Genomic DNA, 113,387 nt, shown 5'->3' with positions numbered 1-113,387 from the left:
AACCAGGAACATGAGGATCTGGGACAGCCAGGTCATGCCGTCCTGGAAGCGCCGTATCGAAGCGGCCGCGCGCATTTGCCGATTTCCGGCATAGAGACCGGCGACATAGACGGCAAGGAAGCCGGAGCCGCCGAGCGCACCAGTCAGCGAAAAGATCAGAAGCGCGAGAGCAATGACGAAAATCGGTGTCAGCCCGCGTTCGAGTTTCAGGCGATTGACGAGGGCGACGATAACGAGGCCGCCAAGATAACCTATCACGAGACCAAGGGCGAGTTGCAGCAGGAAGCCGGCGGCCACCTGCACGCCGAATTCCTCGATGGCCTTGCCGGACGCCACAATCTCGACGAGCGTAATCGTGAGGAAAACGGCCATCGGATCGTTGGATCCGGACTCGATTTCCAGTGTCGAACGCACCTTGTCGCGTATCGATATTCCGCCAACCCGCAACAGGAAGAAAACCGCTGCCGCATCCGTGGAACTCACGACCGCTCCGAGCAGCATGGCTTCAAGCCAGGGAAGGCCGATGACGAAATGGGCGGCCGCACCGAAAAACAGGGTTGTCAGCAGGACGCCGAGCGTTGCCAGCGTCAGCGCCGGGGCGGCGGCATTTCGGAAGGATTGAAGCGAGGTGCCGAAACCGGAGTCGAACAGGATGACGGCGAGGGCGAGCGATCCGACGAAATAGGCGACCGGCGCGTTGTCGAAATCGATGCCCAGTCCGTCGACACCGGCGATCAGTCCGATACCGAGGAAGAGCAACAGCAGCGGCGTGCCGAAACGAAAGGCGAGAAGGCTGGAAAACGCTGCGGCAAGAACCAGCACGGTGCCGACAAGGATCACAAGGTACATTGTCTCGATCATCGACACGTCGCCTTCATTTCGTGCGACGCGCATGTGTCGTCGACGAGGGAGTGGGCGTTCGAACGCGAACTGACGAGATCGATCGATCCGATGGCGGGGTCCTCGCTACCAGGGTGGGAAGGTTGTCCTCAAAGGATATATGGCCGTCGACCCGCGAAACAAATCCCAAAAAACCGGGAAACCGCCGGCTGACAGCTTCAATCGCCGGATTTCCGGTCAGGGTCGATCATGCAACCGCGCCGGATGCACCGCAGCTTCCACCAGACGCCGAGCGCGACAAGTGCGATCAGGATGATCGTGGCGAGATTGGGCATGCGCGTTCCCGTCTAGCCAATGTCCCCGTCATCGTCCGGCGGCCGCGCATACCAGTGGGTGCCCGCGCCACTTTCGCTCGAGCCGGGCAGGTCGCGGTCGACGGTGCGACGGAACCGTCTGGACATGAAAAAGCCGGCCGCGCCGATCAGGATCGCGATCGCGATGAAGATCAGCGGGCCGGCTTGCATCGGGTCGTCAGGCTCAGATCAGCTTGCCCATGGCGACGGCGGTGTCGCCCATGCGGTTGGAGAAGCCCCATTCGTTGTCGTACCACGACAGGACGGACACCAGCGTGCCGTCCATGACCTTCGTCTGATCCATATGGAAGATCGACGAATGCGGGTCGTGGTTGAAGTCGATGGAAACGTTCTTTTCCGTCGTGTAGCCGAGGATGCCCTTGAGCGGGCCTTCGGCGGCGGCCTTGATCGCGGCGTTGATCTCGTCGACGGAGGTTGCGTTCTTCGCGATGAACTTCAGGTCGACGACCGAGACGTTCGGTGTGGGCACGCGCATGGCGAAGCCGTCGAGCTTGCCATTGAGCTCCGGCAGCACAAGGCCGACGGCCTTGGCGGCGCCGGTTGAGGTCGGGATCATCGACATCGCGGCGGCGCGGCCGCGGTAGAGATCCTTGTGCATCGTGTCCAGCGTCGGCTGGTCACCGGTATAGGAGTGGATCGTCGTCATCATGCCCTTTTCGATGCCGATGGCGTCGTTGAGGACCTTGGCGACGGGCGCAAGGCAGTTGGTCGTGCAGGACGCGTTGGAGACGACGAGGTCGTCCTTCGTCAGGACGTCGTGGTTGACGCCGTAAACGACGGTCTTGTCCGCACCGGCGGCCGGAGCGGAAACCAGCACGCGTTTCGCACCGGCTTCGAGATGCAGCGACGCCTTTTCCTTGGCGGTGAAGATGCCGGTGCACTCCATCACGATGTCGATGTCGAGGTCACCCCAGGGCAGTGCTTTCGGATCGCGTTCGGCGAAGACCTTGAAGCTGTCGCCACCCTCGATGTGGATCGTGTCACCCTTCACCTCGACGGCTTTCGGGAACCTTCCGTGCACGGAGTCGTAGCGCATCAGGTGAGCGTTGGTTTCCACCGGACCGAGGTCGTTGATGGCGACGACATCGATATCCTTGCGGCCGGATTCGTAGATGGCGCGAACGACGTTGCGGCCGATGCGGCCAAATCCGTTGATGGCGACTTTCACAGTCATGCGATTTCCTCCATGAGTGGTAGGGCGACTTTACTGGTGTTGGTGTCCGTCGTGAATGCGGGTTTCGGCCGCATCGACGACTGCTTCGGGTGTAATGCCGAAATGGGCATAAAGCTCCTTGTACGGGCCGGACGCGCCGAAGGAATCCATGCCGATAAACGCACCGTCATGGCCGATGATCCCGTCCCAGCCCTGGCGGATGCCGGCTTCGACGGCAATGCGAACCTTGGCCGATCCGATGATCGCCTCGCGATACTCGGCTGACTGCGCGAGGAAAAGGTCCATGCAAGGCACCGATACCACACGGGTCGGATGTCCGTTTGCCTCGAGCGCCGATTTCGCGGCAAGCGCGATCTCGACCTCCGAACCGGACGCAAAGATCGATACGACGGCATCGTCGCTGGCCGGCGCGAGTTCGTAGGCGCCGCGCGCGCTGCGATTGTCGGCCGAATATTCCGTGCGTGCGGCGGCGAGGTTCTGTCGGGTCAGGGCAAGCGTCGAGGGTGCTGTATCGCTGGCGAGCGCCAGTTCCCAGCACTCTGCCGTCTCCATCGCGTCCGCCGGGCGGTAGACCATGTGATTGGGAATGGCGCGAAGGGCCGCGAGATGTTCGACCGGCTGGTGGGTCGGTCCGTCTTCGCCGAGACCGATCGAGTCATGCGTCATGACGAAGATGGAACGAATACCCATCAGAGATGCCAGGCGCATCGCGGGACGCGCATAGTCCGAGAACACCAGGAAGGTGCCGCCATAGGGGATCAGTCCGCCATGCAGCGCGATTCCGTTCATCGCGGCGGCCATGCCGTGCTCGCGGATACCGTAGTGGATGTAGCGGCCGGAGAAATCATCCGGCGTCACATTCGCGGTCTGGCTGGTCTTGGTGTTGTTGGACCCTGTCAGGTCGGCCGATCCGCCCAGCGTTTCGGGCACGGCCGCGTTGATGACTTCCAGCGTGTTTTCCGAGGATTTGCGCGTGGCGAGCGTCGGCCGGTCGGCGGCGAGCTTCTTCTTGTAGGCTTCCATGGCGGTTTCGAGACCGGCGGGAAGGTCGCCGCGCATCCGGCGTTCGAACTCGCCGCGAAGCGTCGCGTCGGCATCGGCGAGGCGATCCTGCCAGGCGATGCGCTGTTTGCCGGCGGTCAGGCCGACGACACGCCAGTCGTCGAGGATCTCGGAAGGAACATCGAAGGGTTCGGCGGTCCAGCCAAGCGCTTCGCGCGCGCCGGCGATTTCCTCGGCGCCGAGCGGCGAGCCATGCGCCTTGGAGGTGCCGGCCTTGTTCGGCGCGCCGAAACCGATCGTGGTGCGGCAAGCGATCAGCGTCGGTGCATCGGAAGACCGCGCGCGCTCGATCGCCGAAGCAATGGCGTCAGGGTCGTGACCGTCGATGGAGATGGTTTCCCAGCCGGATGCTTCGAAACGGGCCTGCTGGTCGGTGGAATCGGAAAGCGACACCTTGCCGTCGATGGAAATGCCATTGTCGTCCCAGAAGACGATCAGCTTGGAAAGCTTGAGGTGGCCGGCAAGCGTCAGCGCTTCCTGGCTGATGCCTTCCATGAGGCAGCCGTCGCCCGCGAGAACATAGGTGTAGTGATCGACAAGCTCTTCGCCGAATTCGGCGGCCAGCTTTCGCTCGGCGAGCGCCATGCCGACGGCATTCGCGAGGCCCTGGCCAAGCGGACCGGTCGTCGTCTCGATACCCGCTGCATGTCCGTATTCCGGGTGTCCGGCGGTCTTAGAACCGAGCTGGCGGAAATTCCTGATCTCGTCGATAGTGATGTCCTCATAGCCGAGGAGATAGAGCAGCGAGTAGAGCAGCATCGATCCGTGCCCGGCCGACAGCACGAAGCGGTCGCGGTCCGGCCATTGCGGGTTCATCGGATCAAATTTCATGAATTTCGAAAACAGAACCGTCGCGATGTCGGCCGCTCCCATGGGGAGGCCCGGGTGTCCGGAGTTCGCGGCTTCCACGGCGTCCATGGAAAGAAAGCGGATCGCATTCGCCATCCGGTCGTGTTTTTCACGTGAGGTCATGGGTTTTCCTGTTGGCGTCGGCCGGTAAAAGCTTGTCACACCGGCTTCCCGGAACGAAATCGCGCGACACATAGCAGTTCGCCGGAACGAGTCAACAAACCGGAGCCCTTGCCCCCGGGCCGCGTGATCGCGGTTCGTTCTGTCCTGTGGGTTAGCGCTGACGGCATTTGAAAAGGCGTCGCGAAGCGGCTACCTTTATGCACTGCCTTATGGCTTCCACATAAGGCCCTCAAATGCAAAGGCGTTCGCCTTGGCGGGGAGATTGAGAGTAATCCGGCATGGCATCTGAACAGACGCTCTCGGAAGTTTTAAACCGGCTCGACAAGGCGGTCTTGTCGCTGGAAGACGCGGTGGACCGCCAGGTCGAAGTCCGCGAAAATTACCGCGATGCGGAGGAGGAAGTGCAGCGCATGAACTCCGATCGCGGTCGGCTCGCGGGTGAACTGGACGTATCGGAAGCGCGCGCCGAGCGTTTGGAAGATGTCAACAAAGAGGTCTCGCGTCGGCTCGTCACCGCGATGGAGACCATTCGCGCGGTCCTCGACCGGTAATCGCACCGGCACTGCACAGAAAGTTCCCAGTTCCATGTCCCAAGTTACAGTCAGCATCGACGGTAAGGCCTATCGGATGGCATGCGATCCCGGTCAGGAGGAGCATCTCCAGGATCTCGCCGGACGCTTCGACCAGTATGTCGGCCACCTCAAGAAATCCTTCGGCGAAATCGGAGACCAGCGTCTCACCGTGATGGCGAGCATCATGGTGATGGACGAACTCGTCGAACTCCAGAAACGCGTGACCGGGCTCGAGGCGGAGATGGAATCGCTGCGGCGCACCCGCGACGAGGCGCTTCAGCGCGCCGACAGCGTTGACGACATCCTCAAGGAGCGCCTGTTGTCGGTTGCCGGCAAGATCGAGTCGGTGGCAACGAAATTGGCCTGACGGGTACTGGTGTTCGTCGAGGCTTAGACCTATATCGAAATTTCGGCCGACTGCGCTTCTCGGCAGGAAACAATTTCCCCGGGGCCTTACGCATCTCTAGGGAGCTGTCCCTGACCGAGCTCGTGGGCTCGGATATACGGCGCCCACCTACAAAAGTAGGTTCCCGGGATGCCGCTTTCCACCGGTTGTTGTGGTCGGACCGAATACTCATCCAACGGCGAATGGCGGGGCCGTGGCGCTTTCTCCCTCAGAGCTGAAGAAATCGATCCGTCGCGAGTGTCTCGCGCGGCGCGATGCGCTGCCGATTGATGCCAGGATCGAAATGAGCCTCGCCATGGCCGAGCATGGCGCGGACATCGTGTTCGAACCCGGTTCGGTCGTTTCCGGCTTCTGGCCAATTCGCTCGGAAGCCGACATCAGGCCGCTGTTGTTCGCGATGCGCGAAAGAGGCGCGAGGCTCTGCCTGCCGGTCGTTCTGGATCGGGAGACAATCGTGTTCCGCGACCTGGTGCGTGGCGCGCAAATGGTCGATACAGGCTTCGGGACCGCGGGACCGGGTGAAGAGGCGGAGATTCTCGATCCCGCGCTCATGCTGGTTCCCCTGTCGGCTTTCGACAGCAATGGCAACCGGATCGGCTATGGCGCGGGACATTATGACCGGGCGATCGCGCGTCTGCGGTCCATGGGGCGGGCGCCCGAACTGGTCGGCGTGGCCTTCTCGTGCCAGGAGGTCGACGCGGTTCCGGCCGAACCGCACGACGTGCCACTCGGCGCGATCCTCACGGAAACGGGCTTGCGCCGTTTCGACAGGCACGGATAGGTATCCGCATGAGACTTCTATTTCTTGGCGACATGGTCGGCCGATCCGGCCGCAACGCGGTTTACGAGCGGCTTCCCGGTCTGATCTCCGATCACAAGCTGGATTTCGTCATCGTCAATGGCGAGAACGCCGCCGGCGGTTTCGGTATCACCGAAGCGATCCTCACCGATACACTGGACGCCGGTGCCGACGTCGTGACCACGGGCAATCATGCATGGGATCAGCGCGAGGCGCTGGTCTTCGCCGACAGGCACGCACAGTTTCTCCGACCGGCGAACTTTCCGAAGGGCACGCCCGGCAAGGGCATGGGCGTTTACGAGGCGAGGAACGGCGCGCGGGTGATGGTGTCAAACGTCATGGGCCGCGTGTTCATGGCACCCGATCTCGACGATCCATTCGCCTGCGCCGAGGAGCAGCTTGCAGGCGGGGGGCTCGGCTCGGAGTTCGATGCGGTCGTGTTCGATTTCCACGCCGAGGCGACGTCGGAGAAAATATGTTTCGGCCATTTCGTCGATGGACGGGCGAGCCTCGTGGTCGGGACGCATACGCACACGCCGACCGCCGATCACCAGATCCTGTCAGGAGGCACGGCCTACCTTTCGGATGCGGGCATGTGCGGCGACTATGATTCCTCGCTCGGCATGGACAAGGAAGAACCGCTCAACCGGTTCCTGTCGAAAATCCCCAAGGGCCGTTTCGAGGCAGCGAGCGGTCCGGCGACGATATGCGGCGTCGCCGTGGAGATATCAGACCGTACGGGGCTTGCCGAAAAGGTCGCCCCGCTTCGTATCGGGCCGCGGCTGGCCGAGGCGTTCCCCGACTGGTGGTAGGCGTCGGAAACCGGCCGCTCAGCGGCGGTTGAACGGGAAGTCGTCGTCGAACGGGAAGAGCGGCTTGACCCTCTCGCAATTGTATACGACGCAGCGCGGATTGTCCTTTGCCGGCACGGTATGCGCGACATGGCGCTCTCCGATCGGACATTGCCGGTTCGGGCTCTCGTAGCGATCGTAGAGGAAGTAGTTTGCGACGCGCGTCGACGGGTAGCGCACGACGGCCGAACCGTCGCGGATGATTGTCCGCTGGACGGTGGCGCAGGTGTTGAGATCGGCGCGGATCCGGGTCACGGCCCCGGCCTGGGCGGTCAGCGCCAGCGACAGGCCAAAGGCGAGCGCGAGGCGGATGCGATGTTTCGTGTTCATGGCTGTTCCTCGAAGGATGAGGCTATCCCCTGAAGGACAAATTGGACGGAACCATGATGGTCGGGCGTTTCGGAAGGTCGCGGATGGTGACGGTGATCGAATTGCCTTCCAGATACTCTATCGCGAATTCCTGGCTCATCTGCTGCAGATAGTTTTGCAGGTAGGTGCCGCGCAGATGCATCGGCAGGACGATGGAGGAGCGCAGGCGGTTGGTGATTTCCGCCATGCCCGAATGTGACAGGGTCAGACCGCCGTCCACGGGCACCATCACGATGTCGAGCCGTCCGATTTCCGCGTAGTGGGCCTCGGTGAGCTGGTGATGGAGATGGCCGAGATGTCCGATGCACAGGCCCCCCGTCTCGAAGATGAAGATCGAATTGGCGTCGGGCACCATACCGCCCTCCCAGGAGCGGATGTCGGTCGTCACGTTGCGCACATAGACGTCATCGACCACGACGTGATGTTCTGCCGGCTCCGGCCCCGCCGGGTTCCAGCCGGGCAGCACATATTCGATCCCCGGATCGGGATTGAGCGTGTAGTGCGAGGAATGCGCCCGGTTCATGGTGACGATGCGGGGCAGCGGGTTCGCTCCGTAGAAACCGGAAAAGTCGGTCGCGATCGTTATGCCGGTTGGTGTCTCGATGCGGTAGGTGGAATGCCCCTCGAACGAGATCGTCACCGCTTCGCTCATCGCCAGCGGATTTTCGGAAGCCTCGGCCGAGGCGAAGATGATTTTCGGGACACCCGGCGGGATCGCGCGGGCAATGGCGAGGCACTGGCTGACCGGCTGTCCGTCTCCAGACCCTTGCGCGAGGGCGGGAGGCAACGCGGCTGCGAGACAGGCGGCTACGGCTACGATCAGCATGGTCAGGTGGCGCATGGCGAACTCCCTCGACTACATAGAAGAGTTTAGGCGTCGTCTCGCGAATATCCAGTCACAACCGCTTTAACACCGATTTGCTTCGCTTCCCGCGTTCGCATCTTTGCGTTCAATCATCAGGATTTCTTGGGGTTAAAGTGCCTCTGGCGCCGGGCGCGGCTTGCCGCGCCCGGTCCCGGATTCGTGCCAGGACGTGCATGGCCGAAACGGACTAGAAAGTGACCTTGTAGCCCGCCTGGAATGTGCGACCCGGTCCGGTCTGGAGTTCGATTGGATCGGTGAGCGCGGCACCGGCCGGATCGGCCACGGTATCGTAGCGCGACGCGGCATCCTGGAAGTAACGCTGGTCGAAGACGTTCTGGACACCGAAGCGGAATTCCGAATTTTCGGTCGGGTTCCATTTCGCATAGAGGTCGAGCAGGCCGTAACCGCCGGGTTTGAATGCGTCCTCGCTCGAGGTGCGGGTCACCGGTGCGACAAGCGTCGTCACGGCATCGAGTGTCAGGTCGTATTCCGGCATCGTGTAGCTGAGCCCGATCACGCCCTTGAGCGGGGGCGCGGTGTAAGGCCTCCAGGCATCGCCGGGTTCGTCCTGCTGCTTTCCCTCCTGCCATGTCAGCGAGAGATCGGCGCGCAGCTTGTCCGTAACGTCCCATGCGGCGGCGGCCTCGACGCCATACATCTGCACCGAGGACAGATTGTGGTAGGTGATGTCGAAGAAGGTTCCCGGAACGAAGTAGAAGCTCTGGATGAAATCCGTGTACTCCGCATAGAAGGCGGTGACGGAGAAATACCCCCTGTCGAATTCGCCGCGCACGCCGAATTCGTAGTTGTCGACAGATTCAGGGCGAAGATCCGGCGCCGGTATCAGGTCGAAGTTCGGACCGGGCAGGGAGGTGTAGAGCTGCTGGGCGGTGGGCATCTTGAAGCCCTGGTTGAAGGCGGCATAGACCGAGTATTCCTCGGTCAGATGATAATTTGCTCCGATCGCGAAGAGTGTCGTCCCCCTTTCGACCGGAACGGGTTCGGAACCCGGTACTTCCTGATAATCGGCGTCCGGGCGCGGATCGAGATTGTAGTAGGCGTAGCGCAGGCCCGGCGTGATTTCGAGGCGTTCGTCGAACAGTGCGATCTGGTCCTGAATGAAGAAGTCAGCTCGAAATGTCGTAGCGTTGGCGAAGTTGAAGCCGCCGCCGCGCTCTTCGGTCTCGGTGTCCGTGTCCAGATTGTAGGCGGTGTCGATGCGCTGATAGTCGGTCAGCGTTCTGTCGCCATCGAAGCCCCAGGTCACTGTGTGTCCGATGCCGCCCGTGTCGAACCGGGAAGTCAATTGGATGTCGAGTTCGAAGAAATCCTCGTCATATGAGAGGTAGTCTTCCGCAATCACGTCCTCGCCACCGGCGGTTTCCATGAATTCCGTGCCGGTGCGCTCATAACCGTTCGGAGTGTAGGCGAGCGACCATCTGACGTTGTCGACCAGCGGCGCGCCGACATGCCATTCGTGTTCGATTGCGAAGTGTGCGCGATAGAGATCGAGATCGCGATCGTAGTCGAACGTGGTCTCGCCGGTGGGGACCAGATCGTTGTCGTAGCGGGGCCCGAGAACCTGATCGAACTGAACACCGGTCCTGCGGCGCATATATTCCGCTGTGAGTTCGAACCGATGGTCGCCATTCGGCGTGTAGACCGCCTTGGCGAGGCCGCGATAGTTCTTCTTGTCGGTCGGATCCAGTTCGTTACACGGCGTCGCGCCGAGGCTGACATTTCGCGGGCACCCGTAGATACCGCCATCCGCGCGGGCATTCGAAAGGGTCGCCTCGTTCGAGGCGGTGTAGGACACACCGCCAAGGATGCTCAGATCCGGGCCGAGTTCCTGCGCATAGGTGAGCGCGGTGTTGAACTCGTTGTCGAAGCTGTCATAGCCGAACTCGATCGAACCACCCTTCGTCTTTCCGTCCATAAGGACGTCTTCAGGGTCGATGGTTTCCAGCGCCACGATGCCGCCGAGCGCGTCGGCACCCCACAAGACCGATCCCGGGCCGCGCACGATATCGGCCTGCCTGGTGAAGTTGAAGTCGAGATAGTCCCGCGTGCCGTCTATAATCCCTTCGGGAACGCGCGAGCCGTCAACGAGCATCTGGACACGGTTGCCGCCGACGCCTCGAATCCGGAACCCGCCGAAGGTGTTGAAAGGATCCGTTCCGGATGTCTGGCGGTTGACCGTTACGCCCGGTTCGTAGCGGACGAGTTCCTGCATGTCGGTGATGAAGCGGTCGTCGATGACTTCGCCGTCGATCACGGTGATGTTGGCGGGCACGTCGAGCGGCTTGGTTGCCTGTCTGTTTCCGAAGATCGTGATCTTGTCGAGGATGACGACATCGCCGTTTTGCGTTGCGGTCTCGGCGACCGCTTGATCGTCGGTCTCCGTCTCTTCCTGCGCCAATGCGCCGTGAAGACCGATAAGGAAAGTCGTGCTCGCCAGAACGGCGCGCAGGCACATGCGTGACATGTGTAGCCCCCGTGAAATATGTTTCGCTTTTTTCTGAGGTCTGGCTGACGCGAGCCGCTAGGGGGCGCGAACTGGCTGGATGACGGTTTTCCTAAATATCATGATAAAAATTGTCAACTTTTATCGCCATTTTGCCGAAGCGAGATTATCCCGCTGGTGACATTGGGATTTCATCCCGCTGGACGATGCGCCCGAACTTTCATATAAGCCGCGCAATTTCCAAAGCTTTGAGACCACAGGGGAGACCATGGCCGGTCATTCGAAATTCAAGAACATCATGCATCGCAAGGGGCGTGCCGACGCTGCCCGTTCGAAACTGTTTTCGCGTCTCTCTAAGGAAATCACCGTTGCGGTGAAGATGGGTGGCGGAACGACCGATCCGGACATGAACCCGCGGCTTCGACTTGCTGTCCAGAACGCCAAGGGCCAGTCGATGCCGAAGGACAACATCCAGCGCGCCATCAACAAGGGCTCGGGCGGCGACGGCGAGGACTACAAGGAGATGCGCTATGAGGGCTACGGTCCGGGCGGCGTCGCGGTCATCGTCGAGGCCCTGACCGACAATCTCAACCGCTCCGCGTCCAATATCCGCGCCTGTTTCTCGAAGAATGGCGGTTCGCTGGGTGAAACCGGTTCGGTCTCCTTCATGTTCGACCGTGTTGGCGAGATTGTCTACAAGCCGGATGCTGGCGACGCGGACGCGATCATGGAAGCGGCCATCGAAGCCGGGGCGGAAGATGTCGAAACCGACGAGGACGGCCACACGATCACCTGCGCCTTCGAGGATATCGGCTCGGTGTCGTCGGCACTGGAAGAAGCGCTGGGCGAGGCCGAATCCGTCAATGTCATCTGGAAGCCGCAGAACCGCACGCCCGTCGACGAGGACAAGGCTTCGACCTTGATGAAGCTGCTCGACGCACTCGACGAGGATGATGACGTGCAGAATGTTTACTCCAACGAGGATATCGCCGAAGACGTGATGGAAAAGCTCTCCGCCTGATCGTCCGGCCGCCCGTGAGCGGGCAGCGGGTGTATTCGGGTCAGGGGCGCAGACCGTCGAGGGCGGGCAGCGTCAGGATGGCGGCGGCGGCGACGATCGTCAGCGCGATGCGCTTGTAGGTCGCCTCGCTGGAAAAGCCGAACAGGCGCGCACCGATCATCAGGCCGGCGAGATAAACCGGGGCGTAAAGTGCGCCCTGGGTGACGGCCTGCCTCGTCACGAGATCGGCGAGGAACAGGCCGGTCGCCGAAATGACCGACGTGATCGCGAAAAAGATGATCAGGTTGGCACGTACGAAGCCGGCGCCGGTTCTCAGCGCCATCCAGTAGAGAATGACCGGCGGGCCGGCGATCGCCGCCGCGCTGCCGAGAAAGCCCGAAATGCCGCCGACGGCGAGCCGCACCGGCACGTTTCGCGGGCCGTGATAGTACCAGCCAGACCAGAGAAGCGCGACGGCGACGAAGATCACTGCCGACATGAACCAGCGCAGCGTGTCCGTATCGCCGGTTTTCAGGAACCAGATGCCAAGCGGCATGAGCAGCGCGTAGCCGACGGCGACGGGCGCCAGCTCGCGCAATTTCACCTTCTTCACGGCTCCGACGATGAGCGGGATCATCGGCAGCGAGTCGATGACCAGCAGGATGACGATGGCGACTTTCGGACCGAAGGTCATCGCGCCGACTGGGCCGACGATCATGCCTGTGCCGAAGCCGGAAAATCCGCGCACGATCCCCGCGACAGCGACAGCGGCCATCAGCACGAAGAAGCTCGCGTCGAGCGGTATGCCCAGAACGGTCACGGTGAATTTCCCGGAGAGAAGAGACGCGAGACCTCTCGCATGCCGGAAGACCAAGGGCAAGATGTGTGTTTTGTTTTCTTTTTGTTCACATAAGCCGTGGCACAGGCTAACGTGACCGCGGAGATGGATATGGGACAGGCGATTCGCATAATCGGGATCGATCCGGGCTTGCGCCGGACAGGTTGGGGCATCGTCGAGAGCCTCGGCAACAGCTTGCGCTTCGTCGCTTCGGGCACGATCCGTTCCAACGACAAGGCGGATCTGGCGTCCAGGCTTTGCCAGTTGCATGACGGGCTTGCCGATATCCTCCACGCGCATGCGCCGGAAGAGGCGGCGGTCGAGCAGACCTTCGTCAACAAGGATGCTGCTGCGACACTGAAACTCGGACAGGCGCGTGGAATCGCCATGCTGGTCCCGGCACGCGCCGGCCTTGTGGTGGCGGAATATGCGCCGAATGCCGTCAAGAAGGCGGTGATCGGAGTAGGCCATGGCGACAAGAAGCAGATCAGCATGATGGTCAGGGTTCTGATGCCGAAGGCGACGTTCGACACGGATGACGCGGCGGACGCGCTCGCCATCGCCATCTGCCATTCGCATCACCGCATGAGCGCGGTACATCAGGCGAGGCTCGCGACCGCATGATCGGGAAACTCAAGGGCACCGTAGACGAGGTCGGCGAGGATCACGCGATCATCGACGTGCACGGTGTGGGCTACATCGCCTTTTGCCCGATGCGCACGCTCTCGGGACTGCGCGAGGGCGAGGCGGCGGTGCTTCATATCGAGACCTATGTTCGCGAGGACATGATTAGGCTCTACGGCTTCGCGACGCATCTGGAACGGGAATGGTTCCGGCTCCTGCAAAGCGTGCAGGGCGTCGGCGCGAAGGTGGCGCTCGCCGTTCTCTCGACGCTGTCTCCCTCCGATCTCGCCAATGCAATCGCGTTGCAGGACAAGGCGATGGTGGCGCGCGCGCCCGGGATCGGCCCGAAGGTGGCTCAGCGCATCGTCTCGGAGCTGAAGAACAAGGCACCGGCATTCGCCGGGGATGCGACCGGCACGATCGGGCTGAAACAGGAACTGGGCGAGGGGGTTGCGAGCGGGCCGGTCTCCGATGCCGTTTCGGCGCTATCCAATCTCGGTTACAGCCGCGACCAGGCCGCGAATGCCGTCGCCGTGGCGATGAGAGAAGCGGGAGACGGCGCCGACAGCGCGAAGCTGATCAGGCTCGGTCTCAAGGAGTTGTCGAAGTGATCCCGTCTTGCCTCGAGCGGTTACGGGTGCGATTGACATCGCATGAATGACCAATCCCGCCTCATATCGCCGGAAAAGCGCGGCGAGGATGTCGATGTCGCGCTTCGACCGCAGACGCTGGACGATTTCACCGGCCAGAAGGCGGCGCGCGCCAATCTGAAAGTCTTCATCGAGGCGGCGCGCGGGCGCGGCGAAGCGCTGGACCATGTGCTGTTCGTCGGTCCGCCCGGTCTCGGCAAGACCACGCTTGCGCAGATCATGGCGAAGGAACTCGGCGTCAATTTCCGCGCCACTTCCGGGCCTGTCATCGCCAAGGCGGGAGACCTCGCGGCACTGCTCACAAATCTGGAGGAGCGCGACGTTCTGTTTATCGACGAGATTCATCGTCTCAACCCGGCAGTGGAAGAGATCCTCTACCCGGCGATGGAGGATTTTCAGCTCGACCTGATCATCGGCGAGGGGCCGGCTGCGCGATCGGTCAAGATCGATCTTGCGAAATTCACGCTTGTCGCGGCGACCACGCGGCTGGGACTGCTGACGACGCCGTTGCGCGACAGGTTCGGCATTCCGGTGCGGCTCGATTTCTACACAACCGATGAACTGGAGACGATCGTGCGGCGTGGGGCGCGAATCATGGGGCTTGCCGTGAGCGACGACGGTGCGCGGGAGGTCGCGAAACGCGCCCGCGGCACGCCACGCATCGCGGGCCGGCTTCTGCGCCGTGTGCGCGATTTCGCCGACGTGGCGAAGGCCAGCGAGGTCACGCGCGAAATTGCCGACGAGGCGCTGACCCGGCTCGATGTCGACGCGATCGGGCTCGACATGCTCGACCGGCGCTACCTGACGATGATCGCCAGGAACTTCGGCGGTGGCCCGGTCGGTATCGAAACGATTTCTGCGGCGCTGTCGGAGCCCCGCGACGCGATCGAGGACATCATTGAGCCATTCCTGATCCAGCAGGGCTTCATTCAGCGCACGCCGCGCGGCCGTCTTCTGACCGCGAATGCGTGGAAGCATCTCGGCATGGACGCGCCGAAGGACCTCGCCGCCATGCAGTCGAACCTGTTTGGCGAGGATGACTGAGGCTTGAAGAAGATCGGATTGATCGGCGGGCTGAGCTGGGTTTCGACGGCGGATTATTATCGGCGGCTGAACGAGATGATGCAGGAACGGATGGGTGGCGTCACCTCTCCACGTATCGCGCTCGAAAGCATCAATCGTCAAGCCTATGTCGATGCGGTTATCGACCGAAAGGAAGAGGACGCGGCCTGCGCCATCATCCTGGACGCCGCGCGGAGCGTTGAACGGGCCGGCGCGGACTTCATCATGATCTGCTGTAACGACGCGCATCGTTTCGTGCCGCGGATTGCACCCGAAATCGCGATTCCGTTTCTGCACATAGCCGAGGCAACCGCCCGCGCGATCGAGGAGAAAGGGCTGAAAAGCGTCTCACTTCTCGGAGTCCGCAAGACGATGGAGGAGCCGTTTTATCCCGACATTCTCGGCCGCCACGGGATCGCGACGATCGTTCCGGATGAGGCCGGGAAGACCTTCGTGCACGATTCCATCTATGGGGAACTTGTCAGGGACATTTTCCGGCCGGAAACGAAGGCGCGGTATATCGAGTTGATCGCCGATCTGACGGCGAAAGGATCGCAGGGTACGATCCTCGGCTGTACGGAAATCCCGATGCTGATCGGTGCTGAAGACGTCGCGACACCCGTCTTTTCGACCACTGAAATCCATTGTCGCGCGGGGATCGACATGGCCCTGGCGGCTTGAAGCCGGGGTTGCGCCTTAGACCGAAATCGTCGAGAGACCGGGCGCGACGGGACAGGTGCACATGATGAAAGACGAGATGACGGCATTGTCGGGCCGGCTCACCGAGGCGGGTCATGAATTGCAGGCCCGGGTCTATTACGCCGATACGGATTTCTCCGGCGCGGTCTATCACGCGCGCTACCTTGAATTCCTGGAACGCGGACGCTCCGACTTCCTTCGCCTTCTCGGCGTGCATCACACCGATCTGCAGGCCGGTCAGACAGGGGAGACAATCTTCTGGGTGGTTCGGCGCATGGAGATCGATTTCCGCGCGGCCGCGCGCATCGACGATATCCTGACCGTTTCCACCACGGTGGCCGAACTGGGCAAGGCGCGCATCCGGATGGCGCAGGAAATCCGTCGTGGCGATACGCTGCTGATCGCCGCGAAGGTCGAAGCGGCGCTGATCAATGCCGAAGGAAAGCCGCGACGTTTCCCCCGCGAATGGGTCGCGCTGTTCATGCCCGGGGATGCGAATGCCGCCGATTCCGGCGAAATGTCATGAAATGAACGCAATTGGCCCGGTTTCACTAACGAGCCGTTAACGATAACGATTCATGAATGGGCAGGTTCGAAAACGGCCTCCGCGACGCCTTTGTTTAACCCAAATTGTCGTTGAGAGCCTGAGCGGCCTACCAGGATGCGGATACGCCGTGTCCGCAACGCGGGCCGGCCGCAGACTTCAACCTCAATTCCGGAACTCGGGGTAACAGGATATGGAACAAATCGGGATGGCCGCGCCGGGAGCCGAATTGTCGCTCTGGGCGCTCTTCATGCAGGCGGGCTTCGTCGTCAAGCTTGTCATGATCGGGCTTCTCGCAGCCTCCGTCTGGTCGTGGGCGGTGATGATCGACAAGACGCTGGCTTATGGCCGCATGCGCAGGGCGTTCAACAAGTTCGAGGATACGTTCTGGTCCGGCCAGTCCCTGGAGGAGCTGTATCGCGCGCTGGCCGAGAAGAAGGCAAGCGGAATGGGCGCGCTCTTCGTGGCGGCAATGCGCGAATGGAAGAAGAGCTTCGAGCGCGGCGCGAAATCCCCGATCAGCCTGCAGACCCGGATCGACCGCGCGATGGATGTCGCCCTGGCGCGAGAAATGGAAGCCATCGAAGGCCGTCTCGGCTTTCTTGCCTCCGTGGGTTCGGCGGCGCCATTCATCGGCCTGTTCGGCACGGTTGTTGGCATCATGACCTCCTTCCAGGCGATCGCCGGCTCTGAATCGACCAATCTCGCGGTCGTGGCGCCGGGCATCGCTGAAGCGCTTCTGGCCACTGCTCTCGGTCTCGTCGCGGCTATTCCCGCCGTGATCGGCTACAACAAGCTGATCGCCGATGCAGGCAAGCTTGGCGCGCGCATGGAAGGTTTCGCGGACGAATTTTCCGCCATCCTGTCGCGCCAGATCGATGAACGCATGAATACGGGCGGCCGCGCACAAGCGGCGCAGTAGGACAACGGAGCACAGGTGATCCGATGGCCATTTCAATGAACACCGGCGGCGCGCGCGGCGGACGACGCGCGCGCAGGACACGCAGCAAGGCGCTGATGTCCGAGATCAACGTCACGCCCTTCGTGGACGTGATGCTGGTGCTGCTCATCATCTTCATGGTCGCCGCCCCGCTGCTGACGGTGGGCGTGCCCATTGATCTGCCGGAATCGCGCGCCTCGGCGCTCAATTCCGACACGCAGCCGATCACCATCTCGATCCGCGACAATGGCGAGATTTATATCCAGGAAACGGCGATTCCGATCGACGAAGTGGTTCCGAAGCTCGAGGCGATCGCCCAGACCGGCTATGACGAGCGCATCTATATCCGTGGCGACCAGAATGCGGATTACGGCACGATCATGCAGGTGATGGGTCGTATCAACGAAGCCGGATTCAAGAATCTCGGCCTCGTCACCCTGCAGGAACAGGACAATTAGTCCATCATGAGGGTCGGCCTCGTCACGTCCGGAGTATTGCACGTAGTGGTCCTCACATGGGGGATGCTGTCGCTGAGCGCGCCGGAATCCTTCGACGTGGACGACGTGGAATCCCTGCCGGTCGAACTGGTGTCGCTGGCCGAGATCACTCAGGTGCAAAAGGGCGCGGAGGACGCGCGCAAGGACGGGCCGGCCGCGCCTTTGCCGACCGAGAAACCGCCAGTTGACGAAGACGCGGTCAATCTCGGCGATCACGAGCGCGACCAAGCCGCGCCGGAAACCGAAGAGCAAAAGCCCGTCGAAGTCGAACAGGCCGTGTTGCCGAAACCCTCGGAAGCGCCGACGCCGGACCCCGCGCCGCGCCCCGAACCGGTCGAGGAAGTCGCGCCCGAGCCGGAGCCCGACACAACGACCGAGGTTGCCGCTTTGCCGGAACCGCGCCAGACGGTGGAGCCCGATCCGGTTCCGGATGTGGCGCAGGAAGCCGAACCCCTTCCGGCGGAACCGCAGACCCGCGTGCCCGATCAGGTGCCAGTCCCGGCGATACGTCCGGAACGGCCGCAGGCGCAAACGGCGAAGACCGACGAGCGGCGCGAAAGCGAACCGCAAAGGCAGGCCCAGTCGACGCCTCCCGCCCCCGACAACAAGTCCGAGGAGGACGAGGTCGCGGCACTGCTGAACCAGGAAAAGGCATCGGGTGGCGGCGCGCAGCGAACCAACCAGCAGGCGTCGCTCGGCGGTCAGCGCAATACGGGCGGCTCCGAGCTGACGCAAAGCGAAATGGATGCGTTGCGCAACCAGATCCAGGCGTGTTGGAGCCCGCCATCGGCGCTTGGCGCGGAGGATCTGAAAGTGTCGGTTCGTTTCAGGCTCGACCGGTCCGGCATGCTGGAAGGCCGCCCGACCGTCACCGTGAGTTCGGGCAACCGGGCAGCCGACGAAAGCGCACGCCGCGCTATCCTGATCTGCGAACAGCGCAATCAGGGCTACCGGCTGCCGGCGGAAAAATACGACGCCTGGCAGGACGTGGTGGTGAATTTCGACCCGAGCGAGATATACAGGTAACCCAAACTTCCCGAGAGACGAACGGAAAACCGTGGGACAGGAAGGACTGAAGAAATGAGAAAACCGACCCTGCGACTGATCGCCTTCGTGACGATGGCCATGACGGCCTTCGCGCTTGGCGGCCAGCCGGCCCGCGCGCTGGTGGAGATCGACATCAACAAGGGCAATATCGAGCCATTGCCGATCGCGATCACCGATTTCATTTCGTCGGACGGGATCGGCGCGCAGATATCGGGCGTCGTTGCCGCCGACCTGCAAAGCTCCGGCCTGTTCGCGCCGATCGGCAAGGGCGCCTTTATCGAAAAGGTCTCCAATCCCGACGTCGCGCCGCGTTTCGAGGACTGGCGCGTTATCAACGCGCAGGCGCTGGTCATCGGTCGTGTCATCGAGGAGGGCGACGGTCGGCTGCGGGCGGAATTCCGTCTGTGGGACACCTTCGCCGGCGAGCAGATGCTTGGCGAACAGTTCTTCACCAATCGCGACAATTGGCGCCGTGTCGCCCATATCATCGCAGACACGATCTATCAGCGCCTGACCGGCGAGAAGGGCTATTTCGACACGCGCGTCGTCTTCGTGTCTGAGTCCGGGCCGAAGGACAGGCGGGTCAAGAAACTGGCGATCATGGACCAGGACGGCGCCAATGTCCGTTACCTGACACGCGGTGACGACATCGTGCTGACGCCGCGCTTCTCTCCGACACGTCAGGAAATCACCTATATGGATTTCGCGGGCGGCGAGCCGAAGGTCTATCTCCTGCAGTTGGAGACCGGCCAGCGTGAGCTTGTCGGTGACTTCCCGGGCATGACCTTCAGCCCCCGTTTCTCGCCGGATGGCCAGCAGGTCATCATGAGCCTGCAGCAGGGCGGCAACGCGAACATCTATTCGATGGATCTGCGCACGCGTCGCACGACGCGGCTGACGAACTCCAACGCGATCGACACGTCGCCATCCTTTTCGCCGGACGGTTCGCGTATCGTGTTCGAATCCGACCGCGGCGGGCGCCAGCAGCTTTACGTGATGGGTGCCGGCGGCGGCGAACCGCAGCGCATTTCCTTCGGCAACGGATCCTATTCGACGCCGGTTTGGTCGCCGCGCGGTGATCTGATCGCCTTCACGAAACAGTCCGGCGGGCAGTTCTCGATCGGCGTCATGCGGCCGGATGGATCGGGCGAGCGTATCCTGACTACGGGCTTCCACAATGAAGGTCCGACATGGGCGCCGAATGGCCGGGTGTTGATGTTCTTCCGCGAGGCGGCCGGCAGCGGCGGTCCGCAGCTCTTCACCATCGATCTGACGGGCCGCAACGAGCGTGCGATCCGGACGCCTGAGTTCGGATCCGACCCGGCCTGGTCGCCACTATTGGAGTAGGGCGTCTCGAAGCCGCCGCATTTCCGCCATATCGCGGCAAGCAGCCACGCTGCCGGTTTACGGTCGATTAACCCTCTTTCTTGAACGGCGGTTAACCTCGACAGGGTTACCAAAGCTTCAACGAATTCGTTCAAATCCAGGAGAAGCGGCCATGCGCCGAATTCCAACCGCCCCGATCAAGCTCATCGCGATCATGCTCGTTGCAGGCTTTGCCGTCACCGGCTGCGCCAGCAAGAAGCCGCTGCCCAACAATCCGGGCGAACTCGGCCTCAACAATGCCGCGCCGGGCACGTCCCAGGACTTCACCGTCAATGTCGGCGACCGTATCTTCTTCGATACGGATTCCTCGGCGATCCGCGCCGATGCCCAGCAGACGCTGGCGCGTCAGGCTCAGTGGCTCAACCAGTATCCGAACTATTCGATCACGATCGAAGGCCATGCCGACGAGCGCGGCACGCGCGAATACAACATCGCACTCGGTGCGCGCCGCGCCGCCGCAACGCGCGACTTCCTGGCCGCGCGCGGGGTCAATCAGGCTCGCATCCGCACGATTTCCTACGGGAAGGAACGTCCGGTGGCGACGTGCGACGATATCTCCTGCTGGTCCCAAAACCGCCGCGCGGTCACCCAGCTGGGTGGCCCGGGAAGCTGATCGGCGCCCGATGCGAAATGAAAAAGCGGCTTCGGCCGCTTTTTTTGTTTGGGGTCCAAGACAAAGTTTTGTCGAACTTGACCGCTTAGTGTTACAGGCTTGACGGCCTTAACCATGATAGCGGGGTGCTTATTCGAAATGGTATCAATGCCGAGATTATTCAGTGCGGTGCTGGCGGTTGCCACGTTGGCCGCATGGGGAGCGCAGGCCGCCGAGGCGCGCAAGCTGCCGATGGGCAGCTACGAGGTGGCGCAAGCCGCCGATCCGCGCGTCTACCAGCTGGAAGAACAGGTGCGCCAACTTAACGGGAAAATCGAGGAACTGACGTTCCAGATGCTCGAACTCCAGGAACAGTTGCGCCGCATGCAGGAAAACAACGAGTTCCGCTTCCAGGAACTCGAGAATTCGGACCAGACGGATGCCGGCGACAGCGCACTGCCCGCGCTATCCGCGCCGACCGATACCGCCGAGGCGGTACCGGATCCGCCGGCCGCACAGCCCGCCGCGCCGCAGACCGCGACCGCCCAAAACGGACGCGGCGGCACGGTGCTCGGGAAACAGCCGCGCAATCTGGGGACGTTGACGGTCGACGGGCAAGGCAATGTTGTCGACGGGTCGGTGGATTTCTCCCAGGAGACAATCGACTCGGCCGTCGACGGATCTTCGGTGGCCAGCGTGAACACGCCGGACGATCCGGAAGTGTACTACCGGTCCGGCTACGAGAACGTGCTCAACGGCGATTACAATGTCGCCGAAGGGATTTTCCGGTCCTTCGTCGAATTGTTCCCGAGCGACCCGCTGGTGCCGGATGCGCGCTTCTGGTTGGCGGAAAGCGTGCGCGCGCAGGGCCGTCTCGAAGAGGCGGTGGAGATTTTCATCGCCCTGCGTCAGAGCTACCCCGATACGCAGAAAGCGCCTGAAACCCTGCTCAAGATCGGCCAGATCATGCTCGATCTCGGCGATCGCGACGTCGCCTGCGTCACCTTTGCCGATGCTCAATCAAGCTACCCGGACATGTCCCCGAACGTCCGTGGCCGGATCGCCGAAGAGCGTTCCAGAGCGCAGTGCTAAGCACTGATCGCCTGACCGCGCCTGTCTGGCGCACCCTTTCCTCAATTCAGTTCGATCCGCGAAACCGCATCGCGATCGCCCTTTCCGGCGGCGGCGACTCGACAGCCTTGCTGTGTCTCGCTCACGCATATTTTGACGCGCGCGGTGAGGCGGGGCGCCTTGTGGCGGTTACCGTCGATCACGGTCTGCGCGATGCATCCGCCGCCGAGGCGCGACTGGCCGGAGACGTCTGCGCGAAGCTCGGCATTCTCCACGAAATCAAGGAATGGCGCGGCGAAAAGCCCGCAACGGGGCTGCAAGCGGCCGCGCGGTATGCGCGCTATCGCCTGCTCGCGGAAGCCGCCACGGCTTATGACTGCGGCATCGTACTCACCGGTCACACGCTGGACGACCAGGCCGAAACGGTCGCGATGCGCGGCAGGCGCGGCGCGGGGCGCGGGTTATCCGGCATCGCGCCTGCGACGCTGTATGAGCGCCGCACATGGTTTGTGCGACCGCTGATCGGCCGTCGGCGAAGTCAGTTGCGCGACTGGCTTTCTGCAATGGGCCAGACCTGGATCGACGATCCGTCCAATTGCGATACGCGCTTCGAGCGGGTTCGCGTGCGCGGCGAAGATGCCGCGACGACGGATGCAGAGGCATTTCGCGCGGCCTTCGACGCGCGTCGGGCCGAAGCCCGCAACGCTGCGTCGATGCTGGGCGATGACAGCCTCTGGCGTTTCGACAGCGACGCGCGCACCGCCGAACTTCAATGTGATAGCGCGCCCGCCACAGACGCCTTCATGTTGGCACTCTCGGTCGTTTTGAGCTGGGTCGGGCATGGGGCCTATCTGCCGCCGGTCCCGGTCACGAAAAAGGTGGCCGCTTTCTGCCGGGAGGCATCGCCCGGCAAGCGGATGACGGCGGCCGGCTGCCTTCTTTCGAAGGCTGGCGGCCGGGTGCGAATTGGCCGTGAGCGACGCAATCGGCGTGGAGGCGGCTACGGATACGACCACCTGCTGCCAAGCCCCGATTTCGATGTCGCGCAGGCGCTGGCCGATCGCGCCGGGGAACCCGGATTCCCGTCTCCGCCGATTTCCGGTTACCTTGATTGATCAGAAACGTCGCAGATACGCCCGATTGCCTTGGCAATGTCGGACTTCGCACCTATGTTTGACACAAGGTTTGCCGCCGGATCGCGGTGCGGCACAGTAACGAGACAGATATGAATCCGAATTATCGAAATTTCGCGTTGTGGGCGATCATCGCATTGATGCTGATCGCGCTGTTCAACATGTTCGACAACCAGCCGACGACGACGTCGAGCCGCGAAGTCTCCTATTCGCAGTTCCTCCAGGACGTCTCGACCGGCCGCGTCAAGACGGTGACCATCGCGGGCGACCAGATCAGCGGTACCTACAGCGACTCCGGCGCCAGCTTCCAGACCTATTCTCCCGGCGACGACAATCTTGTCGAGCGGCTCGAGAGTCAGGGTGTGGAAATACGTGCCCGGCCGGAGAATGACGGTTCGAATTCGTTCCTCTCCTACGTCTTCACGTGGCTGCCGATGATCATCATCCTTGGCGTCTGGATTTTCTTCATGCGCCAGATGCAGGGTGGCGGTTCGCGTGCAATGGGCTTCGGCAAGTCGCGCGCCAAGCTTCTCACGGAAGCGCATGGCCGTATCACCTTCGCCGATGTGGCGGGTGTCGACGAGGCCAAGCAGGATCTCGAAGAAATCGTCGAGTTCCTGCGTGATCCGCAGAAGTTCCAGCGTCTCGGCGGCAAGATTCCGCGCGGCGTGCTGCTCGTCGGACCGCCCGGAACCGGCAAGACGCTGCTGGCGCGTTCGGTCGCCGGCGAGGCGAACGTTCCGTTCTTCACCATTTCCGGTTCGGACTTTGTCGAGATGTTCGTCGGCGTCGGCGCGAGCCGCGTGCGCGACATGTTCGAGCAGGCCAAGAAGAATTCGCCCTGCATCATCTTCATCGACGAAATCGATGCGGTCGGCCGTCATCGCGGCGCCGGTCTCGGCGGCGGCAATGACGAGCGTGAGCAGACGCTGAACCAGCTTCTTGTCGAGATGGACGGTTTCGAGGCCAATGAGTCGATCATCCTGATCGCGGCCACCAACCGCCCCGACGTGCTTGACCCGGCCCTGATGCGTCCCGGCCGTTTCGACCGCCAGGTGGTCGTGCCGAATCCGGATATCATCGGCCGCGAGAAGATCCTCAAGGTGCATGTGCGCAACGTTCCGCTTGCGCCGAATGTCGACCTCAAGGTCATCGCGCGTGGTACGCCGGGCTTCTCCGGCGCGGACCTGATGAACCTCGTCAACGAGGCTGCCCTGATGGCGGCGCGGCGCAACAAGCGTCTTGTCACCATGCAGGAATTCGAGGACGCCAAGGACAAGGTGATGATGGGCGCGGAGCGCCGGTCCACCGCCATGACCGAGGAAGAAAAGCAGCTGACCGCCTATCACGAGGCCGGTCACGCGATCCTGGCGCTGAACGTGCCGTCTTCTGACCCGGTCCACAAGGCGACGATCATCCCGCGCGGGCGTGCGCTGGGCATGGTCATGCAGTTGCCGGAAGGCGACCGCTACTCGATGAGCTACAAATACATGATCTCCCGGTTGGCGATCATGATGGGTGGCCGTATCGCCGAGGAGCTGAAGTTCGGCAAGGAGAACATCACCTCCGGTGCCGCTTCCGACATCGAGCAGGCGACGAAGCTGGCGCGTGCCATGGTTACGCAGTGGGGCTTCTCCGACAAGCTCGGTCAGGTCGCCTATGGCGAGAACCAGCAGGAAGTGTTCCTCGGGCATTCCGTTGCCCAGCAGAAGAACATTTCCGAGGACACCGCCCAGATCATCGACATGGAAGTTCGTCGGCTGGTCGACGAGGCTTATGCCGAGGCGCGTCGTATCCTGACCGAGAAGAAAGACGACTGGATCACGCTCGCCGAAGGCCTGCTCGAATACGAGACGCTATCCGGCGACGAGATCAAGGATCTTTTGGCTGGTCGCAAGCCTTCGCGCGACATGGGCGACGACACGCCGCCTTCGCGGGGTTCCGCCGTGCCGAAGGCCGGCTCCAAGGAGAAGACCGACAAGGGCGACGAGCCTGACACCGGCGGAATGGAGCCGCAGCCGCAGGGTTAACCGTGGTCCGCAATGCCTGAGGAAGGCCGCTTCGGCGGCCTTTTTTCATGGAGTCGCGTGGTGTATACGGGTGCGCGGGCAGGGGACACGAAAAGACGGGCGCTCGACGGGCATCTCATGACAAGAAATTATTTCGGCACCGACGGTATCCGGGGCACGGCCAACAAACACCCGATGACGGCAGAGATCGCCATGAAGGTCGGCATGGCCGTCGGCGTGGCGTTTCAGCGCGGTGGCCATCGCCATCGGGTTGTGATCGGCAAGGATACGCGCCTGTCCGGCTACATGATCGAGAACGCCATGGTGGCCGGCTTCACGGCCGCAGGCGTGGACGTTTTCCTGCTGGGGCCGGTTCCGACCCCCGCCGTCGCAATGCTGACGCGGTCGTTGCGCGCCGATATCGGCGTGATGATATCGGCATCCCACAATCCGTTTCACGATAACGGCATCAAGCTGTTCGGACCCGATGGCTACAAGCTTTCCGATTCCATCGAGCTCGAAATCGAGCGGCTGCTCGGCAAGGACCTGTCGTCGAAGATGGCGAAGCCCGACAAGATCGGCCGTGCGCAGCGCGTCGAGGGCGACCTTTACCGCTATATCGAATTCGCCAAACGGACTTTCCCGAAGGAAATGACGCTGTCCGGCATGCGCCTCGTGCTCGATTGCGCGAATGGCGCGGCCTACAAGGCGGCTCCCGCTGCGCTTTGGGAGCTTGGCGCCGAGGTCGTGACCATCAACAACAAACCGGACGGTTTCAACGTCAACCTGGATTGCGGATCGACCAATCCCCTCGGCCTTTCGAAGAAGGTGCATGAGGTGCGCGCCGATCTCGGCATCGCGTTCGATGGCGACGCGGATCGGATGCTGATCGTCGACGAGCACGGCACCGTCGTGGATGGCGATCAGCTGATGGCGCTGATTGCAGAAGACTGGCACCGGCGCGAGAGGCTCACCGGCGGCGGTCTGGTCGCAACCGTGATGTCCAATCTCGGGCTCGAACGGTTCATGGCTTCGAAAAACCTGGAGCTGGTGCGCACCCAGGTCGGCGACCGTTACGTCGTCGAACACATGCGCGCGCATGGCTACAATGTCGGTGGTGAGCAGTCGGGCCACATCGTGCTGTCGGACTATTCGACCACGGGCGACGGGCTGATATCCGCGCTGCAGGTGATCGCCTGCATCCGCGCCGCTGGCAAGCCGGCAAGCGAGGTGTGCCGCAAGTTCGAACCGGTTCCGCAAGTGCTCAAGAATGTCCGGTTCTCCGGCCGTAAACCGCTTGAGAACAAGCAGGTGCAATCGGCGATCGATGACGGCCGCAGCCGTCTGGGTGACGGGCGGCTCGTCATTCGTCCGTCGGGTACCGAGCCGGTGATCCGGGTGATGGCGGAAGGCGATGACCGCGCCATTGTCGAGCAGGTCGTCGACGATATCGTCGGCGTGATTGCGGGGCAGAAGACCGCCGCCTGACGTTTCCGAAATCGACGTTTTCAGACGGCGCCGCGAGGCGCCGTTTTTGTTTGTCTGCGCCGTTTATGGTCAACAAACACGGTAAAAAAACAGGGTTAAGTGCGTTTTAACTTTTCACGACCAGTATAGCGCTCGAGGTTTGCGATAAGCCTGTTTTACCGAGTTCCAGGGCTGTTGGAAGGATCAGACCATGAAGACTGCAGCGAAATACCTGCTTTGCGGCGCGACGCTCGCCGTTGCCGGTGTCGCGCCCGCAATGGCGGCAGACATCTACGAACCCCCGATTATCGAAACGCCGATTTTCAAGGCGCCGGAGCATGTTCCCGCTCCCGTGTCGGGATGGTATCTGCGCGGTGATGTGGGCTATTCCTACAACATCTTTCATACCGGGCACTACGCGATCGCAACCGACGATCCGCTTCTGCTTACCAATTCGATCTTCTCGTCCGGATTCCGCAGCACATTCACCGTGGGTGGCGGCGTTGGCTACAAGGTCAACAATTTCTTCCGCGCTGACGTGACAGCCGACTGGACGGGCAATGGAAAGTTCACAGGCTACACGCTCGGGTCCTGCGGCGTGGCGCTCGACTGCACATCGACGGATATTGCGACGTTCTCCGCACTGACGCTGATGGCGAATGCCTATGTCGATCTTGGAACCTATGGCCGCGTCACGCCCTATGTCGGCGGCGGCTTCGGCGGCTCCTATGTCCATTGGAGCGATTTGGGCAATACGGCCTGCGAAACCGGCAATCCGGGCAACTGCGACCCGACCGTCTGGCACGAGGGTGGTTATGACTGGCGCTTCGCCTACGCCCTCATGGCAGGTGTCTCGGTGGATATCAGCTGCAGCCTGGCGGCGGATGTCGGCTACAAGTACCAGCACATCACCAGCGGCGAGATGTTCGGCACCGTGGACAACACGGGGTACGGACATGACGGCGGCATGACTTCGCACCAGGTCAAGGCGGGCCTGCGCTACAAGTTTGGCGGCTGCGAACGGCCGGTCGAGGTTGTCTACCAGCCGGAGCCCCTGCCGGTTTACAAGTAAGCCGCAAACGCTTTCCCGATATGGGCCCGGTCGCGAAAGCGATCGGGCCTTTTCCGTTAAAGTATCGGGTTAAAGAACATGCTTAACTGCGGCTTAACTCTTATCCTTAATAGTGCGTGAAGGGGGCTCCGCCGGATGCGATTCCGCTGTGTCCCGGTCAGCGCAAGAGAGTTGAGCCATGACGAAATTGAAGAAACGGATCTGTGCCATTGGCGTTGCGACGGCATTCATGGCGGGATCCCAGGCGGGCGCCGCCGACATGGACGGTATTTTCGTCGATGATGCGAATTTCATCCAGAAGCCGGCCGAACTCGGGTCGGGCTGGTATATCCGCGGCGATCTCGGCATCAATTTCAATGGCAATCACGACGTCAGCATCTACGGCAACCCGGCCTTCAGCACGTATGTGGACAACAATTACACCGACAAGATCCACTTCGCCGTCGGTGCCGGCTACCGCTTCAACAATTTCCTGCGCATGGATGCTGGCCTCGGACGTCTGGCGGGCACGAACTACTCGACATCGGAACTGATGTACGAGGACGAATTCAGCGCCAATCTCGGCGACCCGCTGGCCGTTCAGCCTGGCGAGGCCAATCCTTGTAACGGCTGGGGAACCTTTGTCGACGTTAACGGCGACGGCGACGAATACACCTATATCGGCGACGATTTCATCACGAACTGTATCGACCAGGACAATGTCGAATACGATGTCGTCTACGCGATGGCGAATGTCTATGCCGACCTCGGCACTTTCTACGGCTTCACGCCTTTCGTCGGCGCGGGCGTCGGCATCGGCCGTCTAGCCTGGCGCGAGGAAATCGATTCCGTGGTCTGCGTTCCGCGCAGCGCCGCAGTGCGCGAGGAAGGTTGTCAGGCCTTCGGTGTCGCGGAGCAGCCGGGACCCAACGAACCCTATACCCAGCCGGGCACCGTGTCCGAAGGCGTCGATTATCGCCTCGGCTACAGCGTGACGGCGGGCCTCGGCTATAACGTCACCGACAATGTGACCATCGAGGCCGCCTATCGCTACATGAATTTCGGCGCGAAGATCCTGTCCACCGGCGGCACCACCGGGGCGGGACTGTCGTCCAACGGCTACGGAACGCATCAGGTGAATTTCGGGCTGCGCTACAACATCTGGTAGGCGCGCCATCACGGCGGGGACGAGAGGGTCGCTTCGGCGGCCCTTTTTTTGTCGTTCCGATGAAAATTGCCGCAGCCTTCGCAAATCACCTTGACCGCGAATGACCCGGGGAGTAATGCCCGCTGTGGGACACCTCTCCCCAACGAGAGGCTACTATCTGGAAGGATAGAATATTATGGTAGCGACACTCCCCACGCCGGACATGCGTCCGGCCAATCCTCGTTTTTCTTCTGGTCCTTGTGCGAAACGCCCCGATTGGGCGGTCGAAAACCTCGACACATCCGTACTCGGCCGTTCCCACCGCTCAAAGCCCGGCAAGGCCAAGCTCGCAGACGCAATCGCGCTGACGCGTGAAATCCTTCGCGTGCCGGACGATTACCGGATCGGCATCGTGCCGGCTTCCGACACGGGCGCTGTCGAAATGGCGCTCTGGTCGCTGCTCGGCGAACGCGGCGTCGACATGGTGGCTTGGGAATCCTTCGGATCCGGCTGGGTCACCGACGTCGTCAAGCAGCTGAAGCTGAACGATGTTCGCAAGATCGAGGCCGACTACGGCGAATTGCCGGACCTTTCGACCATCGATTTCTCGCGCGATGTCGTCTTCACCTGGAACGGCACGACTTCGGGCGTGCGTGTTCCGAATGCCGACTTCATCCCCGCCGACCGCGAGGGGCTGACGATCTGCGACGCCACCTCGGCGGCCTTCGCGCAGCCTCTGGAATTCGACAAGCTCGATGTCACGACCTTCTCCTGGCAGAAGGTGCTCGGCGGCGAGGGCGGTCACGGCGTCATCATCCTGTCGCCGCGTGCCGTGGAGCGGCTGGAAACCTACACGCCCGCATGGCCGCTGCCGAAGATTTTCCGCATGACCAAGGGCGGAAAGCTGATCGAGGGCATCTTCAAGGGCGAGACGATCAATACCCCGTCGATGCTCTGCGTCGAAGATTATCTCGACGCGCTCAATTGGGCGAAGTCGGTCGGCGGTCTCGACGGCCTGATGGCCCGCGCAGACGCGAATTTCAAAGCAATCCAGGATCACGTCGATGCCAGTTCCTGGCTCGAGAATCTTGCGATCGATCCGGCAACGCGTTCCAACACGTCGGTCTGTCTGAAGATCGTCGATCCGGATATCACCGCTCTTTCTGACGAGGAGCAGGCGGCGTTCGCCAAGGCGATCGTCTCAGCGCTCGACAAGGAAGGCGTCGCCTTTGACATCGGCGCCTATCGCGATGCGCCATCCGGCCTGCGCATCTGGGCCGGTGCGACCGTCCAGACATCCGATCTGGCGGCGCTGATGCCGTGGCTCGACTGGGCGTTCGAAGCGCAAAAGTCCGCGCTCAAGGCCGCCGCCTGACGATTTCCCGGTGGCGGCTGCGGCCGCCCCGTTTTCCCGTTTTCATTCACATTGAAGGAGGCCTTTCATGGCACCTCGCGTACTCGTCTCGGACAAGCTGTCCGAAACCGCCGTGCAGATTTTCAAGGACCGCGGCATTGACGTCGACTTCCTGCCGGATGTCGGCAAGGACAAGGACAAACTGCTCGAAATCATCGGCCAGTATGATGGCCTGGCGATCCGTTCCGCGACCAAGGTGACCGAGAAGGTCATCGAAGCGGCGACCAACCTCAAGGTCGTGGGCCGGGCCGGCATCGGCGTCGACAATGTCGATATTCCGGCCGCTTCGCGGCGCGGCATCATCGTGATGAACACCCCGTTCGGCAATTCGATCACGACGGCGGAACACGCCATCGCGATGATTTTCGCCGTCGCCCGTCAGCTGCCCGAGGCGCATGCTTCGACCAGCGCCGGCAAGTGGGAGAAGTCCAAGTTCATGGGCGTCGAGATCACCGGCAAGACGCTTGGTCTCATCGGCTGCGGCAATATCGGTACGATCGTCGCTCAGCGCGCCATCGGCCTGAAAATGCACGTTGTCGCCTTCGATCCGTTCCTGTCGCCGGAGCGGGCGATGGAACTGGGCGTGGAGAAGGTGGAACTGGACGATCTGTTCGCCCGGGCCGACTTCATCACCCTGCATACGCCGCTGACAGACAAGACGCGCAACATCATCGACGCGAAAGCGATTGCGAAGATGAAAACGGGTGTACGCATCGTCAACTGCGCGCGTGGCGGTTTGATCGTCGAAACCGATCTGGTCGAGGCGCTGAAATCCGGCAAGGTCGCCGGCGCGGGCATCGACGTCTTCGAGGTCGAGCCGGCCACCAAGAACGAGCTGTTCCATCTGCCGAACGTGGTCTGCACGCCGCATCTGGGTGCATCGACGGCGGAAGCGCAGGAAAATGTCGCGCTGCAGGTCGCTGAGCAGATGTCGGAATATCTGCTGAAGGGCGCGGTCTCCAACGCGATCAACATGCCGTCGATCACGGCGGAGGAAGCGCCGCGGCTGAAGCCCTTCGTCAAGCTCGCCGAAACGCTCGGCGCCTTTGTCGGCCAGGTCACGGAAAGCGCCATCAAGGAGGTGGAAATCCTCTATGACGGCATCACAGCGGACATGAACACCAAGGCGCTCACCTCGGCCGCGCTTGCCGGTCTCATCCGTCCGCAGGTCGCCGACGTCAACATGGTCTCCGCGCCGATCATGGTGAAGGAAAAAGGCATCATCGTCTCGGAGGTCAAACGCGACAAGTCGGGCGTGTTCGACGGCTATATCAAGCTGACGGTGAAGACGGCCAACAATACCCGCTCGGTCGCCGGTACGGTGTTCTCCGACGGCAAGCCGCGCTTCATCCAGATCAAGGGCATCAATCTTGATGCCGAGATCGGGCAGCACATGGTCTACACGACCAACAATGACGCGCCGGGCATCATCGGCATTCTCGGCACGACTTTCGGCAAGCACGGCGTCAACATCGCCAACTTCCAGCTTGGTCGTAACCGGCCGGGCGGCGACGCGATCGCTTTGCTCTATGTCGACGAGCTGGTGAGCGAAGAGGTCCTCGACGAGGTTCGGGCGTTCCCGGAAATCCTGTCGGCGAAGCCATTGGTCTTCGACGTCTAGACGGCGAACTGCCTTGCTGCATGTGCGGCCCCGGACCTGAACGGTCCGGGGCCGTTTTTGCGACTACCGGCCGAATTTCCGCATAGCGTCCGCGTTGACCGGGGTGAACAGATTGACCAAGGCCCCGTCGGGATCGCGGAAAAGCAGAGAGCGGTTTCCCCATGGCAGGGTCTTCGGTTCCTGCACGACATCTTTCAGGAACGGTTTCAACCGCTCGTATTCCGCATCGACATCATCGACGAGGAACTCGATGATCGCGCTGCGATTGGCGCCCGCACGGGTGTCTCCGGCCTCGAACATCTGCAGGGTGCGCGTGCTGCCGATCGCCAGGGTGCAGGAGATCGTGGCGATCTCGGCGAAATCCTCCCCGAACCAAGCAGGCTCAAGCCGGGTCACGCGGGCGTAGAACTCGACGAGGCGTTTGATGTCATCGGTGATGATGCGTATCGAGACGAAATTCATGGAGGGATCCTTCGGGCAAGTGTCGTGGGCCAATTGCATCCGCCGGACCACTATCAAAAGCCTACTGACACCCTTCCGTCAGCAGGTCGTGACCGCGAGAGATCGCATGAAAAGTGATCAACGGGCGGCTTCGTCTGCCATCGATTTCGTGCTATTGTTCGGGTTCCAATCCGGCCGCTGCCCGGACGCGCCACAAGACCGACCTATGCTGTGACGGATGCGGGGTCCGACGTCAGCGACCGGATTTGATTTTCCGCTTCACCCCGTGCTCGGCGAGCGAGATGCCGCCGATGACCATGGCCAGCGCCACGGCGTGGAACAGGTGGAAACGTTCTCCCAGAATGACGATCGCCAGCAATGTGCCGAAAACCGGCACGAGATTGATGAACAGGCTCGCGCGGTTCGGCCCAATCAGTTCCACGCCGCGCATGTAGAAAACCTGCGACAGGATGGATGGGAAGATCACCGTGTAGATGACGATGGCATAGCCGGTCATATCGGGCGCATATCCCGTCTCCGACATCTGCTCCCATATGGCGAATGGCCAGGCTGTCAGCATCGCCGAGAATGACATCACGATCATCAATGGCCGCCAATCGAGTGCGGGCTTGTAGCGCAGCGCGACCGTGTATCCGCCATAGGCGAGGACCGCGAGCACCATGATCGCGTCTCCGCGGTTGATTTCAAGGGTCGCGAACCTGGCGAGATCCCCGCCGGACACCGTGATCGCCACACCGATGATCGACATAACGAACCCCAGTAGCTGGATCGGGCCGACACGCATGCCGAAAAGGGCGAAATTGGCCGCGAATATCACCAGCGGCATGCCGGACTGTTCGATGGTCACATTGATCGCCGACGTGTATTTCAGCGCCGAGTAAAGAGCGATGTTGAAGATCGTAAAACCGACCGCGCCGAGCATGAGCATCACCGGGAGGTTCCGGCGCACTTCGGGCCATTGCCGGCGCAGTGTGGGAAAGCCGATCACAAACATGATCGCGAATGCGGCCGTCCACCGGAGGGCTGTCAGGGTCATCGGCGGGATGTGCCCAACCGCCAGTTTGCCGGCAATCGCGTTTCCGCCCCAGAACAGGGTGGTGAACAGCAGGAAAAGATAGGCAATTCGATTGGTCGTTGCGGGGGGCATTCAGGATGTCCGATGCGGAGGGAAGGTGACCACTATCGGAAGGATGCTCTTGCGTAAACAAATGAGATTCGGCGTAAATTCGCTGTTTTCTGCGGGCAAGGCGGAATTACGCGAATTGCCTATCGCGATTTTGCCGTCCAGCGTCTAAAAGGCCGCGGGTTTGCATATTCAAGTCGGGACAATGACCAAATGACCAATGTTGTGGTGATCGGTAGCCAGTGGGGCGATGAGGGCAAGGGCAAGATTGTCGACTGGCTCTCCGAACGCGCCGATGTGGTCGTGCGCTTTCAGGGCGGCCACAATGCCGGCCATACGCTCGTCATCGACGGTGTGAGCTACAAGCTATCGCTGCTTCCTTCCGGCGTGGTGCGCGAAGGCAAGTTCTCCCTCATCGGCAATGGCGTCGTGTTCGATCCGCATGCCTTCGTGGCCGAACTTGAACGGCTGGCGGAAAAGGGCGTCACGGTCGGACCGGATCGTCTGCGCATCGCCGAGAACACGGCCCTGATCCTGTCCGTTCACCGTGAACTGGACGGCATCCGGGAAGACGCGGCCTCCAATTCCGGCACCAAGATCGGCACGACACGGCGCGGCATCGGCCCGGCCTACGAGGACAAGGTGGGCCGGCGCGCCATCCGTGCCATGGATCTGAAGAACATGGAGACGCTGCCCGCCAAGGTCGACAGGCTGCTCACCCATCATAACGCGCTCCGTCGTGGCCTCGGTTATGAAGAGGTCGCGCACGAGACGCTGATGGATGAATTGCAGTCTGTGGCGGAGACGATCGTTCCCTATATCGACCGGGTCTGGAAGATCCTGGACGACTACCGCCGCCGCGGCGCGCGAATCCTCTTCGAGGGCGCGCAGGGAACGTTGCTCGATATCGATCATGGCACCTATCCCTTCGTGACGTCCTCGAACACCACCGCCGGGCAGGCGGCAACCGGATCCGGAATCGGGCCGGGCAGCGTCGGATACGTGCTCGGGATCACCAAGGCGTACACGACACGGGTCGGCGAAGGTCCCTTTCCGACCGAGCAGGACAACGATATCGGCCAGTTCCTCGGCGAGCGCGGTTACGAATTTGGCACCGTCACGGGGCGAAAGCGGCGCTGTGGCTGGTTCGACGCCGTGCTGGTTCGCCAGGCGGTCGCGATCAACGGAATCACCGGGATCGCGCTGACCAAGCTCGACGTGCTGGACGGGCTGGACGAGATCCGGATTTGCGTCGGCTACAAGCTCGATGGCGAGGAAATCGATTATCTGCCCGCCAGCCAGGGAGCGCAGGCGCGCGTCGAAGCGATCTACGAAACCGTGGAAGGCTGGAAGGCGACAACCGCAGGCGCGCGGACATGGAACGATCTGCCGGCGCAGGCGGTCAAATATGTCCGTCACATCGAGGAACTGATCGGCGCGCCGGTGGCGCTCCTCTCGACCAGCCCGGAGCGCGACGACACCATCCTTGTGACTGATCCGTTTCATGATTAGAGCAGGGGACATAAATTGAGCACAGTTTCCATTTTTCTGCCGCTCAACTACGCTAATCCCGGGGCAACGCACGCATAGGTCGAATGAATGGCAGATTTTGAGGCGGTCCTCAGAAAGACGCTGGACGGAATAGTCGATCCGTCGCCCGAGACGCGTGCGAAGGTTTATGAGCGCGCGAGGGCGACCATCGGGCGGCAGATCGATGCCTTGCCGAAGCGCCCCCCCGAGGCCGTGATCCAGCGCCAATACGAAAAACTCGAGGCGGCGATCGCCGTGATCGAGGAAACCTATGCAGAGCCGGACGAGCCGGTTCTCGACGAACCTGCCGAGGCGCCGGCGTCCCAGGAAGACCCGCTGGCCGCGTTTCTTGCCGAGCAGGAAGCCGGCGACGGCGCGTTCGGACGAACGACAGGCCCGGACAGCGATGCCCCGGATCTGGCCGCCGAAGGCGAACGCGGGACCATTCAGGCGCCCCCGCCGCCGCGCGGGCGCGGAAGCCGTCCGCTGCTCTGGGCGGCGATCGCCGTCAGCATGCTGCTGGTCGCCGGCGTCGTCGGTTATCTGGGCGTGACCTTTTTCGGGCCCAGCCCGGAAGTGGTGCGAACCACAGAGGACGGCCTGCCGCTCAGGGAAGTGCCCAGCACGACCGTGACCATCGACGATACCGACAACAGCGGCGATGCGCCCCAGACCGCAAATGCGGACGATGCGGCGGCTGGCGACGGTCCGCCGAAATTCACCCAGCGACTGACACCCGACGGTCGGGAAATCGACGAGGGACCGGCGAATACGCCCGGGTCCGGCGGCGAAGGAACATCCGTGGCCGGGCAATCGCCGGGCGACGGGGCGACGCAGCCCGACAGCGATGCGGGGACGACCGAGCCCGCAACGGCGTCCGACAATGGCTCGCAACCGTCTTCATTGCCTGTCGGCCAGCGCGCGATTTTCTATCAGGAACGCACCGGCACCCAGGCGGGCACGGCCGAGGCGGGCTCGACAGTCTGGTCCGTCGTTCAGGAATCGCCGGGCGGCGACGCTCCGCTCGAACCGGCGATCCGCGCGGAAGCGACAATTCCGGATCTCGGCATGACGATGGAAATGACGATCCGCCGCAACGAGGACGATACATTCCCGGCCAGCCACGTGATCGAATTGTTCTTCAGGGTCCCCGATTCATTCGAGGGGCGTGGCATCGCGGACGTCCAGCGCATCACCTTCAAGGGGACCGAACAGGATCCGGGCAATGCACTGATCGGGGTGGCTGCGCCGCTCGATACCAATATCTTCCTGATCGCCTTGACGGATGCCGACACGGCGATCGAGACGAATTTGAACCTGATGCGCCGGCAGCAGTGGATCGATATTCCGATGCAATATATCAGCGGCCGGCGCGCGCTGATCACGCTGGAGAAGGGCATTCCCGGCGATCAGGTGTTCAACGATGTAATGTCGGCCTGGGAACGGACCCAGTAGCCGCGAGCTGCGGATCAACAAAAAGGCCGGGCATTGCCCGGCCTTTTTCGTTTGGATCGTCGATCTGGTTCAGGCCGCCGCTTCCGGTTGGCGCAGCGCCTTTTGCTGAGCCAGCGCCGCAGCCTTGACCGCGTCCTGCACCTTCTCGAAGGCGCGGACCTCGATCTGGCGTACGCGTTCGCGCGAGATATCGAATTCACCGGAGAGCTGTTCGAGCGTCAGCGGATCCTCCGCGAGGCGGCGCGCCTCGAAAATGCGGCGTTCGCGGTCGTTGAGCACGTCCATGGCGTCATGAAGAAGGGCGGAACGCTGCTCGCGCTCGTCTTCGTCGATCAGCATCTGTTCCTGGCTGTCGCTGTCATCGACGAGCCAGTCCTGCCACTGACCGCTTTCACCGTCGCTCGCCTTGATAGGCGCATTGAGCGAGGCGTCGCCGGACATGCGCTGGTTCATGGAGGTGACTTCCTCCTCCGAGACCTGCAGTTCCGTGGCGATCTTCTTTACCTGCTCGGGATTGAGATCGGCATCGCCGAGCGCGCGGATCTTGTTCTTCGCCTTGCGCAGGTTGAAGAAGAGCCGCTTCTGGTTGGCTGTCGTCCCCATCTTCACGAGGCTCCACGACCGCAGGATGTATTCCTGGATCGAGGCCTTGATCCACCACATCGCATAGGTGGCGAGACGGAAGCCGCGTTCGGGTTCGAAGCGCTTGACCGCCTGCATCAGGCCGACATTGCCTTCGGAAATCACTTCGCCGATCGGCAGGCCGTAGCCGCGATAACCCATCGCGATCTTGGCGACGAGGCGCAGGTGACTTGTAACGAGTTTGTGCGCGGCGTCAGGATCGTCATGCTCGTTATAGCGCTTGGCGAGCATATACTCTTCCTGCGGCTGCAGCATGGGGAAACGGCGTATTTCCTCGAGATAGCGGGTCAGGCCGCCTTCACCGCCATAGAGGCTGGGTAGATTCGTCTGGGCCATTCAGTCAGCACCCTTTCGTTTTATCGAGGTTCCCGCATGATTGCGGCAAACCGTTGGCGCATCCGTCGATTTCGACCGGACGCAGAAAAACGGGCAAGCGGCAAAGCCTTCTCGCCCACATAAGCCAGATAGGTATTGCCGTAACCGGATTCAAGTTCTGTCGTGGAAACGACGAAAGCCCGCCACGAGCTCCATCATGTCGGCGGGAAGCGGCGTTTCGAACCGCATCAATTCGCCGGTGGCCGGGTGATTGAAGGCGAGATGGGCTGCGTGCAGTGCCTGGCGGCCAAACATTTCGACGCTGCGGCGCAGCGGCTCCGGCAGAACCTTGGCTTTCGTGGCAAAGCTTCTCCCGTAATCCTGATCGCCAATCAGCGGATGGCCGATATGGGCCATGTGTACCCGGATCTGGTGCGTGCGACCGGTTTCAAGCCGGCATTCGACGAGGCTTGCGACAGGGGCCGCGCCGCTTGGATCGCCGAAGCGCTCGATCACTCGGAAATGCGTGACGGCATGGCGCGCGTCCGGGCGGCCTTCCGGCACGACGGCCTGCTTCATCCGGTCGCGCGAGGATCGGCCGAGAAACGTCTCGATCTTCCCGGTCATGCGGTCCGGCGTACCCCAGACGAGCGCGAGGTAGGCGCGTTCCATTTCCGTTGTTCGGCCGTGATCGGCAAATTGCGCGCTCAGCGCTTGGTGCGCGCGGTCGTTCTTGGCAACCACCATGACGCCGCTGGTATCGCGGTCGAGGCGATGCACGATGCCGGGCCGGCGTACGCCGCCGATACCCGAAAGGCTGTCTCCGCAATGGGCGATCAACGCATTTACCAGGGTTCCGGCAGGATTTCCCGGGCCGGGGTGGACGACGAGCCCCGCGGGCTTGTCGATGACGATCACGTCTTCGTCTTCGTGCAGGACGGAAAGCGGAATGTCTTCGGCGAGAGGCTCCGGCGCTTCCGGCTCCGGCATTGCGATCTCGATGATATCGCCGGATTTCACCTTTCGCTTCGGTTCGGTGACCCGTGTGCCGTTCAGACGGACATTCCCTTGCTCGATCAATTGCTTGATACGGTTTCGGGAAAGTTCCGGCGCGGTCCGTCCGGCCAGCCACTGGTCCAGCCGGGCGCCTGCGGCATCGTCGTCCGCGGTGAAGGCTTTCAATTCGGCCTCCGCTTCGCTATGGCCCTTCGTCATGACCAATATCCAGGACGATCACGACGAGGAAAAGCCGCTCGATCCGGCGATGGAGCGGGTTCGCCGCAAACTTGCGCGGCTGATGGTTGTGTCGATCGGTATCATGCTGATCGGCCTTATGGCCGTGCTCGGGGCCGTTGTCTACAAGTCCGGCGCAGGTTCCGGATCGGTGGAGACAGCGCGTGCGGTCATCGAATTGCCGGATGGCTTCGTCGTGACCGATACCGCCTATGGCGACGGCAAGATCGCGTTCTACGGATCAACCGCGTCGGGCACCGGCCGGATCGTCGTCTATGACGCGGTAACCGGCGTTCTGGTCGCCGATCATTCCGTCAGATGACGCTTCACAGGTTTGCGTAAACTAGTGGCGTGTTTCGGCCGCTGCCGAAAAAAGTTGCCGTTATCCCTTTACAACCGGCAAGCTCTTTCGCTTTCATGGGGCAAATCGAGGCTCGAAGCGCTTAGAATGGCGCTTTTTGGCTTGGGCGCGCGCCGCGTGCGCGATGTATTGGGAACGTACAGGGATATGACATGAGCGAAAACCGGGGTGCGGCTGTCCGCTTTGAAAGCGTGCAGAAAAGTTACGATGGTGAAACGCTGGTCGTCAAAAACCTTAATCTGGACATTGCCCGGGGCGAGTTCCTGACCATGCTGGGACCGTCCGGGTCCGGAAAGACCACTTGCCTGATGATGCTGGCAGGTTTCGAGCCGGCGACTCATGGCGAGATTTTCCTGAACGACAGGCCGATCAACAATGTGCCGCCGCACAAGCGCGGCATCGGCATGGTGTTCCAGAACTATGCGCTCTTCCCGCACATGACGGTGGCGGAGAACCTCGCTTTTCCGCTCCAGGTGCGGGGCATGGACAAGGCCGAGCAGGAAAAAAAGGTCAAGCGAGCGCTTGAGATGGTCGAGCTCGGTTCATTCGGCGCACGTCGGCCTGCCCAGCTTTCCGGCGGTCAGCAGCAACGCGTGGCCGTGGCGCGCGCTCTGGTCTTCGATCCGGAACTCGTGCTGATGGACGAACCGCTGGGCGCGCTCGACAAGCAGCTGCGCGAGCAGATGCAGTACGAAATCAAGCATATCCACGAGAATCTCGGCGTGACGATCGTCTACGTGACGCATGACCAGACAGAGGCACTGACGATGTCGGACCGCGTGGCGGTCTTCAATGACGGCGTCATCCAGCAGCTGTCGGCACCCGACGTGCTCTATGAGGAGCCGCAGAATTCCTTCGTTGCGCAGTTCATCGGCGAGAACAACAAGCTGACGGGCGAAGTCACCGAAGTGAACGGCAAGGAATGCCGGGTCCGCCTCCCCGATGGTACCGAGCTCGTCGCCGATGCAGTCAATATAAGCGGCGTTGGCGGCAAGACGACGATCTCGCTTCGGCCGGAGCGTATCGAGGTCATCCCGACCGACCAGCACCAGAATCAGGTGGAAGGCCTGGTCGAGGAATTGATTTACCTGGGTGATCACATTCGCGTTCGCATGAAGGTGGCCGGAAATGACGAGTTCATCGTCAAGGTGCGCAATCGCGGCGAACGGTGGGATCTCAAGAAGGGGCAGATGCACAAGATCGGCTGGGCCGCGAAGGACTGCAAGGCCCTCGACGCCGTCGCCTGACACAGAATTCACTGAATTGCCGGCCCTTACGGGGGTCTGCAGAAATGGTTGCGACGGGGACCCCGTCCGGCCTTCATCAAAAGGGAGAATATGATGAAATTGAAGATGTTGCTCCTAGCTTCCGTTGCGAGCGTCGGCTTTACCGGCCCGGTCGTATCGCAAGACCTCGAGCCGTGCGAAAACTGCGCCGATGAAATGACCCTGGTTTCCTGGGGTGGCGCCTATCAGGCTTCCCAGGTCAAGGCATACTCCGAGCCCTACGCGGAGATGACCGGTGTTACCTTCGTCTGGGACGAAAGCTCGAACGAGGCCGTTGCCAAGCTGCGCGCCATGAACGAGGCCGGCAATGTGACCTGGGATCTCGTGGACGTTGTCGCTTCCGACGCCATCCGCCTCTGCGACGAAGGCCTCGCGCGTCCGATGGACGTGGACGCCGAACTGGCCGATGCGCCGGACGGTACGCCGGCTTCGGACGATTTCGGCGACCTGCTCGTCTCCGAGTGCTTCATTCCGCAGATCGTTTACTCGACCACGGCCGCCTACCGCGCCGATGTCGAGGAATGGGGCGGCAAGGAGCCGGAAGACATCTGCGCGATGTTCGACATGGAAACGTTCCCGGGCAAGCGTTCGCTCGAGAAGCGCCCGATCAACAACATGGAATGGGCTCTCCTGTGCGACGGTGTCGCCAAGGAAGACGTCTATGACGTGCTGGAAACCGACGAGGGCGTCGCACAGGCGCTCGCCAAGCTCGACACGATCAAGGATCAGGTCGTCTGGTGGTCGGCTGCTGCCGAGCCGCCGCAGCTTCTTGCCGACGGCGAAGTCGTTCTCGCCTCTTCCTACAACGGCCGTTTCTTCTCGGCCATCGAGGAACAGGGCCAGCCCTTCAAGATGCTTTGGGACGCGCAGGTGTTCGACCTTGACGGCTGGATCATTCCGGAAGGCCTTCCGGAAGACCGTCTCAACCGCGTGCTTCACTTCGTGAAATTCGCGACCGATACGCAGCGCCTCGCCGACCAGGCCAAGTACATCTCCTACGGTCCGGCACGCCTGTCGTCTGCTCCGCTCGTCGGCAAGCATGCGGAACTTGGCATCGACATGGCGCCGCACATGCCGACCGATCCGGAGAACGCGAAGAACACCTTCCTCTACAATTACGAGTGGTGGGCTGACAATCGCGACGACCTGGACGCAAAGTTCCAGGCATGGCTGGCGCAGTAATCGCCATCTGACACTTGTGGATGCGGCGGTACGCCGCCGCATCCCGATCCCGCAATTCCAGGCGAAGGTCTTCCATGAGCAGCACCACGACAGACACGTCGAGTAATGCGATGCCCGATGACGGGGTGGTCCGTGCCGCTGATGGAACGCCTTTGAAAAAACGGCTTGCGCGTGCTTTGCGCCGCGAGAAGTTGCGGTCGCTGATGCTGATCGCGCCGCTCCTGATTTTCATTGTTCTGACATTCATCGCGCCGATCGCGGACATGCTGTTCCGCTCGGTCGAAAACAATATCGTGGAAGACACGATCCCGCTGACCGTCGAGGCGCTGGCGGATTGGGATCCTGCATCCGACGAACTGCCCGGCGAACCCGTCTTCGCGGCGCTTCACGCCGATCTCCTGATCGCGGTGGAGGAGCGCATTCATACGCGGCTCGGATCGCGTCTCAACTACGAGAGTTCGGGCATGTCCGGCTTGTTCCGCAAGACCGGGCGGCGCGTCAAGCGGATGGACGAGGGCGACTACACCGCCCAATTCATCGAGGCCGACGAGGATTGGGGCGACCTGGAGACCTGGCGGGTTATCAAGCGCTTCAGCCCGCCCTACACGCCCGGATACTTCCTGAACGCGGTGGATGCCGAACAGACGTCGGAGGGGCTTCAACTGAAGCCGGAGAACGAGCGGATCTATCTCACGCTGTTCAACCGGACGATCGTGATGTCGCTCGCGATCACGGTATCCTGCCTGCTGCTCGGATTCCCGATCGCCTATTTGCTGGCGCATCTGCCGTTGCGTACCTCCAACATGCTGATGATCCTCGTGCTGCTGCCGTTCTGGACGTCGCTTCTGGTGCGGACGTCGGCCTGGAAGGTGCTGCTGCAGCAACAGGGCGTCATCAACGATTTTCTCGTCTGGATCGGACTGATCGACGACACCAACCGGCTGGTGATGATCAACAACCAGACCGGTACGATCATCGCGATGACGCATATCCTGCTGCCATTCATGATCCTGCCGCTCTTCTCGGTGATGAAGACCATCGCGCCCTATTACGTGCGGGCGGCGAAGAGCCTCGGCGCGAATGACTGGACGGCGTTCTGGCGGGTCTACTTCCCGCAGACCATCCCCGGCATCGGCGCCGGCGCGATTCTCGTCTTCATCCTGTCGATCGGCTACTACATCACGCCGGAACTGGTCGGTGGCACCAGCGGTATCTTCATCTCGAACCGCATCGCCTATCACATCTCGTCTTCGCTCAACTGGGGTCTGGCGGCAGCGCTCGGCACGATCCTGCTCGGGCTCGTCCTGCTGCTGTTCTACGTCTACGACAAGATCGTCGGCATCGATAACGTGAAGCTGGGTTAGGAGAAACCATGGCAGCCCTCCCACCCTATTCGTCCACGGCGCAGATTACGTGGTACTACGCGTTCCGCATCATTTGCGGGCTGATCTTCTTCTTCCTGATCTTCCCGATCATGGTGATCGTTCCGCTGTCGTTCAACGCGGAGAACTTTTTCACCTTCACACCGAAGATGCTGGCTCTCGATCCGGCTGGCTATTCGTTCAAGCACTATCAGGATTTCTTCACCAATCCTGACTGGCAGCAGGCCTTGTGGAACTCGGTGACGATCGCGCCGGTGGCGACGCTGCTGGCAACCGGATTCGGCACGCTTGCGGCGATCGGCCTGTCGCAAAGCCATGTGCCGTTCAAGTCGGCGATCATGGCGATCCTCATTTCGCCGATGATCGTCCCGCTGATCATCTCGGCGGCGGGCATGTATTTCTTCTATTCGCGGATCGGGCTGCAGGGCACCTATTGGGGGGTCGTCATGGCGCATGCCGCGCTTGGCACGCCCTTCGTGATCATCACCGTCACGGCAACCCTGGTCGGTTTCGACCGGTCGCTCACGCGCGCATCGGCATCGCTCGGTGCGGATCCGGTGCGCACCTTCTTCAAGGTGCAAATGCCGCTGATCATTCCGGGTGTGGTGTCGGGCGCGCTGTTCGCCTTCATCACCTCCTTCGACGAGGTGGTGGTGGTTCTGTTCCTCGGCTCGGCCTCGCAGAAAACGTTGCCCTGGCAGATGTTCACCGGCCTGCGCGAGCAGATTTCGCCGACGATCCTCGCGGTGGCGACGCTGATGGTGGCGATCTCCATCGTGCTTCTGACGGCACTGGAACTGCTGCGACGGCGGTCGGAGAGGCTCCGCGGGTTGTCCCCGGGCTGATACGGGCCGTCACGAAAGCCGGAATTCCAGCCACAACGGGTTGTGATCGGAGATGCGGAAGGCGAAGCTGCCCTTCGCTAAACTGCGATCTCGCAAAAGGCGGTTCCAGATTTCGACGATACCGCCATCGGTAACTTCGAGACCGAGTAGCGCGGCATCGCCTTTCGAGAACCATGCGATCTGGTCGTGATAGCTTTCCGCCTCGGGGTCCGAGTTCCGCGCATAGATCGTTCTCGGATGGCTCTGCAGGATGTAGGGGACTTCGAGCCCGGTGCCGACGAAGGCCTCGTAGAGATCGTTGCCGGTGCGCTCCAGGTTGAAATCGCCAAGCACGATCAGATTGTGGTGCCAGCGATTTTCCCGCGCCGCCCATGACTGCATCCATTTCGCGATGCCGCGCAATTCCGGCAGGCGTTCCTGCGTGGCGTCTCCATAGTCGATATGGGCGGTGACGAGGATGAAGGTCGTGTCCCGCGTCCGGAATGAAACGGCATAGGGATTTCGCGCGAACTGCTTCTTGAAGCTGTTCTTGTCGAAGCCGAACTCGTCCGCCTCGTCGGGCACCACGAGTTCGCCGGCGAGCCCGGAAAGCGCCACGCGCGTGTTGTCGAATATGAACGCCATGTGCTCGTCATTGCCGCCCTGACCCTCGGCACGATCCGTCATCAGGAAGCTCCAGTTCGGGCCGAGAATCTTCATGGCCGATCTCAGCGCGCGGAAATCGGCGCCGACTTCCTGTACGGCGATCACGTCGAACCGGGAGAGGATCTCCGTAATCGCCCAAAGGCACCGGTAATCCCGTTTCGGGCTGTCATTGCCGGATGATTTCCATTTTCGTGTCAGCGAGCGGAAATGCGCGATGTTCCAGGTCGCGATCAGGATGTTGCGATCGACTTCCCGTTTCGGCGGGATGATCGTGTCCAGATAGGCCGAATAATCGCGCATCTCGTCGATGGCTGCCTGCGGAACGGCGCCGTCTTCCGGCGCATTGGCCGGATCGGCGAAAAGAATGTCGAGGGGCGTCGGCATGGACCGTCTCCCAATGGCCGCAACCGAACGGTATCACCGCATCTGCGGCCGCACCATTGCAGGATCGTGCAATGGCGGGATTCCGCAACGGCATGCCGGTTTCGATTGCGAGACGGATTTTCGGTGATGTAGGATGTTCGTGCCGGTTTCACTTCCCGGTTCGGCCAACGTTTGCTGCAATAGTGCCGCGAGCCATCAGGCCCAACGAAGCGATCTCCGAAATGACAATCATGAACAGCACCGAGGACATGCTGCATGTCTTCCAGTGGCACAATGGCGACAAGGAGTGGTCGCCCTTTTCCGATGGCGAGATGAACCGGCGGCAGGACGCGATGCGGGCGCATATGGCCGTACAGGGCATCGATGCGGCCATGTTCACCTCCTATCACGGCATTTGCTACTATTCGGGGTTCCTCTACTGCTATTTCGGTCGCAAATTCGGGTTCGTGCTGACCGCGGACAATGCGACGACCGTATCCGCCGGTATCGATGGCGGGCAGCCCTGGCGGCGTAGCCATGGCGACAACGTCATCTATTCCGATTGGCGGCGCGATAACTTTTTCGAGGCACTGAAGAGTTTGATTCCGTCAAATGCGAAACGGATCGGCATCGAGTTCGATCACGTGTCGCTCGACTATCGCCGCCTGCTCGGCGAGGCGTTTCCGGGCATCGAGTTTGTCGATGTGGCCGAAGCTTCGATGTGGATGCGCGTGATCAAGTCCCACGAGGAGATCAAGCTGATCCGCGAAGGGACGCGCGTCTGCAATATCGGTGCACGGGCGGTCATGGATGCGCTGCAGGAAGGCGTGCCGGAATATGAAGTGGCGCTCGCCTCCACGCAGGCGATGGTTCGCGAAATCGGCGGGAGCTTTCCCTTCGTGGAACTGATGGACACCTGGACATGGTTCCAGTCGGGCATCATGACCGACGGGGCGCACAATCCGGTGACGAACAGGCGCGTGGCGCGTGGCGACATCTGCTCGCTCAACTGCTTTCCTATGATCTTCGGCTACTACACCGCGATCGAGCGCACACTGTTCTGCGAGGCGGCATCGGACGCCCATCTCGACTTGTGGGAAAAGAACTGCTCGGTGATGAAGGCGGGGTCCGACCTGATCGGGCCGGGCCGGAAATGCTCGGACATCGCGCTGGCGCTCAATGACATGTATCGCTCATGGGACCTGCTGCGATACCGTTCTTTCGGGTACGGTCATTCCTTCGGCGTGCTGTCGCATTATTACGGGCGCGAAGCCGGCGTCGAACTGCGCGAGGACGTCGAAACGGTGCTGGAGCCGGGCATGGTCGTATCGATGGAGCCGATGATCATGATCCCCGAAGGCATGCCGGGCGCTGGCGGCTACCGCGAGCACGACATCTTCGTCGTTACCGAAGACGGGGCGGAGAACATCACCAACTTCCCCTACGGACCAGGCCATATGATCATCCGGCGATAGGAGATTTCGCCCTTGAACAAAAACGCCCGGGTGAAAGCCCGGGCGTTTTCTGTTGATCCTGTCCGTGCCGGTCAGGCGGCGCATTCGAGCAGCAGCGTGCCCGCAGCCGTGTTGGAGATCGGGATGTGGTAATTGCGGGTGATCTCGGTGACATCGTCGCCCAGCGCGCCGCGCATCATCATCCACATCAGGAACTCGGTGCCTTGCGCGCCTGCCTTCTCGACCAGTTCCATCCGGCTGACCTTTGTCAGTTCCTCCGGATTGTGGACGATGTTTTCCAGGCAGTACTGGTCGAACTCCTTGTTGATGAAGCCCGCCCGCTGGCCGTCGAGTTGGTGCGACAGGCCGCCTGTCCCGAGGATCACGATCTTGGCGTCCTCCGGGAAAGACCGCAGCGCCTTGCCGAGCGCCTTGCCGAAATCGAGCGCACGCTTCAGCGTCGGGATCGGATGCTGCACCGTATTGGCCGAAATCGGCACCGCCTTCGGCATGTCCGGGTTATGAGGCGCGCCGGGCCAGAACAATTGCATCGGCACGACGAAACCGTGGTCGACGGGAAGTTCCTGGCAGGATGTGATGTCGAACTCGTCGGCGACCATCGATTCGATGATGTGCCAAGAGAGTTCCGGCGCGCCGGGGAACGGATCGAGCGACGGCAGGCCCCAGCCCTCGTCCTCGTTCTTGTATTCATGCGCCGCGCCGATCGCGAAAGTCGGCATCTGGTCAAGGAAGAATCCAAGGCCGTGATCGTTGTAGATATTGATCACATATTCGGGCTTGTGTTCCTTGATCCATGCGTGAACCTTCGGATAGCCGTCGAAGAACGGCTTCCAGTAAGGATCGTCATAGAGTTCCTTCTGGATCGCGTTCCCCACTGCGGGAATGTGGGAGGTGGTGATGCCGCCGAGAATTTTAGCCATGACCGGTCTCCTTATGCCTGGCTCGCGAGGAATTCCTTGAACTCCTCGGTCGTCCGGCCCGTCTGCATTCCGCCGACGTCCTGAACGGAGAGCTTGAAGATGCCGGCGAATTTGGCGAGATAGTAGATATTGCCGCCCGCATCGATCATGGCGAGGATGTTGCGGTCGCGGATCGCCTGCTTCTGCTCGTCGTTCAGCCCGAACTTTTCCATGTAGGCTTCTTCGTCGGCGCGGAACGCTTCGCGGTTCTCCGATTTGTTGAACGAGTAGCACATCTTGTTCAGCGCATAGCCCTTCATGGCCTGCTTGCCGTCGAAGATCGTCGTGCCGGGGATATCGATGTGATAATCAAAACCTGGTTGATCCATGGTTCTTCCTCCTGCTTTCCACTTATGTATACACAGTGGCTCCGAGCAGCGGAGTTGACTTAAATCAAGCCGGCACCGGCAGGGCATATATTGAATGTCGATTGCACAAAACTTATACCTCTTGCCTATCGCGTTTCCGGCCTGCGACAGCAAAAAACCCGGATGCTTTCGCATCCGGGCCGGAATGGACGGTTCAGGGTTCGAAGAGCCGTTCGCCGCAGTGGCGTCAGCCCCAGTATAGCCGCATCGGATTGTCGACGAGGAGTTTGCGCTGCGCGGTTTCCGTCGTGGCGATCCGTGGAATGAAATCGACCAGCTTTCCGTCGTCGGGCACATGGGATTTCATGTTCGGGTGCGGCCAGTCGGTGCCCCAGATCACACGATCTGGGAAAGTGTCGACGATCTTGCGGCCGAAGGCGACCACATCGTCATAGGGCGGACCGTCGGCGGTCAGACGTTCCGGGCAGGTCGCCTTGGTCCACATCGTCTCGACCTCGGCCATGAGATCGATGAAACGCTGGAAGTCGGGGTGATCCACACCCTTGGTGACGTCGGGACGGCCCATGTGGTCCACGACGATCGTCGTTGGCAGTTCCTTGAGGAACGGGATCAGTTCCTCGAGATCCGGTGCCTCGAAATAGACGACCGTGTGCCACCCCAGCTTCTTCACCTTGTCCGCGATGGTCAGAAACACATCCTTCGGGGTGTTGTCGACGAGGCGCTTGACGAAGTTGAACCGCACGCCGCGCACGCCCGCCTCGTGCATCTCCTTGAGTTCATCCTCGGAGATGTCCGGTCCGACCGAGGCGACGCCGCGGGCCATGTCGCCGGCCGCCTTGAGCGCATCGACGAGGGCGCGGTTGTCCTTGCCGTGGCACGTTGCCTGGACAATGACGTTGCGTTCAAAGCCGAGATAATCCCGCAGCTCGAACAGCTTTTCCTTCGGCGCGTCGCAGGGCGTGTATTTACGTTCCGGGGCATAAGGGAAGACATCAGCCGGCCCGAACACATGGCAATGCGCATCGACAGCACCCGGCGGCGGCACGAAGGCCGGCTTGGATGGATTGGGGTGAAAAGGCAGATAATCGGCGTCCATGGGTTCCCGTTTTCCCGTTTTCTTGTGGCGGCCCTTTGATATATCGCAATAGCGTTCTTGTCGCCTGCCGTCTGGTGCTGTCGAAAATGTCGCAGAGTCGGATTCTTGCCCATTCGAAACAGTTCGCCGCCTATAAAATTTTGCTATAGAGCACGAATGGGAATGGAAGGCGCACAGCGATGAGACAGGGCTTGCCCAACATTCGTCACCTCAGGGTTTTCCGCGAGGTCGCGCGGTGTCACAGCGTCAGTATGGCCGCTGAAAGGGCGCATCTGTCACAGCCGGCGGTGACCCAGGCGGTCGCGAAGCTCGAGGAGGAACTGTCGGTCCCGCTGTTCGACCGGCGCCGCGACGGGATGTATGCGACGGAAACGGGAGAGGCGTTCCTGGCGCGGGTCGAGCGGGCGCTCAGCCACCTTCAAACCGGTGCGCGAGAAGCGGCGAGGATCGGCGCGCGCCGCAAGGGCAGGGGGTTCAGCGATTTCGACAGGCTCTTGACCGCTGCCCAGTTGCGCGCCCTCGTGGCGGTCTCCGAGGCCAAGAACTTTTCCATGGCGGCGCGCAATATCGGTATTTCGCAGCCCTCGATCCATCGCGCCGCGCGCAACCTCGAACGGCTCTCCGGAATCAAATTGTTCAACAGCGCGCATGAGGGCGTTTCCCTGACGCCGGCCGCCCAGGCGCTGGCGCAACGCACAAAGCTGGCGCTGGCCGAATTGCAGCAGGGATTCGACGAGGTGGACGACTTTCTGGGCAGGGATTCCGCTCATATTGTCGTCGGAGCGCTGCCGCTGGCGCGAACCTACATCCTGCCCACGGCGATCGACGCGATGGTGCGGAACTCGAAGCGCGTGCAGATCCGGGCCGTTGACGGCCGCTACGCCGAATTGCTTCACAGCCTGCGTCATGGCGATATCGATTTCCTGATCGGCGCGCTGCGTGAGCCGCCGCCTGTCGACGATATCATCCAGGAAGCCCTGTTCGACGATCCGCTCGCGATCGTCGCGGGCGCGCAACATCCGCTGGCGCAGCGCGAAACGGTCGCCATCGAGGATGTACTCGCCTATCCGTGGGTCGCACCGCCGAAGACGACGCCGGCGGGCAGCTATCTCTACAACACGCTGCGGATCGGTGAACTGGCGGACACGCCGGTGCGTGTCGTTTCCAGTTCGCTGGTCCTGGTGCGCGGTCTCCTGATGACCGGCGATTACATCACCGTCATCTCGATGAACCAGATCCGTCACGAACACGATCAGGGGATCGTGGTGCCGCTTCCAGTGCCGCTTACGGGCAATGCGCGCACGATCGGACTGACTTACCGGCGCGACTGGCGGCCGACACGAACGCAACAACAGTTCCTTGCCCATATCCGCGAGGTTTGCCGCACCGTGCCGGCTGCCGAGGCCAGTTCGGTTCAAAGCTATTCGGAAAATGAATAGGGCCCGATGCGAATGAATAGCCAAGTGGTTCAAGGCGATGTTAAGCAGCAGGCCATATCGGCCGGACTGGCCGCCATGCGCGTCGCGTATCGCCAGCTTATGGATGGCAGTCACGGCGCAACGAGTCATGTGGCGGCTGCGTTAAGGACCGGAGACGAAAGACCGAAAGGCAGGAGGACGACATGAGACTGTGTGTAGCAGGCGCGTATGGCGCGTTCGGACTGAAACACCTGGATGCGCTTTCCAATATCGATGGCGTCGAGGTGACATCGGTCATGGGACCGACCAAGGCCAAGATCGAGGCGCTCGCCGCGGAACGCGGTATCGGCCATGCCGCGGACAATCTCGCCGATTGTCTTGCGCGCGACGACGTGGATGCGGTGATCCTCGCCACGCCGACGCAGATGCATGCCGAACAGGCAATCGCCTGCATGGATGCCGGCAAGCATGTTCTCGTCGAAATTCCGATGGCGGATTCGCTGGCCGACAGCGAGGCGGTGGTCGCGAAACAGAAGGAAACCGGGCTGGTCGCCATGGCCGGACAGGTGCGCCGCTTCAATCCCAGCCACCAATGGATACACAACAAGATCAAGGCGGGTGAGCTGAAGGTCCAGCAGATGGACGTTCAGACCTACTTCTTCCGTCGCTCCAACACGAATGCGAAGGGCGAGCCGCGCAGCTGGACAGACCACCTGCTCTGGCATCACGCCTGCCACACGGTGGACCTGTTCCAGTACCAGACCGGTGAAACGGCGTCGGAGGCGTTCGGACTGCAGGGTCCGATGCATCCCGAGCTGGACATCGCGATGGACATGACGATCGGCATGAAGACGCCGTCCGGCGCTATTTGCACGCTGTCGCTAAGCTTCAACAATGACGGGCCTTTTGGCACGTTCTTCCGCTATATCTGCGACAACGGCACCTATCTCGCGCGTTACGACGACCTTTTCGACGGGTACGACAAGCCGGTGGATCTGTCGGGCGTGGCGGTGTCGAACAACGGGATCGAGCTTATCGACCGCGAATTCGTTTCCGCCATCGAGGAAGGCCGCGAGCCCAATTCGAGCGTCGCGCAGGTATTGCCCGCGATGGAGATACTGGACCGCATCGAACGCGGCTTCAAATAAGACGCTTCAGGCGAAGTGCAGTAAAAAGCCGAAGGCCGGGCGTTCAGCCCGGCCTTTTTTGGATCATTCCTTGACGTATGGCTTGCCGTCGGCGGCCGGCGGGCGTGATCGTCCGACAAAGCCCGCGACGACGACGATCGTGGCGATATAGGGCGCCATGGCCAGGAACTCCGACGGGATTGGCGTGCGCACGATCGCCAGCTTCTGCTGAAGCGAATCAGCGAAACCGAAGATGAGCGCGGCCATCAGCGCGCCGACCGGGTGCCAGCGGCCAAAGATCATGGCGGCGAGACCGATATAGCCAAGGCCACCGGTCATGTTCTCGTCGAACCGGCCGACGGAGCCCAGCGTGAACCACGCACCGCCGAATCCGGCGACCATGCCGGCAAGCGTCACGTTGATGTAGCGAGTGCTGTAGACGTTGATGCCGAGCGTATCGGCGGCGCGAGGATGTTCGCCGACCGAGCGGGCGCGCAGGCCGTAGCGGGTGTGGAACAGATAATAGGTCGCCACGCAGACGAGGATGACCGCGCCGTAAACGAACAGGTTCTGGTTGAACAGAACGGAGCCGATCACCGGGATGTCGCCGAGGAACGGAATCTTCCAGGCCCGGAAGACGGGCGCGTTGTTCAGGGCCCGGTACTCCGAAAAGACCTGGCTGGAGACATAGGACGTGACGCCGAGCACGAAGAGGTTGATCACGACGCCGGCGATGATCTGGTCCATGCGGTAGGTGACCACAAGCGCGGCCAGAATGAAGCCGAACATGCCGCCCACAATGACGGCGCAGAGGAGGCCGCCCCAACCGCCGAGAAGCGAGCCCATCAGCGCGCCGGTGAAGGCGCCGGCCAGCAGCATGCCCTCGATTGCGATATTGACGACGGCAACACGCTCGGACAGCACGCCGGCCAGGCCGCCCAGTGCGATCGGCACGGCCGCGACGACGGTCGCCGACAGCATTCCGGTCAGCGAGAAGGACTTGCCCGCGGTCGCCCATACGAGGAAGGCCGCGACGGCGATCGCGCAACCGGCGGCTATCGAGATCATCGACCATTTCGATCCGCCGCGCATGAATTGTCGGACGCCGAGGAGGGCGAGCACTGCGGCCGCGAGGAAATTGAACGGCGCGGCGGGAACGACGAGGTTTGGAACCACCCAGGTATCGCGCGGATGAGACAGCCGGAACGTGGCCTCTCCCGCCGATTCCAGAGCGAACACGATGGCGACGAGAGCGGCCAGCCCGATCAGCACGAAGCCGTAGATGCGTGCCTGGCGGGTCTTGTGTGTTTCCAGCTTGTCGGCGGACGCAAGGTCGGTCGTCGATACAGCGGCCATAGCCCGTTACTCCTTGCGTTCCGCGGGTTTTCTGAAGCCCCACGGAAAGATCGCCCGCACGAGCAGCGGGGCGGCGATGAAGACGATGATGAGCGCCTGGATGATGCCGATCAGGTCAATCGACACGCCGGCATCCACCTGCATCTGGCGGCCGCCGGCCTCCAGCGCGCCGAACAGCAGGCCGGCAAACAGCACGCCGATCGGGTGCGAACGGCCGAGCAGAGCGACGGAAATGGCGTCGAAGCCGATGCCCGCGGAAAAGCCGGGCGTTGCGCGCTCGAGAACGCCGAGCACCTGATTGGCGCCGGCGAGACCGGCCAGGGCGCCGGCAGTGGCCATGGCGAGCACGATGATCAGCGAGGCGCGCATGCCGGCATAGCGCGCGGCGTCCGGGTTTTCTCCCGAGGCGCGGAATTCGAAGCCGGTCTTGGTCTTGAACAGCAGCCAGTAAACGAGGATCACTGCTCCGATCATGACGAAGATGCCGGCGTGAAGACGCAGATTGGGATCGATATCCGTGAGCAGACGAGGCAGTTCCGCGCTCGGGACAACCGATTTCGAGACCGGATCGGACCGGCCCTCGCGCTGCATCCAGGTCAGCCCCAGCATGTAGTCGAGCAGGCGATAGGAGATCAGGTTGAGCATGATCGTCGAGATCACCTCATGCGCGCCAGTCGCCGCGCGCAGCCAGCCCGCGATCGAGGCGTAGAGCCCTCCGGCAACCGCCCCCGCCAGAAGGGCCAGCGGAAGATGGATGATCCACGGCATGCCTGGAAAGGAAAAACCGACGATCACCGCCGCGATGCCGCCGACGATAATCTGGCCCTCGGCGCCGATATTGAACAGGCCGGCCCTGAAACCCAGCGCAAGGCCCAGCCCGGCGAGCACAAGCGGAATCGCGGATGTCAATGTTTCGGACAGCGAGTTGATCGAGCCCACCGAACCTTGCAGCAGCGCCAGATAGGATCGGCCGATTGTCTGGATATCGACCGCCGTCGCCAGCATGACGAGAGCACCCACGATCAGCGCGACGATAACCGCGAAGATCGGCACGATGACCAGATCCTCGAACTCCGCGCGGCCGGGCGCGGCGCGCTGTAACAGCTTCGCTGTCAGTGTGTCGCGGTTCGACGTGTCTGTCATTCGTGCGCTCCCGCCATGGCGAGACCCACGGCATTCTTGTCGACCGGGCCGGCCGTCGCGTCGAATTCGGCGACGATGCGGCCTTCGAACATCACGAGGATACGGTCGGAGAGCGACATGATCTCGTCGAGTTCGGAAGAAACGATAATGACGCCGTCGCCTTCGTCGCGAGCGTCCATCAGGCGGCTGTGGATATACTCGATGGAGCCGACATCGAGACCGCGCGTCGGCTGGGCGGCGATGACCAGCTTGGTTTCGCGCTCCAGTTCGCGCGCGACCACCATCTTCTGCTGGTTGCCGCCCGACAGATTGCCCGCCTTCAGGTAGACGGACGGCGTGCGCACGTCGAAGTCGATGGCGTATTGCGCGGCCGTCTTCAGCACTTCCGGCCACTTGATGTTCGGGCCGTTCGAGAAACGGTCATCGTAGTAGGTGTTGAGCACCATGTTCTCGTAGATGGTGAAATTGGAGATCATCCCGGATTTGTGGCGGTCTTCGGGAATGTGCGCCATGCCCATTCGGTGGCGTTCGCGGGCAGAGGCGTTGGTGATGTCCTTGCCGAGGAAGCTGATGGATCCAGCGGTGACATGATGCAGACCTGTCACCGCTTCGATCAGCGCGGACTGGCCATTGCCCTGAACACCGGCGATACCAACTACTTCGCCCGAGCGAACGTGAAAACTCGCATGGTTGACGGCGATCTCGTCGTTCTCGCGCAGCACGACGAGGTTCTTCACCTCGAGCAGCGTTTCCTTGGGGTCGAATGGGCCCTTCTTCACGTCGAAGGAGACGGGGCGGCCGACCATCATTTCGGCGAGCTGGTTTTCCGTCAGCGTCTTCGGATCGCCTTCGCCAGTGATCCTGCCGCCGCGCAGCACGTTGATCCGGTCGGCGATCTCGATGATTTCATGCAGTTTGTGCGTAATGAAGACGATGGCCTTGCCCGCGTCGCGCAGCGACTTGACGATGCCGAAGAACTCCTCGACCTCCTGCGGGGTCAGGACGGCGGTCGGTTCGTCGAGGATCAGCACTTCCGCAGAGCGAAAAAGAACTTTCAGGATTTCGACGCGCTGCTGGATGCCGACGGGCAAATCCTCGATCAGCGCATCCGGATCGACCTGGAGCCCGTATTTCTCATTGATGTCGCGCACCTGTTTGCGCGCGGTCGCCAGGTCGAGATAGTCGAATCTCCCGGTCGGCTCTACACCGAGAATGACATTTTCCGCGACCGTGAAAACCGGAACCAGCATGAAGTGCTGGTGAACCATGCCGATGCCGGCGGCGATGCCGTCGCCCGGACCTTCGAAATCGACAGGTTTTCCATCGATCAGGATTTGACCCTCGTCGGGCGAATAGAGCCCGGAGAGGATGTTCATCATGGTGGACTTGCCGGCGCCGTTCTCGCCCAGCAGGCCGAGCACCTCGCCGGCGCGGATTGTGAGGTTCACATCGTCGTTGGCAGTAACCGGCCCGAAACGCTTGGTTATGCCGCGCAGTTCAACGTCCACAGCGTCACTCTCCCCGCTGGACAAATGAACCCGCCGCCGCGAAGGGCGGCGGGTCGGATAGCAGCGCGTTAGCCGCCGATCGAGATCGAACCGTCGATGATGCCGGCCTTGATCTCTTCGATTTCGGATTTCAGTTCAGCCGGAACGGCATCCTCGAAATCGTGGAACGGCGCGAGGCCGACGCCGTCATTCTCGAGCGTGCCGACGGTGACGCCGCCCTCGAACGTGTCGTCCATGACGGAGTCGATCACCGCCTGAACGGTGGCGTCCATGCGCTTGAGGACCGAGGTGAGATAGACGTTCTGCTTCTCGGTGTCGGTCATGTACTGGTCGGCGTCGACGCCGACGATCTTCAGCTTGTCGGTGCCGAGTTCGTCGGCGAGAGCGGCGGAACCGAGACCGACCGGTCCGGCGACCGGCATGACGATGTCGGCGCCTTCGTCATAGAGGTTCTGGGCGAAGGTGCGGCCGTCGTCCAGGCTCTCGAAGTTGTTGGTGAACAGGCCATCCTTGTCTTCCGGATCCCAACCGAGAACCGTGACGTCAGTGCCCTTCTTTTCGTTGTAGTACTCGGCGCCATGCACGAAGCCGTCCATGAAGACGGTCACCGGCGGGATGTTGATGCCGCCAAACGTGCCGATCACGCCGGTCTCCGACATGCCGGCGGCGAGATAGCCGGCGAGGAAGGCGGCCTGCTCGGTCGCGAAGACCTGGCCGACGACATTCGGGATCGTCGGATCGTAGGCGAAGTCGACGATCGAGAATTTCTGGTCCGGATTGGCTTCGGCCGCCGCCTTGGTGGCGTCGCCCATCAGAAAGCCGACGGTGATGATGACATCACAGGCGCCGCCCAGAAGCGAGTTCAGGTTCGCCTCGTAGTCCGTTTCGGCCTGGCTCTCCAGGAAACGGCCTTCGATGCCCTTGGCTTCCATCGCGTCCTGAACGCCTTTCCAGGCGGTCTGGTTGAAGCCCGCGTCATCGATACCGCCGGTGTCGGTTACCTGGCAGGCGGTGAAAGCCGCCGCCGACGAGATCGACCCGAACAGCAGCGCCGTCGCCACTGCGACGCCGCCCATTAGTCTGCCTTTGTTCAACATAAGATACTCCCTGGGAATGAATGCCGGAATTCAAGGAAACCCGGTACGGAATTGCAATACCCAACGTTTGTGACGTTGCACCCGACGCACTCTAAGCCGGAAATGCCGGGAAAACCAATACCCTGCCTGCGTTCTCCGACACTTCTGTTCGATGCGTCCGCCGACCGGGAGAAAGCCTGCGAAATCTTGTCGCAACCGGACGGGCGACACGCCGCAAAAACAGGGCGCGAATGACGGATTCCGCATTTGATGCTGATCAATGTGGGAATGGCGCTTGGCAAGTTATATATGCCAATTATGTAATATGTCAGAAAGCTGGAGTGGAGGAATTATCATGGCGCATGTCGTCGTACTGGGTGCCGGTCTGGGCGGCACCATCATGGCTTACGAGGTTCGCGAAGAACTCTCGAAAGAACACAAGGTGTCCGTTGTCACGAACGGAACGCACTATTCGTTCGTACCTTCGAATCCGTGGGTGGCTGTCGGCTGGCGTGAAAAGGACGCGATCGAGGTCGATCTGCGACCGGTGATGCAGCGGCGTGACATCGACTTGTATTCGCAGGGTGCCAAGCGGCTGCATGCGGACGAGAAACGCATCGAGCTCAATGACGGCACATCGGTCGAGTATGACTATCTCGTCATCTCGACAGGTCCGGAACTCGCGTTCGACGAGATCGAGGGGCTGGGGCCGGAGGCCAATACGCAGTCGGTCTGCCATGTCGATCATGCCATCCAGGCGAAAGAGGCTTTCGACAAGCTGCTTGCCAATCCGGGGCCGGTCATCATCGGCGCGGTGCAGGGCGCTTCCTGTTTTGGCCCGGCCTACGAATTCGCCTTCATTCTGGACAAGGCCCTTCGTGACGCGAAGATCCGGGACAAGGTGCCGATGACCTTCGTCACGTCGGAACCTTATGTCGGCCATCTCGGTCTCGACGGTGTCGGCGACACAAAGGGGCTGCTCGAAAGCGAATTGCGCAACCACCACATCAAGTGGATCACCAATGCCAAGGTCGACAAGGCCGATGAAGGCATGATGCATGTCTCGGAGATCGCCGAGGATGGTTCCGTCAAGGCGACGCATGAGTTGCCTTTCGTCTTCTCGATGATGCTGCCGGCGTTCCGGGGAGTTGCCGCGGTGCGCGACATCGAGGGCCTGACCAACCCGCGTGGCTTCATCATCGTCGATGATCACCAGCAGAACCCGAAATATCCGGAGATCTTCTCGGTCGGTGTCTGTGTCGCGATCCCGCCGATGGGCAAGACGCCGGTTCCGGTCGGCGTACCGAAGACCGGCTTCATGATCGAATCCATGGTGACGGCGACGGCGCACAATATCGGCAAGATCGTGCGTGGCGAGAAACCCGATGCGCAGGGCACATGGAACGCCGTCTGCCTCGCCGATTTCGGAGATTCCGGGATCGCCTTTGTCGCGCAGCCGCAGATCCCGCCGCGCAACGTCAACTGGTCCTCGTCGGGCAAGTGGGTGCATCTGGCGAAGGTCGGCTTCGAAAAATACTTCCTGCACAAGATCCGCTCCGGCAAGTCGGAGCCCGCTTACGAGAAGCTCGCGATGCAGGCGCTGGGCATCCAGAAACTGAAGGAAGTCAGGTTCGATATCGAAGACGCCTGACGATCACGATATCCGTGCCCGCCGTTTTCGGACGGCGGGCGCACCAACCCTGTGAAACGGAACAATACGAATGTCTCTCGACAAGATGGTTCTTGCCTTTGCGGGCGCGATGACACTGCTCTCGGTTCTGCTGACCTGGTATGTCTCGCCCTATTTCCTCTGGTTCACCGTGTTCATCGGCGTGAATCAGATCCAGTCTGCTTTCACCGGCTTCTGCCCGGCGGCGTTGATATTCCGCAAGCTTGGCGTCAAGCCCGGCACGGCATTCTGATCACCCGAAATTTCCGGGCCGGTTCGCGGGATCGCGGATTGCGCGTGGCCTGAACGGCGCTTAGCCTTGTCTCTGTCTTTGAGGAGACGAGTCATGATGCAGTTCATTTGCGCGCTGCCGATCATTGCCGGATTGAGCGGCGCATGTGCGGAACCCGCCGGAGTCGTCGGCTATGTCGAGGGCGATTACGCGCTGATCGCGCCGATCGAGTCCGCGCAGATCGAGGGCATCGAGGTCGGCCGCGGCGATCGTGTGGAGTCCGGACAGATCCTCGTCAGGCTCGAACGCCGCGACGCGGAAATCGCGGTCGCACAGGCCAATGCCTCGCTCGCACAGGCAAAAAGCCAGCTTGCGGATCTGACAGTCGGCAAACGTCCCAAGGAAATCGAGGCAATCAGGGCCGCGCTCAATTCGGCTCGCGCGCAGGCATCGGAGGCACGACGTGTCGTCGATCGGCAGCGGGATCTCCTGGAACGGGGCATCACCTCGCAGGCGAATTACGACACGGCCGCGACCAGCCTCGAACTCGCCGAGGCGCAGGTCGCCGAACTCGAAGCCAATCTGGAGGTCGCGCAACTTCCGGCGCGTGCCGATACGATCGCGGCGGCGAAGGCCGGGGTCGAACAGGCGGAAGCCGTGCTCGCCAATGCGGATTGGCGGCTCGCCAAGCGCACGATCGAATCGCCGGTTACCGGGCATGTCTTCGACGTCGTCCGCCATGCCGGCGAAACGGCGGGCCCGCAGGCGCCGATCCTCTCCATCCTTCCCGACGGCGCGACCAAGTTGCGCCTCTACGTGCCCGAAACGGCGCTGTCCTCGATCTCGCTCGGCATGGCGCTCGATGTGCGCTGCGACGGCTGCGAGCCGGGCATGACGGCGACGATCAACTACATTTCGGACGAGCCGGAATTCACGCCTCCGGTCATCTACTCGTTGGAGAACCGGCAAAAGCTCGTCTATCTCGTCGAGGCGAAGCCGGACGAGGCGGCGCGGCCGCTCAAGCCCGGCCAGATCGTCGACGCGGTCATCTCGGAGACGGAATAGTGGATCATGTCATCGACGTTCGCGGGATGGTCAAGCGCTATTCCGGGCGCGCCGTCGTCGATCACGTGTCGATCAAGGTGGCAGAGGGCGAGATTTCCGGCTTTCTGGGGCCGAACGGGTCCGGCAAGACGACGACCATCCGCATGATGTGCGGGCTCCTGACGCCGGATGAAGGCGAGGGCACCGTGCTTGGGCTCGATGTGCGCAAGGACAGCCGGCGCATTCGCAGTCAGGTCGGCTACATGACGCAGCGATTCTCGTTCTACGAGGACCTGTCGATCGAGGAAAACCTGAACTTCGTCGCGCGGCTTTACGATCTGCATCCCGTACGCGATCACGTCCGCGATACGCTGGAGGATCTGGGCCTGACGGCGCGGCGGCGTCAACTCGCCGGTCAGTTGTCCGGCGGCTGGAAGCAGCGCCTCGCGCTCGCGGCCTGCGTCATGCACAAGCCGAAACTGCTGCTTCTCGACGAGCCGACCGCCGGTGTCGACCCGAAGGCCCGGCGCGAATTCTGGGACGAGATTCACGAGCGCGCCGCCGGCGGCATGACCGTGCTGGTGTCAACCCACTACATGGACGAAGCGGAGCGCTGCCATCGAATCCATTACATCTCGCACGGTACCCTGCTCGCCAGCGGGACCGTGGACGAGGTCGTATCGGAAGCGGCTCTGACAACCTATGTCATCGAGGGTCCCGACCTTGCCGATGTCATGGCGCAACTGACAGGTGCGCCGGGCGTCGATCAGGTGGCGCCGTTCGGAACGACGCTGCATGTGGTCGGGCGCGACGCCGATCTGCTGGGCGAGACCATCGGGAAACTGGCGACGGACGGCTTCACCGTGCGCCCCGGCGTTACCAGCCTGGAGGATGTGTTCATCCAGTTGATGGCGGAACCGCGGGAGACGGCTGCATGATCGCCGGTTTCTCGTTTCACAGGCTCTATGCGCTGCTCGACAAGGAATCGATCCAGATGCGGCGCGACCGCATCACCTTCGGGATGATGCTCGGCATTCCGCTGCTGCTGCTGGTGCTCTTCGGTTACGCCATCAACAACGACCCGAAACATCTGCCGACCGCTTTGGTGACGACAAGCCAGGATCACTACACCCGCGCCATGGTCACGGCGCTGGAGATGACCGGTTATTATCATTTCAATCACATCGTCGAGAGCGCGGAAGAGGCCGAGCGCCTGTTCGAGAAGGGCGATGTCTCCTTCGTGGTGACCATCCCGTCGGATTTCGCCCGCCGGGTGCAAAGGAACGACCATCCGCGCATTCTGATCGAGGCGGATGCGACCGATCCGTCGGTTGCCTCCGGCGCGATTTCGACTTTGGGCACTGTCGCCGCGCAGGCGTTGCTTCGCGAGCAGCCGGCGGCGGCGGAGGCCGCCGAGGCCATGCAGGGTCAATTGGAGGTGATCGTCCACAAGCGCTACAATCCGGAGGGCATCACCCAGTACAACGTCGTCCCCGGCCTTCTCGGCGTCATCCTGCAGATGACCATGGTGATGATGACTTCGATGGCGCTGACGCGTGAACTGGAACGCGGCACGATGGAAAACCTGCTGTCGTTGCCGGCGACGCCGCTCGAAATCATGCTCGGCAAGATCCTCCCCTATCTCATCGTTGGGGCTGTGCAGGTGGGCGTCATTCTGGTCGCGGCGAAGCTCCTTTTCTCGGTGCCCTTCGTGGGCGGTCTCGGCCTGTTGCTTGCCGGCGTGCTGATCTTCGTTCTCGCGCTGGTGCTGCTCGGTTACCTGATTTCGACGATGGCGCGCACGCAAATGCAGGCGATGCAGCTCGCCTTCTTCTTCTTTCTGCCGTCGATCCTGCTGTCCGGCTTCATCTTTCCATTTCGCGGCATGCCGGGCTGGGCGCAGCTGGTCGGCGAATTGTTACCGTTAACGCACTTTCTGCGCATGGTGCGCGCGATCATGCTCAAGGGCGCGACATTCGACACGGTGGCAAATCATTTTGGCGCGCTGCTCCTGTTCGTTTTCGCTTTTGCCGGCATTGCGCTGCTCCGATTCCGCCGGACCCTCGATTGACCGGCATGACAAGGGTCAATGTGGTCGGCGAGCCGATTTCGCAATATCATGCGCTAAGGATTCGGACGAAGGACGCCATGAGACGGGAGACAGGAATTGCCTGACCTGGAGACAGGGCTCACGGCACCAACCGACGGAAAGAACCGTGCGGGCCGCGTGATCGCGGTGCGTGGGCCGGTTCTCGACATCAAGATCGACGGCGTGTTGCCGGAGATCCATGAGGCTGTCGCCGTGCAGGCCGGGGAGGCAACCATCCTCGCTGAAACGCAATCCCATCTCGACGAGAAGACCATCCGCGCGATTGCCATGCAGCCGACCCAGGGGTTGTGGCGCGGCGCGCGCACGGAATCGACCGGTCAACCGATCACCGTGCCGGTCGGCGACGGCGTGCTCGGGCGGCTGCTCAATATTCTCGGCGAGCCGGCCGACAATGGCGCGGAGTTCGCGCCCGATACGGCGCGCAGGCCGATCCACCGGGCGGCGCCGCCGATTTCGCGCCAGAGTGCTGCGACCGACATCTTCGCCACCGGCATCAAGGTGATCGATCTGCTCGCGCCGCTGGCGCATGGCGGCAAGGCGGCGATGTTCGGTGGCGCCGGGGTTGGCAAGACCGTACTCGTCATGGAACTCATTCATGCGATGGTCTCCGGCTATGACGGCATTTCGGTGTTTGCGGGCGTCGGCGAACGCTGCCGCGAAGGCCATGAGATGCTGCACGAGATGAAGGCGTCGGGTGTGCTCGACCAGACCGTGCTCGTCTACGGACAGATGAACGAACCGCCGGGCGCACGGTGGCGCGTGCCGCTGACGGCCATGACCATCGCCGAGCATTTTCGCGACGAGAAGGCGCGCAACGTCCTGCTCCTGATGGACAATGTGTTCCGCTTCATCCAGGCGGGTTCGGAAGTCTCGGGACTGCTTGGGCGCAGGCCGTCGCGGGTCGGCTACCAGCCGACGCTCGAAACCGAGGTGGCCGACTTGCAGGAGCGGATCGCGTCCATCGGAAACGCGTCGGTGACGGCCATCGAGGCGGTTTACGTGCCGGCCGACGATTTCACCGATCCGGCAGTCGGCACGATCGCCAACCATGTCGATTCGATGGTCGTTCTTTCACGGCAATTGGCGGCGGAGGGAATCTATCCCGCGATCGATCCCATCGCGACGACCTCCGTCCTGCTCGACCCGCTCGTCGTCGGGCAGTCGCATGCGGATGTCGCCGGCCAGGTGCGCGAGGTCATCGAGCATTACCGCGAATTGCGCGACGTGATCGCGCTTCTGGGCGTCGAGGAACTCGGCGCGGAGGAGCGCCGTGCCGTTGGCCGCGCGCGCCGGTTGCAGCGCTTCCTTACCCAGCCCTTTTTCACCGCCGCCGCGTTTACCGGCGCTGAGGGACGGAGCGTGACCGTGGAAGACACGGTGTCTGGCTGCCGGGCCATTCTCGACGGCGAATGCGACGAATGGGACGAAAGCTCCCTCTACATGATCGGCACGCTCGACGAGGCGCGCGAAAAGGAAAAGGCGCTTCGGGGCAAGTCCGGCGGCGGAAAGGCGGCGGCATGACGGAACGTTCGCTGACCCTGACCATCACGACGCCCCTGGACGTCGTGGCTCGGATCGACGGCGTCACCTCGTTTCGCGCCAGCGACGACAGCGGCGCTTTCGGCATCCTGCCGGGCCATGCGGACCTGCTTGCCGTGCTGCGGTCCTGTGTGGCGCGATGGCGGGTCGGAAAGGGCGAGTGGCGGTTTTGCGCGCTGCATGGCGGTCTGATGACCGTGGAGGAAGGCCGCGCGATACGGATAGCCTGCCGGGAGGGTGTGCTTGGAACGGACCTGGCCTCGCTGGAGGCGCGGGTGCAACGCATGCGGGAGGCGGAAGCGCAGGCGGCCAGCAGCGAACGCGTCAGCCAGGCGAGACTGCACGCCCGCGCCATTCGCCAGATCATGCGCCAGTTTTCTCATGATCATGGCGTTTCGGTCGACAGTGCTTTGGAGGAGATTTTCCAATGAGCGACGAGATGCAGGGCACCAACCATCTCGGTGAAGCGGCGCGCAAGGCCGCCGAACGCGAGGTGTTGAAAACCTCCGATCCGGAGCCGTCGCTCGCGCGGCGGTTCGGGCAGATCGGGATTCTCGGCTGGATGGTCGTCATTCCGGTTCTCGGGGCACTGCTTGTCGGAAGCTGGCTCGATCGGCTTTTCGGAACGGGCGTGACCTTCTCCGCTGCCCTGACGATGGTCGGCGCGGTGCTCGGTCTCTGGCTCGTCTTCCGCTGGATGCACGAGCAATGAGCTTCCTCGCGCCGTACGATCTCGCTTTCCTGTCTCCGGCATGGATCGTGTCCGCTTTCGTTGGGCTCGCAATCGGCTATGCGGCGGGGCTGGTCCATTTCCGAACGCTCAAGGCCGTGGCGCGGCGGTTTGCGGCAGGTGAAATGTCGGCGGTCTTCCTGCAGCTCGGCCGCCTCGCCCTGCTCGGCGGGCTGTTGTTCCTGCTCGCTTTGTGGGGCGCGCAAGTGCTCCTGCCCGGCGCCGCCGGTGTTCTGCTGGCGCGGCGAAAGGTGCTGGCACAGGCGGAGGCGGAAACATGAACGAGTCGCCGCTGCTTCTCCAGACTGCCTTCTCGGTCGGACCCGTTCCGGTGACTTACGCCGTCGTGACGACCTGGGGCGTCATGGCGTTTCTCGTGGTCGGCTCCTGGCTGATGACCCGTCGCCTTTCCAGCAACGCCGGATCGGCGCAGACCGTTCTTGAAGTCGTGGTCACAACCATCGACGCGCAGATCGAATCGACGCTGCAGCGCGATCCCGCGCCGTACCGCACACTGGTCGGGACATTGTTCCTGTTCATCCTTGCAGCGAACTGGTCGTCGATCGTGCCGAATGTCGAACCGCCCACGGCGCATCTGGAAACCGATGCGGCTCTCGCGGCGGCGGTCTTCGTCGCGACGATCTATCACGGCATCCGTTCGAACGGACCGCTCGGCTATCTCAGGACCTTCGCCGAACCGTCATGGGTGATGATCCCGCTCAATCTCGTCGAGCAGATCACACGTACCTTCTCGCTGATGGTTCGCCTGTTCGGAAACGTGATGAGCGGGGTCTTTGTCATAAGCATCGTTCTGTCGCTTGCCGGTCTGCTCGTGCCGATCCCGCTGATGGCGCTCGATCTTCTGACCGGCGCCGTGCAGGCCTACATTTTCGCGGTCCTTGCGACCGTCTTCATTGCCGCCGCCGTTGGCGAAGGCACCCGCCGCGACGGCGCGGCGGAAACCGGAAAGGAAACCGATTGATGGATATTATCAAGATCGTCTCCATAGCGGCGGCCGCACTGGCGGTCTCCTTCGGCGCGATCGGTCCGGCGCTGGCCGAGGGGCGCGCCGTTGCTGCCGCGATGGATGCCATCGCGCGCCAGCCCGAAGCGGCCGGAACATTGTCGCGGACCCTTTTTGTCGGACTGGCGATGATTGAAACGATGGCGATCTACTGTCTCGTCATCGCGCTGCTCCTGCTCTTCGCCAATCCCTATACGGTCTAGGATTTCGCGCGCCGATGCAATTCGACTGGTGGACCTTCGCCATTCAGCTCGTCAACATCGCGGTGTTGGGATGGCTGCTCGCGCGCTTCCTGTTCAGGCCCGTGGCGCACATCATTGCCGAGCGCAAGGCCGAGACAGCGCGGGTTCTCGAAAAGGCCGAGGATGCCCGGCGCGCGGCGTTGGAAGCTGAAGGGGCGGCGGAAGCGGAACGCGACCGCATCGTGGCGGAGCGGCTGGAGCTGATCGAAAAGGCGCGGGCGGACGCCGACGCGCAGAAGGCTGCCCTGATCGACAAGGCGAGAAACGAGGCCGCGGCCATTCTCGAGAAGGCGAAATCGGAGGCGGAGCACGCGACGGAGGAGGAACGCGTGCGTCAATTGCGGCGCGCGACCGATCTCGCCGTCGCAATGGCCGGACGGTTGTTGGCGGACCTTCCCGTCGATGCGCGCGTCGCCGGTTACGCGGAACGGCTTGCGGGCGCGATCGATGCTCTCGATGCGGGGGAGCGGACGGCCATTCTCGAAAACGATGGCGGGTTGCATCTGGTCGCGCCGCGGATGTTGAGCGAGGAGGAGCGAGCGGCGGTCGATGCCGCGATCGGGCAGCGCGTGCCTCATGACGGGCCGCTTCCCGTTGAAACCGACGAGACGCTGATCGCGGGCCTCGAGCTGCGAAGCCGCCATGGCGCGATCAGGAACTCGCTCGGCGCCGATCTTGAACGCATGGCAAAGGCGTTGAACGACAATGAAAAGGGCTGATTCGAACAATTCGGGTTCCGATCCAGCTCTCGACGGGCTTTTCGAGGCCATCGACCACGTCGAGCTCGGCACCCGTTCCGAGGCGATCGGCCGTGTCACGCAGGTCGCCGACGGGCTCGCGCATGTCTCCGGCCTCGGATCGGCCCGGCTCGGCGAATTGCTGGCGTTCGAGAACGGCGCTCGTGCCTTCGTTCTCAATCTGGAAGTCGATTCGATACAGGCCGTCCTGCTCGATTCCGTCGAAGGTGTGGAAGCAGGAGCCTCGGTCCGCCGATTGCACGAACTCGCCAGCGTCCCGGTGGGCGAGGGCCTGCTCGGACGAATGATCGATCCGCTCGGGCGCGTGCTGGATGAGGGAGATCCCGTTGAAGCCGCCGCGCATGAACCGGTTGAGAGACCGGCTCCGGCGATCATCGACCGGGATTTCGTGTCCGAACCCGTCGAGACAGGGATTCTGGTGATCGATGCGCTGTTCGCCATCGGCCGAGGCCAGCGCGAGCTGATCATTGGCGAACGGGCGACGGGCAAGACGGCGATTGCCGTCGACACGATCATCAACCAGAAGGACACGGATATCGTCTGCGTCTATGTCGCCATCGGTCAGCGGGCGTCCGCCGTGCGCCGCGCGGTCGATGCGATCCGCGAAAAGGGCGCTGCCGACCGCTGCATATTCGTGGTGGCCCCGGCGACAGCCGAACCCGGGCTTCGATGGCTCGCTCCTTTCGCCGGCATGACCATCGCCGAGTATTTTCGTGACAGGGGACAGCATGCGCTCATCGTGCTCGACGACCTGACCAAGCACGCGACGACCCACCGTGAGTTGTCGTTGCTGGCGCGGCAGCCGCCCGGACGCGAAGCCTACCCGGGCGACATCTTCTACCTGCATGCCCGGCTTCTCGAACGCGCCGCCAAGCTGTCGCCCGAAAAGGGCGGCGGATCGCTGACGGCATTGCCGATCGCGGAAATCGAGGCCGGAAACCTCTCGGCCTATATCCCGACGAACCTGATCTCGATCTCCGACGGGCAAATCGTTTTGTCGAACCAGCTGTTCGCGGCCAACCAGCGTCCGGCGGTCGATGTCGGCATGTCCGTCAGCCGTGTTGGCGGCAAGGCGCAACTCGACGCGCTGAAAAGCGTCGCCGGGCGGGTCCGGCTCGATTATGCGCAATATCTGGAACTTCGGGTTTTCTCGCGTTTCGGCGGCTTCGGCGACGAAACGCTGAAGCGTCGCATCGCGCATGGCGAGCGCATCGGCGCGCTGCTGGCGCAACGCCGGTTTTCGCCCCTGCGCCCGGTCGACCAGATCGCTCTTCTGGCGGCGCTCGATGCGGGTGCCCTCGATCATGTTCCCCTCGAGGCGATCGATGCGGTCAAGGATGCATTGCCCGCGATCATCGACAGCGCGCCGGACCTGGCAGCATTCCGCGACAAGCCGGGGGATATGGACGATGCCACTCGCGCTGCGCTGGTCGAATGTGTTCGGCAGGCGGCGGCGAGCGCCGGCAGGGTGGCGAACTGATGCCGCATATCGAGGACATCAAGGACCGCATCGGCAATATCGGCCAGATCGAGGGCGTTATCGTCGCCATGCGGGCCATGGCGGCGGCGCATGCGCAGGAGGCGCGGCGTCACCTGCAGGCCATTCGCGAGCACGAGGAAACCGTGGCGCGTTCCATGGCCGAGGCCCTTTCGCTGGTGCCCGGAATGGCAAGCACGCAGGAGAGGGGCGAAAGCGAACAGTCGCATCTGCGCATCGTCGTCGGTGCGGCGCAGGGTTTCAGCGGTCAACACAATGAACGGATCGTCACCGGCGCGCTGGAACAGAAGGACGAGCCGGAGGACAGGCAATATTTGTTGATCGGCCAGCGCTGTATTTCCGAGTTCGCTGAACGGGGCATCCGTCCTTTGTGGTCTGCCAACATGGTCGCCCATGCCGCGGAGGTTCCCGCGCTGGCCAGCCGGATCGTGGATGCATTGTTCGTCCCGCTGGAGCGCGGCGAGGTCCATAGTGTCAGCATCGTCTATGCCGATCCCGCCTCGACCGAGATGGCGCTGACGATCCGCCGACTTATGCCGTTCGACTTCGGGCGCATCACCGCCCCGCCTCGGCCGTCTCCCCCGATCACGCTGATCCCAGCGCCGCGCCTTCTCGAACAACTGGTCGAGGAGTATGTCTTCACCGAGGTCTGCGAGGCGCTGATGCTCGGTTTCGCGGCGGAGAACGACGCGCGCATGAACGCCATGACGCGCGCCCGGTCAAACGTGAAGGAAATCGCCCAGGACCTGCAACGCAAGTTTCACCAGGTGCGCCAGGAAGAAACCACGACGGAGATCATCGAACTGTCCGGAACGTCTTGAAATCGATGGTTCCTGTTTTCTTAAAGTAATGAATTTTATACATAATTTACAGGCTTGACCACAAGATCTTGTTAGCCGATTCGCACAGGTCTGCAACATACAAGCGTTTACAGACTGCTGGTATCTTTCGAGATGCATCGCCGGCCGGGAGGAAATTGCCGCCGCGCATGCAATGTCCGATCCGCGCATCATGATGATCGCGCGGGGACACTCCTACGGAGAATGAGGGGAAGCATATGATTGTGCGTTATCTCAGGGACGAGTCCGGTGCAATGGTTGTCGAATACGGACTTATCGTCGCGATCATCGCGGTATCGGTGATCGGGGGATCGATGATGATCGGGTCGTCGATCGACAACAATCTGAATCTGGTCGCCACGACCATCAGCCCTTCATAACAGCCTCTCGCGCGCCGGCTCTGAACCGGCCCGACAAGCGTCTCAACTTTCCTGCCGCACGGTGCTGAGCGAAACGGTTGCCGGCCGACTCAGCGCTTCGCGGATCTCGGCGGGTATCGGCAGGGCGCGCAACTGCCCCGTTTCATCGACGCCCGACCAGACACGCGTCTGCTTTGCCGTCACGATGGTCTCGCCGTCGAGCAGGAACTCGTAGGCGATGTCGAAGGACGTCCTGCCCCAGCGCACGACCTTCGACGACAGCACAAGAGTGTCTCCGACCCGTGCTGGCCCCTTGAATTCCGCCTCGCTGCGTACGAGTGGCGTGCCGCGAAGCTCCGGATGAGCGGCCAAAGTATCGGCGAGCGAAAAGCCGCAAGCCGAGAAAAGGGCGGACAGCCCGTGTTCCATCCAGTCGAAGAAATTCGGGTTGTAGACAATCCGCGCGGGATCGCAGTGCCCCCATTCGACCAGAATATCGATTTTACATTCGAGCATGATGACTGCCTTTCGACCCTGCCGGTACGAACGCGCTATCGACGCATGGACCGGCGGCATCGCAATGCCGCGCCGTGCGTCAACATGCAAGCCACTCGAAAGGGCTCCGGGCCGAAAACGAGGCGCAACAAAAAATGTGCACTGGCCGCATTGGGGTGCTGGTAAGTCGCGATCGGGAAACATACGTCTACCGGATGGCAATGCTGCCGCCCGGCGCGTTGCCCGGGAGCGATGAAACCGGAATGAAATCAGTCTTTTCCTATCTCCGCTACGCCTTCGCCGTCACGGCGCTTGGTCTTGTCCTGGCCGCATGGCTGGGCTGGGAGACCACAGGATCAGGTGCCGGCATGATGTCGTTCCTGTTCACGGCGACGGTGCTCGCGGCGCTGGAGATCGCACTTTCTTTCGACAACGCGATCGTCAACGCCAACAAGCTCAAGGAAATGGACCCTGTCTGGCAAAGACGTTTCCTGACCTGGGGTATCTTGATCGCCGTGTTCGGCATGCGCATCGTGTTTCCGCTTCTGGTCGTCGTCATCGCGGCGAATATCGGCCCCGTCTCGGCGCTGGTCCTCGCGGCGACTGAGCCTGAACGCTATGGCCTGATCATGGAACGGGCTCATGTCTCCATTGCCGCGTTCGGCGGAACCTTCCTGATGATGGTCGCGCTGAGCTACTTTATCGACGAGGCCAAGCAGGTGGACTGGATTCGCACGGTGGAGGGGCGCCTGCGTCAGATCGCGCCGATCCGCGGCATTGAAATCGCCATCGTGCTGGCGATCGTCATGTGTTTCGCGACCATCCTGCCGGAACGTGAATCGGCGATGTTCCTGTTTGCCGCGGCCAGCGGCCTTTTGACCTTCCTGTTCGTGGAGATTCTGGGCCATGTCCTCGATGCTTCGCAGGACGCGGCAAGAATTGCGCGCCAGGGCGGGCTGGGCGCTTTCCTATATCTCGAGATGCTGGATGCGTCGTTCAGCTTCGACGGCGTGATCGGCGCATTCGCGCTGACGCGCAATCTCTTCCTGATCGCGATCGGGCTTGGCATCGGCGCGATGTATGTGCGTTCGGTGACGATCATGCTTGTGGAGATGGGTGCGCTTGCCAAGTTCCGTTACCTCGAACACGGCGCCTTCTATTCGATACTCGTGCTCGCGCTGATCATGTTCGCGCAGTCCTTCGTGCACATACCCGAAGTGATAACGGGGTTGATCGGCGTTGTGCTGATCGTTCTGTCTCTGCGTTCATCTCTTGCCCACAACCGCAGGAATTGCGGCTAGCCGCGCCGTTTTTTCGCTTTTACGCCGATTTTATGGACGCCGGCCCGGCGAGGGGCCAAGCGTGACGCGAAGTTGGAAACGGAGTGGGCTTGCCATTCCGTTTCGCACGGGTTTTATGTCGGTCTGAAAGCCAGATGCGGAGGATGGATTGAAGATAGGCACGCCGAAAGAGGTGTTCGAGGGGGAGCGCCGGGTTGCAATGACGCCGGAGAGCGCATTGCAGTTGCAGAAACTCGGCCATGAATGCGTGATCGAGACGGGCGCGGGTCTTGCCGCGGGTTTCGATGACGCCGCCTACAAGGCGGCCGGTGTCGAGATTGCGAAGACGCCCGCTGCGCTTTGGAAGGCGGCTGACGTCATCGCCAAGGTGCGTCCACCGACGAACACCGAAGTCAAGCGCCTGAACGGCGACAAGACGCTGATTTCCTTCTTCTATCCAGGCCAGAACACGGAACTGCTTGAGCTGTGCAAGGGCACTGGCGCGAGCGTCATCGCGATGGACATGGTGCCGCGTATCAGCCGCGCCCAGAAGATGGACGCGTTGTCGTCCATGGCCAATATCGCCGGCTACCGGGCAGTGATCGAGGCGGGCAGCAATTTCGGACGCTTCTTCACCGGTCAGGTCACAGCGGCCGGCAAGGTTCCGCCGGCGAAGGTGCTGGTCGTTGGTGCGGGCGTTGCGGGTCTCGCGGCGATCGGCACGGCGACCTCGCTTGGCGCCATCACCTATGCTTTCGATGTGCGTCCCGAAGTGGCGGAGCAGATCGAATCGATGGGCGCGGAGTTCGTGTTCCTCGATTTCGAGGAGCAGAGCCAGGACGGCGCGGCGACCGGAGGCTATGCGGCGCCTTCGAGCCCTGAATTCAGGGAGAAACAGCTGGAGAAGTTCCGGGAACTCGCGCCCGACATGGACATCGTCATCACGACTGCGCTCATCCCGGGGCGCGACGCGCCTAAACTCTGGCTCGAAGACATGGTCGCGGCCATGAAGCCGGGTTCCGTCGTCATCGATCTGGCGGCCGAGCGCGGCGGCAACTGCGACCTGACGGTCGCCGACGAGAAGGTGGTTTCCGAAAACGGCGTCACCATCGTCGGCTACACGGATTTCCCGAGCCGGATGGCGACGCAGTCCTCGACGCTCTACTCGACGAACATTCGTCACATGCTGACCGACCTCACGCCGGAGAAGGATGGCGTGATCGTCCACAACATGGAGGACGACGTCATTCGCGGCGCCACGGCGACGCATGAGGGCGAGATCACCTTCCCGCCGCCGCCGCCGAAGATTCAGGCAATCGCGGCGCAGCCGAAGAAGGACAAGCCGAAAGAGCTGACGCCCGAGGAAAAGCGCGCGCAGGAGGTCGCCGCCTTCAAGGCGCAGACCAGGCAGCAGGTCACGCTGCTCGCAGCGGGTGGCGCGGCGATCCTGCTGGCCGGCCTGTTCACGCCGGCAAGCTTCATGCAGCACTTCATTGTCTTCGTGCTTTCGGTCTTCGTCGGCTTCCAGGTGATCTGGAACGTCAGCCACGCGCTGCACACGCCGCTCATGGCGGTCACCAACGCGATATCCTCGATCATCATCCTGGGAGCGTTGATGCAGATCGGATCAGGCTCGTGGCTGGTGCTGGTGCTTGCGGCAGTGTCGGTCTTCATGGCCGGGATCAACATTTTCGGTGGCTTCATGGTCACCCGGCGCATGCTCGCCATGTTCCAGAAGTCGTAAGGGGAGGCGCGCCATGGAATACGGTTTCACTACGGCCGCCTACGTTGTTGCGGCGGTCCTTTTCATTCTTTCGCTCGGTGGTCTGTCGGGCCAGGAAAGCGCCAAGCGCGCGGTCTGGTACGGGATTGCCGGTATGGCGCTGGCGGTCTTCGCCACGCTGATCGGGCCGGGCTCCGGCCTTTGGCTTCTTTCGATCATCTTGATCGCGGGCGGCGGCGTCATCGGCTGGTATGTCGCAAATCGCGTGCAGATGACGGAAATGCCGCAGCTTGTCGCCGCGATGCATTCTCTGGTCGGCCTCGCGGCGGTCTTCGTCGGTTATAACGCTTATCTCGAAGCCGCGCGGATCAGTGGGCTTCATGAACTGGCGGCGCACCCCGAGCAGTTGAAGGCAATAGCGAATGGCATGATGCCGGAGGAGTGGCTGCATCTGCAGTTGCAGTCGCTGAAGGGTTTTGCCGCTATTGTCGCTCACAAAACGCCCACTGAATTGGTGATCTTGAAAATCGAGGTCTTCCTCGGCGTCTTCATCGGCGCGGTCACCTTCACTGGCTCCGTCGTCGCTTATGGAAAGCTGGCAGGCAAGGTCGATTCCAAGGCGAAGAAACTGCCCGGTGGCCACATGCTGAACGCCGGTGCGGCGGCGCTTTCGGCGATTCTGCTGATCGCGTTCTTGAACGGTGCGGGAATGTGGGCGCTCATCCTGATGACGCTTTGCGCTCTTTTCATCGGCTACCACCTGATCATGGGCATCGGCGGCGCGGACATGCCGGTCGTCGTCTCGATGCTCAACTCCTATTCGGGCTGGGCCGCGGCTGCGATCGGGTTTTCGCTGTCCAACGATCTCCTGATCGTGGTCGGCGCGCTGGTCGGCTCGTCCGGTGCGATCCTGTCCTACATCATGTGCAAGGCGATGAACCGTTCCTTCGTCTCGGTGATCCTCGGCGGGTTCGGCAACACGACCGGGCCGGCGCAGGCGGTCGAGGGCGAACAGGTGGCGATTGACGCCGAGGGCGTCGCAGCGGCGCTTGCGGAAGCCGACAGTGTCATCATCGTGCCCGGTTACGGCATGGCGGTGGCCCAGGCGCAGCAGGCCGTCTCGGAGCTGACGCGCAAGCTTCGGGACAAGGGCAAGGAGGTTCGCTTCGCGATCCACCCGGTCGCCGGGCGTTTGCCCGGGCACATGAACGTGCTTCTGGCCGAGGCCAAGGTTCCCTACGACATCGTCATGGAAATGGACGAGATCAACGAGGACTTTCCCGAGACCGACGTTGTGATCGTCATCGGCTCCAACGACATCGTCAATCCGGCCGCCCAGGAGGACCCGAACTCTCCAATCGCCGGCATGCCGGTGTTGGAAGTCTGGAAAGCCAAGCAGGTCTTCGTCTCCAAGCGCGGCCAGGGTACGGGATATTCCGGTATCGAGAATCCGTTGTTCTACAAGGATAATACGCGCATGTTCTTCGGTGACGCGAAGGCTTCCGTAAGTCAGCTGATCAACTTGATCGACTGATCGGTTCGGAATGCGGATCCGGTTCGGAAGCGGGGGCGTAAGCCCCCGTTTTCCAATTGTGATCCAGGTCAAATTCCCGTCCGGTCTCAGAAAACGCTGCGCTGAGACTATGCCGGCCTGATGGCCTCTCACACGGCGAAATCCGGGTGCAACGTCACCACCACCGACGGCGCCAACGTGATCACCATCATGAACACGACGATCGGCGACCGTTCGGAAGCTGACCGCGGTTTCAGCGTCCGAGCGGTATGGCAGACAGCGGAGTGGCCGGTTTACTGCGGGGCGACATCGTTGACGAAGGACCGCAGGATCGCGTTGAAATCGTCCGGGCCGTTGATGTGTGGTGCATGCCCAAGGCCGTTCATGATGATCGGTTTACCCGACCAGATGTTGCGGTAGGACAGGTCAGCGACATAGTCCGTATCCACGAAGCGGTCGTCTCCGCCATTGATGATCGCCAGCGGTATACTGCTGTTTTCGGCCAGTTCTCTTTGCCTTCGCGGCGGCTGGGCCGCAAGCGCCTCGAACAGATATTGGCGGGCAAGGCAATCGGTTCTGGCGATGAGACGGTGCCAGTCCGGTTCCTGCAGCATCGTTTCGTTGGTGTCGTAATCGCCGATCAGTGCGGCGAGTTCATCGATTTCAGCATCGGACAATTCGGCCAGCGATAGAAGAACCAGTCTCGGAAACAGCTGAAATCCCGCCATGGTGCCGTCGGCGCGCCGCTCGATCGGCGGGCTGCTGATGGTCATCAGGCCTTTCAAACCCGGTTTGCGCTCAAGCAATTCGTAGCCGATATGGCCGCCGAGGGACCAACCGACGACGACCGACTCCCCGATATCGAGCTTTCCCAGGGTTTCTGCGACACAATCCGCATACCCTTCGAGGCAGTATGTCCGGCGCGGATTTTCGGCATCCGAGGATGATCCGTGTCCCGGCAGGTCGAGCGCGACAATCCGCCTGTTATCTTCGAATGCGCCGAACTGCGACCGGAAGACTTCCTTGCCCAGCGAGTTGCCATGAAGCAGTACCACAGGGGTTCCGCTGCCATGATTGTCCATGACGGAGATCTCGGCATGGGATGTCTTGACGGAGCAGGTTTCGAAGTCGCGGTTATTCCAGGTCATCTCTATCATGTTCTATGGTTCTCGCGTGAATTCACACGACATGTCGTCGGGCAAGGATGGACGGGCGCGATTGATTTCCAACACCGGGGTTTGTACATTTTCATAGGCAAGATTATGCAGCGTTTAGGTCAGGCCTGTGTCAGAATTGTCTCTGCAGCAGTATAATGCGTATGTAGATACGATCTATGCCGCTGCGACGGTGCCAGACTCCTGGAAACATTTTCTCGAACTGGTTTCGGACGCGTTTCTGGGGGCCAGGGTCGCTCTTCATGGTCACGATCTAGCAACCGGTCACACGCTTGGCGCGCTCAGTCACGGTTATGATCCCGACTATATCGCGGTCTATGAGAAAGAATATTCCGCGATCAATCCGTGGACTGGCGGCTATGCGAAGGGACCGATCGGGCGGGTGCAACTGACCGAAGACCTGATTGATGCCGCTTCGCTGAAGAAGACACGCTTCTATGATGAATGGATACGCCCGCAGGGCGATATCGGAACCGGTGTCGGTATCACGATTTGCCGGGATTCGTCGAAACGCATGCGCTTGTCGTGCAATGTAAGTTTCCGGAATGGCGATCGGCTGCGCACCGAAATGGTTCAGACTTTGACCGCGCTTGCGCCTCATCTCAGGCGGTCATTCGAGATAGGGCGGAGATTGCAGGGCAGGGCGCTCGGCATGGGTTTTGAGCCGGCATTGGACAAGATTTCGAGCGCGGTGTTCCTGGTGGATGCGCATATGCGTATCCGGTATGCGAACCGCGCAGCCGAAACCATGCTTTCACGCCAGGATTGCGCGACAAGCATCGACAAGCGCCTCGTGTTTCTGGACAAGGATGCGAATCGTCGTTTTGGCCGGTCGATCCATGCCGCTACCAAGCCTGATTATTCGGCTTTCGAGGGGCAGATCAAGCTGCGTAACGCGGGCGGCGACATCATGATGGAGATCAGCGTCGTTCCGCTTGTGCGGACGGTGTCGAATTCCGACAATGTTTTCGAATGGATGGATGATACGCGCGCCAGCGTCATGGTCTGCGTTCAGCAAACAGGACCTTCTCCCAAGCGCAGGCAGGTCAAGTTTACCAATCGCTACGGGCTGACGGCGACCGAGGCTCTTCTTGCCGAAGAGCTGCTCCGTGGTTCCACGCTCAAACTTGTTGCGCAGGAACGGGGTGTGAGCATCCACACTGTTCGCAATCAACTCAAGGTCATCTTCGAGAAGACCGGAACGTCTCAGCAAAGCCAGCTGGTAGCCCTGCTCGCGAAGGGATAAGGGCCCGAACAGGCATTCCGGTCTCACGCCGTCCCGAGCGGTGGTTCACCTTCTCGTTTCGTCGACAAACCTATCGAATTTCAGGAACCGAACTCCGATACCGGCGTTGAAGTCATGATCGCGCTGTCACAGTGCGATCGCCAGGAACGGTCGAGAACCACAACGTAGGAATGACGGTACCGATGCCGCTACGCTCAGCTTGCGGTCGAGGTTTCGTATTGCCGCGTGACGGCCGATGCCAACGCACGAGGCGAAGGAGAAGACAATGAATTTCGCAAAGACTGCCGCTGCCGGAACGCTCGCATTGGCGACCGCTCTCGGCGGGAGTGCGGCATTTGCCCAGGATAACAGCGCCACTCCCGACGAGCCGGTCGAACGTGTCGAAATAGGCGTTCTCGACTGTGTGGTCGAAGGTGGCAGCGGCTTCATATTCGGGTCCACCAAGGATGTGAGCTGCACGTATCGTCCTGCAGATGGCGGCGTCGAGGAGTCCTATTTCGGCGCGATTTCGAAATTCGGGATCGACATCGGCAAGACCGATGCCAGCTACATGACCTGGGCGGTCTTCGCTCCGACGAATGACGATTTCGCGCCCGGCGCTCTGGCCGGCGATTACTACGGCGTCTCGGCCGAGGCGACGGCAGGTGCGGGCGTGGGTGCGAATGCGCTTATCGGAGGCTCCGGGGAAACTTTCTCCCTGCAGCCGCTGAGCGTCAGCAGCCAGACGGGACTGAATTTCGCGCTTGCGGTCAGCGAACTGGAGTTGCGCTCCATCGCAGACTGAACGCGAGATCGGGGCGGAGAACACGCCGCCTGACATAACTGATCACAACCAGCAGAAAAAAGGAGATGTCTTATGAATTGGGACCAGATCGAAGGCAAATGGACCGAATACAAGGGCAAGGCCCGTCAGTCCTGGGGTGAACTCACCGACGACGACCTCGCTGAAATCAATGGCAGCCAGGAGGAACTGGCCGGCAAGATTCAGTATCGCTACGGCAAGTCGAAGGAAGAGGCCGAGCGCGAGGTGAAGGACTGGCTCGATTCCCTCTAAGAGGGCTTGCAACAGCCGTGAAAACAAAGGCCGCCCCGGAAAGGGGCGGCCTTTTCTTATAGTGCCTGCGAAAGAACGAGGAGGATTATCACCACGCCCAGCGCGGCAAGTCCGGCGCGCATCCAGGTCGTCATACCCCCGAATCTCGATGTCGGCGGCACGACGCTTTCCAGTTCGGCGTCACCCTGCGTATCCTGCTCGATCTTGCGGTTCCGCAGATCTGCATTGGCATTGCTTTCGTCGGACATGCTCATTCTCCCGATTCCATGAACGGCATGAGCTGTTTCAGCGCCGCAAAGTCCGAATCCAATGGATTTGAGGATTTGGCGCTTTTGAGTAGCAGCTCCGCATGGGAGGAAATGAGCTCGCGTGCCGTCTGGTTCCCGATCTCGTGTAGTCGCGACAGTGCCTGGGCGAGGTGCTCCATCATCAGCATGTTGTCAGCGGACGCCCGACGCAGCGGATGGAAAGCGCTGTCGAGCATGTTCTCGAGACCAAGGCCCCGCATCTCGACGCGTACCGTTCCGTCGCTGTCGACAATGTCGCGCCGGCGCAGTCCGAGACGTACAGCTGCGGATAGCGCCGAGGTCATGCGGTCGAGCGAGGCGATTGCGGTGAATGTGTCGTTCACGCCGGGAGAAAGCGCGCGTAATGCAATCTCGATCAACAGATTGATCGAGTATTCGATCTCGTCGACGGCGTCTCGCGACGGCAGGATGAGCAAGCACTGGCGGACAAGCCCTGCGATTTCGTCTTCTTCCTGTTCTGGATGACGGGAGAGTAGGGCGACCGTCTGGGTCTCCAGAATGAAATCGCCGGGCTTGAAGCGTAACCTGACCGTAAAGTCGTGCTTGCGTGCGAGTACCGCCAGCGAGTTTTCGTCAACGCCGTTCAAATAACCGGACTGGGTTGAGGCGATCGCATGGTCGAAATCCCCGGGAGAGGATTGCGCGTTCGCCTGTTCCTCCTCGTCGCGCACCATCCAGGCGATGCGGTTTTCCAGCCGGCGGGAAATCTCGGCGATTTCTTCGTCGATTGTCACGCTGCGCGAAACGGCGTGGACGAAGAAGATCAGTTGCAGCACGAAGACGACCGCGAGAAGCATGGAGACCGCGATCGATATCGACGGCACGAAACCGGGGCCGGTCCGATAAAGCACGGTAAGGGCGAAGAGGAACGTTCCGCCGAGCATACCCGCCGTAATCTGATTGGCGCGGTCGCTGGTGAACCGTTTCAGGAGCCTTGGTGCGATGGTTCCGGCGGCGAGGGTGAAAACGATGAGGACGAGCGAGTAGACGAGACTTAATGTGGTGATCGCGGCCGCCGCGATCGTCCCAAGCACGTTTCTCGCGGTTTCGACGGACATTCCCGAAAAGATTTCCGGCTTCGCGAATTGCGGCCAGTCAAATGCGTGATCGATCCAGAGAAGGGGTATCGCCGACAACCAGATCGCGAGCGCAATCGCACCCGGAACGGTGATCAGCCCGCGAAGAGCCAGGTATCGGCTTTTGTAATCCTGCTTCAAGCATGCCCCCCTGCTGGCCAGCCTATCACCATAGAACGCTTCGGGCACCGCCCCGTTCCCCGGTGGAAAGGAGTCAGAACCATTCCCGCGATTACGCGTTGGTCCAGCATACACGAACAGTGCCGCGCGAGCGGCAGATCATCGTTCCGGAAAAGGAGATTTTCGATGTCAAAAGATCATGGTCCGAGCATCAAGAACGACGATGTCTATGAATCCCTTCGAGATGATGGTGCCTCGAAGGAAAAAGCCGCACGCATCGCAAACGCGAAAGCGGGGGGTGGCAAGCCGTCGAAAAAGGGCGGCAAGGCCGCTCCTTATGAAGATTGGACCAAAGACGAACTCTATGATCGCGCCCGTGAGATCGGGATCGATGGCCGTTCCGACATGAACAAGGACGACTTGATCGCCGCTCTTCGCGATCACTGAAATATTTTTTTTTTCTGTAGGTGGAACTGGATGCTTTTTCGAGCGTTCTGTTGATGCAAGCGACACAACAAGTCGATTTCAGCAGCAGGCGCTCTTCCCCTCAGGCGCCTTGAGAGAACCGGAGCCCCCCGCCGGTTCTCTCTTTTTTTGTTCTCTCAGATAATTTCCGAATGTCCGATCGAGAGCGTGTAGACGACCGCGTCATTGCTGAGCTCGAGGGAGCCTTCGCCATTGATTGCGGCCGGCACGATACGTTCGAGCATGGTGCGGCCGAAGCTTTGCTGCTTGTCGACGGAAGAGTGCACACGCGGCGTTTCGCGCCAGATGAGTGTCGCGTTTGCATCCGGTCCCGGCTCGCGATGACAACTGATGGTAATCACGCTGTCGGCCAGCGACAGCGCGCCGTGAACCAGCGCGTTGGTCACCAGTTCATGCAGGGCCAAGCCGATATGCAGGGTGCCGTTCGGGCCAAGCTCGATATTGTCGCCCTCGAATGTGATCTTGCCGTCGGCCAGCGGAACCACATCGCGCACCTGGCGTCGCACGAGATCCGAGAGGGTCGAGCCGCGCCAGTCGCTCTCGGTGATCACATCCTGGGACTTGGCGAGTGATTGCAGCCGGCCGGTGAACCGTCGGATATACTCGGTCTTGGTCGGCGCCACGCGCGCCGTCTGCGACGACAGGCTCAGCACCATGGCGAGCATGTTCTTGGACCGGTGAGCGACTTCGCGCAGCAGGTTCTTCAGCGTTTGTTCGCGCTGTTTTTGATCCGTGACATCGATGCACGAACAAATGTACCCGTCCGCACCCGTCTCCTGATCGCGCTTCCGATTGATCGTGAAATGAAGGTTCCAATGCGCCGGGCGCCCGGACTCGTCATCCGCGAACGCGGTCACATCGACGCTGCGGGCTTCCCCGGTTTCGGAAGCCAGTTGTTTCGCCTTCGCCAGCTTCTGACGATCATTGTCATGAAAAAGAAGGCATTCGTTGGTGCCCGTCCGGTCCCATTCGGCCCATACAGATTGGGGGTTCACGAACCACTGATAATCGCCGTTCAGATCCTGAAAGAAAATCGTGACCGGTGTGCCCACCAGCGATTCCAAGACGAGTGTGCGATTGGGCATTCTTCTACGCCAATACAGTTATCGGGCAGGTCGGCATGGACCTGCCCGATAAGATAATCATGCTCTGTTCAGTACCCGTGTCACGAGGCTGATCGCAAACAGGATCAGGAACACGAAGAACAGGATTTTCGCAATGCCGGCTGAAGCGCCGGCAATTCCGCCGAAACCGAGGAAAGCCGCGATCAGGGCGACAACGAGAAATGTAAGAGCCCATCCAAGCATAACGTATCTCCTTGTTGTTGCACAAAGTGACAACGTGCATGCTCTCCTCCGGTTCCGAACCCGACCGCTGTTTATGCGGCGTTTTTCACATCTTCCTGAAAGAAGAGTGCCTGGCTGATCAGCGCGGACACGGCGGCTGGTTCGAACGGCTTGGTAACGAGGAAGGCCGGTTCGGGGCGTTCGCCCGTCAGTAGCCGCTCGGGAAATGCCGTGATGAAAATGACCGGAAGCGACATGTCCTGAAGGATCTCGTTGACCGCGTCGAGGCCGGAGCTTCCATCAGCGAGCTGGATATCGGCCAGCACGATGCCGGGCCGGTCCTCGCCCACCATCTTCATTGCCTCGGAGTGGGTGCGGGCGATGCCGGTCACCGTGTGCCCGAGATCTTCCACCATGGCCTGTATGTCCATGGCGATCAGCGGCTCGTCTTCGATGATGAGCACCTTCGTTGCCACCTGAGAGGCGATATCGCGATGCGCTTCATCAAGGAGCTTTTCGAACTCGGCCTCGTCGACATTCAGGATGTAGGCAGCCTTTTCATGCGTAAAGCCTTCGACGAAGACCAGCAGGAAGGCCTGGCGCGGGAGAGGCGAGATCGCCTGCAGGTTTCTAGACGTGTTCGCGTCGAGCCCTGCGCCATGGTGATCGCGCAGATTGATGTCGATGGATGACCAGAGCGAAACGAAGAAACGGTAAAGCGCCGTCCGGGTATCTTCACCCTGCGGCATTGAAGACGGATCGGAAATAAGAGCCTCAAGCAGGGCGCCGACATAATTGTCCGCGCTTGTCTGAGATCCCATCACCGATCGCGCATAGCGGCGCAGATAAGGAATCTGCCCTGACAATTCGGCTGCAAGCGACATATCAACCCTCCTGATCAGTCACGTATCCCGCCCAAAACGCATGCGGGAAAGAAAAGTTCCAAAAACTTCGCAACCATTTTCAATCCGGGGCGTTTTAGCCTAGATTGAGAGGGTTACAACCAATGACAGCATTGCAAAATCAGGCAGATGATCCAATGCCGGAGAGCAAAAATAACAAGCCGAGGCTGGACGATCTTGCCGCGTCGCAGATCGGCAAGAAACTGCGCGCGCAATTTGACGAAGTCCTGAACGAACCGGTTCCCGATCGCTTCCTCGAGCTTTTAAACAGGCTCGAGACCGCGGAAGGGAGGCCTGCAAAGGATTCCGATCATGACTGACGCGATGGATTTCAAGGACGGTCTTCTGACCGCCATTCCCAATCTTCGCGCCTTTGCGATCTCGTTGTGCGGTACGGCCGACAAAGCCGATGACCTCGTGCAGGAGACGCTCGTCCGCGCGTGGGACAAACAGGCCTCTTTTCAGCCGGGCACCAATTTGCGCGCCTGGCTGTTCACGATTCTCCGCAATGAGTTCTACAGCCAGATGCGCAAGCGCGGCCGCGAAGTCTCGGATGCGGATGGCGCGCTGACCGTCGCGATGGCGACGCATCCCGAACAGGCGGGCAAGCTGGACATGCAGGATTTCCAGGCGGCGCTCGCCGAACTCCCGGATGATCAGCGTGAAGCCATTATCCTGATCGGCGCCACCGGACTGTCATACGAGGAAGCCGCCGAGATCTGTGATTGCGCGGTGGGGACGGTGAAAAGCCGTGTGTCCCGCGCCCGCAAACGGCTCAGCGAACTTCTCGGCGTGTCGGACAGCAGCGAGTATGGCCCCGATGGTGTCTCGACCCATGTGATGAACCGGCCTTTGGTTGGTAACGCGGCGTGATCAGCCCAGCAGGCGCGCGAAGGCTCCGCAGAGGTCTTCGTAGGTGAACGGCTTTCTCACAATCTCGCTTCGCCCGGTATAGCCTGTTTCGATACGGGTTTCGTCGCCGGTCGTGAGAAAGACCACAGGGATGGACTCCTGGCCGAGTTTCTCGATCAGGCTGTCACCGAGCGCGGATGCCGTGTGGATGTCGATGACCGCAAGATCGAAGCGCCGGGATTCCGGGATTCTTGTTTCCCCGCCGCCCTCGGTCGCGATATCGGTTGCGCCGAGTTCGGCGAGGATCGACTCGATATCCACCGCGATCAGGGCGCTGTCCTCGACGATCAGGACCGATTTTTCGGAAAGCACAACTCGATCTCCAATTTTGGGATGGAGACTAAAGCTATGATATGCGTTTTCGTCTAGGTCATTAAAAAAAGACATAGTGTCCGACGTTATTTGATTGGTCTGAGAGGTCGGTTGCCAATGAATGTGTCTCCGCCGAAGTCGGCATTGAATGTCTCGTGCGAAGAGTGCCCGCTCTTGTGCAGCGACAGCTTCCGCGCGTTCTCGCGGGAAGAGCTCGAATTCGTCAGTGCTTTCAAGCGCGGTGAACTGGCTAGCAGTACCGGATCGAGCATTCTTCTCGAAGGGTCGAACAGCCCGCATCTCTATACCGTGCTTTCCGGATGGGGATTTCGCTACAAGATGCTCGAGGACGGCCGGCGCCAGATCCTCAATTATATTTTTCCCGGTGATTTCGTTGGATTGCAGAACGCGCTGCACACCGAAATGCAGCACTCTGTGGAAGCACTGTCCGACATGGTGTTCTGCGTGTTCGAACGTTCCCGGATCTATGAGTTGTACGTGAAACAGCCTGAATTGGGTTTCGATATAACCTGGCTTGCCGCGCGCGAGGAGCAGATGCTGGATGAGCATCTTCTGTCGATCGGCCGGCGCACTGCCATCGAGCGCGCGGCGTATCTCCTCGCCTTCCTTTCAGACCGCGCCGCTGCGGTGGGGTTGTTCGAAAAAAACAGCCGCATCGAACCGCTCACTCAGCAGCATGTCGCCGATACGCTGGGTCTTTCGCTGGTCCACACCAACAAGACGCTGCGCAAGCTGTGCGACAACGACACGATCGCCTGGCATGATTCCGGCTTCGAGATCCGGGATGCCGAAAAGCTCAAGGAGATTGCGGGCTGGCCTGGGGTTTCCGGCCTCGCGCGTCCATTCCTGTAAAACAAGAAAGAGCCCGCGGGGAGCAATGCTTCCCGCGGGCTCTTTTCCTCCCGGCGTGTTGCCGGATGCGCGTCTGCGTCACTCGGTGATGAGCGAACGCAGCATCCAGACTGCCTTCTCATGGAAGGTCAGACGCGCGACGAGCAGGTCGTGCGAGACGAAATCGTCGCTTTTCTCGGCGGCTTCCGCAGCCGCGCGCATTTTGCGGATTGCCGCTTCGTGGTCGTCGATCAGTTCAGCGACCATGTCGTGCGCTGTGCGCGCCGTGGTGTTGAGCGAAACGACGGCGTTGTCGGGACCGGCCGCGTTGGCGATCGGTGCATGATGACCCAGAGCGCGAATACGTTCAGCGATCACGTCCGCTGCGTCGAACAGATCCTTGTAATGCTCTTCGGTCAGGACATGGATCGAGTGGAACAGCGGTCCGACCACGTTCCAGTGATAGACGTGCGACTTGATTACCAGGAAATAGGTGTCCGTGAGAATTGCCGAGAGATGTTCGGCGACCTCCTTGCGCGAATCCGCGGAAAGCCCGGTTTCGATCTCTTCCTTACCGAGTTTCGGTTTCAGAACTGCTTGTGACATTTGGTTTCTCCTCGTGTGTTGGGGGCCGGACTATCAGTCCGTGGCAACAGTCTCGCCGACCGTGGTGTCGTCGCTGATCGTGCCGGCATCCTGCTGGAACGGGTAGAGTACGAAGGCGGCGACGCCGGCCAGGACCAGTCCTGCAATCAGGACCATCAGGACAGGTCGACCACGTTCGCCTTGGCGTGCTTCTCCAGTGGAAAGCTTGGTCACTGCTTTCTCCTTTTCTTGATTTCGATAAGGCATGTCGCATCAACGCGGAGGGCGCGTTTCGGTTCCCGAGAGAACGATCAACCCGCTGGCATGCGGCTGGTTTTACCCGAAGCGACCTTGGTGACGGTGGGATCGCCGAATACGGTGTTATCGGCGCCGCGAACGGCGATCTTCAGGCGCTCGTCCTCATCGACAGACCATTCGAAGACGATGTCTTTTTCGATCCAGTTTTCCGGAATGGCGACGCAATCGCCCAAGGCGATGGGGTGTGTTTCGGCCTCGTGAAAGGCAAGCGGAAGAATTTCCTCGCATGCCTCGCGCGACGCGTAGAATTCGATTGGGGTGGGGACGTTCTCACAGGCTTCGAGCGTGTGATCGCATCCAAGCATCAAAATGGCGAAGACGAGGTTTTCCATCGCAGTCTCCTTTGGGGAGACAACGGATGAAACAGCTCGGCGTTCCCATGCGTCGAGGAATGCGCGTTTCGGTGCGATCAGAATTCTATTTCGTGTATCGGCGTTGAGATTTGCGGGAACCACCGCCGGTCGGGCGCGTTTGCCACCAGACACCCGGCGGCCGGTCCGTGGAAAGTCGCGACCACCGGGTGCGCGAGCGAAAACACTCACGAAAAGGATACTACTATGTTTAAGCATCTTTTGGCCACCACAGCATCCATCGCCCTGATTGCGACGCCGATTGCGTACGCTCAGGATGCGTCGAACACCGGCGAAATGGACAATGCACCGATCTTCTCGCAGGAGCCCTATGAAGGCGCTGCCCCGACCGACGGTTTCTATCAGGCCGATCCGAACCAGATCCTGGCGACGCGCTTTATTGGCGCTTCGATCCACGGCAGCTCGGACGAAAATGCCGAGATCGTCGGCGACGTCAATGACATCATCATGACGCCCGACGGCAAAGCTGTTGCCGTGATCGCGGGTGTCGGCGGTTTCCTCGGAATCGGCGAGAAAGAAGTTGCCGTTTCGATCGATGAGCTGACTTGGGTCAGCAACGCCGATGGCGATCACATGCTTGTCGGCGACCTGACCAAGGAAGAACTGGAGAACGCTCCCGCCTTTGACAGGGACGCTCTTGATCCGGAACGCACATCCGCCGAAGCGCCGGCCGACGAGGCGATGACCGATGATCAGCAGATGGCTGAGAAGGACGCCGTTTACGGCACCGACATGGAAGGCGGGCAGGGTACCGACAAATCAATGACCACGGCATCGACACCGCGCATGGAAACAACTCCGGTCGGTGAAGCGAGCTTTGAAGCGAGCGAACTGATCGGCATGACCGTTTCCGGCGCCAACAACGAGACAGTCGGCGAAGTGTCCGATGTCCTTGTCGACAAAGGCGGCAAGATCAATGCCTTCGTGATCGATGTTGGCGGTTTCCTGGGCATCAACGAGAAGCCGGTCGCCGTTTCGATGCGCGATCTGCAGCTTGCTCGTGTCGAGGGTTCGAACGACTGGACCGAAATCAAGACCGGTCTGACGAAGGAGAGCCTGGAGTCGCAGAAGGCCTACACCGAGAAAGACTACATGTCCGATAGCGATGCGGTCATCCTGATCGCACCGGCTGAATAACACAGTCGCGCCGCGCCCGATCCGGGCGCGGCGCTTTTTGGAAAAGCCTAGATGCTCACCTTCAACAGCCTGCTTTTTCGATCGCTCGCCACGCTATCGCTCCTGATCGCGCTCGTGGCGGCGCTGTATTTTGCGCGGGCTGTTTTTTTGCCGATCACGATGGGGCTGCTCGTCGCGCTCGTGCTTCACCTGCCGATGAACGCACTTGCGCGGGCAGGCCTGCCGAAAATCCTGGCGGTCGTCGTCCTGATCGCTGTCGTCGCAGCCGTTCTTGCGCTGATTTTCGCGCTGATGTTCGGGCCGGTGGAAACCATCTTCGACACATGGCCCCAGATCGTCTCCGAACTGCGGGCCAAGTTGTCTCACCTGCGCCTGACCTTTGCAGCTGCGGAGCAGGCGGGCGATGCCGTCGCGAAAATTGCCGATGACGTCAAGGACATGGTCAATGACCCCGAAGTGCAGGAAGTCGTGGTGCGCGAGCCGAATTTTCTCGCCCGCGCAGCGACGTCATTCGCGGACGTCTTCACCGGCATTGTCGTCACCCTCACCATTTCCGCCTTCGTTCTCGTCATGCGCCGCCCCTTCCTGACGCTGGCGACGATGCCGTTTTCGACGACCGGAACGAAGCTTCACGCCGCACGGATCTGGAAAAGCGTCGAAGGCGAAGTCAGTCATTTCTTTCTTGTCACCAGCCTCATCAATGCGGGCCTCGGCACGATCGTCGGCCTCGCCCTGTGGGCGCTGGACGTGCCGATGCCCTATGCATGGGGGATCGGTGTCGCCCTGCTGAATTATATCCTGTTCGTCGGACCTGCGATCGGCACGGCTGCGCTTTTCGCCGCCTCGATCATCACGTTTGACACGCCGTTCCAGATCTTCGCGCCGCCATTGACCTATCTGGCGATCAATTTCCTGGAGGCGAATTTCGTCACGCCGCATTTCCTTGGCCGCCGTCTCCAGGTCGCGCCGCTTACGATCGTGCTGTCGCTTCTGTTCTGGGGCTGGTTGTGGGGATTTGCCGGGCTCGTCATCGCGGTGCCCGCGCTGGTGGTGCTGAAGGCGGTCTCGGACAAGGCGGCGCCGCTGGCCGATCTCCGCCGTTTGCTGACGCCACGCAGGCAACCGGGCAGGGCAATGCAACCACAACTGTTCCAGCGCGTTGTGGGTATGGAAACAAGGAGTAATTCATGACAACCGCAACGAAGACCCAGGGAAATCGCAAGGACGCCGATTTCGCAGCCGAAATCGAAGGACTGCGCAAGGATTTCGAAGCGCTTGCAGAACGTTTCACAACTATTTCGGACGCCGGTGTGCGTTCGGCGCGCGACTATACACGCGAAAAAGCCGCGGCCGCCCTCGACAAGGGCGAAGGCGTGTATTCGGAATTGTCGGCGCGCACGAGCGAGCTTGAACAACAGGCGGCCGACCAGATTCGTCGTCACCCGCTTCAGGCCCTCGGCATAGCGGCAGGTGTCGGCTTTCTCGCAGCGCTCCTGACCCGTCGCTGATAGTCATGCTGTCAGGAGCAAAATTCCTGGCGGGAGTCTTTCGATCCGACTTCGCGCGTTTGCGCAGGCGTGTCGTGACTTCCGCCATCTTCTATGGTGTGGCCGGGCTGGCCTTCGTCGCCGCCGTGTTTCTTGGTGGTGCGGCCGGTACGGTTGCCCTTGTCGAACGTTTCGGCGTTGCGGAAGGCTTGGCTCTTTCCGGCGTGGCAGTGGCGCTCGTCGGCGGTGTCGCTTTGGCGATCCAGTCTATTTTGAGCCGCCGGACGCGCTATCGGGCGAGATTGGCCGCGCAGCGGCGCTCCGAAGCGCTTGCCGAAGTTGCCGACGACGGATTGCGCCGGACACGTGAAGCGATCCCGGCGACGCTCCCCGCTGTCGCCGCATTGAGCTTTGCGCTCACAACAATGCTTCTCAGGCAGTCAAAGCGCTAGGCTGTTCAGGCGACCGCCTTTGCGGGAATGCGGAAAGTGACGGTCATCCCGTCTTCGTCGAAACGTCGTTCGATCTCGCCGCCGAGTTCGCCGCGAACATTCGCCTCGACGAGGCGCGTGCCGAAGCCTTTCCGCTCCGGCTCGCCCGTCACGATATTACCGAGTTCTGCCCACACCAGCCGCAGCATCCTCTTGCTGCCCTTTCCCTCGTAGGTCCAATTCACCTTCAGTTCGGCGTTGCCATCCGCGACGCCGCTGTATTTCAACGCGTTGGTCGCCATTTCGTGGAAGACGAGGCCAAGTGCCTGGGCGGCCCTTTCGTTCAGATTGATCGCGGGTCCCTCGACATGGGACGCATCCTTCTGGTCTCCGAAGACCTGCTCGAGCTCCTTGGTCAGGAGATCGCCCATATCGGCGCGTCCCCAATGCGAGCGAGCGAGGAGATCCTGCGCATTCGCCATGGCGTTCATGCGCGCCGAAAAGGACTTGTTGAAGTCCGCGATCGTGTCAGAGGACGAGGCGGTTTGCCGCGCGATGGCCATGACGCGGGAAATGGAATTCTTGATGCGATGTCGCATCTCCTGAAGCAGGAGCTCCTTCTCCTCGAGATTGCGCCGGCTCGTCTCGTGCAGGGCAATCGCCGACTCCACGGCCTTGTGCTGCCAGCGCGCGCCCGCCGCCAGTGATCCGGCGAGTACGACCAAAACGACACACAGGGCGTAGACCGGAAGGAAATCGGCATATTCGGCGGCGCCGCCAACTGAGCTGACCTCGAAACGCCACGTCCGCCCGGCGATTTCAGCCTGGACGGCCGTCTCCATGGCATCTTCCGGGCGCAGTTCATCATGGTTCGGCGACGCGTAAAGCAGCACCGCGTTGTTGTCGGTGACGTCGAAGGTTTTCAGGACGACCGGCAGTCTTGGCGGGGTTTCCAACGCCGCCACATGCAGGTCGCCGGCGCGGAACGGCGCATAGATGAATCCCGCCGGCACGCGATCCTGACCGCTTGTCGATGCTGCGGTGAAGAGCGGCATATAGACCAGGAAGCCCGCTTGCTTGACGCTGGTGATCTCCTGGACCAGTTCCACCGGCGCGGACGCCGTGGCGGCATTGCGCTCGACCGACGCCTGCATTGCGGCGCGTCGGCGTTCCTCGGAGTACATGTCATATCCGAGCGCCCTGTCATTGCGGGAATCCTGGGGTTCGAGAAGGACAATCGGCGTTCGGTACTGCTGGTCCGTTGCTTCCGGCCAGACCTGCCTGTCGATGTCATAATCGGATTTCAGACGCGTCTCGGCGCGATATTCCTGACCGGTGGGAATCCGCATCGCGTAACCGATGCCCTGGACGCCGGCATATGTCCCTTCGATGTCCAGTCCCGTCACGAATGACTTGAAGGCAGGGCTGAGGACCGTGCCGCTGTTGGCGGCAAAGAAGGCGTGTGTCGCGGCGAGAAGCGACAGATGCTGATCGACACGGGAAGTGACGCGGTCGACGGCTTCCTGAGCGCTCGATTCGAACTCGGCCTGCGCCGTTTCGCGGATCGCCTGGTAGACGATGAACGTGATCCCTGCGCCCAGAAACGCAATGACGAGGAAAACGATGGCGGGGAGAAAGCGCTTCATATCTTGAGTTCCGGACGACGTCTGTCCTTTATGCAGTTTTTTGGCGGAGAAAACATGCTCCTGCCGGAACCGGTATTATGTGGAGAATGCGGTCTGCGCAATTGCCTTTGCGTAAGGTCAGTATGCCCCGTGTAAATGCGGTGTGGCCGGGTCCCCTTGTGCCTTGGCGAATGCGCAGGCTCGAACCGGGATCGAACAGGAAGGTCAGGCCTTTCGCCTGTTGATGCATCAGCCGCGGGGGCCGAGCTTAAGTCTCATGTCGTCTTCGATTGCGGCCGCTGCGTCTCGCACAGCGCCGGCCCAGCCTTCGAGCTTTTCTCTCCCCACACGGTAGACCGGTGCCGTCACAGATATGCCGGCATAGAACGCGCGATGGACGGCGCCGACCGGCGCGGCAATGCAGTGAATGCCATCCTCATGTTCCTCGCGGTCGAAGGCGTTGCCGGATGCGCGAATCTTCGCGATTTCGGCCAGGAATGCGTCTGCATCGGGAAGCGTGTTCGCCGTGTAGCGATCGAACACGATGCGTTGGACGCGCTTGTGCAGTTCCGCGTCCGGCAGCAGCGAGAAGGCGGCCTTGCCAATTCCGGTGCAAAATGCCGGCGACGCATTGCCGATCTGGCTGTGCATGCGCACGGACTGGTGCGATTCCACCTTGTCGAGATAGATCACCTCCATGCCCTGCAGGACGCCGAGATGGATCGTTTCGCCGGTTTTTTCGTGCAATGCGCGTAAATGCGGTTCAGCTATTTCGCGAAACTGGTTCCCCGCCCAGGCATTGGAGGCGAATTTCAGCAGGCGTAGCCCAAGTCCGTAGGAATTGTCAGGGTTCACCTGCAGAAGGCCCTCGCCGATCAGGTTGGATATCTGACGGTGCAGGGTGCCGCGCGGCTGATCGATTTCGGCAAGCAGGTCCGTGAAGCGCATCGGCTTTTTCGCGTTCGCGACAACATCCAGCACGGCAATCGCTTTTCCGAGCGTGCCCGTGCCGCCATCTTCCCGCGCCTTGCTCATCGATGCTCCCGTGTTGGTGTTTTTGGCGAACCCGCGCGCAACGCCCTTGACATCTCCTGACACTAGGAAAATTATTCCAAATAATCAAACAAGGTTCCGAATAATGGAACTCAATTAACCTTCGGGCTGTTTGTGCGGACGGCGAGCGACCCTCCGGGAGGGTGTGATGCTCCCGATATCGGCGAAGTCGGCTTGCCAGCCTTACGAGGGAGGACGCCCAGTTATGAGGACCGTACTGAAATCCGCGCGCATGGTGACGGCAAAGGTCCTGATCGCCGATGGAGATATCCAGTGAACAATACCGCCAGTCCATCGCTTGTCGCCGTCGATTGGGGCACGTCGCATTTGCGGGTATGGCTGCTCGACCAAAACGGCCGGGTGCTGGCCGAGCACCGCAGCGACGAGGGCATGGGCGCCACCGCGCGCGAGCAATTCCACGCCGTGCTGGAGCGGCATCTTTCCGAGATGGGAGTTCCCGCGGACATCCCCGTGGTCATGTGCGGCATGGTCGGAGCGCGACAGGGCTGGGTCGAAGCACCCTATCTCGCCGTTCCGGCCGCGCTTGCCGACATCGCCTCCAAAGCTGTGCGTATCCCGGGGATCGCCCGGAACGTCCGCATCATGCCCGGGCTTTCGAAAACGGATTCCGACGCACCGGACGTCATGCGCGGCGAGGAAACACAGCTTCTCGGCCTGAACCGGCTCGCGCCGGTCTCCGGAGACAGGTTCGTCTGCATGCCGGGAACACATTCCAAATGGGCGCAAATACGCGATGGCACGGTGGTGGATTTCGCCAGCTTCATGACCGGTGAGGCCTATGCCGTCCTGTCACGCCATTCGGTTCTGCGTCATTCGATGTCTGCCGAAGGCGTCGATCCCGCATCGCCGGTCTTTCGCGAAGCGGTGCGCGCAAGCCTTGATTCTTCCGCCGATATTCTCGCGCGCCTTTTCTCGATCCGCCCCGCCGGGCTGCTCCTCGATCTCGAAGCAACGGACGCTTCAGCGCGGCTGTCCGGATACATGATCGGACAGGAGATCGCCGGCGCGCGTGCCCGTTTCGAATTGCCCGATCATGTAGACCTTGTCGGCGGGGAACCGCTCGGCACACTCTACGCCGAAGCGCTCAAGGTCGCGGGAACCAACTGCAACCGTTATGACAGCGACGCATTGGCAATCGCCGGCTTGACCGGTGCGGGCGCCGCGCCACAAAGAACCGGGATCGATGGACACCGCCCGATGGAAGGACAAGACACATGACAGGTCAAGCCGCATGGCCCGGACTGAACCGCGGCCTCGTCGCAATCCTGCGCGGCCTCGAACCCGGCAAGGCGCTCGAAACCGCGCAGGCGCTGGTCGATGCCGGTTTCGAGGCGATCGAGATACCGCTCAATTCGCCGGATCCCTTCCTGTCGATCGAGACGGTCGCCAATGCCTTTGGTGAGCGGGTTCTCGTCGGCGCGGGAACGGTCCTGACCCCCGCCGATGTGGACAGGCTGAACGAGGCAGGTGGACGCCTGTTGGTCGCTCCCAATATCGACGCCGACGTGCTGGCGCGGGCGGGCGAACATGGGATGATCACCATGCCCGGCGTATTCTCGCCAACCGAGGCACTAGCCGCGGTCAGAGCGGGCGCTTCGGCGCTGAAATTCTTTCCGGCAAGCGTGATCGGGGCGTCCGGCATCAAAGCCATTTCCGCGGTGCTCCCGGCGGGCACGGTGATCGGCGCCGTGGGCGGCGTGTCCGAACTCGACTTCGAAACCTACGCGGCCAATGGCATTCGCCTCTTCGGCCTCGGTTCGTCGATCTTCCGGCCTGGCATGGAGGTGGCCGATGTCGCCGCACGCGCCCGCAAGGCGGTTCATGCATGGGATGCGGTCTTCACGGGGACGCTGGAAGCCTGAACAATACCGACACGCGTCAAACAGGCGCTCGGCGTTTGCCATATCCGACGCCCGCCCGAAACGCGGCTATTTCAACGACACCAGAAAGAGGCTGATCTGCGGGAAGAACAGCAGGATCAATAGCCCCGCGATAATCGTCGCGATGAATGGAATGACACGGCGAGAGACCTCTTCGATCGTCAGGCCTGAAATGCCGCAGGCTACAAAGAGATTGACCCCCAGAGGCGGGGTGAGGAACCCGATTTCGCTTGTAACCACGAGCAGGATGCCGAAATGGATCGGGTCGATGCCGAGTTGTTTGACCAGCGGCAACAGAATCGGCGTCAGAATGATGACCGTCGACAAGGTCTCCATGAACGTGCCCAACACGATCAGGATCGCACATATCATCAGCAACATGAGCGTCGCGTTGTCGGTGATCGAAAGCAGGGATGCGGCGATGCGCTGCGGTATCATGTTGAGCGCCAGAAACTCGCCGAAGAAAATCGCCGTACCCATGATGACGACGAGGCCACCGCACACCGTGCTGGCTTCCGAAAGCGCCCCCCAGATACCCGAAAAGCCGATATTGCGTTTGATCACCGCGCCAACGAACAACGCATAGACCACCGCGACGATAGAAGCCTCCACCGGCGTGAAGATGCCGCCATAGATGCCGCCAAGGACGATGAAGGGCGTGACGAGCGAGAATTTCGACCGGTAGACCGTGCGCAGGAAAACGCCCATCTCGAAGCGGTGGGCCTTGCCCTTGTAGCCATTGCGGCGGCTGAGCAGATAGGTGGTTCCGACCAGCAATGCGCCCATCAGAAGGCCGGGCAGCAGGCCTGCGAGAAAGAGATCGCCGATCGAAACGGACGCCAGCACGCCATAGACGATCATCGGATTGCTTGGAGGCAGCAAAATACCGAGCGTTCCGCCCGAGGACGCAACGGCAGCCGCGAAGTCCTTGGGGTATCCGTCTTCTTTCATCGCCGGAATCAGCAGCGTGCCGATGGCGGCGACTGTCCCCGGACCGGAACCGGATATCGCAGCGAAGAACATGCAGGACAGGATGGTCACGATGGCGAGCCCGCCATAGGCTTCGCCGACGATCGAACGCATCACCTCAATGATGTCGCGGGTGATGCCGGCGCGTGCCATAACTGCGCCGGCCAGCACGAAGTTCGGGATCGCCAGCAGCGGAAAATTGTCGACACCGTCGAACAGGCTGTGGGCGAGCGAGGCAAGCGGGATGGGCGAAGCCAGCAGTTCGTAGAGGGATGGTACGCCCAAGGTCACGAATACCGGCACGCCGATGAAAAGGCAGGCCAGGAACAGCAGGACGAAGGTCATGCCATTGTCCCCTTGTCATTCGCTTCCGCTTGTCCTTCGCCTGCGATCAGCGGCTCACCATGGCGCCAATAACGCCACTGGCGCTCGACAATACGCAGGATCATCAGGGCATGGGCGACCGGGATGATGGTGTAGATGTAGGCGAGTGGCAGAAAGAGCGACGTCGAATAGACCGGGTATTTCAGCGTGCGCTGAATAAGCAGTAGGCCCGCGGCCACGACGAAGGCGTTGAACACGATCCAGACAATGTCCGCGAGCAGGAGCAGGTAGCGTTCAGCGCCCGGGATAATCCGGACAAACATCGTCACGCGTATATGCGTGCCGCGCTGGGCGGCGAGGCTGGCCGAGATGTAGACGAACCAGATGAAGGCGAAGCGCGAGATCTCCTCGCTCCACGACAGGCCCACATGCAGGACGTAGCGGAAGAAAATCTGGGCGGCGAGCACGACAACCAGCAGCACGAGACTGGCGTTCGCCACAACAAGTTCAAGCCTGCCAAATGCCGAAAGAATGCGGGGGTTCATCGTCAATGTCCCGAGACGCAGGGTTGGATCGAATAGTGCCCGGGCCGTCTTCGGGGCACGTTGCCGGCGGGCCGGATCGCTGCGGTGTTTTCTTGCGCAGCGACCGGAACCGACCGGTCCTCCCCGCTGGACGCTGCCGGCGGGAAGGCCTCAAGCAATAAACACGGAGCCGGAAGCCGGTCGCTAGTTCAGTTCGCCCGTTTCCTTGTAGTGCAGGGTTTCGTCAACCCATTCCTTGCCGCCGCCCACGAGGCTGTAGAGTGACGGCCAGGCACCGCGCGCCTTTTCGGCCCACACATCGGCGTCCTTGAGTTCACAGAAGGTGACGCCGTGTTCCGAGGTCAGCGCCTCGCGCACACGCGCACCATTCTCGGCGACGTATTTCGCATGTGAGATGTCCGTCTCCTCGGCAGACTTGAGGATAATCTGCTGGTCGGCCTCGGAAAGCGAGTTCATGAAGTCGTTGTTGATGACCACGACGGCGGCGAGCGGCAGATAAGTCGCTTCGGTTATATATTTGATATGCTCGTGGAAACCCATGTTGAGTATGACATCGGTCGGGCTGTCGAAGGAATCCACGACACCCGTCGCGATGGCGCCGAATGTCTCGCCCCAGGCGATCGGATAAGTCGATACGCCCCAGGATTCCCACATCGCCGTCATCACCGGGTTCTTCGGCGCGCGGATCTTCAGCCCTTTCAGATCGTCGATCGTCGAAATACACTTGTCCTTCGCAAACAGGCTGCGGAAGGAATTGGTGAAGCCGCCGACCACGCGCAGGCTGCCGCTTTCGGCGAGCACGCGCTTGTTGAGTTCATCGCGGTAAGGGCCGGAGCTCAGAAGACCGCCTTCGCCTGTCAGGTCGTCCGGGCTCGAAGCGAGATAGGGCATGACAAGTACGTTGAGGGCGGGCGCGAGCTGCGCGACATTGTTGGAGGTGACGCCGCCCATCTGCACGGTGCCGAGCTGTACCTTCTGGGCGATGGCCTGTTCGGTGCCCATCACGCCGCCGTCTAGAACCTCGACCACGATTTCACCGTTTGAGTTTTCCTTCACCTTGTCGGCAAAGGTGTGCGCGTAGACGCCGTAGGTGTGATCGGGCGGACAGCAATGCGCATATTTGATTGTTACGCGTGGTGCTGCCGCAGCAGCAAGCGTGCCGGCATAGAGCACCGACATCACCATTGTCGCGACAAGACCCGCGACCACAAAAAGCTTTCTCATGATCTCCTCCGTTGAATTGCGGCCCTTCGGACCGGCTTAATGGCGGCGTCCGAAAACGTCACCAAGTCTTCTTCCTCAGTTTCCCCTCCCGCGCGGCTCTCCCTTGAATCTGGGCTCTGGGATGCCCTGGGCGTTGAGCCCGTGGATCGCAAACAGGCCACCGGCCTGCGGCTCTCGCGCAAGCTTTTTGTGATCCAGCGAAAAGGTCGCGGATGTCACGTAGAGAGCGTTCATGCGCTCGCCGCCGAACGCGCACATGGTCGGGCAGCTGACCGGCAAGCCGATGTGGTGCAGCAGGTCGCCTTGCGGCGAGAAGCAACCGATCGCGCCGCCCTCGAACAAGGCACCCCAGTAGTTTCCCCGGGCATCCACGGTGGCACCGTCGATACGGCCGCGATAGCTGCCTGTGTCGATGAAAGCGCGGCGGTTCGACAAGGCGCCGGATTGCTGATCGAGATCGTACCGGTAGGAGCGGTCCACGCGGCTGTCGGAGAAATAGAGCGTCGCTCCGTCCAGCGAAAACGCAAGGCCATTCGAGACAGTGATGCCGCTATCGACCTTTTGCCAGGAAAGGGTCTCTTCCAGGCGGTAGAGCGAAGCGTTCGGTTCAGCGAAGTCGCGGTTCATCGAGCCGCACCAGAACCGGCCTTGCCGGTCGACTTTGCCATCATTGAGGCGAGTGTCGGCGAGGTCCGGCTCGGGGTCGCCGATCCGTTCGATCCGTGCTTCGTCGCCGGATGCGAGGTCGACCAGTGCGAAACCCGAAGCCAGGCCAGCAACAAAACCGCCATCTTCGCGAAGGCCGATCGAGCCGATAACCTCCGGCAATTGCCAGTGATGCAGATCGCGCCCCGATGCGTCGCAGCACCAGATTCGGCACTGAAGCGAGTCGATCCAGAAAAGGCGTTGTCTGCGTTCGTCCCATATCGGACACTCACCGAGTTCCGCCGGTCCGCGCCAGATGCACTCGATGCGGATGTCACCGGATCCGCGTGTCGGATCGGATGCACTCTCTCCTGACCTGAATGCTCGCTGGTCCATTCGTGGCGTGCCGCCTTCCTCTTCCCGGCACGACGCTAGCAATTCGGCTAAATTCGGAATAATGTATTTTATAGGTATGATAATTACATAAAATGAATATCACGATACGCCAGCTCCAGTATGTCGTGGTCGCCTCACGAAAAAGATCGATCCAGGGCGCGGCCAGCGAGTTGAACATCTCGACCTCATCGATCCTGATGGCGATCGACAAGTTCGAGCAGGAGTTCGGTATCCAGCTTTTCGTACGCCAGCGTGCCAAGGGTCTGGTGACGACGGCAGCGGGCGAGAGCGCGATCGCGCGCACCATTCGCATGCTGGACGAGGCGGAAGCATTTGTTCGCGACCTGAGTGGCGGCGGCCAGGTTCTCTCAGGCGAATTGCGGGTGGGATCTTTCACCTCGATTTCGCCCAACATAGCGCCGCAGGTGATCCGCGAACTGCGCGCCGCCTTTCCCGAACTGATCGTGCATCTTTCGGAAGGCGACATAATCTCGATCCAGCGCAGCCTGCGGGACGGCGCCGTCGACATCCTCCTGACCTATGACGCGGGTCTGTGGGACGAATTCGATTTCGAGTTCCTGGCCAAGGCGCCGCCGCATGTCGTGCTGGCAACCTCCGATCCGCTGGCAGAAAAGGAGCGCATTTCACTGGAAGACCTGTCGGACCGTACCTTGCTGTTGCTCAACCTTCCGCAGTCGCGCAATTACGTGCAGTCGATCTTCGAACATGCCGGCGTTCGGCCGGGGCCGATCCAGCGCCTGGAATCGTTCGAGATGGTGCGGGCCTCAGCCGCGGCGGGGCTGGGGGCGGCGATCCTAAACATCCGGCCTTGTACCGACACCACCTATTGCGGACTGCCCGTCGTCTGCCGCCCGCTGGTGGAGGCCGAACCCTGTCCCAACATCGTGCTGGCGACGCGTCGGGGAAGCCGGGTCAGCCGACGGGCGCAGGCCTTCGCCTCCATCTGCCGGCAATTCTTTGAATCGGACAATGCCCGCCATCTGTTCGTGAAATGACGTGTCGCGGTCCCGCTGCCGACTCGTCATGGCCGCGAAAGCGATTTTCAAATAAAAAAATGAAATAAATCAGCTATTTATCCTATTCATGATGGCGTAGGAATGCCGCCGTCGATCATAAGGCGTTGGCGGATGAGTGCCTGACTGGAGCGAAACCTGCGAACGATCCAGCAGGGCGTCCAAATCGCTTATCAGAGCAGTGAAATAAATTTCAGGCAAAGAAAAATATTTCTTGTCGATTGACTCGACTTGCGCGCTCTGCTTTATCCCGTGATGCGATAAATATCGTATCGTGAAATATCTTGCAGGCGTGACTGGAGGATGTCACAGTAGTTGCGTGGGCGAGATTCCACAGTGGAGGAGAAGCATGAGGAATTTTCACAAGGCTGCGGCTGTCGCCGCGGCGACCTTGACGTCTGCCATATTGTTGCCCGCGACGGCGTCGGCGCAGGACGGCTTCAAGTGCGAAGAGGGCGAGACCTACATCATGAACGTGATGGTCTCCGCGCACCCCTACTGGGTGCCCGTCTATCAGGGCTTCAAGCAGGCCGCGGAAGCCATGGGTTGCGAAACCGTCTTCTCGGGCACGCCCGATTACGACATCACCAAGCAGATCGCATCGTTCGAGCAGGACCTGGTCAAGCAGCCGGCCGGCATTCTTCTGCATCCGATGCAGTCCGATCCGTTCATCGAGCCGATCAACCGGGCGATCGACAGCGGCGTGGAAGTCGTGACCTTCGCGGCGGATTCGCCGAAATCGAACCGCACCGCCTACATCACCTCGGACAACGTCGCCGAAGCCAAGTTCGCGGCCGAGGAGATCGTCAAGCAGGTCGGTGAAGAGGGCCAATACGCAGTTCTCGAAAACCCTGGCCAGAGCAACCATGACCTGCGTGTGACGGAACTGATTTCCTACATGGAGCAGAACTATCCGGGCATGAAGCTGGTCGGCCGTCAGGCGACCAATCAGGACAGCAACGCGGCCTACCGCGCGACGGCTTCCATTCTGCAGGCCAACCCGGAACTTGACGCGATGTGGATCCCCGAGGCCGGCTCGGCCGAAGGTGCCGTTGCGGCCGTTCTGGAGGCCGAGGCCGACGTGCTGATCATGCATGCCGACGTTACGCCCACGACGCTGGAGCATATCAAGGCCGGCAATATCCACATGGCTTTGAACCCGAACCAGGGCGTCCAGGGCTTCATGGGTTTCGTGACAGTCTTCATGGCCGCTCACTCGGACATGTTCGATCCGTTCAACGACTACAAGGTCTCGGGCTACAACCCGATGCAAATTCCGTTCATCGACAACGGCTTTGCAGTGATTACGAAGGAGAACGCGGATTCGTTCGATCTGAACAAGTACATGGAAGGCCGGGATCCGAGCTGATCCCGGTCCGCAATCGCGTTGCCCGCGCCCGCGCGGAGAGCGGGCAACGCATCCACCTACCACCCCTGCATGACCGATCGCAACGCCATGGAAACCGCACCGATCCTGAAAATCACCGATCTGCGAAAGTCGTTCGGGTCGATCCATGCGCTGAGAGGCGTCGACTTCGAATTGCGCAGGGGAGAGATACACGCGCTCGCCGGCGAGAACGGCGCGGGCAAGTCCACGCTGATGAACATCATCGACGGGATCCTGAAGCCGGACAGCGGCGAGATACTGTTTGACGGCCAGCCAGTGGAGATTACTTCGCCGGCAATGGCGCAGAAACTGGGTGTCGGATTCGTCCACCAGGAAATCGCGTTGTGCCCGGATGTCACGGTCGCCGAGAACATTTTCATGGCCGCGACCAACATGAGCAAACGCTTCCTGATGGACTACGCGGCGCTGGAAAGAAAGGCTGGCGAAATCCTGCGTCAGCTTGGTGACGTGAACCCGGCCGCACTGGTGCGCGATCTGCCGATTTCCCAGCAGCAACTGGTCGAGATCGCCAAGGCCCTGACCCTCGATTGCCGCGTGCTGATCCTCGACGAGCCGACCGCCGCGCTAACCGATCGCGAGGCGCAAACACTGTTCGCCATCATGCGCAGGCTCGCCGCGCAGGGCATATCCATCATCTACATTTCCCATCGCATGGCTGAAATATTCGACAATTGCGATCGCGTTTCCGTGTTCCGCGACGGACAGTACATCGTCACCCGGAACGTCTCCGAGACGACGCCTTCCGAAATCGTCAACTCGATGGTCGGTCGTGTCCTCGACAATCTTTATCCGGACAAACAGCGCGAGGAAGACAGATCGGAAGAGGTTATCCTGTCGGTGCGCGACCTGACCGAGCGCAGCCTGTTCCGCAACATTTCCTTCGACCTGAAAGCGGGCGAGATCCTCGGTTTTGCCGGGCTGATCGGGGCTGGGCGCAGCGAGATCGCCAAGGGGATCTGCCATCTGGAAGGCGAAACCACCGGCGAAATTCATCTCAACGGTCGCCGTCTCGACCTGAAGGACTACCAGGACAGCATCGCCGAAGGCATCGTCTATCTGTCGGAGGACCGGAAGGGTTCGGGCATCTTTCTCGAGATGTCGATCGCGGCCAACATCTCCGCGATCTCGCTGGACCAGGTCTCGCGCGGCGGGATTATCAACGAGCGCCGCGAAGCTCAGTTTGCCGAGCGCGCGGGCCGCAGCCTGAATTTGAAATACGGCCACACCGCAAACGCTGTCTCCACGCTGTCGGGGGGCAACCAGCAGAAAGTGGCGCTGGCCAAGCTGCTGTCCGTCAATCCGCGCGTGATCTTTCTCGACGAGCCGACGCGTGGCGTCGATGTCGGGGCGAAGGCGGAAATTCACGCGATCTTGCGCCAGCTTGCGCGCGAAGGCGTGGGCGTTCTCGTCATATCCTCGGAGCTGCCCGAGCTGATCGGCGTTTGCGACCGGGTGCTGGTCATCAGCGAAGGCGAGATCAGCGGCGAGGTGACGGGGGACGCAATGACGGAAGAGAACATCATGCATCTGGCCTCGATATCCCAACCCCGGATGGAGGCGGTCTGATGGCGGAGGGAGCAATGGCGGGAATGCAGGGGCAGGGCGCCGCACCGCGCGAACCGGCCGATTATATGAAGCGGCTTTTCAAGATGCGCGAAACCGGGCTGATCCTGATCATCCTGGCGCTGTTCATCGCAATGTCATTTGCCTCGCCCTACTTCCTGACCTGGGTGAACATGCGGGCCATGGCGATGGCCTTCGCGGTCGAGGGCATCGTCGTCGTCGGCATGACGATCCTGCTGATCTCGGGCGGCATCGATTTGTCGGTTGGCTCGGTGACGGCCCTGGCAATGGTGATCGCGGGGCTGTTGTTCCTCAATGGGGTCGATCCCTGGACCGCGTCGGCGATCTCCATCCTGTGCTGCGCCGGCATCGGCGCGTTCATGGGCTTCTTCGTCACGAAGGTCGGCCTCCATCACTTCATCGTCTCGCTGGCGGTGATGGTGATCGCGCGGGGCGCCTGTCTTCTGGGCACGGGCGGCCGACCACTCGGTCTCTACACGCTGCCGCCGGAGTTCAAGTTTGTCGGGCAAGGGGCCGTCGGCGTGATCCCGATCGTCATCATCATTTTCGTGGTGGTGGTGCTGGCATTCGATTTCATGCTCCGGAAGACCACGGCGTTCCGCAAGGTGTTCTACACCGGCAGCAACGAGAAAGCGGCGGCCTATTCCGGCATTCGAACCAAGCGGGTCATCTTCCTGACGACCACATTGTGCTCAACCCTGTGTGGCGTCGCGGGCATCATCTACATGGCGCGTTTCGGGTCCGCTCAGCCGACATTCGGCATCGGCATGGAGCTGAACGTGATCGCCGCGGCCGTGATCGGCGGAGCCAGCCTGTCGGGCGGATCCGGCACGATCTTCGGGGCTATACTCGGCGCGATCCTGCTCTCGGTCGTTTCAAGTTCGCTCGCCCTGCTCGATGTCTCGGTTTACTGGCAGGACATCATCCGCGGCTCCATTCTTCTCGCCGCGGTGTCGATCGACCACTATCTGAACAAGCGTCGCGGCAGGTAGGCCGGCAACTGAAACCTCGATGAGTGAAAGACATGAGTGACAGCAAGGAAGATTTCGAGGCGATCCGCCAGATCCACACGGTTCTGACGCTGCACTTCATCGAGGAGATGAAGCAGTCGGACATCGCCACGCGCCTCAACCTTTCGACATCGAAGGTCAACCGGCTGATCACCCAGGGCCGGAAGCTCGGCATGGTGAAGATCGCCATCGAAAGCCCGTTCCAGCGTCTGGTCGATCTGGAAAGCGGCCTGATCGATACGACCAGCCTCGACAAGGCGGTGGTCACACCGGCGGTGCCCGGCAATCCGGATACGAATTTGCAGCAGGTCGGCCGCGCGGCGGCGAACGGGTTGCTGGAGACGATCCGCGACGGCGACGTGATCGCGATCACCGGCGGCAAGGCGGTCAGCGCGATCGTCCAGAACCTCGCGCCAGATCGGAAGTTCAACGTCACGGTGGTGCCGCTCACTGGCGGCGTGCAAGGCAAATACTACACCGACGTGAACCATCTTGCGACGCAGCTCGCCGACAAGCTCGGCGGCTCGACGATGCTGCTGCATGCGCCGCTCTTCGCCGAGAGTCGCGAGCAGCGCGACATGCTGATGCAGATGGCCTCGATCCGCGAGGTTTTTGACCTCGCGCGACGTGCGTCGGTGGCGCTTGTCGGTATCGGGTCGATCCTCGCGCCGGGGTCGAGCTATTACGACCTCCTGCCGGTGCCGAATCCGGAGCGCGAGCTTCTGGTGAGCGGCGGGGCCTGCGGCGAGTTTCTCGCCCATCTCATCCGCGACGACGGAACGGTGGCCGACTATCCGCTCAATTCCCGCCTCGTGGCGCTCAATCCGGCCGAGCTCTCGAAATGTCCTCTGACGATCGGCGTGGCGGCCGGTCCGGAGAAGGTTCAGCCCATTCGCGCCGCGCTGGCCGGCGGGCTGATCAATTCGCTGATCGTCGACGAACTCACCGCGTCCTCGGTTCTGGACCATGTCGGAAAGGTAGAAAATGTCGCTTGAAATGCTCACACGTCCTATCGGTTCATCGAAGATCGAGGCATCTGCCGTCGGGCTTGGAACCTGGGCGATCGGAGGCTGGATGTGGGGCGGAACGGACGAGGCCAGTTCCATCGCGGCCATCCAGGCGTCGCTGGACGAGGGGATCACCTTGATCGACACAGCGCCGGCCTATGGCCAGGGATTGTCCGAGGAGATCGTCGGAAAGGCCATCAAGGGCCGCCGCGACGAAGTGGTTCTCGCGACCAAATGCGGGCTCGTCTGGCACACGCAGAAGGGCAATCACTTCTTCGACTATGACAGCGGGCCGGTGCATCGCTATCTCGGCAAGGAGTCCATCATGCAAGAGGTGGAGCAGAGCCTGAAGCGGCTCGGCACCGACCATATCGATCTCTACATCACGCATTGGCAGGATCCGACGACGCCGATCGAGGAGACGATCGATGCGCTGGTCGCGCTGAAAGAGCAGGGCAAGATCCGCTCAATCGGCGCCAGCAACCTCTCGGCGGACGAGTTGCGAGCCTATGCAGCGACGGGCGAGCTGGATGCGATCCAGGAGGAATATTCGATGGTCCATCGGGGTATCGAGGAGACGCTTCTGCCGATCGCCGCCGAGCACGGCATTTCGACATTGAGCTATTCGTCGCTCGCGCTCGGCCTGCTTTCCGGCAAGATGGGGCCTGACCGTACCTTCTCCGGCGACGACCTGCGCAAGGACAATCCGCGCTTTTCGCAGTCCAATCGCGAAAAGGTGGCGCGGCTGATGGCGGCGATCGACCCCGTGGCCGAAGCGCATGAGGCGACGCGCGCGCAGGTGATCATCGCCTGGACGCTGCAGCAGCCGGGCATCACCTTTTCGCTGTGCGGCGCGCGCAACCCGGCGCAGGCGCAGGAAAACGCCAAGGCGGGACGTATCCGTCTCACCGATGAGGACATCACCGCGATCAGCGAGGCCGCCAAGACTGAACTGACAAACCTCGACGCCTGAACCGGACCAAAAACAAGACCTGAACGAGCACCGCCTGACGGCCGGTGAACGGAGAACCGATGCCTGAACCAAGAGACGAAAGTTTCGAAATGCTCCGCGCTGACGGGGCCTTCGACGTGATCGTCGTCGGCGGCGGCATCAACGGAATCGGTGTATTCCGCGAACTTGCCCTGCAGGGATTGCGGGTACTCCTCGTTGAGCGCAACGACTTCTGCTCCGGCTGTAGTGCGGCGCCGTCGCGGATGATCCATGGCGGGCTGCGCTATCTTGAAAACGGCGAGTTCGACCTGGTGCGCGAGTCGCTCAACGAGCGCGACGCGCTGCTGCGCAATGCGCCGCATATGGTGCGTCCGCTGCCGACGACGATCCCGATCACGTCGGTGTTCTCGGGAATCCTGAACGGCGCGGCGGGCATACTTGGTCTGTCGACGCGGCCCGCCAATCGGGGCGCGGTGCCGATCAAGATCGGGCTGGGGCTTTATGACTGGGTGAGCCGCAAACGGCGGTTGCTGCCGCGTCACCGCTTCCTGAGCGCGCGCGAAACATTCAGGCGCTGGCCCAAGCTGACACCACGGTTGCGATTTTCGGCGATCTATCACGACGCGTGGATCAGCCATCCGGAACGGCTCGGTGTAGAGCTGATCCTCGACACGCAGCGCCTCGCGCCGGGGGCGCTGGCGCTGAACCACGCGGAGATTCTGCCAGACGGCGACGCATTTGCCGTCTCCGACCAGATCAGCGGCGAGCGGTATCGCGTCACTGCAAAGGCGGTGGTCAACGCCACCGGCGCGTGGCTCGATGATTCACTCACGGCGCTCACCAACCGGCCGGAGAATGCGGACCGGCTGATCTCGGGCACCAAGGGCTCGCATGTGATCCTGGACAACGCGGAGCTGCATGACGCGCTGAACGGCCACATGGTGTTCTTCGACAATTCCGACGGTCGGGTCTGCATCGTGTTTCCCTATCTCGGCAAGGTGCTGGCCGGGGCGACTGACATACGCGTGGAAAAGGCGGAGCGGGTGCGCTGCGAGGATGAGGAGCGCGACTACATTCTCGGTTCGCTGCGGCTCGTCTTCCCGACCATCGAGGTCACGCCGGAGCAGGCGGTCTATTCCTACAGCGGCATCCGGCCGCTGCCGAAGAGCGATCACGATTTCACGGGCCGCATCTCGCGCGGGCATTTCGTGCGTCGCATCGATGCCGCTGTGCCGCATTTCTGCATGGTTGGCGGCAAGTGGACAACGTTTCGCGCCTTTGCCGAGCAGACCGCCGATGACGTTCTCGCCGCGCTCGGACGTGACCGAAAAGAAGAAACGCTCGATCTCGCCATTGGTGGCGGGCGTGGTTTCACCGATGCGGCGGCACTGGCGGACAATCTTTGCGGGCAATTCGGCGTCTCCGAGGCGCGCGCCGCACATCTTGTCGATAGCTACGGCACGCGCGCGATCGAGGTCATGGAATTTTGCGCCGGGCGCGAGGACGACCGGCCGCTTGGCGCAGGCACGGAATTTACCGCCGCCGAAATCGGCTTTCTCGTGCAGCATGAATATGCGGAGACGCTTGGCGATATCGTCATGCGGCGTACCTCGCTGGCTATCACCGGCGCTGTCGATGCCGCGCTGATCGAGGCGGTTGCCGCCGCTGCCGGCAATGCGCTCGGCTGGAACGAGGCCCGCGAACGCGCGGAAATCGACGACCTCGTATCGGAACTGGAAGCCTATCATGGCGTCTCGCGCGAGACGCTGGACCGACGGACACAGGAAAGGAGCGCACCATGCGCCTGAGCACGAAAGCCCGAATGAACCGGATGTTCACGAATGGGGGATGCCTCGACGTCGCCATCGACCACGGCGTGTGCAACGAGCCGAGTTTCCTGGCCGGTCTTGAGGACATGGATCGTGTCGTCGACATGCTGATCGGTGCGAAGCCGGACGCGATCCAGATGACCTACGGCCAGGCCGACCTGCTGCAGAGCCGGCCGGAAAAGGACAAGCCGGCTCTGGTGATGCGCATCGACATGGGCAATCCCTATAACGATCAGCGGCACCGGGTGATGTGGTCGATGCTGCAGAACCACGACGATCCGATCATCGGCGCGCTGGAGATGGACGCGGCCTGTGTGGTCGTGAATCTGTTCATGCTGCCGGACGAGCCGGAACTGTTCCGGCAGTGCGTCGAGAATATCAGCCGGGTGCGCGCCGACTGCCACCGCTATGGCATGCCGCTGATGATCGAGCCGCTCGTGATGCTGCCGAACGATGTGCGCGGCGGCTACCAGGTCGATGGCGACGCCGAGAAGATCGTGACGCTGGTGCGGCTGGCCAGCGAGATGGGCGCCGATATCATCAAGGCCGATCCGACCGACGACCCGGACGACTTCCATCGCGTGGTCGAGGCGGCGCGCGTGCCGGTCCTTGTGCGCGGCGGCGGCAAGGATGACCTCAAGTCGGTCTTGAAGAAGTCGGCCGCGCTGATGGCGCAGGGCGCGAAGGGCATGGTCTATGGACGCAACATCTACCAGCACGACAATCCCAAGGCGGTCGTCAACGCGTTGATGGCGATGATCCATCGCGGTGCGTCGGGCGAGGAAGCCTGGGATATTTACAGCCGTGGCTGATAGCGCGCGATACCTTCTGGGCCTGGACGCCGGCAACACGGTCATCAAGGCCGTGCTGTTCGATCTCGACGGGCGTCAGGTGTCGGCCTTCGCAATCGACGGGCGCTCATCGACGCCCGCGCCTGGCCATGTCGAGCGTGATCTCGACGAACTGTGGCGCAATGCCGGGGAGGCGATCGGCGGTTGCATCGCGGAAGCCGGGGTCGATCCGCGACAGATTGCTGCCATCGGCTGCGCGGGCCATGGCAATGGACTCTATCTGCTCGACCGCGAAGATCGGCCGCTGGTCGGCATCCAGTCGCTCGACACGCGGGCGGCGGAACTGGCCGCCGAACTTTCCGCCGAGCACGGCGAGACACTGCATGCGATCTGCCTGCAGACGCCATGGCCGTCGGAGACGCCGGTATTGCTGTCATGGCTGCGACGCAACCGGCCGGAGGTCTATGAGCGGGCCGGCACGCTGCTGATGTGCAAGGATTTCATCACGTTCAAGCTGACCGGGCGCAAGGTGAGCGATATTTCCGACATGTCCGGATGCGGTTTGATGCGCATGCCGGACGCGCGGTACGACGCCGAACTTCTGGCGCTTTACGGGCTGGAAGGCGCGGAGACACTGCTGCCGCTGCCGATCGACCCGGCGGAAATCGCCGGAACGGTGACTGCCGAGGCAGCGGAGGCGACCGGGCTTGCAGTGGGAACGCCGGTTGTCGGCGGATATTTCGACGTGATTTCTAGCGCACTCGGCTCCGGCGTGGTCGCGCCGGGCGCAGCCTCGATCATCGCCGGCACTTGGTCGATCAACCAGGTTGTATCCAGCGAGCCGGTTGTCGATCCGTCGGTGTTCATGATCTCCGCCTTCGGGCCGGACCGATACATGAACATGGACAACAGCGCGACCTCGGCTTCAAACCTCGAATGGTATGTGCGCGAACTCGTCGAGCGCGGCGGGCATCATGGCGACCCATTCGCGCATTGCAATGCGCGTCTTGCCGAGGTGTCGCCGCGGGCGGACGATCCGTTCTTCCACCCGTATCTTTACGGCTCGTCGCTGGGCGCGGAATACCGCGCGGGCTTCTACGGGCTGGCCGGCTGGCATGGGGAGGGACATCTCCTGCGCGCCTTGTTTGAAGGCGTCGTGTTCGAACATCGTCGGCATATCGGGGTTCTGCAGAAGGCTGGCGTCAGCTTCGATGCAGCGACCTTGTCCGGCGGCGGTTCGCGCAGTCCGCACTGGCCACAGATGTTCGCCGACTGCCTCGGCGTTCCGATATCGGTCGCCGAGGCGCAGGAGACAGGCGCTCTGGGCGCGGCCATCGGCGCGGGAATCGGCGCGGGACTGTTCGCGGATTACGAGGAGGGCGTAGGCCGGATGACACGCGTGCGGCAGGTCTTCGAGCCGGATGGCGCGATGAAGCCGCACTACGATCGCCGCTACGAGACCTATCGCGAGCTTGCCGACACGTTGGGGGATTTCTGGCGGCGCCAGCACGCTGCGCGGGAGCAGTGACAACGCCGCAGGCGGCGCAAGGGAGGAGAACGGCATGGAGGCGCGGGACGCGACGCTCGAGGGCCGGTACGACTACATCATCGTTGGGGCGGGCACCGCCGGTTGCGTGCTTGCGAACCGCCTCACCGAGCATCCGGGCACGCGGGTCCTGCTGCTGGAAGCCGGCGGCAACGACAACTATCACTGGGTGCATATCCCCGTCGGTTACCTTTATTGCATAGGCAATCCGCGTACGGACTGGATGATGAAGACGGCGGCGGAGCCGGGTCTCAACGGCCGCTCGCTTTCCTATCCGCGCGGCAAGCTGCTCGGGGGCTGCTCTTCCATCAACGGGATGATCTACATGCGCGGGCAGGCGGCCGATTACGACCGCTGGCGGCAGATGGGCAATGCCGGCTGGGGGTGGGACGATGTCTTGCCCTATTTCCTGAAGTCGGAGGATCATCACGGCGGCAAGTCCGGCCTGCATGGCGGGGGCGGCGAGTGGAAGGTGTCGCGCCAGCGGCTGACATGGGACATCCTGAAAGCGGTGCAGGCGGGGGCAGCCGAGTTCGGCATCATGCCGCGCGAGGATTTCAACGATGGCAACAACGAGGGCACGGGCTTCTTCGAGGTGAACCAGCGTGGCGGCGTCCGCTGGAACACGGCGAAGGGCTTCCTGCGTCCGGCGATCAAGCGCCCCAACCTGCGGGTCGTGACCCATGCAGAAACGGAGCGCGTGCTGTTCGACGGCAAGCGCGCCACCGGTGTTCAGTTTCGTGCGGACTGCGTCCTGCGGAAGGCCTTCGCGGACGCCGAAGTTCTGCTGGCCGCCGGTGCGATCAATTCACCGCGTGTCCTCGAACAGTCGGGTGTCGGCTCACCCTCGATATTGGCCGGGCTCGGGATCGAGCTCGTCCACGAGAATGCGGCGGTCGGCGAAAACCTGCAGGACCATCTTCAAATCCGCACCGTCTACAAGGTGCACGGCGCGAGGACGCTGAACACGCTTGTGCATTCGCCGGCGGGCAAAGCGTGGATGGCGCTGCAATATGCGTTTTCGCGCAGTGGCCCGCTGTCGATGGCGCCGAGCCAGTTCGGAATGTTCACAAAATCCGATCCGGCAATGGAAACGCCGGACATCGAGTATCACGTGCAGCCGCTATCGACCGACAAGCTTGGCGATCCGTTGCACCGATTTCCGGCGATCACGGTCTCGGTCTGCAACCTGCGGCCGGACAGCGTTGGCTCAACGCATATCGTGAGCCGCGACACCTCCGAGCAGCCCGAAATCCGGCTCAACTACCTCTCGGCGGAGCGCGACAGGCAGGTTGCGGTCGCCTCGATCCGCCAGGCGCGTGGCGTAATGGAAGCGCGTGCGCTGGAGCCATATAAGCCGGAGGAACTGCTCCCCGGACCCGCCGTCGAATCTGACGAGGACCTGCTTCGCGAGGCCGGCAATCTCGGCACGACGATCTTCCACCCGGTGGGGACCTGCAAGATGGGTCGCGACGATCGCGCCGTCGTCGACACGGACCTGCGCGTTCACGGACTGGATCGATTGCGCGTCGTCGATGCGTCGATCATGCCGAAGATCGTCTCCGGAAACACGGCGTCGCCCGTGGTGATGATCGCCGAGAAGGCGGCGGACATGATCCGCGGAGGTCTTTGAAGGAAAAGCAGCAGTTGTCGAATCGCGGGTCGGGTTTTTTCAGGCGGGGAAGGGCACCGTCACGCAATACCTTGGGCATTGACGTAGATCGCGCGCAGCGAGGTGGTCGCGCAGATAAACAGCCGGTTGCGTTTCGGACCGCCGAAGCAGAGATTCGAGACCACTTCGTCGATTCGGATCTTGCCGAGCAGCGTGCCGTCGGGCGCGAAACAATGGACGCCGTCGCCGGCGGAGGACCAGATGTTTCCTTCCGTGTCAAAACGGAAGCCGTCGAAAAGGCCTGTGTCGCAGGTGACGAAATCCGCGCCAGCGCCGACCGACCGACCGTCGGCAGAAAGCGGATAGCGGCGGATGACGGGGTCGCAGTCCGGAAAATGCGTGCGGCCGGTATCGGCAACGAACAAGGCGCTTTCATCGGGCGAGAAGGCGAGGCCGTTCGGCTGTTTCATGTCGTCGATGACACGCGCGATCGTGCCGTCGGGATCGATGCGGTAAACATGGCGGCCGTCCTGGTCCATCGGCGCGGCGTCGCCCTCGTAGTCGCTGTCGATTCCGTATGAAGGGTCGGTGAACCAGATCGAGCCATCGGACTTGACGATCACGTCGTTGGGGGAGTTGAGTTTCTTGCCGTCGAAGGAGTCGGCCAGGACCGTACGGCTTCCATCGAATTCGTAGCGGCTGACGCAACGGCCGCGATGTTCGCAGGCTATCATCCGCCCTTGGGCGTCGACGGTATGGCCATTATGATTGCGGCAGGGCTGCTCGAAGGTCGAAACCGCGTCGTTCATCTCGTCCCAGCGCATGATGCGGTCGTTGGGGATGTCCGACCAGATCAGATAGCGGCCGGCCGGAAAATAGGCGGGACCTTCCGTCCAGCGGCCGCCGGCCCACAAAGTGTCCATCCCGGCATTCGCGTGAATGAGCTTTTTGAAACGGTCGTCGCGGATATCATAGAGTTCGGCCGGCATTGTCGTTCCTCAGGATGTGACGCGCTGGTTGCGCCCGTAGACCAGCAGCATGGCGATGATCACCGTACCATAGATGATCTGCCGCCCCGCCTCCGGCATCTGCATGATCGACAACACGGAATTCAAAAGCACGATCAGGATGACGCCGATCAGCGTGCCGATATAGCGGCCCCGGCCGCCGAGAATATGCGTGCCGCCGAGAACGACCGCGGCGATCGCCGGCAGCAGGAAGGCATTGCCCATGCCCTGATAGGCCTTGGCCGAATAGCCGGCGAGCAGAACGCCGGCGATCGAGGCGCAAAGCCCGGACACGACGAAAGCCCCCATCGTCACGAAGCGAGTGCGAATGCCAGAAAGATAGGCCGCACCCTCGCGCGAGCCGGTCGCGTAGATCGACCGTCCGAAACCGGTTCGCGTCAGCATCACGATGATGAAGACGGAGACCGCAGCCCAGACGAAAAGCGCCACGGGAATGCCGAGGAGCCTGTCCTTGGCGAGAAACAGCATCAGCGGCGTGGCGGTATCCTGCGGTGCGAACCCGCCGGTCTGCGCGACCATAAGCCCGCGCAGCACCGTATCGACGCCCAGCGTGAAGATCATCGAGGGGATGCGCAGGAATGCGACGCCGAATCCGTTGAGCATGCCGACGGCGATGCCGACGGCAAGAGCCGTGGGAAGCGCCATTTCTCCGCCGACGGCGGTGGCGGTCATCGCCGCGGCGGTGAGCGTCCAGGGGATCGACAGATCGATATGGCCGAGCAGGATCACCATCATCATGCCGGCCGCGCAGATGCCCAGGAACGACCCGGTCTGTAGTTGCTGAAGCAGGTATTTCGGCGAGAGCAGCGGCGCGGTTCCCGCTGTCGACAAGGTGTAGACCGTGCCTGCCAGAAGGATCACCACAATGAACAACGAGGCGATCAGAATGGGCTTGTTTTCGTTGGAAACGGAAATGCGCATGGCGGTCTACCTGAAGAGGTCCAGCTTGTTCTTGACCCGCAGCGTCCTGATCGCGCCGAAGGATACGGCGACCAGCAGCACGACGCCTTCAATGAGCGGCTGCAGAAGCGGATCGATGTCGAGAATGCGGAAGTAAAAGGAGATGACGCGCAATATCCCCGCGCCGATGAGACTGCCGACGGCGGTTCCGACGCCGCCGAGCAGCGACGTTCCTCCGAGCACGACGGCCGCGATCGAGTTCAGCGTGTAAGCGCCGGCCTGCTGGATGTCCGCGTTTCCAGACGATGTCTGAATGGCGAGATAGAGGCCGCCGCAGGCGGCGAAGAAGCCGCCGAGTGTGAAGGCGGCGATTTTCGCGCGCTCGATCGGCAGTCCGGACATGAAAGCGGCGCCCTCCGCCGAGCCGATCGCATACACCGTCCTCCCCGTCACCGAGCGCCGGAACGGCACCCAGACCAGAATGGTGACAAGGAGGACGATGATGACGGGAACGGGGATATCGGCGAATGGTCGGATCCACCAGGCATCGCCGCCTCCGGCGATCCCGTAAGTGTCGGCGAAGTCCCATACCGAGTTTGTCAGAGCCCAGCCGAGATCGCCATCCACGTCGCCACCGGGTTTCGGCCGGACAAGCAGGGCGAGGCCGATAGCGATTGCGCCGGTGGCAAGCGTGGCGATGATCGGCTGTATCCGGCCATAGACGACGATCAGCCCGTTCATCAGGCCGAACGCGGCGCCCGACAGCAGTGTCACGACGATGCCGAAAAGGATCTGCGCCGGCGAACCGTTCACCAGTTCCGACGCGATACAGTTGGTCAGCGTCATCACCGCGCCGACGGACAGGTCGAGCCCGCCGAGCAGCACGGGGAGTGTCTGCGCCATGGCAAGGAAGGCGATCGCCGCCGTCTCATTGGCATTTTGCACGGCGACGGCGGCGGAAAAGCCGCGTGGATGCATCATGTTGTAGGAGAGAAACAGGACCGCGAACAGCAGCAGCGCGCTGGCGAGGCCCACATTCTGGAAAAACCATCTCGTCAATCGGCTCTGATGCATCACGCCGCCTCGACGTCAATGTTGAGCGATGCCGCGACAAGGCTCTCCTCGGTAATGTCGTCGCCCTGTTTTTCGGCCACGATGCGGCCCGAATAAAGAACCGACACCCGGTCGCAGCAGCCGATCAGTTCCGCGTAATCGGACGAATAGAACAGGATCGCCTTGCCCTGGTTGGCGAGGTCTCTCATCAGCCGGTAAATCTCCTGTTTCGTCCCGACATCGATGCCACGGGTGGGATCGTTCAGCAGGACGATGTCCGGATCGATCATGAGCCACTTGGCGATAACGACTTTCTGCTGATTGCCGCCCGACAGCGTCATGACAGGGTCGGATGCGGACCCGGCCTTGATCTGAAGCCGCGATATTCCATCCTCGATGGCTTGTCGCGAAAGTGCCGGGTCGATGAATGGTCCGCGCGATATGCGCTGGAACGACGAGGCGAGCAGGTTGTCGGCGATCGGCATGCCGAGCATCAGCCCTTCTGTCTTGCGATCCTCCGGGACCAGCGCCACCTTTGTCGTGGCGGTCTTGGCGGCGGCCGGCGAGGAGGGGATGCCCTTCTTCCCGCCGATGACGACCTCGCCCTCGACATCGCGCAACACGCCGAAAAGCGCCAGCAGCAGTTCCTTCTGGCCCTGGCCATCCAGCCCGCCGAGGCCGACGATCTCGCCCCGGTGCACGGTCAGGTCGATACCGTTGAGCCTGTTCTGCCAGGACAGCCCGCGGACCTTTAGAAGCGGATCGCCCAGATCTTCGGGAGCGACCGGCTTTGGCTTGGGCGGAAATTGCGCCTCGACATCGCGGCCGATCATCAGTTGGACAATCTCCCGCTCGCTCTTGGCGCCTTTCGCGAAAGTTTCGATGTGCTGGCCGTTTCGGAAAACGGAAAGCGTGTCGCACAGCGCCTCGACCTCGTGCATGCGGTGCGAGATGAACAGGCTGGCGACGCCGCTGTCTTTCAGTTCGGCGAGCAGGTCGTAGACCGTACCGACGTCGCGTGCGGTCAATGCCGAGGTCGCCTCGTCGAGGATCAGAACTTTCGGGGATTTGCCCAGGGCCTTGGCGATCTCGACCATCTGGCGCCGCGAAAGCGAAAGCTCGCGCACCATGGCGTTGGGATCGACGTCCTCGCAGCGCACCCGAGCCAGAAGTTCTTCGGCGCGCCGGACCTGCGCGCGCCGGTCGATCAGCCCGAAGCGCCGCGGCGGACTGGAAATTGAAATGTTGTCGGCCACCGAGAGGTCCGGGACGAGCGACAATTCCTGAAACATGCAGACGATGCCGGCCTCGTTGGCGGCTTGCGGCGTCGCGAAGGCGACAGGTTTGCCTTCGAGCCGCATCTCGCCGGAATCGGGTTGCAGCACCCCGGACATGATCTTGATGAGCGTGGATTTCCCGGCGCCGTTTTCGCCGAGAATGGCGTGTACGGTTCCCGGTTTGCAGGCAAAATCGACATTCTCCAACGCGCGGATGCCGGCGAAGTATTTCGAAATGCCGCGATATTCGACAATGGCGTCGGTCATGCGTGCTTGATCAACCGGAACGGTGTCCGGTCCCACTTCGTATTGTTGGAAAGGCCCCGGCCAAGCGCCGGGGCCGCTGATGCGCGTAAGACGCCTATTTCACGTCGCTCTCGTCCTGCGCCATGATGGCGGGGCCGGAGATGTTGACGCCGCAGGGCGGGAACTCGTTGACCGTGAAGAAGTTGTCCGGCAGGTCAGACCAGAAGTTCTTTCCGTCCTCGAGGTCCTTGTAGGTCGCCACCGGCAGCGGCACCGAGATGAGCTGCGGCATGACATTGCCTTCGAGTGCCGATACCGCTGCTTTCATGGCAATCGCCACGAGACCCGGGGACTGGCCGATCGAGATGCCCTTCAGGCCATCATCCGAATACTGCGCGATTGCCTTGCGGTATCCGTTCTCGGATTCGCCGGCGACCGGTACCCAGGGATGACCTGCATCCTTG

General features: G+C 61.6%; 116 protein-coding genes and 1 other RNA gene (2 of these 117 running past the window's edge). 75 read left to right on the top strand and 42 right to left on the bottom strand.

Features of this window, described 5'->3' with window-relative positions; all coding sequences use genetic code 11:
- The 4 genes from LC343_RS05165 to tkt all read right to left on the bottom strand — a co-directional run.
- Positions 1–858 carry the 5' end (the start) of a potassium/proton antiporter gene (locus tag LC343_RS05165; protein WP_223476119.1) on the bottom strand. It extends 984 nt beyond the left edge of the window, so the window shows 858 of its 1,842 coding nt (coding positions 1–858); it begins with the start codon at positions 856–858; the stop codon falls past the left edge of the window.
- A gap of 329 nt (positions 859–1,187) precedes the next feature.
- Positions 1,188–1,364, bottom strand: a complete 177-nt coding sequence (locus LC343_RS05160) for a hypothetical protein (protein ID WP_223476007.1) — start codon at positions 1,362–1,364, stop codon at positions 1,188–1,190.
- 13 nt (positions 1,365–1,377) lie between these two features.
- On the bottom strand, positions 1,378–2,388 hold the full coding sequence (gene gap / locus LC343_RS05155) for a type I glyceraldehyde-3-phosphate dehydrogenase (RefSeq protein WP_223476006.1): 1,011 nt from the start codon (positions 2,386–2,388) through the stop codon (positions 1,378–1,380).
- 30 nt (positions 2,389–2,418) lie between these two features.
- Entirely contained in the window at positions 2,419–4,422 is a 2,004-nt protein-coding gene (gene tkt, locus LC343_RS05150; RefSeq protein WP_223476005.1) for a transketolase, read from the bottom strand.
- Between the two features lie 278 nt (positions 4,423–4,700).
- Between tkt and LC343_RS05145 the strand changes: the two genes are divergently transcribed.
- The 5 genes from LC343_RS05145 (at position 4,701) to LC343_RS05125 (ending at position 7,011) form a co-directional block, all read left to right on the top strand.
- Entirely contained in the window at positions 4,701–4,973 is a 273-nt protein-coding gene (locus LC343_RS05145) for a DUF4164 domain-containing protein (protein ID WP_223476004.1), read from the top strand.
- 34 nt (positions 4,974–5,007) lie between these two features.
- The gene (locus LC343_RS05140; RefSeq protein ID WP_223476003.1) at positions 5,008–5,361 is read left to right on the top strand and encodes a cell division protein ZapA; all 354 of its coding nucleotides are present in this window, start codon (positions 5,008–5,010) and stop codon (positions 5,359–5,361) included.
- 44 nt (positions 5,362–5,405) lie between these two features.
- Positions 5,406–5,562: non-coding RNA, 6S RNA (ssrS, locus tag LC343_RS05135), on the top strand.
- A gap of 31 nt (positions 5,563–5,593) precedes the next feature.
- Positions 5,594–6,181, top strand: coding sequence for a 5-formyltetrahydrofolate cyclo-ligase (locus LC343_RS05130; RefSeq protein WP_223476002.1), 588 nt, complete (start codon positions 5,594–5,596; stop codon positions 6,179–6,181).
- 8 nt (positions 6,182–6,189) lie between these two features.
- The gene (locus LC343_RS05125) at positions 6,190–7,011 is read left to right on the top strand and encodes a TIGR00282 family metallophosphoesterase (protein ID WP_223476001.1); all 822 of its coding nucleotides are present in this window, start codon (positions 6,190–6,192) and stop codon (positions 7,009–7,011) included.
- 18 nt (positions 7,012–7,029) lie between these two features.
- Here LC343_RS05125 and LC343_RS05120 read toward each other — a convergent pair whose 3' ends face one another.
- From LC343_RS05120 to LC343_RS05110, 3 genes are all read right to left on the bottom strand, one after another.
- Positions 7,030–7,380 carry a hypothetical protein gene (locus tag LC343_RS05120; RefSeq protein ID WP_223476000.1) on the bottom strand — a complete coding sequence of 117 codons (351 nt, stop codon included), beginning with the start codon at positions 7,378–7,380 and terminating at the stop codon, positions 7,030–7,032.
- Between the two features lie 22 nt (positions 7,381–7,402).
- Positions 7,403–8,260 (bottom strand): MBL fold metallo-hydrolase, encoded by an 858-nt coding sequence (locus LC343_RS05115; protein WP_223475999.1) that lies wholly within the window; start codon positions 8,258–8,260, stop codon positions 7,403–7,405.
- 211 nt (positions 8,261–8,471) lie between these two features.
- Entirely contained in the window at positions 8,472–10,769 is a 2,298-nt protein-coding gene (locus LC343_RS05110) for a TonB-dependent hemoglobin/transferrin/lactoferrin family receptor (protein ID WP_223475998.1), read from the bottom strand.
- A gap of 247 nt (positions 10,770–11,016) precedes the next feature.
- On the opposite strand from LC343_RS05110, the gene LC343_RS05105 reads away from it, so the two are divergent.
- Entirely contained in the window at positions 11,017–11,769 is a 753-nt protein-coding gene (locus LC343_RS05105) for a YebC/PmpR family DNA-binding transcriptional regulator (protein WP_223475997.1), read from the top strand.
- Positions 11,770–11,809: 40 nt separating this feature from the next.
- Here LC343_RS05105 and LC343_RS05100 read toward each other — a convergent pair whose 3' ends face one another.
- On the bottom strand, positions 11,810–12,568 hold the full coding sequence (locus tag LC343_RS05100) for a TSUP family transporter (RefSeq protein ID WP_223475996.1): 759 nt from the start codon (positions 12,566–12,568) through the stop codon (positions 11,810–11,812).
- Between the two features lie 129 nt (positions 12,569–12,697).
- Between LC343_RS05100 and ruvC the strand changes: the two genes are divergently transcribed.
- The 18 genes from ruvC to serA all read left to right on the top strand — a co-directional run bounded on the left by ruvC (position 12,698) and on the right by serA (position 31,540).
- Positions 12,698–13,210 carry a crossover junction endodeoxyribonuclease RuvC gene (gene ruvC / locus LC343_RS05095; protein WP_223475995.1) on the top strand — a complete coding sequence of 171 codons (513 nt, stop codon included), beginning with the start codon at positions 12,698–12,700 and terminating at the stop codon, positions 13,208–13,210.
- Entirely contained in the window at positions 13,207–13,821 is a 615-nt protein-coding gene (gene ruvA, locus LC343_RS05090) for a Holliday junction branch migration protein RuvA (protein WP_223475994.1), read from the top strand. Before ruvC ends, ruvA begins: the two co-directional genes overlap by 4 nt.
- 42 nt (positions 13,822–13,863) lie before the next feature.
- Positions 13,864–14,904, top strand: coding sequence for a Holliday junction branch migration DNA helicase RuvB (gene ruvB / locus LC343_RS05085; protein ID WP_223475993.1), 1,041 nt, complete (start codon positions 13,864–13,866; stop codon positions 14,902–14,904).
- A gap of 3 nt (positions 14,905–14,907) precedes the next feature.
- The gene (locus LC343_RS05080) at positions 14,908–15,603 is read left to right on the top strand and encodes an aspartate/glutamate racemase family protein (protein WP_223475992.1); all 696 of its coding nucleotides are present in this window, start codon (positions 14,908–14,910) and stop codon (positions 15,601–15,603) included.
- A gap of 61 nt (positions 15,604–15,664) precedes the next feature.
- The gene (ybgC, locus tag LC343_RS05075; protein WP_223475991.1) at positions 15,665–16,147 is read left to right on the top strand and encodes a tol-pal system-associated acyl-CoA thioesterase; all 483 of its coding nucleotides are present in this window, start codon (positions 15,665–15,667) and stop codon (positions 16,145–16,147) included.
- 211 nt (positions 16,148–16,358) lie between these two features.
- On the top strand, positions 16,359–17,087 hold the full coding sequence (gene tolQ, locus LC343_RS05070) for a protein TolQ (protein ID WP_223475990.1): 729 nt from the start codon (positions 16,359–16,361) through the stop codon (positions 17,085–17,087).
- Positions 17,088–17,110: 23 nt separating this feature from the next.
- A complete protein-coding gene (tolR, locus tag LC343_RS05065) occupies positions 17,111–17,563 on the top strand; it encodes a protein TolR (RefSeq protein WP_425417230.1) in 453 nt (150 codons plus the stop codon).
- Between the two features lie 6 nt (positions 17,564–17,569).
- Positions 17,570–18,628: a TonB C-terminal domain-containing protein gene (locus LC343_RS05060; RefSeq protein WP_223475989.1), complete on the top strand. Its 1,059-nt coding sequence runs from the start codon at positions 17,570–17,572 to the stop codon at positions 18,626–18,628.
- A 93-nt stretch (positions 18,629–18,721) separates the two neighbouring features.
- Complete coding sequence (gene tolB, locus LC343_RS05055) at positions 18,722–19,996, top strand: Tol-Pal system beta propeller repeat protein TolB (RefSeq protein ID WP_223476117.1); 1,275 nt, start codon at positions 18,722–18,724, stop codon at positions 19,994–19,996.
- A gap of 151 nt (positions 19,997–20,147) precedes the next feature.
- On the top strand, positions 20,148–20,648 hold the full coding sequence (gene pal / locus LC343_RS05050) for a peptidoglycan-associated lipoprotein Pal (protein WP_223475988.1): 501 nt from the start codon (positions 20,148–20,150) through the stop codon (positions 20,646–20,648).
- A 147-nt stretch (positions 20,649–20,795) separates the two neighbouring features.
- Positions 20,796–21,719: a tol-pal system protein YbgF gene (ybgF, locus tag LC343_RS05045; RefSeq protein WP_223475987.1), complete on the top strand. Its 924-nt coding sequence runs from the start codon at positions 20,796–20,798 to the stop codon at positions 21,717–21,719.
- Entirely contained in the window at positions 21,713–22,813 is a 1,101-nt protein-coding gene (gene tilS, locus LC343_RS05040) for a tRNA lysidine(34) synthetase TilS (protein ID WP_223475986.1), read from the top strand. The genes ybgF and tilS overlap by 7 nt, the downstream gene beginning before the upstream one ends.
- A gap of 110 nt (positions 22,814–22,923) precedes the next feature.
- Positions 22,924–24,861, top strand: coding sequence for an ATP-dependent zinc metalloprotease FtsH (ftsH, locus tag LC343_RS05035; protein ID WP_223475985.1), 1,938 nt, complete (start codon positions 22,924–22,926; stop codon positions 24,859–24,861).
- Between the two features lie 117 nt (positions 24,862–24,978).
- Positions 24,979–26,328 (top strand): phosphoglucosamine mutase, encoded by a 1,350-nt coding sequence (glmM, locus tag LC343_RS05030; protein ID WP_223475984.1) that lies wholly within the window; start codon positions 24,979–24,981, stop codon positions 26,326–26,328.
- A gap of 190 nt (positions 26,329–26,518) precedes the next feature.
- Positions 26,519–27,379, top strand: coding sequence for an outer membrane protein (locus LC343_RS05025; protein ID WP_223475983.1), 861 nt, complete (start codon positions 26,519–26,521; stop codon positions 27,377–27,379).
- A 178-nt stretch (positions 27,380–27,557) separates the two neighbouring features.
- Positions 27,558–28,526, top strand: coding sequence for an outer membrane protein (locus tag LC343_RS05020; protein WP_223475982.1), 969 nt, complete (start codon positions 27,558–27,560; stop codon positions 28,524–28,526).
- A 175-nt stretch (positions 28,527–28,701) separates the two neighbouring features.
- Positions 28,702–29,880, top strand: a complete 1,179-nt coding sequence (locus LC343_RS05015; RefSeq protein ID WP_223475981.1) for a phosphoserine transaminase — start codon at positions 28,702–28,704, stop codon at positions 29,878–29,880.
- Between the two features lie 67 nt (positions 29,881–29,947).
- Positions 29,948–31,540: a phosphoglycerate dehydrogenase gene (serA, locus tag LC343_RS05010; protein ID WP_223475980.1), complete on the top strand. Its 1,593-nt coding sequence runs from the start codon at positions 29,948–29,950 to the stop codon at positions 31,538–31,540.
- Between the two features lie 63 nt (positions 31,541–31,603).
- On the opposite strand, the gene LC343_RS05005 is transcribed toward serA, so the two are convergent.
- A complete protein-coding gene (locus tag LC343_RS05005) occupies positions 31,604–32,002 on the bottom strand; it encodes a VOC family protein (RefSeq protein ID WP_223475979.1) in 399 nt (132 codons plus the stop codon).
- Positions 32,003–32,234: 232 nt separating this feature from the next.
- Positions 32,235–33,149 carry a DMT family transporter gene (locus LC343_RS05000; RefSeq protein WP_223475978.1) on the bottom strand — a complete coding sequence of 305 codons (915 nt, stop codon included), beginning with the start codon at positions 33,147–33,149 and terminating at the stop codon, positions 32,235–32,237.
- 189 nt (positions 33,150–33,338) lie between these two features.
- Here LC343_RS05000 and LC343_RS04995 point away from each other — a divergent pair, with 189 nt between their 5' ends.
- Entirely contained in the window at positions 33,339–34,637 is a 1,299-nt protein-coding gene (locus LC343_RS04995) for an adenylosuccinate synthase (RefSeq protein ID WP_223475977.1), read from the top strand.
- A gap of 87 nt (positions 34,638–34,724) precedes the next feature.
- Positions 34,725–36,110 carry a hypothetical protein gene (locus LC343_RS04990; RefSeq protein ID WP_223475976.1) on the top strand — a complete coding sequence of 462 codons (1,386 nt, stop codon included), beginning with the start codon at positions 34,725–34,727 and terminating at the stop codon, positions 36,108–36,110.
- A gap of 69 nt (positions 36,111–36,179) precedes the next feature.
- Here the strand turns inward: LC343_RS04990 and rpoH are convergent, their stop codons facing one another.
- Positions 36,180–37,088 carry an RNA polymerase sigma factor RpoH gene (gene rpoH / locus LC343_RS04985; RefSeq protein WP_223475975.1) on the bottom strand — a complete coding sequence of 303 codons (909 nt, stop codon included), beginning with the start codon at positions 37,086–37,088 and terminating at the stop codon, positions 36,180–36,182.
- Positions 37,089–37,238: 150 nt separating this feature from the next.
- Positions 37,239–38,282 carry an RluA family pseudouridine synthase gene (locus LC343_RS04980; protein ID WP_223475974.1) on the bottom strand — a complete coding sequence of 348 codons (1,044 nt, stop codon included), beginning with the start codon at positions 38,280–38,282 and terminating at the stop codon, positions 37,239–37,241.
- On the opposite strand from LC343_RS04980, the gene LC343_RS04975 reads away from it, so the two are divergent.
- From LC343_RS04975 to LC343_RS04955, 5 genes are all read left to right on the top strand, one after another.
- On the top strand, positions 38,281–38,622 hold the full coding sequence (locus LC343_RS04975; protein WP_223475973.1) for a DUF6476 family protein: 342 nt from the start codon (positions 38,281–38,283) through the stop codon (positions 38,620–38,622). The two genes, LC343_RS04980 and LC343_RS04975, sit on opposite strands and share 2 nt — an antisense overlap.
- A 191-nt stretch (positions 38,623–38,813) precedes the next feature.
- Positions 38,814–39,908, top strand: coding sequence for an ABC transporter ATP-binding protein (locus LC343_RS04970; protein ID WP_223475972.1), 1,095 nt, complete (start codon positions 38,814–38,816; stop codon positions 39,906–39,908).
- Positions 39,909–40,001: 93 nt separating this feature from the next.
- Positions 40,002–41,129: an extracellular solute-binding protein gene (locus LC343_RS04965; protein ID WP_428982500.1), complete on the top strand. Its 1,128-nt coding sequence runs from the start codon at positions 40,002–40,004 to the stop codon at positions 41,127–41,129.
- Between the two features lie 74 nt (positions 41,130–41,203).
- Positions 41,204–42,493, top strand: a complete 1,290-nt coding sequence (locus tag LC343_RS04960) for an ABC transporter permease (protein ID WP_223475971.1) — start codon at positions 41,204–41,206, stop codon at positions 42,491–42,493.
- 8 nt (positions 42,494–42,501) lie between these two features.
- Positions 42,502–43,356: an ABC transporter permease gene (locus LC343_RS04955; protein ID WP_223475970.1), complete on the top strand. Its 855-nt coding sequence runs from the start codon at positions 42,502–42,504 to the stop codon at positions 43,354–43,356.
- A gap of 9 nt (positions 43,357–43,365) precedes the next feature.
- On the opposite strand, the gene LC343_RS04950 is transcribed toward LC343_RS04955, so the two are convergent.
- The gene (locus LC343_RS04950) at positions 43,366–44,385 is read right to left on the bottom strand and encodes an endonuclease/exonuclease/phosphatase family protein (protein ID WP_223475969.1); all 1,020 of its coding nucleotides are present in this window, start codon (positions 44,383–44,385) and stop codon (positions 43,366–43,368) included.
- A gap of 221 nt (positions 44,386–44,606) precedes the next feature.
- Between LC343_RS04950 and LC343_RS04945 the strand changes: the two genes are divergently transcribed.
- Entirely contained in the window at positions 44,607–45,839 is a 1,233-nt protein-coding gene (locus LC343_RS04945; protein WP_223475968.1) for an aminopeptidase P family protein, read from the top strand.
- Positions 45,840–45,910: 71 nt separating this feature from the next.
- Here the strand turns inward: LC343_RS04945 and LC343_RS04940 are convergent, their stop codons facing one another.
- The 3 genes from LC343_RS04940 to LC343_RS04930 all read right to left on the bottom strand — a co-directional run bounded on the left by LC343_RS04940 (position 45,911) and on the right by LC343_RS04930 (position 48,223).
- Positions 45,911–46,759: a class III extradiol dioxygenase family protein gene (locus LC343_RS04940; protein WP_223475967.1), complete on the bottom strand. Its 849-nt coding sequence runs from the start codon at positions 46,757–46,759 to the stop codon at positions 45,911–45,913.
- Positions 46,760–46,770: 11 nt separating this feature from the next.
- Positions 46,771–47,127 carry a protocatechuate 4,5-dioxygenase subunit alpha gene (locus LC343_RS04935; RefSeq protein WP_223475966.1) on the bottom strand — a complete coding sequence of 119 codons (357 nt, stop codon included), beginning with the start codon at positions 47,125–47,127 and terminating at the stop codon, positions 46,771–46,773.
- A gap of 226 nt (positions 47,128–47,353) precedes the next feature.
- A complete protein-coding gene (locus LC343_RS04930; RefSeq protein ID WP_223475965.1) occupies positions 47,354–48,223 on the bottom strand; it encodes an amidohydrolase family protein in 870 nt (289 codons plus the stop codon).
- 179 nt (positions 48,224–48,402) lie between these two features.
- Here LC343_RS04930 and LC343_RS04925 point away from each other — a divergent pair, with 179 nt between their 5' ends.
- Both LC343_RS04925 and LC343_RS04920 read left to right on the top strand, forming a co-directional pair.
- Positions 48,403–49,662: a LysR family transcriptional regulator gene (locus tag LC343_RS04925; protein WP_223475964.1), complete on the top strand. Its 1,260-nt coding sequence runs from the start codon at positions 48,403–48,405 to the stop codon at positions 49,660–49,662.
- 182 nt (positions 49,663–49,844) lie between these two features.
- The gene (locus LC343_RS04920) at positions 49,845–50,789 is read left to right on the top strand and encodes a Gfo/Idh/MocA family oxidoreductase (protein ID WP_223475963.1); all 945 of its coding nucleotides are present in this window, start codon (positions 49,845–49,847) and stop codon (positions 50,787–50,789) included.
- Between the two features lie 63 nt (positions 50,790–50,852).
- Here LC343_RS04920 and LC343_RS04915 read toward each other — a convergent pair whose 3' ends face one another.
- From LC343_RS04915 to LC343_RS04900, 4 genes are all read right to left on the bottom strand, one after another.
- Positions 50,853–52,124, bottom strand: coding sequence for an ABC transporter permease (locus LC343_RS04915; protein WP_223475962.1), 1,272 nt, complete (start codon positions 52,122–52,124; stop codon positions 50,853–50,855).
- Between the two features lie 6 nt (positions 52,125–52,130).
- Positions 52,131–53,267, bottom strand: coding sequence for an ABC transporter permease (locus LC343_RS04910; RefSeq protein WP_223475961.1), 1,137 nt, complete (start codon positions 53,265–53,267; stop codon positions 52,131–52,133).
- On the bottom strand, positions 53,264–54,775 hold the full coding sequence (locus tag LC343_RS04905) for an ABC transporter ATP-binding protein (RefSeq protein ID WP_223475960.1): 1,512 nt from the start codon (positions 54,773–54,775) through the stop codon (positions 53,264–53,266). Before LC343_RS04905 ends, LC343_RS04910 begins: the two co-directional genes overlap by 4 nt.
- Before the next feature lie 68 nt (positions 54,776–54,843).
- Positions 54,844–55,872, bottom strand: coding sequence for a BMP family lipoprotein (locus LC343_RS04900; protein ID WP_223475959.1), 1,029 nt, complete (start codon positions 55,870–55,872; stop codon positions 54,844–54,846).
- A 334-nt stretch (positions 55,873–56,206) separates the two neighbouring features.
- On the opposite strand from LC343_RS04900, the gene LC343_RS04895 reads away from it, so the two are divergent.
- The 15 genes from LC343_RS04895 (at position 56,207) to LC343_RS04825 (ending at position 67,916) form a co-directional block, all read left to right on the top strand.
- Entirely contained in the window at positions 56,207–57,502 is a 1,296-nt protein-coding gene (locus LC343_RS04895; protein WP_223475958.1) for an NAD(P)/FAD-dependent oxidoreductase, read from the top strand.
- A gap of 70 nt (positions 57,503–57,572) precedes the next feature.
- Positions 57,573–57,773, top strand: coding sequence for a YgaP family membrane protein (locus tag LC343_RS04890; RefSeq protein ID WP_223475957.1), 201 nt, complete (start codon positions 57,573–57,575; stop codon positions 57,771–57,773).
- A 96-nt stretch (positions 57,774–57,869) separates the two neighbouring features.
- Entirely contained in the window at positions 57,870–58,817 is a 948-nt protein-coding gene (locus LC343_RS04885) for an HlyD family secretion protein (RefSeq protein ID WP_223476115.1), read from the top strand.
- Positions 58,817–59,734 carry an ABC transporter ATP-binding protein gene (locus LC343_RS04880; protein ID WP_223475956.1) on the top strand — a complete coding sequence of 306 codons (918 nt, stop codon included), beginning with the start codon at positions 58,817–58,819 and terminating at the stop codon, positions 59,732–59,734. The genes LC343_RS04885 and LC343_RS04880 overlap by 1 nt, the downstream gene beginning before the upstream one ends.
- The gene (locus LC343_RS04875) at positions 59,731–60,867 is read left to right on the top strand and encodes an ABC transporter permease (RefSeq protein ID WP_223475955.1); all 1,137 of its coding nucleotides are present in this window, start codon (positions 59,731–59,733) and stop codon (positions 60,865–60,867) included. Before LC343_RS04880 ends, LC343_RS04875 begins: the two co-directional genes overlap by 4 nt.
- A gap of 96 nt (positions 60,868–60,963) precedes the next feature.
- On the top strand, positions 60,964–62,427 hold the full coding sequence (gene atpD / locus LC343_RS04870; protein WP_487345351.1) for a F0F1 ATP synthase subunit beta: 1,464 nt from the start codon (positions 60,964–60,966) through the stop codon (positions 62,425–62,427).
- Entirely contained in the window at positions 62,424–62,876 is a 453-nt protein-coding gene (locus LC343_RS04865) for a F0F1 ATP synthase subunit epsilon (protein ID WP_223475954.1), read from the top strand. The genes atpD and LC343_RS04865 overlap by 4 nt, the downstream gene beginning before the upstream one ends.
- Positions 62,873–63,157: an AtpZ/AtpI family protein gene (locus tag LC343_RS04860; protein ID WP_223475953.1), complete on the top strand. Its 285-nt coding sequence runs from the start codon at positions 62,873–62,875 to the stop codon at positions 63,155–63,157. The genes LC343_RS04865 and LC343_RS04860 overlap by 4 nt, the downstream gene beginning before the upstream one ends.
- Positions 63,154–63,456, top strand: a complete 303-nt coding sequence (locus LC343_RS04855) for an N-ATPase subunit AtpR (RefSeq protein WP_223475952.1) — start codon at positions 63,154–63,156, stop codon at positions 63,454–63,456. The genes LC343_RS04860 and LC343_RS04855 overlap by 4 nt, the downstream gene beginning before the upstream one ends.
- Complete coding sequence (locus LC343_RS04850) at positions 63,453–64,157, top strand: F0F1 ATP synthase subunit A (RefSeq protein WP_223475951.1); 705 nt, start codon at positions 63,453–63,455, stop codon at positions 64,155–64,157. Before LC343_RS04855 ends, LC343_RS04850 begins: the two co-directional genes overlap by 4 nt.
- The gene (locus LC343_RS04845) at positions 64,157–64,402 is read left to right on the top strand and encodes a F0F1 ATP synthase subunit C (RefSeq protein WP_223475950.1); all 246 of its coding nucleotides are present in this window, start codon (positions 64,157–64,159) and stop codon (positions 64,400–64,402) included. The genes LC343_RS04850 and LC343_RS04845 overlap by 1 nt, the downstream gene beginning before the upstream one ends.
- 14 nt (positions 64,403–64,416) lie before the next feature.
- Complete coding sequence (locus LC343_RS04840; RefSeq protein ID WP_223475949.1) at positions 64,417–65,160, top strand: F0F1 ATP synthase subunit B family protein; 744 nt, start codon at positions 64,417–64,419, stop codon at positions 65,158–65,160.
- Entirely contained in the window at positions 65,147–66,679 is a 1,533-nt protein-coding gene (locus tag LC343_RS04835; protein WP_223475948.1) for a F0F1 ATP synthase subunit alpha, read from the top strand. Before LC343_RS04840 ends, LC343_RS04835 begins: the two co-directional genes overlap by 14 nt.
- The gene (locus LC343_RS04830) at positions 66,634–67,518 is read left to right on the top strand and encodes a F0F1 ATP synthase subunit gamma (RefSeq protein WP_223475947.1); all 885 of its coding nucleotides are present in this window, start codon (positions 66,634–66,636) and stop codon (positions 67,516–67,518) included. Before LC343_RS04835 ends, LC343_RS04830 begins: the two co-directional genes overlap by 46 nt.
- A 236-nt stretch (positions 67,519–67,754) precedes the next feature.
- Entirely contained in the window at positions 67,755–67,916 is a 162-nt protein-coding gene (locus LC343_RS04825; protein WP_223475946.1) for a Flp family type IVb pilin, read from the top strand.
- 42 nt (positions 67,917–67,958) lie between these two features.
- Here LC343_RS04825 and LC343_RS04820 read toward each other — a convergent pair whose 3' ends face one another.
- Positions 67,959–68,411: an acyl-CoA thioesterase gene (locus LC343_RS04820; RefSeq protein WP_223475945.1), complete on the bottom strand. Its 453-nt coding sequence runs from the start codon at positions 68,409–68,411 to the stop codon at positions 67,959–67,961.
- Between the two features lie 242 nt (positions 68,412–68,653).
- On the opposite strand from LC343_RS04820, the gene LC343_RS04815 reads away from it, so the two are divergent.
- From LC343_RS04815 to LC343_RS04805, 3 genes are all read left to right on the top strand, one after another.
- Positions 68,654–69,691 carry a DUF475 domain-containing protein gene (locus tag LC343_RS04815; protein ID WP_223475944.1) on the top strand — a complete coding sequence of 346 codons (1,038 nt, stop codon included), beginning with the start codon at positions 68,654–68,656 and terminating at the stop codon, positions 69,689–69,691.
- A 148-nt stretch (positions 69,692–69,839) separates the two neighbouring features.
- On the top strand, positions 69,840–71,414 hold the full coding sequence (locus LC343_RS04810) for a Re/Si-specific NAD(P)(+) transhydrogenase subunit alpha (RefSeq protein ID WP_223475943.1): 1,575 nt from the start codon (positions 69,840–69,842) through the stop codon (positions 71,412–71,414).
- Positions 71,415–71,427: 13 nt separating this feature from the next.
- Positions 71,428–72,927, top strand: a complete 1,500-nt coding sequence (locus LC343_RS04805; RefSeq protein WP_223475942.1) for an NAD(P)(+) transhydrogenase (Re/Si-specific) subunit beta — start codon at positions 71,428–71,430, stop codon at positions 72,925–72,927.
- Positions 72,928–73,199: 272 nt separating this feature from the next.
- Here the strand turns inward: LC343_RS04805 and LC343_RS04800 are convergent, their stop codons facing one another.
- Positions 73,200–74,054, bottom strand: coding sequence for an alpha/beta fold hydrolase (locus LC343_RS04800; protein WP_223475941.1), 855 nt, complete (start codon positions 74,052–74,054; stop codon positions 73,200–73,202).
- Positions 74,055–74,190: 136 nt separating this feature from the next.
- Between LC343_RS04800 and LC343_RS04795 the strand changes: the two genes are divergently transcribed.
- The 3 genes from LC343_RS04795 to LC343_RS04785 all read left to right on the top strand — a co-directional run bounded on the left by LC343_RS04795 (position 74,191) and on the right by LC343_RS04785 (position 76,381).
- On the top strand, positions 74,191–75,327 hold the full coding sequence (locus LC343_RS04795) for a helix-turn-helix transcriptional regulator (RefSeq protein WP_223475940.1): 1,137 nt from the start codon (positions 74,191–74,193) through the stop codon (positions 75,325–75,327).
- Positions 75,328–75,592: 265 nt separating this feature from the next.
- The gene (locus tag LC343_RS04790) at positions 75,593–76,111 is read left to right on the top strand and encodes a DUF992 domain-containing protein (protein ID WP_223475939.1); all 519 of its coding nucleotides are present in this window, start codon (positions 75,593–75,595) and stop codon (positions 76,109–76,111) included.
- 72 nt (positions 76,112–76,183) lie between these two features.
- The gene (locus LC343_RS04785; RefSeq protein ID WP_223475938.1) at positions 76,184–76,381 is read left to right on the top strand and encodes a CsbD family protein; all 198 of its coding nucleotides are present in this window, start codon (positions 76,184–76,186) and stop codon (positions 76,379–76,381) included.
- Positions 76,382–76,437: 56 nt separating this feature from the next.
- On the opposite strand, the gene LC343_RS04780 is transcribed toward LC343_RS04785, so the two are convergent.
- A complete protein-coding gene (locus LC343_RS04780; RefSeq protein ID WP_223475937.1) occupies positions 76,438–76,629 on the bottom strand; it encodes a hypothetical protein in 192 nt (63 codons plus the stop codon).
- Between the two features lie 2 nt (positions 76,630–76,631).
- Positions 76,632–77,906 (bottom strand): DUF2254 domain-containing protein, encoded by a 1,275-nt coding sequence (locus LC343_RS04775; protein ID WP_223475936.1) that lies wholly within the window; start codon positions 77,904–77,906, stop codon positions 76,632–76,634.
- 165 nt (positions 77,907–78,071) lie between these two features.
- Here LC343_RS04775 and LC343_RS04770 point away from each other — a divergent pair, with 165 nt between their 5' ends.
- Positions 78,072–78,332, top strand: a complete 261-nt coding sequence (locus tag LC343_RS04770; protein ID WP_223475935.1) for a Rho termination factor N-terminal domain-containing protein — start codon at positions 78,072–78,074, stop codon at positions 78,330–78,332.
- A gap of 155 nt (positions 78,333–78,487) precedes the next feature.
- On the opposite strand, the gene LC343_RS04765 is transcribed toward LC343_RS04770, so the two are convergent.
- The 3 genes from LC343_RS04765 to LC343_RS04755 form a co-directional block, all read right to left on the bottom strand.
- On the bottom strand, positions 78,488–79,456 hold the full coding sequence (locus LC343_RS04765) for a PAS domain-containing sensor histidine kinase (protein ID WP_223475934.1): 969 nt from the start codon (positions 79,454–79,456) through the stop codon (positions 78,488–78,490).
- 57 nt (positions 79,457–79,513) lie between these two features.
- The gene (locus LC343_RS04760; protein ID WP_223475933.1) at positions 79,514–79,678 is read right to left on the bottom strand and encodes a DUF1328 domain-containing protein; all 165 of its coding nucleotides are present in this window, start codon (positions 79,676–79,678) and stop codon (positions 79,514–79,516) included.
- 71 nt (positions 79,679–79,749) lie between these two features.
- The gene (locus LC343_RS04755) at positions 79,750–80,541 is read right to left on the bottom strand and encodes a response regulator (protein WP_223475932.1); all 792 of its coding nucleotides are present in this window, start codon (positions 80,539–80,541) and stop codon (positions 79,750–79,752) included.
- 122 nt (positions 80,542–80,663) lie between these two features.
- Between LC343_RS04755 and LC343_RS04750 the strand changes: the two genes are divergently transcribed.
- Both LC343_RS04750 and LC343_RS04745 read left to right on the top strand, forming a co-directional pair.
- Positions 80,664–80,879, top strand: coding sequence for a NepR family anti-sigma factor (locus tag LC343_RS04750; RefSeq protein WP_223475931.1), 216 nt, complete (start codon positions 80,664–80,666; stop codon positions 80,877–80,879).
- Entirely contained in the window at positions 80,872–81,432 is a 561-nt protein-coding gene (locus LC343_RS04745; RefSeq protein ID WP_223475930.1) for a sigma-70 family RNA polymerase sigma factor, read from the top strand. The genes LC343_RS04750 and LC343_RS04745 overlap by 8 nt, the downstream gene beginning before the upstream one ends.
- Here LC343_RS04745 and LC343_RS04740 read toward each other — a convergent pair whose 3' ends face one another.
- On the bottom strand, positions 81,433–81,783 hold the full coding sequence (locus LC343_RS04740; protein ID WP_223475929.1) for a response regulator: 351 nt from the start codon (positions 81,781–81,783) through the stop codon (positions 81,433–81,435).
- A gap of 117 nt (positions 81,784–81,900) precedes the next feature.
- Here LC343_RS04740 and LC343_RS04735 point away from each other — a divergent pair, with 117 nt between their 5' ends.
- A complete protein-coding gene (locus LC343_RS04735; protein ID WP_223475928.1) occupies positions 81,901–82,656 on the top strand; it encodes a Crp/Fnr family transcriptional regulator in 756 nt (251 codons plus the stop codon).
- 78 nt (positions 82,657–82,734) lie between these two features.
- Here the strand turns inward: LC343_RS04735 and LC343_RS04730 are convergent, their stop codons facing one another.
- The 3 genes from LC343_RS04730 to LC343_RS04720 form a co-directional block, all read right to left on the bottom strand.
- Complete coding sequence (locus LC343_RS04730; RefSeq protein ID WP_223475927.1) at positions 82,735–83,241, bottom strand: Dps family protein; 507 nt, start codon at positions 83,239–83,241, stop codon at positions 82,735–82,737.
- Positions 83,242–83,274: 33 nt separating this feature from the next.
- Entirely contained in the window at positions 83,275–83,454 is a 180-nt protein-coding gene (locus LC343_RS04725; RefSeq protein ID WP_223475926.1) for a hypothetical protein, read from the bottom strand.
- Positions 83,455–83,531: 77 nt separating this feature from the next.
- Entirely contained in the window at positions 83,532–83,870 is a 339-nt protein-coding gene (locus tag LC343_RS04720; protein ID WP_223475925.1) for a DUF3060 domain-containing protein, read from the bottom strand.
- Between the two features lie 225 nt (positions 83,871–84,095).
- Here LC343_RS04720 and LC343_RS04715 point away from each other — a divergent pair, with 225 nt between their 5' ends.
- The 4 genes from LC343_RS04715 to LC343_RS04700 all read left to right on the top strand — a co-directional run bounded on the left by LC343_RS04715 (position 84,096) and on the right by LC343_RS04700 (position 86,985).
- Positions 84,096–85,046: a PRC-barrel domain-containing protein gene (locus LC343_RS04715; protein WP_223475924.1), complete on the top strand. Its 951-nt coding sequence runs from the start codon at positions 84,096–84,098 to the stop codon at positions 85,044–85,046.
- 51 nt (positions 85,047–85,097) lie between these two features.
- Complete coding sequence (locus tag LC343_RS04710; protein ID WP_223475923.1) at positions 85,098–86,237, top strand: AI-2E family transporter; 1,140 nt, start codon at positions 85,098–85,100, stop codon at positions 86,235–86,237.
- Positions 86,234–86,554, top strand: a complete 321-nt coding sequence (locus LC343_RS04705; protein ID WP_223475922.1) for an ElaB/YgaM/YqjD family protein — start codon at positions 86,234–86,236, stop codon at positions 86,552–86,554. The genes LC343_RS04710 and LC343_RS04705 overlap by 4 nt, the downstream gene beginning before the upstream one ends.
- Positions 86,555–86,628: 74 nt before the next feature.
- A complete protein-coding gene (locus LC343_RS04700) occupies positions 86,629–86,985 on the top strand; it encodes a hypothetical protein (RefSeq protein ID WP_223475921.1) in 357 nt (118 codons plus the stop codon).
- Between the two features lie 5 nt (positions 86,986–86,990).
- On the opposite strand, the gene LC343_RS04695 is transcribed toward LC343_RS04700, so the two are convergent.
- The gene (locus LC343_RS04695) at positions 86,991–88,610 is read right to left on the bottom strand and encodes a CHASE domain-containing protein (protein WP_223475920.1); all 1,620 of its coding nucleotides are present in this window, start codon (positions 88,608–88,610) and stop codon (positions 86,991–86,993) included.
- A gap of 228 nt (positions 88,611–88,838) precedes the next feature.
- Positions 88,839–89,624, bottom strand: a complete 786-nt coding sequence (locus tag LC343_RS04690; RefSeq protein WP_223475919.1) for an IclR family transcriptional regulator — start codon at positions 89,622–89,624, stop codon at positions 88,839–88,841.
- Between the two features lie 291 nt (positions 89,625–89,915).
- Here LC343_RS04690 and LC343_RS04685 point away from each other — a divergent pair, with 291 nt between their 5' ends.
- A complete protein-coding gene (locus LC343_RS04685) occupies positions 89,916–90,881 on the top strand; it encodes a 2-dehydro-3-deoxygalactonokinase (RefSeq protein WP_223475918.1) in 966 nt (321 codons plus the stop codon).
- Complete coding sequence (locus LC343_RS04680; RefSeq protein ID WP_223475917.1) at positions 90,878–91,525, top strand: 2-dehydro-3-deoxy-6-phosphogalactonate aldolase; 648 nt, start codon at positions 90,878–90,880, stop codon at positions 91,523–91,525. The genes LC343_RS04685 and LC343_RS04680 overlap by 4 nt, the downstream gene beginning before the upstream one ends.
- 66 nt (positions 91,526–91,591) lie before the next feature.
- On the opposite strand, the gene LC343_RS04675 is transcribed toward LC343_RS04680, so the two are convergent.
- The 4 genes from LC343_RS04675 to LC343_RS04660 all read right to left on the bottom strand — a co-directional run bounded on the left by LC343_RS04675 (position 91,592) and on the right by LC343_RS04660 (position 95,646).
- Positions 91,592–92,857: a TRAP transporter large permease gene (locus LC343_RS04675; RefSeq protein ID WP_223475916.1), complete on the bottom strand. Its 1,266-nt coding sequence runs from the start codon at positions 92,855–92,857 to the stop codon at positions 91,592–91,594.
- The gene (locus LC343_RS04670; RefSeq protein ID WP_223475915.1) at positions 92,854–93,381 is read right to left on the bottom strand and encodes a TRAP transporter small permease; all 528 of its coding nucleotides are present in this window, start codon (positions 93,379–93,381) and stop codon (positions 92,854–92,856) included. Before LC343_RS04670 ends, LC343_RS04675 begins: the two co-directional genes overlap by 4 nt.
- A 183-nt stretch (positions 93,382–93,564) precedes the next feature.
- Positions 93,565–94,605 carry a TRAP transporter substrate-binding protein gene (locus LC343_RS04665; protein ID WP_223475914.1) on the bottom strand — a complete coding sequence of 347 codons (1,041 nt, stop codon included), beginning with the start codon at positions 94,603–94,605 and terminating at the stop codon, positions 93,565–93,567.
- A gap of 75 nt (positions 94,606–94,680) precedes the next feature.
- A complete protein-coding gene (locus LC343_RS04660; RefSeq protein WP_223475913.1) occupies positions 94,681–95,646 on the bottom strand; it encodes an SMP-30/gluconolactonase/LRE family protein in 966 nt (321 codons plus the stop codon).
- A 92-nt stretch (positions 95,647–95,738) separates the two neighbouring features.
- Between LC343_RS04660 and LC343_RS04655 the strand changes: the two genes are divergently transcribed.
- From LC343_RS04655 to LC343_RS04610, 10 genes are all read left to right on the top strand, one after another.
- Positions 95,739–96,662, top strand: a complete 924-nt coding sequence (locus LC343_RS04655; protein WP_223475912.1) for a LysR family transcriptional regulator — start codon at positions 95,739–95,741, stop codon at positions 96,660–96,662.
- Between the two features lie 367 nt (positions 96,663–97,029).
- Positions 97,030–98,049 (top strand): substrate-binding domain-containing protein, encoded by a 1,020-nt coding sequence (locus LC343_RS04650; RefSeq protein ID WP_223475911.1) that lies wholly within the window; start codon positions 97,030–97,032, stop codon positions 98,047–98,049.
- Positions 98,050–98,118: 69 nt separating this feature from the next.
- Positions 98,119–99,654, top strand: a complete 1,536-nt coding sequence (locus tag LC343_RS04645; RefSeq protein WP_428982499.1) for a sugar ABC transporter ATP-binding protein — start codon at positions 98,119–98,121, stop codon at positions 99,652–99,654.
- A 23-nt stretch (positions 99,655–99,677) separates the two neighbouring features.
- Positions 99,678–100,664: an ABC transporter permease gene (locus LC343_RS04640; RefSeq protein WP_223476112.1), complete on the top strand. Its 987-nt coding sequence runs from the start codon at positions 99,678–99,680 to the stop codon at positions 100,662–100,664.
- 32 nt (positions 100,665–100,696) lie between these two features.
- The gene (locus tag LC343_RS04635; protein ID WP_223475910.1) at positions 100,697–101,677 is read left to right on the top strand and encodes a sugar-binding transcriptional regulator; all 981 of its coding nucleotides are present in this window, start codon (positions 100,697–100,699) and stop codon (positions 101,675–101,677) included.
- Positions 101,667–102,662: an aldo/keto reductase gene (locus LC343_RS04630; RefSeq protein WP_223475909.1), complete on the top strand. Its 996-nt coding sequence runs from the start codon at positions 101,667–101,669 to the stop codon at positions 102,660–102,662. Before LC343_RS04635 ends, LC343_RS04630 begins: the two co-directional genes overlap by 11 nt.
- 59 nt (positions 102,663–102,721) lie before the next feature.
- On the top strand, positions 102,722–104,449 hold the full coding sequence (locus LC343_RS04625; protein ID WP_223475908.1) for a glycerol-3-phosphate dehydrogenase/oxidase: 1,728 nt from the start codon (positions 102,722–102,724) through the stop codon (positions 104,447–104,449).
- Positions 104,440–105,282: a class I fructose-bisphosphate aldolase gene (locus LC343_RS04620; protein ID WP_223475907.1), complete on the top strand. Its 843-nt coding sequence runs from the start codon at positions 104,440–104,442 to the stop codon at positions 105,280–105,282. The genes LC343_RS04625 and LC343_RS04620 overlap by 10 nt, the downstream gene beginning before the upstream one ends.
- Complete coding sequence (locus tag LC343_RS04615) at positions 105,275–106,789, top strand: FGGY-family carbohydrate kinase (protein WP_223475906.1); 1,515 nt, start codon at positions 105,275–105,277, stop codon at positions 106,787–106,789. The genes LC343_RS04620 and LC343_RS04615 overlap by 8 nt, the downstream gene beginning before the upstream one ends.
- A 34-nt stretch (positions 106,790–106,823) precedes the next feature.
- On the top strand, positions 106,824–108,440 hold the full coding sequence (locus LC343_RS04610; RefSeq protein WP_223475905.1) for a GMC family oxidoreductase: 1,617 nt from the start codon (positions 106,824–106,826) through the stop codon (positions 108,438–108,440).
- 59 nt (positions 108,441–108,499) lie between these two features.
- Here the strand turns inward: LC343_RS04610 and LC343_RS04605 are convergent, their stop codons facing one another.
- From LC343_RS04605 to LC343_RS04585, 5 genes are all read right to left on the bottom strand, one after another.
- Entirely contained in the window at positions 108,500–109,408 is a 909-nt protein-coding gene (locus LC343_RS04605; protein WP_223475904.1) for an SMP-30/gluconolactonase/LRE family protein, read from the bottom strand.
- Between the two features lie 9 nt (positions 109,409–109,417).
- A complete protein-coding gene (locus LC343_RS04600; RefSeq protein WP_223475903.1) occupies positions 109,418–110,368 on the bottom strand; it encodes an ABC transporter permease in 951 nt (316 codons plus the stop codon).
- 6 nt (positions 110,369–110,374) lie between these two features.
- Entirely contained in the window at positions 110,375–111,421 is a 1,047-nt protein-coding gene (locus LC343_RS04595; RefSeq protein ID WP_428982509.1) for an ABC transporter permease, read from the bottom strand.
- A complete protein-coding gene (locus tag LC343_RS04590; RefSeq protein WP_223475901.1) occupies positions 111,421–112,944 on the bottom strand; it encodes a sugar ABC transporter ATP-binding protein in 1,524 nt (507 codons plus the stop codon). Before LC343_RS04590 ends, LC343_RS04595 begins: the two co-directional genes overlap by 1 nt.
- A gap of 94 nt (positions 112,945–113,038) precedes the next feature.
- On the bottom strand, positions 113,039–113,387 hold the 3' end of the coding sequence (locus LC343_RS04585; protein ID WP_223475900.1) for a sugar ABC transporter substrate-binding protein. The gene runs 788 nt beyond the window's last position; the window shows 349 of its 1,137 coding nt (coding positions 789–1,137); its start codon lies beyond the right edge, outside the window — the gene reads right to left on this strand; it ends in the stop codon at positions 113,039–113,041.

It is taken from the genome of Oricola indica (assembly GCF_019966595.1).
GTDB classification, from domain to species: Bacteria; Pseudomonadota; Alphaproteobacteria; order Rhizobiales; family Rhizobiaceae; genus Oricola; species Oricola indica.
The sequence above is the reverse complement of the archived record's forward strand: the minus strand, read 5'-3'. Positions and strand labels throughout refer to the sequence as shown.

Bases quoted from the DNA above. Each gene is read 5' to 3' on its own strand.
- LC343_RS04760 (WP_223475933.1), bottom strand. From the start codon at position 79,678: ATGCTTGGATGGGCTCTTACATTTCTCGTTGTCGCCCTGATCGCGGCT.
- LC343_RS04705 (WP_223475922.1), top strand. From the start codon at position 86,234: ATGACAACCGCAACGAAGACCCAGGGAAATCGCAAGGACGCCGATTTC.
- LC343_RS05125 (WP_223476001.1), top strand. From the start codon at position 6,190: ATGAGACTTCTATTTCTTGGCGACATGGTCGGCCGATCCGGCCGCAAC.
- LC343_RS04720 (WP_223475925.1), bottom strand. From the start codon at position 83,870: ATGGAAAACCTCGTCTTCGCCATTTTGATGCTTGGATGCGATCACACG.
- LC343_RS04765 (WP_223475934.1), bottom strand. From the start codon at position 79,456: ATGCCCAATCGCACACTCGTCTTGGAATCGCTGGTGGGCACACCGGTC.
- LC343_RS04600 (WP_223475903.1), bottom strand. From the start codon at position 110,368: ATGCGCATTTCCGTTTCCAACGAAAACAAGCCCATTCTGATCGCCTCG.
- LC343_RS04975 (WP_223475973.1), top strand. From the start codon at position 38,281: ATGACCAATATCCAGGACGATCACGACGAGGAAAAGCCGCTCGATCCG.
- LC343_RS04940 (WP_223475967.1), bottom strand. From the start codon at position 46,759: ATGGCTAAAATTCTCGGCGGCATCACCACCTCCCACATTCCCGCAGTG.
- LC343_RS05015 (WP_223475981.1), top strand. From the start codon at position 28,702: ATGGTAGCGACACTCCCCACGCCGGACATGCGTCCGGCCAATCCTCGT.
- LC343_RS04660 (WP_223475913.1), bottom strand. From the start codon at position 95,646: ATGGACCAGCGAGCATTCAGGTCAGGAGAGAGTGCATCCGATCCGACA.
- LC343_RS04655 (WP_223475912.1), top strand. From the start codon at position 95,739: ATGAATATCACGATACGCCAGCTCCAGTATGTCGTGGTCGCCTCACGA.
- gap (WP_223476006.1), bottom strand. From the start codon at position 2,388: ATGACTGTGAAAGTCGCCATCAACGGATTTGGCCGCATCGGCCGCAAC.
- tolB (WP_223476117.1), top strand. From the start codon at position 18,722: ATGGCCATGACGGCCTTCGCGCTTGGCGGCCAGCCGGCCCGCGCGCTG.
- LC343_RS04670 (WP_223475915.1), bottom strand. From the start codon at position 93,381: ATGAACCCCCGCATTCTTTCGGCATTTGGCAGGCTTGAACTTGTTGTG.
- LC343_RS04845 (WP_223475950.1), top strand. From the start codon at position 64,157: ATGGATATTATCAAGATCGTCTCCATAGCGGCGGCCGCACTGGCGGTC.
- LC343_RS04730 (WP_223475927.1), bottom strand. From the start codon at position 83,241: ATGTCACAAGCAGTTCTGAAACCGAAACTCGGTAAGGAAGAGATCGAA.
- LC343_RS05025 (WP_223475983.1), top strand. From the start codon at position 26,519: ATGAAGACTGCAGCGAAATACCTGCTTTGCGGCGCGACGCTCGCCGTT.
- LC343_RS04835 (WP_223475948.1), top strand. From the start codon at position 65,147: ATGAAAAGGGCTGATTCGAACAATTCGGGTTCCGATCCAGCTCTCGAC.
- LC343_RS04970 (WP_223475972.1), top strand. From the start codon at position 38,814: ATGAGCGAAAACCGGGGTGCGGCTGTCCGCTTTGAAAGCGTGCAGAAA.
- LC343_RS04630 (WP_223475909.1), top strand. From the start codon at position 101,667: ATGTCGCTTGAAATGCTCACACGTCCTATCGGTTCATCGAAGATCGAG.
- LC343_RS04675 (WP_223475916.1), bottom strand. From the start codon at position 92,857: ATGACCTTCGTCCTGCTGTTCCTGGCCTGCCTTTTCATCGGCGTGCCG.
- LC343_RS04995 (WP_223475977.1), top strand. From the start codon at position 33,339: ATGACCAATGTTGTGGTGATCGGTAGCCAGTGGGGCGATGAGGGCAAG.
- LC343_RS04650 (WP_223475911.1), top strand. From the start codon at position 97,030: ATGAGGAATTTTCACAAGGCTGCGGCTGTCGCCGCGGCGACCTTGACG.
- LC343_RS04755 (WP_223475932.1), bottom strand. From the start codon at position 80,541: ATGTCGCTTGCAGCCGAATTGTCAGGGCAGATTCCTTATCTGCGCCGC.
- LC343_RS04890 (WP_223475957.1), top strand. From the start codon at position 57,573: ATGTCTCTCGACAAGATGGTTCTTGCCTTTGCGGGCGCGATGACACTG.
- ruvA (WP_223475994.1), top strand. From the start codon at position 13,207: ATGATCGGGAAACTCAAGGGCACCGTAGACGAGGTCGGCGAGGATCAC.
- LC343_RS05115 (WP_223475999.1), bottom strand. From the start codon at position 8,260: ATGCGCCACCTGACCATGCTGATCGTAGCCGTAGCCGCCTGTCTCGCA.
- LC343_RS05120 (WP_223476000.1), bottom strand. From the start codon at position 7,380: ATGAACACGAAACATCGCATCCGCCTCGCGCTCGCCTTTGGCCTGTCG.
- LC343_RS04955 (WP_223475970.1), top strand. From the start codon at position 42,502: ATGGCAGCCCTCCCACCCTATTCGTCCACGGCGCAGATTACGTGGTAC.
- LC343_RS04855 (WP_223475952.1), top strand. From the start codon at position 63,154: ATGAGCTTCCTCGCGCCGTACGATCTCGCTTTCCTGTCTCCGGCATGG.
- LC343_RS04910 (WP_223475961.1), bottom strand. From the start codon at position 53,267: ATGACAGACACGTCGAACCGCGACACACTGACAGCGAAGCTGTTACAG.
- LC343_RS04790 (WP_223475939.1), top strand. From the start codon at position 75,593: ATGAATTTCGCAAAGACTGCCGCTGCCGGAACGCTCGCATTGGCGACC.
- LC343_RS04750 (WP_223475931.1), top strand. From the start codon at position 80,664: ATGACAGCATTGCAAAATCAGGCAGATGATCCAATGCCGGAGAGCAAA.
- LC343_RS04645 (WP_428982499.1), top strand. From the start codon at position 98,119: ATGACCGATCGCAACGCCATGGAAACCGCACCGATCCTGAAAATCACC.
- LC343_RS04960 (WP_223475971.1), top strand. From the start codon at position 41,204: ATGAGCAGCACCACGACAGACACGTCGAGTAATGCGATGCCCGATGAC.
- LC343_RS04900 (WP_223475959.1), bottom strand. From the start codon at position 55,872: ATGTTGAACAAAGGCAGACTAATGGGCGGCGTCGCAGTGGCGACGGCG.
- LC343_RS04680 (WP_223475917.1), top strand. From the start codon at position 90,878: ATGACAGGTCAAGCCGCATGGCCCGGACTGAACCGCGGCCTCGTCGCA.
- LC343_RS04690 (WP_223475919.1), bottom strand. From the start codon at position 89,624: ATGAGCAAGGCGCGGGAAGATGGCGGCACGGGCACGCTCGGAAAAGCG.
- LC343_RS04735 (WP_223475928.1), top strand. From the start codon at position 81,901: ATGAATGTGTCTCCGCCGAAGTCGGCATTGAATGTCTCGTGCGAAGAG.
- LC343_RS05000 (WP_223475978.1), bottom strand. From the start codon at position 33,149: ATGCCCCCCGCAACGACCAATCGAATTGCCTATCTTTTCCTGCTGTTC.
- LC343_RS04830 (WP_223475947.1), top strand. From the start codon at position 66,634: ATGTGTTCGGCAGGCGGCGGCGAGCGCCGGCAGGGTGGCGAACTGATG.
- LC343_RS04950 (WP_223475969.1), bottom strand. From the start codon at position 44,385: ATGCCGACGCCCCTCGACATTCTTTTCGCCGATCCGGCCAATGCGCCG.
- LC343_RS05140 (WP_223476003.1), top strand. From the start codon at position 5,008: ATGTCCCAAGTTACAGTCAGCATCGACGGTAAGGCCTATCGGATGGCA.
- LC343_RS04930 (WP_223475965.1), bottom strand. From the start codon at position 48,223: ATGGACGCCGATTATCTGCCTTTTCACCCCAATCCATCCAAGCCGGCC.
- LC343_RS04710 (WP_223475923.1), top strand. From the start codon at position 85,098: ATGCTCACCTTCAACAGCCTGCTTTTTCGATCGCTCGCCACGCTATCG.
- LC343_RS04780 (WP_223475937.1), bottom strand. From the start codon at position 76,629: ATGTCCGACGAAAGCAATGCCAATGCAGATCTGCGGAACCGCAAGATC.
- LC343_RS04695 (WP_223475920.1), bottom strand. From the start codon at position 88,610: ATGAAGCGCTTTCTCCCCGCCATCGTTTTCCTCGTCATTGCGTTTCTG.
- tkt (WP_223476005.1), bottom strand. From the start codon at position 4,422: ATGACCTCACGTGAAAAACACGACCGGATGGCGAATGCGATCCGCTTT.
- LC343_RS04925 (WP_223475964.1), top strand. From the start codon at position 48,403: ATGAGACAGGGCTTGCCCAACATTCGTCACCTCAGGGTTTTCCGCGAG.
- tolQ (WP_223475990.1), top strand. From the start codon at position 16,359: ATGGAACAAATCGGGATGGCCGCGCCGGGAGCCGAATTGTCGCTCTGG.
- LC343_RS04805 (WP_223475942.1), top strand. From the start codon at position 71,428: ATGGAATACGGTTTCACTACGGCCGCCTACGTTGTTGCGGCGGTCCTT.
- LC343_RS04875 (WP_223475955.1), top strand. From the start codon at position 59,731: ATGATCGCCGGTTTCTCGTTTCACAGGCTCTATGCGCTGCTCGACAAG.
- LC343_RS04915 (WP_223475962.1), bottom strand. From the start codon at position 52,124: ATGGCCGCTGTATCGACGACCGACCTTGCGTCCGCCGACAAGCTGGAA.
- LC343_RS04920 (WP_223475963.1), top strand. From the start codon at position 49,845: ATGAGACTGTGTGTAGCAGGCGCGTATGGCGCGTTCGGACTGAAACAC.
- LC343_RS05105 (WP_223475997.1), top strand. From the start codon at position 11,017: ATGGCCGGTCATTCGAAATTCAAGAACATCATGCATCGCAAGGGGCGT.
- LC343_RS04745 (WP_223475930.1), top strand. From the start codon at position 80,872: ATGACTGACGCGATGGATTTCAAGGACGGTCTTCTGACCGCCATTCCC.
- LC343_RS04990 (WP_223475976.1), top strand. From the start codon at position 34,725: ATGGCAGATTTTGAGGCGGTCCTCAGAAAGACGCTGGACGGAATAGTC.
- LC343_RS04935 (WP_223475966.1), bottom strand. From the start codon at position 47,127: ATGGATCAACCAGGTTTTGATTATCACATCGATATCCCCGGCACGACG.
- LC343_RS04945 (WP_223475968.1), top strand. From the start codon at position 44,607: ATGACAATCATGAACAGCACCGAGGACATGCTGCATGTCTTCCAGTGG.
- LC343_RS04825 (WP_223475946.1), top strand. From the start codon at position 67,755: ATGATTGTGCGTTATCTCAGGGACGAGTCCGGTGCAATGGTTGTCGAA.
- LC343_RS04800 (WP_223475941.1), bottom strand. From the start codon at position 74,054: ATGACCTGGAATAACCGCGACTTCGAAACCTGCTCCGTCAAGACATCC.
- LC343_RS04860 (WP_223475953.1), top strand. From the start codon at position 62,873: ATGAGCGACGAGATGCAGGGCACCAACCATCTCGGTGAAGCGGCGCGC.
- LC343_RS04590 (WP_223475901.1), bottom strand. From the start codon at position 112,944: ATGACCGACGCCATTGTCGAATATCGCGGCATTTCGAAATACTTCGCC.
- LC343_RS04965 (WP_428982500.1), top strand. From the start codon at position 40,002: ATGAAATTGAAGATGTTGCTCCTAGCTTCCGTTGCGAGCGTCGGCTTT.
- ruvB (WP_223475993.1), top strand. From the start codon at position 13,864: ATGAATGACCAATCCCGCCTCATATCGCCGGAAAAGCGCGGCGAGGAT.
- ybgC (WP_223475991.1), top strand. From the start codon at position 15,665: ATGATGAAAGACGAGATGACGGCATTGTCGGGCCGGCTCACCGAGGCG.
- LC343_RS04770 (WP_223475935.1), top strand. From the start codon at position 78,072: ATGTCAAAAGATCATGGTCCGAGCATCAAGAACGACGATGTCTATGAA.
- LC343_RS05005 (WP_223475979.1), bottom strand. From the start codon at position 32,002: ATGAATTTCGTCTCGATACGCATCATCACCGATGACATCAAACGCCTC.
- LC343_RS04840 (WP_223475949.1), top strand. From the start codon at position 64,417: ATGCAATTCGACTGGTGGACCTTCGCCATTCAGCTCGTCAACATCGCG.
- rpoH (WP_223475975.1), bottom strand. From the start codon at position 37,088: ATGGCCCAGACGAATCTACCCAGCCTCTATGGCGGTGAAGGCGGCCTG.
- ruvC (WP_223475995.1), top strand. From the start codon at position 12,698: ATGGGACAGGCGATTCGCATAATCGGGATCGATCCGGGCTTGCGCCGG.
- LC343_RS04620 (WP_223475907.1), top strand. From the start codon at position 104,440: ATGCGCCTGAGCACGAAAGCCCGAATGAACCGGATGTTCACGAATGGG.
- LC343_RS05020 (WP_223475982.1), top strand. From the start codon at position 27,558: ATGACGAAATTGAAGAAACGGATCTGTGCCATTGGCGTTGCGACGGCA.
- LC343_RS04865 (WP_223475954.1), top strand. From the start codon at position 62,424: ATGACGGAACGTTCGCTGACCCTGACCATCACGACGCCCCTGGACGTC.
- LC343_RS04785 (WP_223475938.1), top strand. From the start codon at position 76,184: ATGAATTGGGACCAGATCGAAGGCAAATGGACCGAATACAAGGGCAAG.
- LC343_RS04595 (WP_428982509.1), bottom strand. From the start codon at position 111,421: ATGCATCAGAGCCGATTGACGAGATGGTTTTTCCAGAATGTGGGCCTC.
- LC343_RS05145 (WP_223476004.1), top strand. From the start codon at position 4,701: ATGGCATCTGAACAGACGCTCTCGGAAGTTTTAAACCGGCTCGACAAG.
- LC343_RS04715 (WP_223475924.1), top strand. From the start codon at position 84,096: ATGTTTAAGCATCTTTTGGCCACCACAGCATCCATCGCCCTGATTGCG.
- LC343_RS04895 (WP_223475958.1), top strand. From the start codon at position 56,207: ATGGCGCATGTCGTCGTACTGGGTGCCGGTCTGGGCGGCACCATCATG.
- LC343_RS04665 (WP_223475914.1), bottom strand. From the start codon at position 94,605: ATGAGAAAGCTTTTTGTGGTCGCGGGTCTTGTCGCGACAATGGTGATG.
- LC343_RS04640 (WP_223476112.1), top strand. From the start codon at position 99,678: ATGCAGGGGCAGGGCGCCGCACCGCGCGAACCGGCCGATTATATGAAG.
- LC343_RS05110 (WP_223475998.1), bottom strand. From the start codon at position 10,769: ATGTCACGCATGTGCCTGCGCGCCGTTCTGGCGAGCACGACTTTCCTT.
- LC343_RS05160 (WP_223476007.1), bottom strand. From the start codon at position 1,364: ATGCAAGCCGGCCCGCTGATCTTCATCGCGATCGCGATCCTGATCGGC.
- LC343_RS04625 (WP_223475908.1), top strand. From the start codon at position 102,722: ATGCCTGAACCAAGAGACGAAAGTTTCGAAATGCTCCGCGCTGACGGG.
- LC343_RS04610 (WP_223475905.1), top strand. From the start codon at position 106,824: ATGGAGGCGCGGGACGCGACGCTCGAGGGCCGGTACGACTACATCATC.
- glmM (WP_223475984.1), top strand. From the start codon at position 24,979: ATGACAAGAAATTATTTCGGCACCGACGGTATCCGGGGCACGGCCAAC.
- LC343_RS05060 (WP_223475989.1), top strand. From the start codon at position 17,570: ATGAGGGTCGGCCTCGTCACGTCCGGAGTATTGCACGTAGTGGTCCTC.
- LC343_RS04980 (WP_223475974.1), bottom strand. From the start codon at position 38,282: ATGACGAAGGGCCATAGCGAAGCGGAGGCCGAATTGAAAGCCTTCACC.
- serA (WP_223475980.1), top strand. From the start codon at position 29,948: ATGGCACCTCGCGTACTCGTCTCGGACAAGCTGTCCGAAACCGCCGTG.
- LC343_RS04850 (WP_223475951.1), top strand. From the start codon at position 63,453: ATGAACGAGTCGCCGCTGCTTCTCCAGACTGCCTTCTCGGTCGGACCC.
- LC343_RS04635 (WP_223475910.1), top strand. From the start codon at position 100,697: ATGAGTGACAGCAAGGAAGATTTCGAGGCGATCCGCCAGATCCACACG.
- LC343_RS04815 (WP_223475944.1), top strand. From the start codon at position 68,654: ATGAAATCAGTCTTTTCCTATCTCCGCTACGCCTTCGCCGTCACGGCG.
- ybgF (WP_223475987.1), top strand. From the start codon at position 20,796: ATGCCGAGATTATTCAGTGCGGTGCTGGCGGTTGCCACGTTGGCCGCA.
- LC343_RS04885 (WP_223476115.1), top strand. From the start codon at position 57,870: ATGCAGTTCATTTGCGCGCTGCCGATCATTGCCGGATTGAGCGGCGCA.
- LC343_RS04820 (WP_223475945.1), bottom strand. From the start codon at position 68,411: ATGCTCGAATGTAAAATCGATATTCTGGTCGAATGGGGGCACTGCGAT.
- LC343_RS04605 (WP_223475904.1), bottom strand. From the start codon at position 109,408: ATGCCGGCCGAACTCTATGATATCCGCGACGACCGTTTCAAAAAGCTC.
- ftsH (WP_223475985.1), top strand. From the start codon at position 22,924: ATGAATCCGAATTATCGAAATTTCGCGTTGTGGGCGATCATCGCATTG.
- tolR (WP_425417230.1), top strand. From the start codon at position 17,111: ATGGCCATTTCAATGAACACCGGCGGCGCGCGCGGCGGACGACGCGCG.
- pal (WP_223475988.1), top strand. From the start codon at position 20,148: ATGCGCCGAATTCCAACCGCCCCGATCAAGCTCATCGCGATCATGCTC.